This window comes from Burkholderia anthina, from assembly GCF_001547525.1.
Taxonomy (GTDB): Bacteria; Pseudomonadota; Gammaproteobacteria; order Burkholderiales; family Burkholderiaceae; genus Burkholderia; species Burkholderia semiarida.
Window position 1 is genome coordinate 1,941,787 of the sequence record NZ_LNJP01000003.1, and the last position, 113,479, is coordinate 2,055,265.

Genomic DNA, 113,479 nt, shown 5'->3' on the forward strand with positions numbered 1-113,479 from the left:
AACCTACCGCGTCGCTCAGTCACGCCGAGACGCAGGCGCTGCTTGCGATCGTGCGCCGCCTGTCGGCCGACGGCATCGCGGTGGTGTTCGTCAGTCATCGGCTCGCGGAAGTGCTCGACGTCTGCGCGCGCGTGACGGTGATACGCGACGGTCGTCATGTCGGCACGTTTCCGACGGCCGGGATGACGCAGACGCGGCTCACCGAACTGATGACGGGACGCACCTTCGACTACGCGGTGCGCACGACCGACCTGTCGACCGCACCGGCCATGCTGCGTGTCGACGGACTGTCGCGGCGCGGCGAATACGATGCGGTGTCGTTCGAGGTGAGGCGCGGCGAAATCCTCGGCCTGACGGGGCGGCTCGGCGCCGGGCGCACCGAGTTGGCGCTGTCGCTGTTCGGAATGACGCGACCGGATGCCGGCACGATCACGCTCGACGGTCGGCCGCTGTCGCTGCGCTCCAACCGCGACGCGATTCGCGCCGGCATCGCCTATGTGTCGGAGGACCGCCTGCAACTGGGGCTGGTGCAGCCGCAATCGATCGGCGACAACACCGCGATCGCGGTACTCGACAGCTTGCTTGGCGCGGCGGGTCTGATTTCGCCGCGGCGGCGCGACGCGCTGATTCGCGACTGGGTCGCGCGGCTCGCGGTGAAGATCGGCGGTCCCGACGACGCGGTATCGACGCTGTCGGGCGGCAACCAGCAGCGCGTCGTGCTCGCGAAATGGCTCGCGACGAAGCCGAAGCTGCTGATCCTCGATTCGCCGACGGTCGGCGTCGACGTCGGCGCGCGCGCCGGCATCTTCGCGATCGTTCACCGGCTCGCGTCGGAAGGGATGGCGATCGTGCTGATTTCCGACGAGATTCCCGAGGTCTACTTCAACGCGGACCGTATCCTGCACATGCGCGACGGCCGGATCGTCGCCGAATACGTGCCGGGCCGCGAGCCGATCGACCACATCGAGCGAGACGTTCATGCGTAACCTGCAACCCTTCGGCATCGGCGCGACCGAAGCGTGGCTGCTCGCCGTGATCGTCGCGATGGCGGTCGGCCTCGGCTTCGCGACGCCGACCTTCCTGACGCTGTCCAACCTGTTCGACCTGCTCAACCAGAGCGCGGTCAACATCATCTTCGCGGTCGGGCTGCTGATCGTGCTGATCGCGGGCGGCATCGACATCTCGTTCGCGGTCGGCGCGTCGGTGGTGCAATACCTCGCCGCGCTGTCGCTCATGCGGCTCGGCGGCGGCAACTGGGCGCTCGGCTTCGCGTTCGCTGCCGGCTTCGGCATCCTGCTCGGCGCGGTGAATGCGACGATCATTTACCGGTTCCGCGTCGTGTCGATCGTCGCGACGATCGCGACCTTCAATATCTTCTTCGGCGGGCTGATGTTCGTGACGGGCGGCGTGTCGATCTACGACCTGCCGGACTGGTGGATGAATCGCATCGCGATCGTGCAGGTCGAAACGACGGGAGGCGTCGCGTCGCTCGGGCTTCCGGTCGCGGTGATGGCCATCGCCGTCGTCGCGACGTGGTTCCTGTTGCGCCGCACGACGCTCGGTCGTCAGCTCTACGCAACGGGCGACAACCCGGAAGCCGCACGGCGCGTCGGCATCGATGTCGCGACGATGCATTACGTCGCATACGGCTGGCTCGGGATGATGGCGGGCATCGCCGGGCTGATGCAGGCGCACTACGTGCAGGAGGTCGTGCCGAATGCGCTGTACGGCCGCGAACTGGACGTGCTCGCGGCCGTCGTGCTGGGCGGCGCGCGGCTCGGCGGCGGGCGTGGCTCCGTGCTCGGCGCAATCCTCGGGATCCTGCTCGTATCGATTACCGCGAACGGGCTCAACCTGCTCGGCGTGTCGCCGTATGCGTTCAAGATGATCGTCGGCGCCGTCATCCTGATTGCGATCACCGTGTCGAGCGACGGCGTCGCCCGGCTGGCCGGCTCGCGCTTCCTGTCGCCGCGTGCGAGGGCATGATCATGAAACATGGGCAATCCCGGCGCCTGGCAGTGCTGTCCGTGCCGGCCGACGTGGCCGGCCTGCTCGGCTTCCTTGCCTGCGTCGTCGTGGCGATGAGCGTAGCATCGGATCGCTTCCTCACGGACGGAACCTTCGTGTCGATCGCGTTCCAGCTTCCCGAGCTCGGGCTGTTCACGCTCGCGATGCTGATGCCGCTGGTGTCCGGCGGCTTCAATCTCGCCGTTACGTTCACCGCGAACATCGCGGGGCTCGCGATGGCGTGGGTGATCCAGTCGCACGGCGGCCCGGAGGCCGGCATCGCAGCGGTCGCGCTCGGCATCGCGGCGGCGCTCGCGACGGGCGCCGCGGCTGGCTGGCTGATCGGCGCGGTGATCGCCTGGACGGGCGCGAGCCCGATCCTCGTGTCGCTGTCGGCGATGATCTTCCTGCGCGGCCTTGGCGAATTCCTGACGCGCGGCGGCGACATTTCCGGGTTCCCGCCGGTCGTGCGTGCGATGGGCAACGGGCTGTGGCTCGGCGTGCCGGTGCCGCTGTGGATCTTCGCGGGCTGCGCGCTGCTGTGGCACATCGTGATGACGTATTCGCGGCTCGGCTTCGTCACGCGGATGATCGGCTCGAACGCGGAGGCGACGCGCTACTCGGGCATCTCGACCACGCGCGCGATCACGCGCATCTACATGCTGTCGGGGCTGATGTGCGGCGTGGCCGGCGTCGTGATGCTGTCGCGCTTCAACTCGGTGCGTGTCGGCCACGGCGAGGCGTTCCTGCTGATCTCGGTGCTTGCCTGCTTTCTCGGGCGTGTCGATCCGTTCGGCGGCTTCGGTCGCGTCGCGCCGGTCGTGATCGCGCTCGTGATCCTGCAGGTGATCGCATCGGGCCTCAACCTGCTCGGTGCGAGCCAGCATCTCGCGACCGCGCTGTGGGGCGCGTTCCTGCTCGCGGTGATGCTGGTGCGCTGGGCATGGGCGCGGCATGCGTCGCGGCCGCGCAGGCCCAGTTCAAGTGCGGCGCCTGCGCTCGGCGCCCTCGAACCCCCTCAACGGAAGGAGACGAAATGAACAAGCTTGGCGTACATGCACTGGTGTGGGAAGCCGGCTGGAGCCGCGACGCGTGCGTGCGCGCGATCGCGAACACGGCCGAGACGGGCTTCGATTTCATTGAGGTGCCCGCGCTCGATCCCGATTCGATCGATGCCGAATTCACGCGGCGCGAACTCGAACGATCCGGCCTCGGCATCACGTTCTCGCTCGGGCTAGACGCGGAATCCGACATTTCGAGCGGCGACGTGCAGAAGGCCGCGCGCGGCAAGCAAAAACTCGAGGCGGCGCTGCGTGTCGCGCGCGATTGCGGCGCGACGCACGTATGCGGGATCCTGTATTCGGCGTTCCAGAAGAATGTCACGCCGACGACGGCTGCCGGTGTCGCGATGTCCGCGGACATCCTCGCGCAGGTGGCCGACATGGCCGCGCAAAGCGGCATCACGCTCGGGCTCGAGGTCGTCAATCGCTACGAGTCGAACGTGCTCAACACCGCGTCGCAGGGTGTCGAGCTGTGCCGACGCATCGCGCGGCCGAACGTGAAGGTGCATCTCGACACGTATCACATGCATATCGAGGAGTCGGACGTGACGTCGGCGATCCGCGATACGGGCGAGCATCTCGGCTACGTGCATGTCGGCGATTCGCATCGCGGGTATCTCGGATCGGGCAACGTCGATTTCACCGCGGTGTTCCGCGCGCTGATGTTCAGCGGCTACACGGGGCCGATCACGTTCGAGAGTTTTTCGTCGCGCGTCGTCGGCCAGCCGCTCGAAGGCATCCTCGCGATCTGGCGCAACCTGTGGGAAGACAGCCACGATCTCGCCGCGCACGCGCTGGCCTTCACGCGCGTGCAGCTCAAGTCCGCGCGCGAGGCACTGAAGCAGGCCGAGCGGAGCCGTCTGCCATGAGCGGCGCGGCGACGGGCGCGCGACACATCGACCGCGAGGCGTTGGCCGCACGGCTGCTGCGCGCGAAGCTGGACGGCAACGATCTGATCAATGTCGACAGGGTGCTCGCGCACAGCCTTCCCGCCGATTTCCTGGCGGGCAGCGCCTGATACAGGCCGGCGCGGCGTCCGCTTACGAAAACACCACCGTCCGGTCGCCGTTCAGAAACACCCGCCGCTCGATGAACGCCTTCACAGCGCGCGCGAGCGTCAGCGATTCGACGTCGCGCCCCACCGCAAGCAGTTGCTCCGGCCGCAGCGCATGATCGACACGCTCGACGACCTGCTCGATGATCGGGCCTTCGTCGAGATCGTCGGTCACGAAGTGCGCGGTCGCGCCGATCAGCTTCACGCCGCGCGCATGCGCCTGGTGATACGGCTTCGCGCCCTTGAAGCCGGGCAGGAACGAATGATGGATGTTGATCGCGCGGTTCGCGAGCTTCGCGCTCGTCTCCTGCGACAGCACCTGCATGTAGCGCGCGAGGATCACGAGCTCGGCGCCGCTCGATTCGAAGAAGTCGAGCCATTGCGCTTCCTGCTGCGCCTTGGTCTCCGCCGTGATCGGGAAGTGCCGGAACGGCAACCCATGCTGCGCGGCGAGCGGCTCGAAGTCGGGGTGGTTCGACACGATGCCGACGATGTCCATCTTCAGCTCGCCCATGCGCCAGCGGAACAGCAGATCCGCGAGGCAGTGCTCGAGCTTCGACACCATGATCAGCACCTTCGGCCTGGCGTTGACATCGTGGATCGCCCACTGGATGCCGCCATCGCGGCCGGCGAGTCCGGCCGCGATCGGCGCGAATTCCTGGCGCAGCGCGTCGATCTGCAACGTCTCATCCGTCGGATGAAAGACGCAGCGCACGAAGAAGCGGTTGCTGAGATCGTCGTCGAACACGTTCAGCGCATCGACATAGCAGCGATGGCGATCGAGAAAGCCGACGACGGCGGCGACCTGACCGGCCGCGCTCGGGCACGACAGTGTCAGGACGAATTGATCGGGGCGGTGCTCGGCGGTCATGAGACTCCTCGGATGGCAGGGGGCGTACGGCCGCGCGGCGGCGCACGACAGCGCCGCGCCGCGCGGGTAGCGGGAGGCTCAAGTAAATCAGGACGATTTCGCGGCGGATAGAACCAACGCGCCGTGTGGCTGGTATCGGTGCGCCAGCGGGCGGGCGAGGGCCGCAGGGTGAGGCCCGCGTCAGGCCCCCGCGCACGCGTCGAGCAGCCAGCGCCGGAACACGTGGGTCGCGTCCGGCTCCGGCCGCTGCGGCGGCCGCACCAGGAAGTAGCCGCGCGACGTGACGACGGGCGCATCGACGAGCTTCACGAGCTGGCCGCTCGCGACGAGTTCGTCGACGAGCGGCGACCAGCCGAGCGCGACGCCTTCGCCGAGCAGCGCCGCGTGGATCACGAGCGCATAGCTGTTGAAGGTCACGCCGCGGGCGGCGGCCGGCGGTTCGAGCCCGTGCGCGTCGAACCAGCCCGCCCACGACAGCCAGCGCTCGGGGCGCGTCGGCTGCACGTGCAGCAGCGGTAGCGCGAGCAGGTGGTCGGCCCGCGCGACGCCCCGGTGCGCGTCGCGAAACGCGGGCGAGCACACGGGCGTGACGGATTCCGGAAACAGCCGCGCGGCCGTGCACGACGGCCAGTGGCCGTCGCCGAACAGGATCGCGATGTCGCCGTGGTCGCGTTGCGCGTCGTAATCCTGTGACGTGACGACGCGCACGTCGACGTCCGGCATCACGCGCTTGAGCCCGGCCAGGCGCGGCATCAGCCAGTAGGTCGCGAAACCGAAGTCGGTGACGATCGTGAGCGCGCCGTGCTGGCGGCGCGCGCGCAGCGTCGCGGTCGCGCCGCGCAGCGTGTCGAGGCTCAGCCGCACGGCTTCGTACAGGCACTCGCCGTCGGCCGTCAGCGTGACGCCGCGCGGGCTGCGTTCGAACAGCGGCACGCCGAGTTCGGCTTCGAGCTGGAACACTTGCTGGCTCACGGCCGGCTGCGTCGAGCCGAGCTCGCGCGCGGCGGCCGTGAAGCTCGCGAGCCGGGCGGCCGATTCGAACGCGCGCAGCGCCTGCATCGACGGTAACGGTTCGGGTTTCGACATAAGTCCCTCTAATGGCCCCATAAGGGCCGGACGCCTACCCGCACGAATTCGGGCGGGCGATAGTGCAGCGGACGGTACGGCACATGCGCTTCACGCGCCGGCGGCAACGGATTCCGCGATTCTAGCCAGCGCGGCCCCGGCGCGCGGCAGTTTCCGCGGGTCGCCTCCGTCATGCCGGACGTCTCGCTGCCGGAGCGGCGAGCCGTTCCATTCGAACACCGCTTTTCCCACGATCGCCGATGACGAACCCGACACCCAACATCCTGATCCTGATGGCCGACCAGCTCACGCCGTTCGCGCTGCCCGCGTACGGCAACCGCGTCGCCCGCACGCCGACGCTCGACCGGCTTGCGGCCGAAGGCGTGGTGTTCGACGCCGCGTACTGCGCGAGCCCGCTGTGCGCGCCGTCGCGCTTCTCGCTGCTGACCGGCAAGCTGCCGTCGGGCATCGGCGCCTACGATAACGCCGCCGAATTGCCCGCGCAAACGCTGACGTTCGCGCACTACCTGCGCGCGGGCGGCTACCGGACGATGCTGTCTGGCAAGATGCACTTCTGCGGGCCCGACCAGTTGCACGGCTTCGAGGAGCGCCTCACGACCGATATCTATCCTGCCGATTTCGGCTGGGTGCCCGACTGGGACAGCCCGACCGAGCGGCCGAGCTGGTATCACAACATGAGCTCGGTGCTCGACGCCGGCCCGTGCGTGCGCACGAACCAGCTCGACTTCGACGACGAAGTGACATTCGCCGCGAAGCAGAAGCTGTACGACGTCGCGCGCGAGCGTGCGGCCGGACACGATGCGCGGCCGTTCTGCATGGTCGTGTCGCTGACCCATCCGCACGACCCGTATGCGATCACGCGCGAATACTGGGATCGCTACGACGATGACGAGATCGACATGCCGGCCGTGCGGCTCGATGCGGCCGAAAGCGATCCGCATTCGCAGCGGCTGCGCTTCGTCTGCGAGAACGACCGCACGCCGCTGACGGACGCGCAGATCCGCGCCGCACGCCGCGCGTATTACGGCGCGACGTCCTATGTCGACACGCAGTTCGGCAGCGTGCTGGCCGCGCTCGAGCAATGCGGGTTCGCCGACGACACGATCGTGATCGTCACGTCCGACCACGGCGACATGCTCGGCGAGCGCGGGCTCTGGTACAAGATGACGTTCTTCGAGGGCGGCTGCCGCGTGCCGCTGATCGTGCATGCGCCGGGCCGCTTCGGCGCCGCGCGCGTGCGCGGGCCCGTGTCGCACGTCGATTTGCTGCCGACGCTCGTCGACCTGGCCGGCGCGGCGCCCGCCGGCGGCTGGCCGGACCCGGTCGACGGCGCGAGCCTCGTGCCGCACCTGCACGGCACGCCCGCGCACGACGTCGCGCTCGGTGAATACCTCGCGGAAGGGGCGCTCGCGCCGATCGTGATGATCCGCCGCGGCGACTGGAAATACGTGCATTGCCCGGCCGATCCCGACCAGCTCTACAACCTGTCGGACGACCCGCGCGAGCTCACGAATCTGGCCAGTCGGCCGGAAGCCGCCGACGTGCTCGCCGCGTTCCATGCGGAGGCCGGGCAGCGCTGGAACCTGCCCGAGCTGGACCGGCAGGTGCGCGCGAGCCAGCGGCGCCGGCGCTTCCATTACGCGGCGACGACGCAGGGCCGCATCCACGCGTGGGACTGGCAGCCGTTTACCGACGCGAGCCAGCGCTACATGCGCAATCACATCGAACTCGACACGCTCGAGGCGATGGCGCGTTTTCCGCGCGTCGGGCGCTGAACGTCCGGCAGTGCGAACATTGACGAACGACGGAGGAAGCGGACGATGAAACGGCAATGCAATGCAGCAATCCGAAGGATCGGCGCGGCGCTCGCCGCCGCCGCGTGCGTGGCGGCGACGCAGCCTGCGGCTGCCGCCGATCCGCACACGTGCGGCGACGTGAAGATGGCGGCGCCCGGCTGGACCGACATCGACGCGACGAACGCGATGGCGGGCGTCGTGCTGAAGGCGCTCGGCTACCGGCAGGCGGTGGCGAACCTGTCGGTGCCGATCACGTACCAGGGCTTGAAGAAAGGGCAGGTCGACGTATTCCTCGGCAACTGGATGCCCGCTCAGGCGCCGCTCGTGAAGCCGTTCGTCGACGAAAAATCGATCGACGTGCTGCATGCGAACCTGAGCGGCGCGAAATTCACGCTCGCGGTGCCCGACTATGTGGCCGCCGCCGGCGTGCATACGTTCGCCGATCTCGCGCGCTACGCGGACCGCTTCGACGGCAAGATCTACGGGATCGAGCCCGGTGCGCCCGCGAACCAGAACATCAAGCGGATGCTGTCCGACCACGCGCTCGGGTCCGCGAACTGGTCGCTCGTCGAATCGAGCGAGACGGGCATGCTCACGCAGGTCGAGCGCGCGGTGCGCGACAAGCGCTGGATCGTGTTTCTCGCGTGGGAGCCGCATCTGATGAACACGAAGTTTCATCTGACGTATCTGTCGGGCGGCGATGCGTATTTCGGCCCGAACTACGGCGGCGCGACGGTCAACACGGTCGCGCGTGCCGGGTTCGCCGGCCAGTGCGCGAACCTCGCGCGGCTGTTCCGGCAGATGACGTTCTCCGTCGACGTCGAGAACCGGATGATCGCCGACATGCTCGACAACAAGACGCCGCCCGCGCTCGCGGCGCAGCATGCGCTGAAAGCCGAGCCCGCGCTGGTCGCCGGCTGGCTCGACGGCGTGACGACCGCGGCCGGCGCGCCGGGCCTGCCGGCCGTGCGCGCGGCCCTCGACGGCCGCTGATCGCCTCCCTCCGGGCGGCCGGTTTTTGCCGTGCCGCCTGTCTACGTGTTTTCCCGACCCGTCGCATCGTGACCATTTAGTGTCGCCTTCAGACGGGTGACCCGAAATATGGGTTTGTATTTTTCGCCAATGGCTGCGTTATTGCGGAAAACGAAATACCGAAGCCAGCGGGGCGGTCTGAATTCGAATCCACCGGCGCATCGCGGCACGCGCCGGGACGAGATTCTATCCATCGAATGGTTCAGGGAGGGTGGTCGACAATGAAGCACACGAAAGTTGCCGTAGCCGCCGCGCTTGCATGCGCGGCCTGTATTCCCGCCATCGGACACGCGCAAAGCAGCGTGACGCTGTACGGGATTCTCGACGCCGGTATCACGTACGTGAACAACACGGGCGGCTCGCACGTGGTCAAGTTCGACGACGGCGTCGCGTACGGAAACCGCTTCGGCCTCAAGGGCACCGAAGACCTGGGCGGCGGCCTGAAGGCCGTGTTCGTGCTCGAGAGCGGCTTCCGTCTCGGCAACGGGCAACTCGGCTTCGGCGGTGCGGAATTCGGCCGGCAGGCGTATGTGGGCCTGCAGAACGACTGGGGCACGTTGTCGTTCGGCAACCAGCTCGACATCACGAACGAACTCGTGTCGATCTACAACATCTCGGCCTGGGGCAGCGGTTATGCGATCCACCAGGGCGACTTCGACCGCTTCAACGGCGACCGCCTGCCGAATTCGGTGAAGTTCCTGTCGAACGACATGAGCGGCTTCAAGTTCGGCGCGATGTACTCGTTCGGCAACGTCGCGGGCAACTTCCACCGCAACAGCGCATGGAGCGCGGGCGCGAGCTTCACGAAGGGCGACTTCTCGATCGGCGCCGCGTACACGCGCCTGAACAACCCGAACGGCATCTACGCGTTCGACCCGTACGCGATGATCGGCACGCACACGTTCCTCGGCCAGCAGACCGTCACCGTCGATCCGGCGACCGGCGCACGTACCGACCTGTTCGCTAACACGCCGATGGGTGTCGACAGCCAGGGCACGTTCGGCATCGGCACGAGCTACACGATCGGCAAGCTGACGCTCGATGCCAACTACTCGTACACGACGATCAAGGGCTTCGGCCAGTCGTCGCACATGCAGGTGTACGAAGGCGGCGGCCTGTACCAGTTCACGCCGGCGCTGAGCTTCATCGCCGGCTACCAGCACACGCGCTTCGAAGGCCATCACTGGAACCAGGGCACGGCGGGCCTGCATTACCTGCTGTCGAAGCGCACGGACGTGTACATCTCCGGCGACTACCTGCGCGCGTCGCAGGGCGTCGATGCGGTGATCGGCTACAGCTTCACGCCGTCGACGACGCAGACGCAGGCCGACGTGCGGATCGGGATGCGGCATTCGTTCTGAGCGGGTAGGTGCCGTGTAGTGATGTGACGTCTTCAGCGAGGTCTCTCTTTGGCGCGAACCGTGGTTCGCGCTTTTTTTTGCGCGATGCCGCGGCTCGACGGGGCGCGTGGCCGGCGGCCGGCCGGTTTTCGGCGGTTGGCATATCATCGCGGTTTGGCCGCGCCTGCACCGTTGCCGCGCGCACGCATTCGCATGTGTCGTCGTTTCCCGAACGGCTGCGGTGCGCACCGCCAACCGCCGAGACCCCGATGACCACCCCCGTGCCCGATTCCAGTCCTTTATCCCCGTTACCCGCCAACCTGTTCCGCCATGCACCGTTCCAGCGCTTCTGGGGCACGCGCGTGATGTCGTCGCTGGCTTTCCAGATCCTGTCGGTCGCGATCGGCTGGTACGTGTACGCGCTCACGCACAGCGCGTTCGCACTCGGCCTCGTCGGCCTCGCACAGTTCGTGCCGATGTTCGCGCTGACGCTCGTCGTCGGACAGGTGGCCGACCGCTACGACCGCCGGCGCATCGCGACGATCTGCCAGAGCGTCGAAGCACTGGTCGCCGGCGTGTTCCTGCTCGGTGCGCTGCAAGGGTGGCTGGCCGCGCCGGCCGTGTACGCGCTCGCGGCGGTCGTCGGCACGGCCCGCGCGTTCGAGTCGCCGTCGGTGTCGTCGCTGCTGCCGGCCGTCGTGCCGCGCACCGACCTGCCGCGCGCGACCGCGCTGTCGACGTCCGCGAATCAGGCCGCGCAGATCCTCGGGCCCGCGTGCGGCGGGTTGCTCTACGGTGTCGGCGCACCCGTCGCGTTCGGCACGAGCGTCGCGGCCTTCGCGGTCGCGGCGGTGCTGAGCGGCACGATTCCGCTGCGCGGCGCGCCGCCTGCGCGCGAGCCGGTCACGCTGCGCTCGGTGTTTTCGGGCATCGCGTTCATCCGGCGCGAACCGGCGATTCTCGGCGCGCTGTCGCTCGACCTGTTCGCCGTGCTGTTCGGCGGTGCAACCGCGCTGCTGCCGATCTATGCGCGCGACATCCTGCAGGTCGGCCCGTGGGGACTCGGCGCATTGCGCGCGGCGCCGGCGGTCGGCGCGCTCGCGGGCACGCTGTGGCTCACGCGCTTCCCGTTGAAGGGGCGGCCGGGCCGTGCGATGTTCGGCGGCGTGATCGCGTTCGGCATCGCGACGATCGTGTTCGGGCTGTCGAGGCATTTCGTGCTGTCGCTCGTCGCGCTGGCGGCACTTGGCGCATCGGATGTCGTGAGCGTCGTCGTGCGGCTGTCGCTCGTGCAACTGCGCACGCCCGACGACATGCTCGGTCGCGTGAGCGCGGTCAATTCGCTGTTCATCGGCACGTCGAACCAGCTCGGCGAATTCGAATCGGGCGTGACGGCGGCATGGTGGGGCGCGCCGGCCGCGATCGTCGTCGGCGGCATGGCGACGATCGCCGTCGCGCTGGCGTGGATGCGGCTCTTTCCGCAGCTCACGAACATGAAGTCGCTCGAACGCGATGCGTGACGCGTGATGCGCGTTCCCGTCACGCGTCCTGCATCACGCGCACGGCCGTGCCGTAGCAGATGACTTCCGTGACGCCCGACCCGATCTCGGTCGAGTCGTAGCGCATCGCGACGATCGCATTCGCACCGAGCTTGCGCGCATCGGCGAGCATCTTGTCGAAAGCCTGCTCGCGCGCCTTCTCGCACAGCGACGTATAGAGCGTGATGTTGCCGCCGAAGATCGTCTGCAGCGACGCGCCGAACGAGCCGACGATCGAGCGCGAGCGCACGACGATACCCTGCGCGACGCCGAGCGAGCGGACGGTCGTATGGCCGGGCAGGTCGAACGCGGTCGTGACGCGATCGGGCGACAGGTCGTCGATGGAGCGGGTGGATTCGGTCATGGTGGGCGAGCGTGTAGCGAGTGGTCGAACGACGATTCTAGCCGGACGGAGCAGAGGCATTCGAACGGGCGCACCCGCGCGGGTGAACGCCCGTTTCGTTGCCGAACGAGAAAGCCGCTCGACGACGAACGCTCAGCGCTTGATCGTCGCGCCCGCCATGCCGCCGAGATCGACCGCATAGGCCAGCGCCAGCTTGCCGAATTTCAGCGCATGGTTCGCCTGTCGATCCGAGTTTTCCAGCGTGTCGTTCACCGTGTGAATGTACGGGCTGTCGTTCTGGTCTGCCTCGAACGGGAACGATGCCGGATACCCCTGCGCATTCCACGACGCGTGATCCGAGCACGCATAGCCGCACTGCGACGTGCCGATCGCGAGCTCGGGCAGGTAGGTCGCCGCCAGGTTCTTCACGTAGGTGTTCTGCGCCGCGTTCGTGTAGTCGGTGATCAGGTAGATATCCTTCGGATCGCCCTTGTAGTTCGTCATGTCGAGCTGCAGCACGCCGACCACGTTCGCATTCTGCGTGCGGAACTGCTTCGCGATCGCCTTCGAGCCGAGCAGGCCGGCTTCCTCGGCCGCGTACCCGACGAACTTGATCGTCCGTTTCGGCCGGTAGTTGTTCGCGAGCAGCACGCGTAGCGCCTCGGTCAGGCTGGCGATGCCCGACGCATCGTCGTCGGCGCCGGGCGAGCGCGTGTTCTCCGTCGTGCGGCCGACGGTCGAATCGAGGTGGCCGCCGAGCACGACGGTGCCCGCGGCCGGATCGCTGCCGCGGATCGTCAGGATCACGGATTTCTGCGGAAAACCGGTATGCGCGAACTGTTCGACGGTGATGTCGGCGCGCGAGCCGGCCAGCTGCTTCCACTGCAGCGCGAGCCAGTCGGACGCCGCGACGCCGTGCGACGTCGTGTAGTAGCGGTTCGTGAAGCCGGACAGCGACGTGATCGTGCCGACGATGTTGCTCGCCTGCAGTTGCTGGATCCACGCGCCGATCTGCGGCACGTTCGACACCGTGTACGCGGGGGCGGCGGCCTGTTTCGCGAGCGTCGCCGGCAACGGCTGCAGCGCCTGCCGCGCGTCGTCGAACGAATCGTGGACGACGTAGCCGGGCCCGTGGCCGCGCGTGTGGTGGACGGCGTGGGCCAGTTCGCCGAGCCGGGCATCGTCGATCTCGACGACGTGAACGGTTTCGCGGCGCGCGGCGCCGTCGGCCGCCTTGCCGGCGTCGACGCTCGCGCTGTATTGCGCGGTTGCGGACGCATCGATGCGTTGAAGCTGGCGGAACGCGGTGTCGCCGAGCGTGATCCAGACGGGTGTCGCGTGCGCGGCGGCGGTCAGCAACATGCCGCCCAGCGCGGCGCTGAGGCGGGTCGGTGTCAGAGTAGGCATGTTCGATCTCGTGAGGATGGCGATGTCGATGAAGGGAGCGCGCCGCAGGTCGTGCGATGCGCTCCCGCCTGCTGCGGGATTACGACTTCTGCGGGACGGTCACGCCGTACGTGCAGCTCTTGTTGTACGCGTTGCCGATCGCGGCGAGCTGCGCGTTGCTGTAGCCGAGCGCGGATGCGGCGGTCAGCACGGCCTGCGCGGCGGCCTTCTGGTTGGTCGAGCTGTTGGTCATCGACAGCCCCTTCAGGAACGCCTTGTCCATCGCCTGCGCGCCGATCGCGTCGCGCGCGACGAGGTTGCACGACGCCCAGTACTGGCCGGCCGTGTGGATCTCGGCGCCGCGCGCCTGCGCATAGGTGCGCCCGACGTTCCAGTTGGTCACGCGGCCGGCCCAGAACTCGTTGTGGCCGTCCCAGTTGTAGACCCAGTGATACTGCGCGTCCGACGGGCTCCACTGGTTGAAGTCGCGGCTGTACGCGGCGGCGAGATAGTCGCCGGTGCCTTCGGACAAGCCTTCCTGTTGCGACAGGCCGCCGTTGGTGACCCAGTCGTGGATGCCGTGGCCGAGCTCGTGGATCACGACGTCCGCGTCTTCCGCGTCGTCGACGCCGCCTTGCCCGAAGGTCAGCCGGCCGCTGCTCGACGAGTACGACGAGTTGTCGTCGCCCGATTCGCCGTGCGGGTCGTACTGCACGCCGCCCGTGTACTGATACGGCAGCGCCTTGATGCCGAGCGTCTGGTTCACGTAGCGCAGGAACGTGTCGATGTGGTAGTACACGTTCACGGCCTCGAAATACAGGTTGCCGCGCGTGAATTCGAACGCGGGCGTGGCCTGCGACGGGCAGGCCTTGTCGAGCGGCGCGTCGAAATCGACGCATGCCGCGTACGGGCCCGTCAGCGTGTAGCGCGTGCCCGACTGCGCGACATCCTTCAGCGTCACGCGCACGCGCGCGGCCGTGAGCTGCGTCGAATCGGCGTCGTTGCCGTCCTTGTAGCCCGTGCTGCCGTAGCTGCTCTTCGTCGGCGACAGCGGATCGGGGCGGAACACGAAGCCGGTGCCGTCGGTCGCGTAGAACGCCTTGTCCTCGGCGCGCAGCACTTCGCCGCTGCCCGCGTCGATCAACAGCTCCCAGTCGCCCTTCGGGCCGTCCTGCGGGCGGCCGCGCACCTTCCATGCGGTATGCGTGCCGGCCTTGTCGACGAACGCGACGAGCTGCGCATCCAGATGCGTGAAGCCGCTCACGCCGAGATACGCGCGGGCGCGCTCGAGCGCCTGCTGCTGGTCGACGGCCTGCGACTTGTGCGTCGTCGCGACCACGCCGTTGATCGTGTTGCTCGCGACGTACAGGATGCGGCCGTCCGTCGCGACGGTCACCGCGATGTCGCTGCCGTACACGGGCAATCCGGCGGCCTGCTGCTGCAGGCGCACGACGGTGAAGTCGGCGTCGTCGCGTTCCGACGTGACGACGAGGCTCGCGAGCGCGGTGGCGTCGAGCCCGAGCTGCGCCGCCTGCGACGCGATGAAGTCGCGCGCGGTGGCGGCGGGCGTCGCGGCGGCCTTCCTGGCGCGATAGGCCGGGTTGTACAGCGTGACGGCGACGCCGTCCGCGCGGAATTGCCCGGCGGCCGTATCGGCTTTCGCGGCCGGCGGCGCGACGCCGCGCGTCAGGCTTTCGCGCAGGCTCGCGGCCTGCGGATTCGACACTTTCGTATCGGCCAGGGTGCCGCCGACGATGCCGAAACCGAGCGCGAGACCCAGGGCGAGCGGCAATGCTTTGCGTGATGTCTGCATACGTGATCCTCATCTCAACGGTTGGACACGCCCGCGCGCTCGTGGCGAGCAGGCACGACACGGCCCGCGCACCGGTTCGATGGAACCGGTGCGGCGAAGCGGTGCTGGGAGTCTCGACTGACTAAGGAAACCTAACTGTCAGGTCGAAAAGAAGCGGGCAGGCGAAGCGGAGGAGAAGCGAACGGCAGGCAGGTGCGGCGACGGCGAATCGAGCATCGTCATGTCATACCCCTCGGATCGATATCGGATATCGGTTGGCAGCCTGCACGACCCGACGCGCGTGGAGATGACGCAAGCGTGTCGTTAGGCTCCCTATCTAACTTTGTTTGGTATGTTACAGAATATTTTCAACGACATTCCAGATTATTTTCGACGACCGCTTCGGTTGGCCGTTCAATCGCCGGCATTGTTGAGCGAACGGCGGGAAACGCTATCGGAACCCGCAATACCGCGCCGGATTGTAGTCAAAAGCCGCGACGATCAGCGCGTTGCCCGCCGGTCGTTGCGCGGGCTCATCCCGAATCGCGCGCGATAGGTGCGCGAGAAGTGCGACGGCGATTCGAAGCCGCACGCGACGCAGACCGACGTGATGCTCATGTCGGTCTGTTGCAGCAGCTCGCGCGCGCGATCGAGGCGCAGGTTCAGGTAGAAGCGCGTCGGCGTGTCGTTCAGCGTCGCGCTGAACAGCCGTTCGAGCTGACGCCGCGTGATCGACACCTCCCGCGCGAGCGCGTCGGAGCCGAGCGGATTCTCCATGTGCTGCTGCATCGTGCCGATCACCTGGATCAGCTTGCGGTTGTGCACGCCGTAGCGCGCGGCGATCTCGAGCCGCTGGCTGTCCGAGCGCTGCCGGATGCGGCTGACGACGAACTGCTCGGAGATCGCCGCCGCGAGGTCGGCGCCGTGCCGGCGGCCGATCAGGTCGAGCATCATGTCGATCGACGCGGTGCCGCCCGCGCAAGTGATGCGCCGGTCGTCGATCTCGAACAGCTCCTGCGTCGCGTTCAGGCCCGGGTAGCGCTCGCGGAACGCGGCGAGCGCTTCCCAGTGCAGCGTGAGCGATTGCGACGCGCCGAACAGCCCGGCTTCCGCGAGCACGAAGCTGCCCGTATCGATGCCGCCGAGCGTGGCGCCATGCCGGTGCTGGCGGCGCAGCCAGTCGCCGAGCGTACGCGTGTAGCAGACGAGCGGATCGAAGCCGGCGACGACGAACACCGTATCGACCCGCGGGACGTCCGCGCACGCGGCTTCGGCGGCGACCGGAATGCCGTTGCTCGCGGCGACGGGCGCGCCGTCCGCGCTGATCACGTGCCAGCGATAGAGCTCGGTGCGAAAGCGGTTCGCGACGCGCAGCGGCTCGACCGCGGACATGAAGCCGAGCGCGGAGAAGCCGGGCAGCAGCAGGAAGTGGAAATCCTCGGGCATCGGAGCGTGGGTGGAAGCGGGTGGACGTCGCGCACCGCGCGACGCGGCGAGCGGGCCGCGCCCGGCGCGCTCGCCGGACGTTCAAGCCCGATTATCGCGGGTTTTGCCGGCGCTCAGCGCGTTTTCGCACGATGCGCCGTCCGGCGCACGGTCGTCGACGGCAATTCGCCGAACTGGGCCTTGTACGCGTTCGCGAAATGCCCGAGATGCATGAAGCCCCAGCGCGCGGCCGCCTCGCTGATCGGCAGGTCGGATTGCCGCGTGTCGAGCAGCAGGCGCCGGACCTGCGCCAGGCGCAGCGAGCGCGTGTAGTTGAGCGGGCTCGTCTGGACGACCGACTGAAAGCTGTTCTGCATCGTGCGCCGGCTCACGCGCAATTGCGTGCAGAGGCTCAGGATGTCGACCGGCGCTTCCGGGTGCTCGATCACGTAGTCGTGCACGCGGCGCACGATGTCGGCGTGGCAGGCGTGCGTGAGCCGGTTCGACGGCTCGGGCATCCGGTACGTGAGGAGATCGACGAGCACGTTGCCGACGTCGGCGCGCATCGCGCACTGCGCGCGGGCCGAATCGAACGTGTCGGGCGCCGACAGCACGCGTTCGAGCAGCGTCGCGAGCTGCACGCTCGCGCGTTCGCGTGCGGCGACCGGCACCTCGACGACGCCGCGCCGCAGCGCGCGTGCGTCCAGCCGGACGTCGGCGGCATCTTCGATCTGCTGCATCAATTCGGGTTCGATGACCACGCCGATCAACGACATGTCGTCGGGTGAATGGAGTTCGAACGGTATGCCGCCGCGCGCCATCACGATCGTGCCGCGCTCGAGGCGCGCGTCGCCGAACGCGAAGGTGCCCGAGCCGGTCAGAGGCATGCCGAACACCGTATGGCCGTGCGGCAAACATCCGCGCTGGATGATGCGCACGTTCGCCGCTTCCTGGAAGAGCTGGACGCCATCGAGCACCGCGTATTTGACCGCGCTGCGATACGCGCCGGAGCCGATCTGATCGTAACGCTGATTCCAGCCGCGCAGCGCCTCCGCATGCCGGTCTGCGTCGTCGAACCTCTGATGAAACGCGAGCACGGCACCTCCGGCGATCGTTCGGACCGCGCAAGATTAAACCGACCGGGCGGTCGACGCAATACGGGCCAGCGCTATTCCGCGCGCGTGCTTCGGAGGGGCGCAAGGCATGCCGCCGCGAGGCTTTCACGCACATTTCCGATATCCCGAATCGGCACGTACGCGTTGCCGGTCCGGGTGCTGGACGCATTTATTGTCGAACTACAGTCGCCTCACACAACGTGAATTCCCCACTGGAGGCGGCATGAGGACAAGGCGACGAACCGCGGCGCTCGCGGCGACGCTGGCGTTGGCGGCGGCATGGGCCGGCAGCGCGAATGCGACGGAAAAACCCGAAGAGCTGGTCGTGCGGAAGATGCCGCCGTGGCATCCGCACGAGGTCTATGTCGTCGACATCTCGATGCCGTCGATGACCGACGGGCGCATCCACGTGTACGACGCCGACGCGAAGAAGCTGCTCGGCCAGATCGACGGCGGCTTCGCCCCCGGCTTCGCGATCTCGCCGGACCGCAAGACGAGCTTCGTCGCGACGACTTACTTCTCGCGCGGCTCGCACGGCACGCGCACCGACGTCGTCGAGATGATCGACAACACGACGCTCGATCATGCCGGCGAGATCGTGATTCCGGCGAAGCACGCGCAACACGTGCCGTCGCCGTACAACACCGCGTTCAGCGCGGACGGCAAGCGGCTGTACGTCGCGAACATCACGCCGGCCGCGTCCGTGACGGTGATCGACGCCGTCTCGAAGCAGGTGCTGTCGGAGATCGACATGGCCGCGTGCGTGCTCGCCTATCCGTCGGGTAACGACCGCTTCACCGCGCTGTGCGAAAGCGGCAAGGCGCTGACCGTCACGCTCGACGCGAACGGCAACGAGGCGAAGCGCACGATGTCGGACGCGTTCATCGACGTCGACAGGGATCCGGCGTTCGTGAACGCGTCGCGGTACGACGGCGGCTATCTGTTCACCACCTACGGCGGCAACGTGCGCAGCGCCGATTTCAGCGGCGACAAGCCGGCGTTCGGCAAGCCGTGGCCGCTGCTGACGGACGCCGAGCGCGCCGCGGGCTGGCGCCCGGGCGGCCTGCAGCAGACGGCCGTGCACGCGAAGCAGCACCGTTACTACGTGCTGATGCACAAGGGCGCCGACGGTTCGCACAAGGATCCCGGCACGCAGGTGTGGGTATACGACCTGAAGACGAAGCAGCGCGTCGCGCGCTGGGATCTCGCGCAGATGAAGGTCGAGCCGCTCGTGTCGATTCAGGTCAGCGAAGACGACAAGCCGCTCTTCTACGGGCTGACGGCGACCTCCGACCTCGTCGTGATGGACGCGCGCACCGGCGCGCTGCGGCACGTCGAGAAGCAGGTCGGCAATACGTCGTCGCTGCTCGTCAACCCGTGAGGCCGCGATGACACTCGATCCCGTACTCGCCACCGGCGCGCAGGCCGGCGCGGCCGCCGTCGTGCTGCTCGGCGCCTTCGCGAAGATGCGCCGGCCCGCCGCGTTCCGCCAGGCGCTTGCCGGCTACCGGCTGCTGCCCGATGCGCTGACCGCGCCCGTCGCGTTCGCGATTCCGCTCGCGGAAGTGGTCGCCGCGGTGGCGCTGCTGTTTCCCGACACACGCGCGGCCGGCGCGAGCGGCCTGATCGCGCTGCTCGCGGCGTTTGCCGCCGGGCTCGCGATCAATCTGCTGCGCGGCCGCACCGACATCGACTGCGGCTGTTCCGGCTTCACGGCCGCGCGTGCGGACGCACCGCGCGGCATCGGCTGGCTGCATGTCGGCCGCGTGCTGCTGCTCGTCGCGCTGGCCGCGACCGCCTTCGTCGAGCCGGGCGTGCGCGCCATCGTGTGGCTCGACTACCTGACGCTGTTCTTCTCCGTGCTGCTGATCGTCTGCGCGCTGCTCACCGTCGACGTGCTGCTCGCCAACGTCCCGCGCCTTTCTCATCTGAGGAATTCATGATGCAAACCGCTCTCACCGTTTCCACCGCCCTGTTGTGGGTGGCCGTCCTCGCGCTCGGCGCGATCTGCCTCGCGCTGGTGCGCCAGATCGGCATCCTGTACGAACGCATCATGCCGGCCGGCGCGCTGATGATCGACAAGGGGCCGGCGGTCGGCGCGATCGCGCCGACGTTCGAACTGACCGACATTCGCGGGTCGCACGTGAAGGTCGGCGGCATCGATGCAGCGGGCAAGGCCACGCTGCTGTTCTTCCTGTCGCCGACGTGCCCGGTCTGCAAGAAGCTGCTGCCGCTGCTGCCGTCGCTGCAGGCCGGTGAGGCGACGCCGGTGAACATCGTGCTCGCGAGCGACGGCGATGCCGACGAACACACGCGCTTCGCGCGAAAGCACGACCTCGGGCGCTTCCCGTACGTGCTGTCGCAGGAGCTCGGCCTCGCTTATCAGATCGGCAAGCTGCCGTATGCGGTCCTGCTCGACGAAACGGGCACCGTGCGCGCGAAGGGGCTCGTCAACACGCGCGAGCATCTCGAGAGCCTGTTCGAGGCGAAGGAGCGCGGCGTCGCGTCGTTGCAGCAGTTCGTGCACGGCGATCACGGCCACGATGCCCACGACGCGCACGCGCGGCACGCATGACCGGCCGAACCTTTTTCAACGTCATTGGAGAACGACGACATGGGCGTGTTTGATTCATGGTTCGAGCGGTCGGCGCGCGGCGTCGCGCAGCACAGCTCGCGGCGCGGCGCGATGGCGAAGCTCGGCAAGGTGCTGGTGGGGTCGGCGCTGTTGCCGCTGCTGCCCGTCGACCGTACCGCGTATGCGGCCGAGGCGGTGTCGGGGGCGTCAGGCGCATCCGGTGCCGCCGCGGCGGGCGCGAGCGACGACCCGACGAGCTGCGACTACTGGAAATACTGCGCGATCGACGGCTGGCTCTGCAGCTGCTGCGGCGGCACGTCGAGCAGTTGTCCGCCGGGTACGACGCCTTCTCCGATCACGTGGATCGGCACCTGCCGCAATCCGCACGACGGTTCGGACTACATCGTGTCGTACAACGACTGCTGCGGCAAGACCTCGTGCGGCAAATGCTTCTGCAACCGCAACGAGCGCGAGAAGCCGCTGTACAAGCTGTCGCTGAACAACGACATCAACTGGTGCATGGCGAACGGTAATTCGAATTACCACTGTTCGGTTTCGGTTCTGCTGGGAGCGGCAAAGCAATGAAAGTGAAGCAGGCAGGAAAGATCGTCGTGGCGTGCATGGCGGCCGTGGCGGCCTTCGCGTGGCCCGCCGCGGCGGGCGCACAGGCAACCGTCCATTACCCGGCCGGGAAAAGCCTGTTCGACGCGCAGTGCGTGGTGTGTCACCAGGCGGGCGGGAAAGGGCAGGACGGCCTCGCGCCGCCGCTGACCGAGTATCCGGGCAAGTATGCGGCGGCGGAAGCGGGGCGAGCGCAACTGATCGCGACGCTGCTGCACGGGATGTTCGGCGAGATCGACGTGCATGGCAAGCGCTACAACTTCAAGATGCCGTCGTTCGCGAGCGCGAGCGACGACGACATCGCGCACGTGCTCAACTACGTCGTGTTCGACCTCAACGCGCAGCACGGCGATGCGAAGCCGTTCACGGCCGCCGATATCCGCGCGGCGCGCGCGAAGCCGATGGACGGCGCGGCCGTGCATGCGCAGCGCGCGTCGGTGATCAAGGGGCTCGGCCTGTGAACGGCGTTCGCGCGCCGGCACGCGGCAGGCGGTGCGCGTTGGCGTCGCGGCTCGGCGGCATGTTGCATCGCCTGTCGTCCCGGCTGCTGCTGGCGGGCGTGGCGGCTTGCGCGTTCGCCGCGCCCGCACGGGCCGACGGCGCGGCCGATGCCGCGCTCGCGCGGCAGCACTGGGTGCTCAACTGCATGGGTTGCCACACGGCCACGGGTGGCGGCATTCCCGGCAAGGTGCCGCCGCTCGCGAATTCGCTCGGCTATTTCACGCACCTGCCGGCCGGGCGCGAGTACGTGATGCGCGTGCCCGGCGCGTCTAACTCGGCGCTGTCGGATCGGGAGCTGGCCGACGTGCTCAACTGGGTGCTGACGACGATGAACCGCGATGCGCTGCCGCGCGACTTCAAGCCGTATACGGCCGCCGAAGTCGCCGCGCACCGCCGTCCCGCATTGTCCGACGTCGCGACCGTGCGCGCCGGCCTCGTTCGCGCGTTGCAGGCGCGCGGGATCGACGGCGTCACGGATCGCTATTGACCGACTCATTCAACGAATCAAGGAAACGTGAACATGGAGACGAACCAAACCTTTGCGCTGCTCGACGCAACGCGCGCGTTTCTCGCGAAGCCGAAGAAGATGCTGATCGGCGCCGAATGGTGCGATGCCGCGTCGGGTCGCGAACTCGATGTGGTGAACCCGGCCGATGGCACCGTGATTGCACGGGTGCCCGAAGCCGACGAGCGCGACGTGCAGCAGGCGGTCGCTGCCGCGCGCCGCGCCTTCGATGCGGGCCCGTGGCGCAGCGCGAAGACCACCGACCGCGAGCGCCTGATGCTCGCGCTCGCCGACCTGATCGAAACCCACGCGCGCGAGCTTGCCGAGATCGAGTCGCTCGACAACGGCAAGCCGGTGATGGTCGCGCAGGGGCTCGACGTCGCGATGGCCGCGCAGTGCTTCCGCTACATGGCCGGCTGGGCGACGAAGATCGAAGGCAGCGTGATCGATGCCGGCATGCCGTACCTGCCGGACAGCGAGATCTTCGCCTATACGCGCAAGGAGCCCGTCGGCGTGGTCGGCGCGATCATTCCGTGGAATTTCCCGCTGCTGATGGCCGCATGGAAAATCGCGCCCGCGTTGGCGACCGGCTGCACCGTCGTGCTGAAGCCCGCCGAGGACACGCCGCTGAGCGCATTGCGGCTGGGCGAGCTGATCCAGGCGGCCGGGTTCCCGGACGGCGTCGTCAATATCGTCACCGGCTACGGTCACACGGCAGGCGCGGCGCTGTCGCGCGATCCGCGCATCGACAAGATCGCGTTCACCGGATCGACGCAGACGGGCAAGACGATCGGCCATGCGGCGCTCGACAACATGACGCGGATGTCGCTGGAACTCGGCGGCAAGTCGCCGGTGATCGTGCTGCCCGACGTCGATCTCGACAAGGCCGCGCTGGGCGTCGCGAACGCGATCTTCTTCAATCAGGGGCAGGTGTGCACGGCCGGGTCGCGCGCGTACATCCACTCGAAGGTGTTCGACGGCGTGATCGAGCGCGTCGCGAAGATCGCCGCGAGCCTGAAGATCGGCCCGGGGATGGATCCGGCCACGCAGGTCGGCCCGCTCGTGTCGGCGAAGCAGCGCGAGCGCGTATGCGGTTACATCGACTCGGGGTTCGGCGAGGGTGCGCGCGCGGCGGCGGGTGGCCGCGCGATCGACGGCCCCGGCTTCTTCGTCGAACCGACGGTGCTGGTCGATACGACGCATGCGATGCGCGTGGTGCGCGAGGAGATTTTCGGGCCGGTGCTCGTCGCGATGCCGTTCGACGACGTCGACACGGCCGTACGGCTCGCGAACGACACCCCGTATGGCCTCGGCGCGAGCATCTGGTCGAACGATCTTGCGGCGATCCACAAGCTGATTCCGCGTATTGCGGCCGGCACCGTGTGGGTCAACTGCCACTCGCTGCTCGACAACGCGTTGCCGTTCGGCGGGATGAAGCAGTCGGGCTTCGGCCGCGAACTCGGCCGCGCGGTGATCGACCAGTACACGGAAAGCAAGTCGGTGATGATGAACTACGCGTGAGCGTCGCGGCGAATGCGTGCGTTTCCGGCGTGTCGGGAACGCAAGCCCGGCCGTCACGCGCGGATCAGCACCCCCCGACAATGACGCACGCCGCGCCGGCGACGCGGATCGCGCTCGCCGAATGCCGCGCGATGCCAGGTATGCCGATCAGACGTTGTATCCCGCGTCGCGCATTAACTGGCGTGCCGCATCGCCGCGCGGGGCCTCCTCATCGAATCGCGCGCGAAGTTTCGCATCCGCGCCGCGCATCACGCCGCGGTACATGGGCGCGATGAGGGCGACAAGGGCGACGACGAAGAAAGCGGCAAGCATCATGGTGTTCCTTGGCGGAAAGATCGAAGACTGACGTCGCGACGGGCGGCCGTGTCCGTCTGCATTCGTTCCGGCGACGCGCGACGTCCGGGCCCGGTGCGGCACGGCAACGGGGCGAGCCGCGCGCGAACGCCCGGCGACTGCCAGCATAGGGCCGGCCCATGGCATCCGGCAACGCGTCGGAAATCCGTCAGCAACACCGTGACGGAATCGAAAGGTGCGCGCCGCATCCGGGCAATCCGGCGGAGCTCCATAAAAACCCCAAACCCCCGTCCGTCAAGCCTCGGACGAAACCTAGTGGTTTCCACTCATAGTCGCAAACAGGCAAGAACAGGTCGCCGCCGGTCTTCTCGCGGCGAATATGGCTCGTTACTTTTACTCCCACGATGCAGGCCGGCGCACACTTCGCGCACCGGCTGCCGCGAGACCAACCGGGAGGAATCGAACCATGAAGTCGACGAAGATCGCCGCGCTTGCCGCGGCCGTGCTGGCGACGGGCGCGTTCACGCAGGCCGCGCTGGCCGAGACGGAGGCCGCGACCTGCCGCACCGTGCGTTTCGCGGATATCGGCTGGACCGACATCACGTCGACCACCGCGCTCGCGTCGACCGTGTTCGAGGCGCTCGGCTACAAGCCGACCACGACGATCGCGTCGGTGCCGATCTCGTTCGCCGGCCTCAAGAGCAAGCAGCTCGACGTGTCGCTCGGCTATTGGTGGCCCGTGCAACAGAAGCAGTTGCAACCGTTCCTCGACAGCAAGTCGATCAACGTCGTCGAGCCGCCGAACCTGTCCGGCGCGAAGGCGACGCTCGCGGTGCCGAGCTACGTGTACCAGGCCGGCCTGAAGACCTTCGACGACATCGCGAAACACCGCGCGGAACTCGACGGCAAGATCTACGGGATCGAGCCGGGCAGCAGCGCGAACGCGACGATCCAGAAGATGATCGACACGAACCAGTACGGGCTCGGCGGCTTCAAGCTCGTCGAATCGAGCGAGGCCGGGATGCTCGTGACGGTCGAGCGCGCGATTCGCGAGAAGAAGTGGGTCGTGTTCCTCGGCTGGGAGCCGCACCCGATGAACATTCAGCTCAGCATGAATTACCTGTCGGGCGGCGACGCGGCGTTCGGGCCGAACTACGGCGAGGCGCGCGTGTACACGCTCACCGCGCCCGACTTCATCGCGCGCTGCCCGAACGCGGGCAAGCTCGTGACGAACCTGCGCTTCTCGACGCAGCTCGAGAACCAGCTGATGCAGTCGGTGATGAACAAGACCAAGCCGGCCGAGGCCGCGAAGGCGTACCTGAAGAAGAACCCGCAGGTGCTCGATCCGTGGCTCGCGGGCGTCAAGACGTTCGACGGCAAGGACGGCCTGCCAGCCGTGAAGGCGTATCTCGGCCTGTGATGGCCGGCGCCCGCGCGCTACCCGCAATGCGACACAACCCGAATCAAGCGAGGCATCCAGCATGAATCACGAAGTCATCATCACCTGCGCCGTCACCGGCGCGGGCGATACGGTCGGCAAGCATCCGGCGATTCCCGTCACGCCGAAGGAGATCGCGGCCGCCGCGATCGAAGCCGCGAAGGCCGGCGCGACGGTCGCCCACTGCCACGTGCGCGATCCGCTAACGGGGCGCGCCAGCCGCGACCCGAACCTGTATCGCGAGGTGGTCGACCGCATCCGCTCGGCCGACGTCGACGTGATCATCAACCTGACGGCCGGCATGGGCGGCGATCTCGAGATCGGCCCCGGCGAGGACCCGATGCGCTTCGGCAAGGGCACCGATCTCGTCGGCGGCCTCACGCGTCTCGCGCACGTCGAGGAACTGTTGCCGGAGATCTGCACGCTCGACTGCGGCACGCTGAATTTCGGCGACGGCGACTACATCTACGTGTCGACGCCCGCGCAGTTGCGCGCCGGCGCGAAGCGCATCCAGGAGCTCGGCGTGAAGCCGGAGCTGGAAATCTTCGATACGGGCCATCTGTGGTTCGCGAAGCAGTTGCTGAAGGAAGGGCTGCTCGACGATCCGCCGCTGTTCCAGCTGTGCCTCGGCATCCCGTGGGGCGCGCCGGCCGACACCGGCACGATGAAGGCGATGGTCGACAACCTGCCGCCGGGCGCGCACTGGGCCGGCTTCGGAATCGGCCGCATGCAGATGCCGATGGTCGCGCAGGCGATGCTGCTCGGCGGCCACGTACGCGTGGGACTCGAAGACAACATCTGGCTCGACCGCGGCGTGCATGCGACCAACGGCACGCTCGTCGAGCGTGCGCGCGAAATCATCGAACGGCTCGGCGGGCGCGTGCTGACGCCGGCCGAAGGCCGCCGCAAGCTCGGGTTGCCGGCGCGCGGCGAGCGTCCGCTCGAACGCCGCGCGATCGCCGAATTCGCGTGAGCTTTTTCACCCACTGACCGGCATGACACGGCGGCGTGCGTCCACGCGCGGCCGCCATCGATTTCCCCTGATTCGAAGGATGCGTTGACATGGCTGTGAAGACCGACATCAAGACGTTCGCCGCGATCGGCACCGGCGTCATCGGCAGCGGATGGATTTGCCGTGCGCTCGCGCACGGCCTCGACGTGGTCGTGTGGGACCCGGCGCCCGGCGCCGAAGCACGGCTGCGCGCGAACGTCGCGAACGCGTGGCCCGCGCTGGAGCGCGTCGGCCTCGCGCCGGGCGCCGATCCGGCGCGGCTGCGGTTCGTGTCGACGATCGAAGCGTGCGTCGCCGATGCCGATTTCATCCAGGAAAGCGCGCCCGAGCGCGAGGCGCTGAAGCTCGAACTGCACGAGCAGATCAGCCGCGCGGCGAAGCCGGACGCGATCATCGCGTCGTCGACGTCGGGGCTGCTGCCGACGGATTTCTATGCGCGTGCGACGCATCCGGAGCGCTGCGTGGTCGGCCACCCGTTCAATCCGGTCTACCTGCTGCCGCTCGTCGAGGTGCTCGGCGGCGCGCGCACGTCGCCGGAAGCGGTCGAAGCCGCGATGGAGATCTACCGCAAGCTCGGCATGCGGCCGCTGCACGTGCGCAAGGAAGTGCCGGGCTTCATCGCGGATCGTTTGCTCGAAGCGTTGTGGCGCGAGGCGCTGCATCTCGTCAACGAAGGCGTCGCGACGACCGGCGAGATCGACGACGCGATCCGTTTCGGCGCGGGCATCCGCTGGTCGTTCATGGGCACGTTCCTGACCTATACGCTCGCCGGCGGCGACGCGGGCATGCGACACTTCATGCAGCAGTTCGGCCCCGCGCTCGAACTGCCATGGACGAAGCTGGTCGCGCCCAAGCTCACCGACGCGCTGATCGACAGCGTCGTCGAAGGCACGACCGAACAGCAGGGCGCGCGCAGCATCAAGGAACTCGAACGCTATCGCGACGAGTGCATCACCGAGGTGCTGAAGGCGATCGCCGCGGTGAAGGCGCGGCACGGGATGCGATTCGAGGAATAAAGGACAGGCGATGACGGGCGATACCCCGCTGACGATTTACCGCGACGTGGTGCGGCCCGAATGGGTCGACTACAACGGCCACCTGCGCGATGCGTTCTATCTGCTGATCTTCAGCTTCGCGACCGATGCATTGCTGGATCGCATCGGCCTCGACGACGCCGCGCGTCGCACGCGGGGCCGCTCGGTCTACACGCTCGAAGCGCACGTGAACTACCTGCACGAGATCAAGGAAGGCACGCCGGTGCGCGTCGATGCGCGCGTGCTCGCGCACGACGCGAAGCGGCTGCACCTGTATCTCGAACTGTTCGCGCAAGGGCATGACGACGCGGTATCGGCGAGCGAGCAGATGCTGCTGCACGTCGATACGCGCGACGGCGCGAAATCGGCGCCGTTCGACGACGACGTGGCCGCGCGCGTGGCGGAACTGCATGCGTTGCAGTGCGATTGCGCGGCGCCCGCGTATGCGGGCCGCGTGATCGCGCTGCCGCCGCGTCGCTAGCGGCGCGCTTTACCGTCGATCTTCGACCTTCCACTTCCGCCGCGGAGCGCACACGATGCTCGAACCGGAAATCGCGGCGTTCGTCGCGGCCGTCGACGCGTGGTATCCGGCCGATGCGGCGGCGCGCCCGCCCGACGAGCAGCGCCGCCTCTACGACCGCTTCGCGGCCGAATGGACGCCGGCCGCGCTGCCGGCCGGCATCGTGCAGCAGAACGCCGAGTGGCGCGCGCCGGACGGCCGCACGATCGCGCTGCGGCGCTATACGTCCGTGCACGGCGCGCCGCGCGGCACGGTGTTGTTTTTTCATGGCGGCGGTTTCGTCGTCGGCTCGCTCGACAGCCATGCGTTGATCACCGCGCAACTGGCGGCCGATACCGGCCTCGACGTGATCGCGGTCGACTATCGGCTGGCGCCCGAACACCGTGCGCCGGCCGCGCTTGAAGATTGCCTGGCCGTCACGCGTGCCGCACGCGATGCGCGCTGGCCGTTCGGGCGCTGCGTGCATCCGCTGACGCTCGCGGGCGACAGCGCGGGCGGGATGCTCGCGGCGGCGGTGGCGACCGCGCTGCGCGATGCGGGCGAAAGCGGCGTGGACCGCATCGCGCTCGTCTATCCGATGCTCGGCTTCGAACCGCAATCGCCTGCGCGTGAAGCCGAAGCGCACGCGCCGATGCTGACGCTCGACGACGTGCACCGCTATCGTGAGCTGTACTGGAGCGGCAGCCTTCGCGACGTGCTGCGCGACGGCGATCCGCTGCTGCGCGCGTCGGTGCCGCTCGAAGCCACTCGCTTCGACGGGCTGCCGCCGGTGCTGGCGATCGGCGCGGAGCATGATCCGCTGCGCGACGATGCGCGCGTGTACGTCGAGCGGATTCGCGCGGCCGGCGGCGTCGCGCACTACTGGATGGGAGAGGGGCTGGTGCATGGCTGCTGGCGCGCGCTCGGGACGAGCCCGCAGGCCGCACGGATGCACCGGACGGTCGGCGGGTTCTTGCTCGCACCATACGCGTAGCGGGCGTTTTCCGGGAGGCAACGATGCAGGCAGCAGCGCAACACCGTATCGAGGACTGGCGGACGTTTTCGGCCGACGCGGCCATCGCGGCGGCGACGATCGGCGATGGCGCGGTGCACGTCGAGTGGAGCGACGCGCGACGATCGCCATTTCATTTCGACTGGCTGCGCGACAACTGCGCGTGTTCGGCGTGCGTGCATGCGATCACGCGCGAACAGGTGTTCGAGATCGCCGATGCGCGCGACGATCTGTCCGCGCTCACCGTGCACGTCGAAACCGACGGCGCGCTGCATGTGGAATGGAACGACGGGCACCGCAGCGCGTGGTCGCCGGGATGGTTGCGTGCGCATGCGTACGACGACGCGTCGCGCGCCGAGCGCGTGGCCGCGCACGGGCGGCACGTATGGACCGGCGACGATGCAACGGCGATCGGTGTGTTCGCGTGGCGCGACGTGATGGAGGACGACCGCGCGTTGTTCGCATGGCTCGGCGCATTGCAGCGCACGGGGCTCACGCTCGTCGAGGGCGTGCCGGCCGAGCGCGGCCGCGTGGACGAGATCGCGCGCCGCGTCGGCCTGATCCGCGAAAGCAATTTCGGCGTGCTGTTCGACGTCGAATCGAAGCCGCGCCCGGACAGCAATGCGTATACGTCGCTGAATCTGCCGCCGCACACCGACCTGCCGACGCGCGAATTGCAGCCGGGCGTGCAGTTCCTGCATTGCCTTGCGAACGATGCGACGGGCGGCGACAGCATCTTCCTCGACGGCTTCGCGCTCGCGGACGCGCTGCGGCGCGAACATCCGGACGATTTCGAGCGGCTCGCGTCGACGCCGTTCGAGTTCTGGAACAAGAGCGCGAACAGCGACTACCGCTGTTCGGCGCCGGTGATCGGGCGCGATGCGCGCGGCAACGTGACGGAAGTGCGTGTCGCGAACTTCCTGCGCGGGCCGCTCGATGCGCCGGCCGGCTCGGTGGCGGCCGTCTATCGTGCGTACCGGCGGTTCCTCGCGCTGGCGCGCGAACCGCGCTTTCGCGTGCAGCGCCGGCTGCGGGCGGGCGACATGTGGGCGTTCGACAACCGGCGCGTGCTGCATGCGCGCACGGCGTTCGAGCCGTCGACGGGCCGCCGGCACTTGCAGGGCTGCTACGTCGATCGCGACGAGTTGCTGTCGCGGTGGCGGGTGCTGTCGCGGTCGGTGCCGGCCGCAGTGCGCTGACCCGCGCACCCGGCGCATTCACGCACGCCTTTTCGGGGAAAAAGCACCCGGACGCGAGGCGTCCGGGCGAAGCCACCCGCTGCCGGGCGGCGGAGGTATGCGTTTCACAAAGAACACGAGCCCCGCGAACGGGGCTCGTCAGGACTGCGTGACTTCATCGCGCGACGCGCGGCGCCCGCCGGGGCGCCTCGGCTTATTGGCCGAAGAAGATCGAGTCGCGTGCGTTCGACGAAGCGGCAGCCGGTGCGCCCGAGTGGACGAGCGGCGCCGGTTGCGCGCCGTAGCCGCTGGTGTCGGCGCCATGCACGCGCGCTTCGGCGCTCTGGATGTCGTTCGGGTAGTACGGGCTCGACACGCCCGGCTTGTAGCCGGCTTGTTCGAGCTGGACGAGTTCGTTGCGCACTTGAGCGCGCGTCACGGTGCTTTGGGCAAACGCGCCGAACGAAGCGGACAGGGCGGCAGCGGCAACGACTGCGGAAACGAGCGATTTCATGGTGACCTCCGGTGTTTTATTGAGTTCGCTCTCGACACCATGTCTTGAGCGATTGATCAAATCTTAGTCACCGGCGTGTTCAGGGTAAACGCTGATTTTGACGATAAATTGTTTCCTGGCCGGTAACAGTGCGGCGTCGAATCAGTCTTTCAACGGGCTTTCTTTTCGATGGGCGTAATAAGTATGAAGAATGTTGCGGCGGGCGGTGCGCGGTTCAGCGTGCCTCGGCCGCCGAGTCGAACGGCCGGCGCTGCGAGCGTCCAGCGGGCGCGTCGGCGCTGAGAAAGCGCACACCCGTCGCGGCTTCCGATGCTTCCCACAGCAACGCCGCCGACGCCGCATTGCGCGCCGCGCGCGGCACGCTTGCCGGCGCCGGCAGCCCGCGCGATTCGAACCAGCCGGACGGACCGATGTACGCGCCGCCGGCCAGATCGGGCGACGTCGCCGCATGAATCGCCGGCAGCGCGCCCTGGTCGGCCGGCTGGGCGAGATAACGGTTCGCGGCACGCATCATCGCGGCGCGGGCGGGCGAGCGGTCCATTGACGGGCCGGCGAACTGCAGATTGGTTGCCGCGTAGCCGGGGTGCGCGGCCACGCTGATGCCGGCGAACGCCGCGCGTTCGAAGCGGCGCTGCAACTTGATCGCGAACACGAGGTTCGCGAGCTTGCTGTCGCAGTAAGCGAGATAACGGTTGTAGCGCTGCGCGGCGCGCAGGTCGTCCACGCGAATCCGGCCGCCGCGGTTGAAGCCGCTCGACATCGTGACGACGCGCGGCCGGCGCGCGGCGCCCAGCGCCGGCAGAAGATGGCCGGTCAGCGCGAAATGGCCAAGGTGGTTGGTGCCGAACTGCATCTCGAAGCCGTCGCGCGTGTGCCGCAGCGGCAGGAACATCACGCCGGCGTTGTTGCACAGGATGTCGACGCGGCCGTGGCGTTCGCCCACGTCGGCCGCGAAGCGCGCGATCGACGCGAGATCGGCGAGGTCGAGCGGATCGACTTCGACGCGTGCATGAGGATGAAGCCGGCGGATCGCGTCGGCCGCCTGCGCGCCGCGCGTGGCGTCGCGGCAGCCCATCACGACCGTCGCGCCTTTCGCGGCCAGCGTCTCCGCGAGCTGCCAGCCGAGGCCGCTGTTGGCGCCCGTCACGACCGCGACCTTGCCGCCTTGCGCCGGGACGTGGCGCGCGCTCCATGCATGCATGTCTGCCTCCATCGGCGCGACCGGTCGGCCGCGACACGTAACCGTTACATCGAGTGATGTAACGATAGTGCGGACGGACGTCGCAGACAAGCAGGAGAATTAGACCGGCGCTTCTAGGGCTGGCGTATGGCGTGGCACCGCCAGCCCGGCGCACGGCCGGCAGGCGTTACCTGCTGCCGGCCAGCGCGAGCACCTCGGCGGCGGAGATCATGGCGGCGGCGTTCGCGGGGGCCGGGCGCTCGGCCGGGCGGAACACTTCGTCGCCGCGGTGAATGACCTGGCGCGACAGCGCGCAGGTGCCGGTGCGCTGCGCGAAGCGGCGGCGCCAGCGTTGTTCGCCGTAGTGGCAGCGGCCGGGTTCGACCCAGCGCACGACGAGCAGCGTATCGGAACGTTCCAGAATTTCGACGTGGACGTCGGCGGGATCGAGCGCAGGCAGGGATTTGGAGGCCTTCATTTTGCCGTTTCCTAAAGCTCGTGCGGTTTCGGCCGTGGCAGTGGATGTCACTACCCGATGGCGAATCCGTAGCGGTTTCCATGAGTGGTGCGCTAAATGTAAGCGTCTGTGACCGGAAAAAACATCCTGTCCGGCTCGAATTACCTTTTGCCGATTTAGAAACAATCCACGCTTATTTTCGTGAAAAACCATGAACAAAAAGCCCCGGACGGAAAGTCCGGGGCGGAAAATCGGGCCGCGCACCGTGTCTGCTCGCCCAGTCACGGGATACATCGCCGGGGGACGGAGGTGCCCGCAGGGATCCGGCGCGGGCAGGGGGGCGATGTACCGGAAGCGCGGTCCGGCAGCACCATGATGACGTGCGCCACCCGTTGACACCCTGACGCGAACATGACTTTTTTGTCAGTTTACGTTGTCCGCCGCGCCGGGCGTTGCCCGGTGTTCGGCTGGAAGGCCCGCTGGTATTGGGTTTGAGCGGACCGCGGGGTGGTGCTTTAACGCCGCTCGCCCGCCGAATTCTTGCGCCCGACGGATTGAGCAGCCCTGGGTAAATACTGAATCCCAAGTTCGTGACAAACACGCCGTCCCTTCCTATGATTGGTTGGACCTTTAGTCCTTTGTGCCAATCGGCCGACTGGCGGCCGGCTTTTTCGGAGACATGCTCATGAGATTGCAGGGCAAACGCGCGCTGGTGACGGCGGCCGGGCAGGGCATTGGCCGCGCGACCGCGCTGCGGTTCGCGAGCGAGGGCGCCGACGTGCTGGCGACGGACGTCAACGAAGCCGCGCTGGTGCGGCTCGAGGCCGACGCCGAGCGTGCGGGCGGCCGGCTGGTCACGCGGCGGCTCGACGTCACCGACGCGGGCGACATCACCGCGCTCGCCGCGAGCGAACGCGCGTTCGACGTGCTGTTCAACTGCGCGGGCTACGTGCACCACGGCTCGATCCTCGAGTGCGACGAAGACGCGTGGGCGTTCTCGCTGAACCTGAACGTCACGTCGATGTACCGGCTGATCCGCGCGCTGTTGCCCGCGATGCTCGAAGCCGGCGGCGCGTCGATCGTCAACATGGCGTCGGCCGCGTCGAGCGTGAAGGGCGTGCCGAACCGCTTCGTGTACGGCACCACCAAGGCGGCCGTGATCGGGCTGACCAAGGCGGTGGCGGCCGATTTCGTCGAGCGCGGCATCCGCTGCAACGCGATCTGCCCGGGCACGATCGAATCTCCGTCGCTCGAGCAGCGCATCGCCGACCAGGCGCGCACGCGCCACGTGTCCGCCGACGAGGTACGCCAGGCATTCGTCGCGCGCCAGCCGATCGGCCGCATCGGCACCGCGGACGAAGTGGCCGCGCTCGCGCTGTATCTGGCGTCCGACGAAGCGTCGTTCACCACCGGCACGATTCACCTGATCGACGGCGGCTGGTCGAACTGACCGCGTCTGGCCGACCGCGTCTAGCCGACCGCGTCTGCCCGACCACGCCTTCCCATTCACTTTCCGTTCAGACAACGACATGAAACTGCTGAGATTTGGCGACAAACACCATGAAAAGCCGGGCCTGCTGGATGCGCAGGGCCACATTCGCGACCTGTCCGGCGTGATCGACGATATCGCCGGCGACGCGCTGACCCCCGCGTCGCTCGCGCGGCTGCGCGATCTCGACCCGTCGACGCTGCCGCGCGTCGACGGCACGCCGCGGCTCGGCGCGTGCGTCGGCCGCGTCGGCAAGTTTATCTGCATCGGGCTCAACTACTCGGATCACGCGGCCGAATCGGGGATGGAGGTGCCGAAGGAGCCCGTCGTGTTCGGCAAGTGGACGAGCGCGATCTCGGGCCCGAACGACGACGTCGAGATCCCGCGCGGCTCGGAGAAAACCGACTGGGAAGTCGAGCTCGGCGTGGTGATCGGCCAGGGCGGCCGCTATATCGACGAAGCCGATGCGCTGTCGCACGTCGCCGGCTACTGCGTCGTCAACGACGTGTCGGAGCGCGAATACCAGCTCGAGCGCGGCGGCACGTGGGACAAGGGCAAGGGCAACGACACGTTCGGCCCCATCGGCCCGTGGCTCGTGACGGCCGACGAAGTGCCCGATCCGCACGCGTTGCGGCTGTGGCTCGAGGTGGACGGCCACCGGTACCAGAACGGCACGACCGCGACGATGGTGTTCCGCGTGCCGTACCTGATCAGCTACCTGAGCCGCTTCATGAGTCTGCAGCCGGGCGACGTGATCTCGACCGGCACGCCGCCGGGCGTCGGCCTCGGGCAGAAGCCGCCCGTCTACCTGCGTGCCGGACAGGTGATCACGCTCGGCATCGACGGGCTCGGCGAGCAACGCCAGCGCACCGTGCAGGCCTGATTCCCTTCAACGGACGGTTCGTCATGCCTATCATTCGATCGATGCGCGTCCTCGACGTGCGCTTTCCGACCTCGCGCCAGCTCGACGGGTCCGACGCGATGAATCCGGACCCCGATTATTCGGCGGCCTACGTCGTGCTCGAAACCGACCGCGACGGGCTCGAAGGTCACGGGCTCACGTTCACCATCGGCCGCGGCAACGAAATCTGCTGCGCGGCGATCGACGCGATGCGTCACCTCGTCGTCGGCCTCGACCTCGACTGGATTCGCGAGGACATGGGCCGCTTCTGGCGGCACGTCACGTCGGACAGCCAGTTGCGCTGGATCGGCCCCGACAAGGGCGCGATCCATCTGGCGACGGGCGCCGTCGTCAATGCGGTATGGGATTTGTGGGCGAAGGCCGCCGGCAAGCCGCTGTGGCGGCTCGTCGCCGACATGAGCCCGGAGGAGCTGGTGCGGGCGATCGACTTCCGCTACCTGACCGACTGCCTGCGCCCGGACGAAGCGCTCGACCTGCTGCGCCGGCAGGCGCCCGGCAAGGCCGCGCGGATCGCCGCGCTGGAGCGCGACGGCTACCCGTGCTACACGACGTCGGCCGGCTGGCTCGGCTACAGCGACGACAAGCTGCGCCGGCTGTGCCGCGAGGCGGTGGACGAGGGTTTCGACTACGTGAAGCTGAAAGTCGGCGCGAACCTCGAGGACGACATTCGCCGCGTGACGATCGCGCGCGAGGTGATCGGCCCCGAGCGCAAGCTGATGATCGACGCGAACCAGGTGTGGGAAGTGGACGCGGCGATCGACTGGGTGCGCGAGCTCGCGTTCGCGCGGCCGTGGTTCATCGAGGAGCCGACGAGCCCCGACGACGTCGAAGGGCATCGCAAGATCCGCGAGGCGATCGCGCCGGTGCAGGTCGCGACCGGCGAGATGTGCCAGAACCGCGTGCTGTTCAAGCAGTTCATCGCGCGCGGCGCGATCGACGTCGTGCAGATCGATGCGTGCCGGCTCGGCGGCGTGAACGAGATTCTCGCGGTGATGCTGATGGCCGCGAAATACGGGCTGCCGGTGTGCCCGCATGCGGGCGGCGTCGGGCTGTGCGAATACGTGCAGCACCTGTCGATGATCGATTACGTGTGCATCTCCGGCACGAAGGAAGGGCGCGTGACCGAGTACGTCGATCACCTGCACGAGCATTTCGTCGAGCCGTGCGTGGTGCGCAACGCGGCGTACATGCCGCCGACCGCGCCCGGTTTCTCGATCGAGATGAAGCCCGAATCGCTGGAGCAGTACCGGTTCCGCGGCTGACACGGGCGACGCACGACGGCGCGCGCTGTGCGCGTCGGGCGCACCCCGCGCGCCGTGCACGGCGACAACATGAACGACGGAGACGCGAAGTGGATTTGAATCTGCAAGACAAGGTCGTGATCGTGACCGGCGGCGCGTCGGGCATCGGCGCCGCGATCTCGATGCGGCTGGCAGGCGAAGGCGCGATACCGGTGGTGTTCGCGCGCCACGCACCGGACGACGGCTTCTGGCGCGAACTCACGCGGAAACAGCCGCGCGCCGCGTGCGTCACGGTCGAACTGCAGGACGACGCGCGGTGCCGCGACGGCGTCGCGCAAACCATCGCGCGCTTCGGCCGCATCGACGGGCTCGTCAACAACGCGGGCATCAACGACAGCATCGGTCTCGACGCCGGGCGCGATGCGTTCGTCGCATCGCTCGAACGCAACCTGATCCACTACTACGTGATGGCGCATTACTGCGTGCCGCACCTGAAGGCGGCGCGCGGCGCGATCGTCAACATCTCGTCGAAGACGGCCGTGACCGGGCAGGGCAACACGAGCGGCTATTGCGCGTCGAAGGGCGCGCAGCTCGCGCTGACGCGCGAATGGGCAGTCGCGTTGCGCGACGACGGCGTGCGCGTGAACGCGGTGATCCCGGCCGAAGTGATGACGCCGCTTTACCAGAACTGGATCGCCGGCTTCGACGACCCGCAAGCGAAGGTCGCGGAGATTGCCGGCAAGGTGCCGCTCGGCCGGCGCTTCACGACGGCCGACGAAATTGCCGACACGGCGGTGTTCCTGCTGTCGGAGCGCGCATCGCACACGACGGGCCAGTGGCTGTTCGTCGATGGCGGCTATACGCATCTCGATCGTGCGATCAGCTGAGGGCCGCGCGCGATGCAACCCGACCTGAACCCGAACACTGCCCCGCCGCTGATCGCGCTGACCGGCATCGGCAAGCGCTTTCCGGGCGTGCAGGCGCTCGACGATTGCCGTTTCGACCTGCGCGCGGGCGAAGTGCATGCGCTGATGGGCGAGAACGGCGCCGGCAAGTCGACGCTAATGAAGATTCTCGCGGGCGTGTACCAGAAGGACGAAGGCGAGATCCGGATGGACGGCCGCCCGGTGGAGATCGCCGATCCGCGCACCGCCCAGGCGCTCGGCATCGGCATCATCCATCAGGAGCTGAACCTGATGAATCACCTGAGCGTCGCGCAGAACATCTTCATCGGTCGCGAGCCGCGCGGCCGCTTCGGCGTGTTCGTCGACGAAGAGAAGCTCAACCGCGACGCGGCCGCGATCTTCCGGCGGATGCGGCTCGATCTCGACCCGCGCACGCAGGTCGGCCGGCTGACGGTCGCGAAGCAGCAGATGGTCGAGATCGCGAAGGCGCTGTCGTTCGACTCGCGCGCGCTGATCATGGACGAGCCGACCGCCGCGCTGAACAACGCGGAGATCGCCGAACTGTTCCGCATCATCCGCGACCTGCGCGCGAACGGGGTCGGCATCGTGTACATCTCGCACAAGATGGACGAGCTGCGCCAGATCGCCGATCGCGTGACCGTGATGCGCGACGGCAAGTATGTCGCGACCGTGCCGATGGCGGGTACGTCGATGGAATCGATCATCTCGATGATGGTCGGCCGCCAGCTCGATACGGAAAGCCGCACGCCGCCCGATACGTCCGCGAACGAGATTGCGCTCGAGGTGCGCGGGCTGTCGCGCGGCCGCGCGATCCGCGACGTCGGCTTCACGCTGCGGCGCGGCGAGATCCTCGGCTTCGCCGGGCTGATGGGCGCGGGCCGCACCGAGGTCGCGCGTGCGGTATTCGGCGCGGATCCGGTGGACGCGGGCGAGATCCGCGTGCACGGCCGGGCCGTGACGATCCGCACGCCCGCCGATGCGGTGAAATATGGCATCGGCTACCTGTCCGAGGATCGCAAGCACTTCGGGCTCGCGGTCGGGATGGACGTGCAGAACAACATCGCGCTGTCGAGCATGCGCCGCTTCGTGCGCCGCGGCCTGTTCCTCGATGCGCGCGCGATGCGCGACGCCGCGCAGTCGTACGTACGGCGGCTCGCGATCCGCACGCCGTCGGTCGCGCAGCCCGCGCGACTGCTGTCGGGCGGCAACCAGCAGAAGATCGTGATCGCGAAGTGGCTGCTGCGCGACTGCGACATCCTGTTCTTCGACGAGCCGACGCGCGGCATCGACGTCGGCGCGAAAAGCGAGATCTACAAGCTGCTCGACGCGCTGGCCGCCGACGGCAAGGCGATCGTGATGATCTCGTCGGAGTTGCCCGAGGTGCTGCGCATGAGCCACCGGATTCTCGTGATGTGCGAAGGCCGCGTGACCGGCGAATTGCGCGCGGCCGACGCCACGCAGGAAAAGATCATGCAGCTCGCGACGCAGCGCGAGTCGACCGTGTTGTCCTGAATCAGACGCTCAGACGCCCAACGATCATGTCCAACGATACGCATCCCGTTCCGCCCCTGGCCACCGGCGACACGCCGGCCGCCGCATCGAGCCTGAAGTCGCGCTTCTTCAACCCGGCCGCGCGGCAGAAGCTGCTCGCGTTCGCGAGCCTCGTGCTGCTGATCGTGTTCTTCAGCTTCGCGTCGTCGAACTTCCTCGAAGTCGACAACCTCGTGTCGATCCTGCAGGCCACCGCCGTGAACGGCGTGCTGGCCGTCGCCTGTACGTACGTGATCATCACGTCCGGCATCGACCTGTCGGTCGGCACGCTGATGACGTTCTGCGCGGTGATGGCCGGCGTCGTGTTGACGAAGTGGGGGATGCCGCTGCCGCTCGGGATCCTGGCCGCGCTGTGCTTCGGCGCGCTGTCGGGCTGTGTGTCGGGCTTCGTGATCGCGAAGATGAAGGTGCCGCCGTTCATCGCGACGCTCGGCATGATGATGCTGCTCAAGGGGCTGTCGCTCGTGATCTCGGGCACGCGGCCGATCTACTTCAACGACACGCCGGGCTTCACGTCGATCGCGCAGGATTCGCTGATCGGCAACCTGATCCCCGCGCTGCCGATCCCGAACGCGGTGCTGATCCTGTTCCTCGTCGCGATCGGCGCGTCGATCGTGCTGAACCGCACGATCTTCGGCCGCTACACGTTCGCGCTCGGCAGCAACGAGGAAGCGCTGCGGTTGTCCGGCGTGAACGTCGACGCGTGGAAGATCGCCGTGTACACGTTCAGCGGCGCGGTGTGCGGGATCGCCGGCCTGCTGATCGCGTCGCGGCTCAATTCCGCGCAGCCGGCGCTCGGGCAGGGCTACGAGCTCGATGCGATCGCGGCCGTCGTGATCGGCGGCACGTCGCTGTCGGGCGGCGCGGGCAGCATCGTCGGCACCATCATCGGCGCGTTCATCATGAGCGTGCTGACCAACGGGCTGCGCATCATGTCGGTCGCGCAGGAATGGCAGACGGTCGTGACGGGCGTGATCATCATCCTCGCCGTCTATGTGGACATTCTGCGCCGGCGCCGCCGCTGATGCACGCGCGCAGGAAGAAACGAACACGGGCACCCAGGCGCTGCACCGCCGGCCGGGCCGGCATTTCAGTCGATACCAACCAAGGAGACGCGAAGTGATCAGGAGCAAGGTGTTGAACGCGATCGTCGGGCTGACGTTCGCCGTCGGCGTCACGGCCGGCGCGCAGGCGCAGGAGACGTACATCCCGCTGATCTCGAAAGGCTTCCAGCATCAGTTCTGGCAGGCCGTGAAATCGGGCGCGACGCAGGCCGCGAAGGACTACAAGGTGAAGGTGACGTTCGAAGGGCCGGAAACCGAGGCGATGGTCGACAAGCAGATCGACATGCTGTCGGCCGCGATCGCGAAGAAGCCGGCCGCGCTCGGCTTCGCGGCGCTCGACAGCAAGGCCGCGCTGCCGCTGCTGAAGAAGGCGCAGGCCGAGAAGATCCCGGTGATCGCGTTCGATTCGGGCGTGGACAGCGACATTCCGGTGACGACGGCCGCGACCAACAACAAGGCGGCCGCCGCGCTCGCCGCCGACAAGCTCGCCGCGCTGATCGGCGACGAAGGGCAGGTGGCCGTGGTCGCGCACGACCAGACGAGCCGCACCGGCATCGACCGCCGCGACGGCTTCCTGGAACGGATGAAATCCGCGCACCCGAAGGTGCAGGTCGTGACCGTGCAGTATGGCGAAGGCGACCAGCTGAAATCGACCGAGGTGACGAAGTCGATCCTGCAGGCGTATCCGAAGCTCAAGGGGCTGTTCGGCACCAACGAGGGCTCGGCGATCGGCGTGGTCAACGGCGTGCGCGAGATGAAGCGCAAGGTCGTGATCGTCGGCTACGACTCCGGCAAGCAGCAGAAGGATGCGATCCGCAGCGGGCTGATGGCCGGCGCGATCACGCAGAACCCGATCGGGATCGGCTACAAGACGGTCGAGGCGGCCGTGAAGGCGATCAAGGGCGAGAAGCTGCCGAAGGTCATCGATACCGGCTTCTACTGGTACGACAAGACCAATATCGACGATCCGAAGATCGCGGCGGTGTTGTACGACTGATCGTGGCGTGCCGGCGGCGATCGCGACGATGCGCGCCGCCGCTGCCGAGACGATTGAACACGAGGGGATCATGGGCGCAGTGCGTATCGATTCGCATCAGCACTTCTGGCGTTATCGCGCGGCCGACTATCCGTGGATCGGCCCCGGCATGGGCGTGCTCGCGCGCGACTACCTGCCCGATATGCTGTGGCCGCAACTGCATGCGCAGGCGCTTGGCGCGTCGATCGCGGTGCAGGCGCGCGCCGGGCGCGACGAGACGGCGTTCCTGCTCGACCTCGCGCGCGACGACGCGCGCATCGCGGCGGTGGTCGGGTGGGAGGATCTCGGTGCGCCGGCGCTGGCCGACCGCGTCGCCGAGTGGCGCAGCCCGAAGCTGTGCGGCTTTCGTCATCAGGTGCAGGACGAAGCCGACGTCGGCGCGTTCGTCGCCGATCCCGCTTTCAATCGCGGTGTGGCGTGGCTGCAGGCGAACGGCTACGTGTACGACGTGCTCGTGTTCGAACGCCAGTTGCCGGCGGTCCGTGCGTTCTGCGCGCGGCACGATGCGCACTGGCTCGTGCTCGATCATTGCGGCAAGCCGGCGCTCGCCGAGTTCGAGCGCGACGACACGGCGCTCGCGCGCTGGCGCGCGTCGCTGCGCGAGCTCGGCGCGCTGCCGCACGTCGCATGCAAGCTGTCGGGGCTCGTGACCGAGGCCGACTGGCGGCGCGGCCTGCGCGCGCAGGACATCCGGCATATCGAGCAGTGCCTCGACGCGGCGCTCGACGCATTCGGCCCGCAGCGGCTGATGTTCGGATCGGACTGGCCCGTGTGCCTGCTCGCGGCGTCGTATGACGAGGTCGCGTCGCTCGTCGAGCGCTGGGCCGAATCGCGGCTGTCGGCGGCCGAGCGCGGCGCGTTGTGGGGCGGCACGGCCGCGCGTTGCTACGCGGTGCCGGGCGATGTGAAGCGCGGCATATAGAATAGGCGCGAGCGGTCTGTGCGATTCGTCGGGCCGTCCGCAACGAAACCGATTACCAGCGTCAACGTATGTCCATCCAGCCGATTCAGAACCGCCGCCTCTACCAGCAGATCGCCGACAAGCTCAGCGCGATGATCGAGTCGGGCGATTTCCCGCCGGGCAGCTATCTGCCGCCCGAGCGCGAGCTCGCCGAACAGTTCGGCGTGTCGCGCACGTCGGTGCGCGAGGCGCTGATCGCGCTCGAGGTGAGCGGGCTCGTCAGCGTGCGCGTCGGCGACGGCGTGAAGGTGCGGCTTCCTGAAACGGCGGCCGCGCCCGAACCCGCGCCGGCACCGGTCGGGAAGGTCGCGCCGTTCTCGATCGTCGAGATCGATCCGGAGCTCGGCATCGCACTCGATCTCGATACCGAAATCCCGCCGTTCGCGCTGCTGCAGGCGCGCCGGCTGATCGAGCCGGAAGCCGCTTCGCTGGCCGCGCGGCACGGCTCGGACGCGCAGATCGAAGGTATCCACGAAGCGTTCCTGCGCAACCAGGACGACAACCGCAGCGGCTCGCTCACGCACCCGGGCGACCGGCTGTTCCATATCCGCATCGCGGAAGCGAGCGACAACGCCGCGTATGCGCTGATGATCAAGCAACTGCTGGCGCACAAGTACGACCCGATGTTCCAGCGGCTGCAGTCGCTGTACATGCCGAACGACATGCCGCACCGCTCGGAGCTGGAACACCGCGCGATCCTCGACGCGATCCGCGCGCGCGACCCCGACGCCGCGCGTCGCGCGATGGCCGAGCATCTCGATGAAGTGATCCGCATCTTTGGCCGTGCGCTCGACTGAGTGCGCGAGTCGATTCGCCGCATGGTCGGCCGCAGCTGACACGATGCGGATTTTCGCGTGCCGATGCGGCGTGCGCATCGCGCGAGGGTATCGGCCGCCGGGACAGAACGAACGCTGCGATGCGAGCGATGCGCGCCGGTCGATCGGCATGCCGCTCGCGCGCCGAATGGAGTGTGACGAATGCGCGTGAACGATTGCCACAATTTCCACGACTTCCGCGAGCTGGCCAGACGACGATTGCCGGGGCCGATCTTCAATTACATCGACGGCGCGGCCGACGATGAAACCACGTATCGACGCAACACGAGCGCGTTCGAAAGCTGCGATCTCGTGCCGAACGTGTTGCGCGGCGTGCGCGACGTCGATCTGTCGGTGACGGTCATGGGGCAAAAGCTCGGCATGCCGGTGTACTGTTCGCCGACCGCGCTGCAACGCCTGTTTCACCATGACGGCGAGCGCGCTGTCGCCGCCGCCGCCGCGAAATTCGACACGATGTTCGGCGTGTCGTCGCTCGGCACCGTGAGCCTGGAAGAAGCCCGTGCGATCAGCCCGGGCCCGCAGGTCTACCAGTTCTATTTTCACAAGGACCGCGGCCTCAACCGCGAGATGATGAACCGTTCCAGGCAAGCCGGCGTGAACGTGATGATGCTGACGGTGGACAGCATCACCGGCGGCAATCGCGAGCGCGACAAGCGCACCGGCTTCTCGATTCCGTTCCGGCTGACGCTCGCGGGGCTCACCGAATTCGCGTTGAAGCCGGCCTGGGCGATCAACTACCTGACCCACGAGCGATTCCGTTTGCCGCAACTCGACCAGCATGTCGACATGAGCGGCGGCGCGATGTCGATCAGCCGCTACTTCACGGACATGCTCGATCCGTCGATGTCGTGGGACGACGTCGCCGCGATGGTGCGGGAGTGGAACGGGCAGTTTTGCCTGAAAGGCGTGATGTCGGTCGACGACGCGCGCAGGGCGGTGGACATCGGCTGCACCGGCATCGTGTTGTCGAACCACGGCGGACGGCAACTGGACGGTTCGCGCGCCGCGTTCGACCAGCTTGCCGAGGTGGTCGACGCGGTGGGCGACCGGATCGACGTGATGATGGACGGCGGCGTGCAACGGGGTTCGCACGTGCTCAAGGCGCTGGCGCTCGGTGCGAAGGCCGTCGGGCTGGGGCGCTATTACCTGTTCCCGCTCGCCGCCGCCGGGCAGCCCGGCGTCGAGCGCGCGTTGCAACTGATGCGCACGGAGATCGAGCGGGACATGCGGCTGATGGGCTGCGCGTCCGTTTCTCAGCTCGGGCGGGGCCAGCTTCGTTTTCGCTGACGGCGGCGGGCACGACGCCGTCAGGCCTGCGCGCCGGCCGGCATCGCCCGCTCAGAAGCGATCCGCGCGATACGGCGCCGGATCGGTGAACGGCGCTTCCCCGGTCATCATCTCGGCGAGCAGGCGGCCGGTGACGGGGCCGAGCGTCAGCCCGTGATGGTTGTGCCCGAACGCGAACCACAGCCCGCGATGCGCGGGCGCGGGGCCGATCACCGGGCGCATGTCGGGCGTGCACGGCCGGAAGCCGAGCCACGGATGCGGGTCGAGCCGCTCGCCGAAACCGAACACCGGCCGCGCGACGCGTTCCGCGCGTTCGAGCTGCACGCCGGTGGGCGGCACGCGGCGCCGCGCGATCTCGACGCCGGTCGTCAGCCGCAGCCCGCGCCGCATCGGCGCGATCACGTAGCCGTATTCGCGATCGACGATCGGCGCCGACGGCACGCCGCGCGCGGACGGCGCATAGTGCATGTGATAGCCGCGCTTCTCGCGCAGCGGGATCTTGTAGCCGAACTTGCCGAATACCGTGTCTGACCACGGGCCGAGCGCGACGACGACGGCCGGCGCGGCCGCGGGGCCGTCGTCGGTCCGGACCTGCCAGCCGGGCGACAGCGCGTCGAGACTCGCGGCGTCGCCCGTCAGCAGCGTGCCGCCGCCCCGTACGAACAGTTGCGCATACGCTTTGACGAGCGCGGCCGGATCGACGACGCTTTTCGGGTCGAGCCAGTGCAGCGCACCGCAGAAGCCCGGTGCGAGGCTCGGCTCGTGCGCGCGCAGCGCGGCCGCGTCGAGCGGCGTGATGCCGAGCCCGTGGCGGCGCGCGGTGAGGCCGGCGTCGGCCACGCCGCGCTCGAATGCGGCCGGCGTGCGGAACGCTTCCAGCCAGCCGCTGGCGCGGACCAGTTCGCCGGCGCCGGCCCGCGCGATCAGCGCGTCGTGCTCGACGATGCAGCGCTCGATCAGCGGCAGCATGTCGCGCGAGGCCGCCGCGTGACGCAGCGGCGCCGATTCCCACCAGAACCGCGCGAGCCACGGTGCGAACGCGGGCAGCGACGCGCTGTGCCAGTAGAGGTCGGTCGAGCGGTTCAGCGCATAGCGCATCAGCGTGAACGGGCTGCGCGGGAACGGGTACGGTTCGACCGACGAGCGCTCGATCAGCCCGGCATTGCCGAAGCTCGTGCCTTCGCCGGGCGCGCCGCGATCGACGAGCGCGACCTTGCGGCCGCGATCCTGCAGGTGCAGCGCGGCGCAGACGCCGACGATGCCGGCGCCGAGAACGATGACGTCGAAATCCATCGATGGTGAGTGACGGTTGGTGGGGCGCTTGCCCGCGGTAGGGGCGCGCGCCCGGGTTGGAGAAGGTTCGAGCTGCAAGCATACTCGCGGCGGCGCGGCTCACCAAGGGGCGTCGCTACCGACCCAGGTCGCGCCACGCGATAGAGAATTGCCGCGCGGCGTGGAAGCAGACCGCGTCGGCATGCGGTGCGCCGATCAACTGGACGCCGACCGGCAGTTCTCCCGGCACGAAGCAGGGTGCGCTGACGACGGGCAGCCCCGCGAACGAAATCGGCTGCGTGAGCAGGCCGAGCGTCTTGGCCGGCTCGAGCAGGGCGCCGTTGATATCGACGGTCGGGTCGGTCACGCGCGGCGCCGCGCAGGGCGTCGCGGCGGCGAGCAGCACGTCGTAGCGTGCGAACAGCGCTTCGACGCGCACGCGCCACGCCGCACGGCATGCAAGCGCTTCCCGATACGTGGCGGCGGACGTCGAGACGCCGGTTGCGATGCGCGACCGCAGTCGTTCGGATACGAGCGCCGCCGGCGCGTCGAGCAACCCGCGATGGTTGCGGGCCAGCTCCACGTTCGAGATTGCGATCGCGGCCTCCCGCACGTGCGAGACTTCGTCGCGGTCGAGCGCTATCGATTCGCCCGCATTCAGACAGGCTGCCGCGCGCCGGACGGCGCGTTGCGCGTCCGCATCGGCATGTCGTTCGAAATCGCCGGTCAGCACCGCGACGCGCAGCGGGGCGGCCGGATCGCGAATCGGTTGCGAGCGCAATGAATCCGCGTCGCGGAGCGTGTCGTACAGAGCTGCCAGATCGTCGATATCGTTCGCGAATCCACCGATACTGTCGAGCGAATCGGCATAGGGCAGGCAGCCGGCCCGCGACAGCCGCCCGTCGCCCGGGCGAAATCCCCACACGCCGCATAGCGCTGCCGGTGCGCGGATCGAGCCGTTGGTGTCGCTGCCGAGCGCAAGCAGCACGTATCCGGCGGCGACCGCGGCAGCCGAGCCGCTCGACGAACCGCCGGTCATGCGCGTCGGGTCGGCCGGCAGGCGCACCGCGCCATAGTGCGGATTCACGCCGGTGGCGCCGCACGCGAGTTCGTCCATATGCGTCGCGCCGACCGGCACCGCGCCGGCCGCGCATAGTTGCGCGACCGCCGCCGCATCGGTAGCGGCGGCCGGCAGCGCCGCGCGCGCCGGCGATCCCGCGACCGTGGGGTAGCCGGCCACGTCGAAATTCCATTTGACGAGAAACGGCACGCCGGCCAACGGGCCCGGGTCGCGTCCGCTGCGCACCATCGCGTCGATCCGCCGCGCGTCGCGCAGTGCGCGCGCGTCGAAGGTCCGTGCGCACGCATGGATGGCGCCGTCGCGCGCAGCGATATCGGCCAGCACGCTCTGCACGACCGACACGGCGCTCGCGCGTCCCGCGCGCACCTCCGTAGCCAGCGCGAGCGCGCCGCGCATCGACGGAACCGCGCTCATGCGCGCACCATGAACCGGCGCGGGATCGACAGGATCAGCGCGGCGGCGGCGAAGAGCGCGAACGCGAGCAGCGCGACGCCGAGTTCGGTGCTTCCCGTCAGTCCGGACGCATAGCCCATCAGCGTCGGGCCGACGAACCCGGCGACGGCCGCGCCTATGTTGACGAGCCCGGCGCCGCCCGCGGCGGCTTCGCCGGTGAGAATCCGCGACGGCAGGCTCCAGAACATCGCAAGCGTGCTCATGATGCCCGCCACGCCCACGGTCAGGCACATGACGGCGAGCACCGGATGTGCACGCATGCCGAGGCTCGCGAGCAGCGCGACTCCGCCGATGGCGACCGGCAGCGCCGTATGCCAGCGGCGCTCGCCGGTTCGCACCGAATGCTGCGCGTTCGCGACCATCGCGATCGATGCGACGAGGTACGGTATCGCGCTGACGAGGCCGATCCCCAGATTGCTCAGCGAGCCGAGCGCCTTGATCATCGTCGGCATCCAGAACACCAGCCCGTAGTTGCCGACGTTGTAGAGGAACGAGGTTGCGAACAGCAGCCACAGTGTCGGTTCGCGCAGCGCGGCGTAGAGGTGCGTGCGCTTGCCGGCCGCTTCCTGCGCCATCTCCGCGCGAATCATGCGTTTTTCCGCGTCGGTCAGCCAGACGGCGTCGTCGATCCGTTCCGTCACGCGCGCGAGCAGGTACATGCCGAGCACGATGGCCGGCAGGCCTTCGATCAGGAACATCCACTGCCAACCGCGCAACCCGAGGCCGCCGTGCGTCGCATCCATGATCCAGCCCGACAGCGGGCCGCCGACGATGACGCCCATCGGCATCGCGAGAAACAGGAACGCCATGACCTTCGCGAGCCGGTGCGACGGAAACCACACGCCGAAGTAGGCGATCACGGCCGGAAAGAAGCTCGCCTCCGTCACGCCGAGCAGGAAGCGCAGCGCATAGAAGCTCGCGGTATCGCGGGTGGCGAGCGTGGCGACCGATACGGCGCCCCATGTGAGCATCGAGCCGGCGAGACAGCGCTTCACGCCGACCCGTTGCACGAGCCAGCCGGTCGGCACCTGCAGCAGAAGATAGCTGACGAAGAACAGGCCCGCGCCGATGCCGTAGGCGGCGTCCGTCAAATGCAGATCCGTCATCATCTGCAGTTTCGCGAAGCCGACGTTGACGCGATCGAGATAGCCGAAGAAATAGCAGACGAGGATCAGCGGAATGATGCGTCGGCTCAGGCGCGCATACAACGCGTCGATGCCGGGCGCGGCCGTATCCGCGAGCGGGCCCGAGCCGGATTGCATGCCGTGCGGCGTGGGGAGGCCGTTGGAATTCGTCATGGTGACTCCGTGCAGGTTGACTCAGGGGCGGCGGCGCAGCGCCTGGCCGGGGCGCGCGCCGGTATGCCGGCCGTGTTCGAGCACCGCATGCCCGTTGACGAACACGTGTTCGATGCCTTCCGGGCGCAGCGTCGGGCTCGCGAACGTCGCGCGGTCGATCACGCGCGCGGGGTCGAACACGACGAGATCCGCGTAATGGCCGACCGCGAGCCGCCCGCGTTCCGCGATGCCGAATTGCTCGGCCGTGAGGCCCGTCATCTTGCGCACGGCCGTTTCGAGTGGGAACAGGCCACGCTCGCGGGAGAATTCGCCGAGCACGCGCGGGAACGTACCCCACAGCCGCGGATGCGGACGTATGTCGTTGGGCAGGCCGTCGGAGCCGACCATCGTCAACTCGTGGCGCATGATGCGTTCGACGTCCGCTTCGTCCATCACGAAGTAGATCGCGCCGGCGGGGCGCAGCGCGTCGATCGCGGCATCGATCGAATCGCCGAACAGCGGCAGCAGTGCGTGGAAATCACGGCCCGCGAACTCGGGACGGGGCTTCGACCATGTAACGATCACGCGCGACGACTGGCGGACGCGATCCGCGCGCAGCATCGTCGACGTGGCCGGATACGGATGGCAGTCGATACACAGCGGCTGTCGCGTGCGCTGCGCGTCGATATGCGCGAGCGTTTCGATCGAGCGGCCGTGATTGGCGGTGCCGGCCACCTTGTGATGCGACAGCACGACGCGCACGTCGAGCGCACGCCCGATCGAGAACGCTTCGTCAAGCGAAGCGATGATCGCGTCGGTTTCGTCGCGCAGATGCGTCGCGAACACGCCGCCCGTCTCGCGCAGCGGCGCGCTGACGTCGATCAGTTCGTCGATCGTTGCCGCCGCCGCGGGCGGATAGAAGGTGCCGGTCGACACGCCGAACGCGCCGGCGGCCATCGCTGCGCGCACATCGGCCGCCATCGCCGCGATTTCCGCCGCGTTGGCCGCGCGGCCGAGATCCGCCATGTGCCGCACGCGCAGTGTCGAGTGACCGACGAGGGCCGCCGTGTTGACGGCGGCGGGCGTTGCATCGAGCGCGCCCAGATAGGCGCGAAAGGATGAAAAGCGAAACGACTGCCATGCGCCGAGCAGGTCGAGCGGCTGCGGCACGTCGCGCTCGGCGAGCAGCGGCGCGAGGCTAATCCCGCAGTTGCCGGCGATCACCGTGGTGACGCCTTGCGCGACCTTCGGTTCGACGTCGGGATCGGTCAGCACGAACGCGTCGTCGTGCGTGTGGCTGTCGATGAAGCCCGGCGCGACGATCAGACCGCCTGCGTCGAGCGTGTGCACGGCAGTCGCGCCGCGCAGGTCGCCGATCGCGGCGATGCGCTCGCCCGTCACGCCGAGATCGGCCTCGAAGCGCGCGGCTCCCGTCCCGTCGATCAGTTCGCCGCGGCGCAGGATCACGTCGAAATGCATGATGGCTCCTCCGGAATTCGTCCGGACCGGACGTGCTGCCCGGTTCCGTCGTTCATGTTCGCCATCATCGTCGCCAGCCATTTTTCGGGCGTCCAATGCCGTTCGGCTCGCGATTCATGCGAAACCAGCATCAATGCGGCGACGCGGGATCGCCGTTCGGGGCGCCATCCGTCGCCGTCGGCGTTATGCGAACGCCGCTTTCACCAGCGCATGAAGGTCGCTCGCGAAGCTGGACATCGAGATGGTCCGATGCCGCACGATGCCGACCGTGCGATCGATGGTCGGGTTCGCGATCGGCACCGCGCGTACCGTGGGCGCGCCGTACGCACGCAACGCGCTCTCGGGCAGGATGGCGCAGCCGACGCCGGCCGCCACGAGCGCGGTGACGCACGAGATGTGCTCGACCTCGTAGAACCAGCGGCTGCGCACCGCTTCCTGACCCATCATCATTTCGAGCAGCAGACGGTTGCCGCTGTCGCGACCACCGATGACGAGTTTCGCGTGCCGCAATTCGCCGAGCGTGACGGCGTCCGCGCGTGCCAGCGGGTCGTCCTCGTGCGCCGCGAGTACGTAGCGGTCCGTGAAGAGCGGCTCGAACGCGAGATCGTCGTCGTCGCCCGGATGCAGGCTGACGCCGAACTCCGCGATGCCCGCGCGCACCTGCGACAGCACGAAGTCGTGATTGCCGTCGAGGATCTGCACGGCGACGTGCGGATACTTGTCCGCGTAGCCGCGCAGCGCGCCGGGCAGCGCTTGCGCGACGACGGTCGGGATCGACGCGAGGCGCACCTTGCCGTAACGCTTTTGCGCGATCTCCTGGATCGACGACAGCATCATTCCGAGCTGTGCGATCTGCTCGCGCGCCATCGGCAGGAACTGGCGGCCGACACCCGTCAGCGTCACGCTGCGCGTGGTGCGCTGGAACAGCTCGACGCCGAGCGTCTGTTCGAGCTTCTGGATGCGGCGCGACAGCCCCGGCTGGGTCAGATGCAGCTTTTCCGCCGCACGATGAAACGTGCCGAGTTCGGCGACGGCGACGAACGCTTCGAGTTCCGAGTTTTCTATCTTCATGACGCTCCAGGGTGCAGGCCGGCTCCGGCAATCGGGCGTGTAGCGGCAGGACTTGCGTGCGGATATTTTCGTCGATATCGATTCGCGGCGCGCCGCCGGCTCGTATGGCCGCCGAGCGTACACGCATTGCCGATCGCGAACGTCTGAAGGTTGACGTTCCGGAGCGCCCAATCCGCTGATCAATTTGTCGATGCGCGAAGGCGGGGCGGCATCACGCAGTTTCGTTGCGCGCGTCGTCGTGCGCGGTATCGACCCGGTCTGTTTTCAGATGCTGTTCGCGGGTGTATCCCACTGGTTTGGGATGCGAATTTTTACCTAAGATGGAAGCACCCGTGCGCGTGATACGGTGGCTGCACGCGCATGGCAGGCAAGAGGCAGCACCGGGAAACGACGGTAGCAGATGTTTCCATCATGAATGCGAGTGTATGCGCGGCGGCTGCGAGTGTTGCAGTCGCATCGATGCCGACGTGCGCGGCGGCAATCGCCGCGCGGAAGGCGTCCGGAAGACCGGGGCGAGTCGCCGCACTGCGCCACGCGTTCTACGCAATCGTTTGCGTTCTGGGCATTGCGCCTGTCGTCTTCGCCGGGGCTCCCGCCGATGCCGGCGATCCGGTCGAATCGGCGCGGCTCGCGGCCGCCGCGAGTGCCGCCAGCCCCGCGAATCCCGTCCTTTCTTCACACGACTCCGCCGTGCGGCAGGTCGTACTCGGCATCATCAGCTTCACGCGCTGGCCGACGACGCCCGTGCGCCTGCATCTGTGCATCACCGGGCGCCCCGACTACGCGCGCGGCCTGACCGACACGCTGCAGGCCGGCTCGACGCTGCTCGACGTGCAACGCGTCCGCTTCGACGATCCGTCGCTCGGCATCGCATGCGACGTCGTCTATCTCGGCGCCTTGAACAACGACGAGCGCGCGCGGGTGAGAGCCGCATTGGCCGGCCATCCGGTGCTGACGATCGCGGAACACGATCCGTCCTGCACCGCGGGCGGCATGTTCTGCCTCGACGTCGACGGCGATCGCGTGTCGTTCGACATCAACCTCGATGCCGTCGCGCGCAGCGGCGTGCGCGTGCATCCGAACGTCCTCAATCTCGCACGACGGCCGGTGACGCCATGACACGGCCCTCGCTTCCCGTTCCCGCTTCGCCCGTGCCGCGCCCGACGTTGCAAAGCGTGCTGCGTCGCGCACACCTGCGGCTCGCGTTCGTCGCCGTGACGATGGCCGCCGTGTCGTTGATCGTCGTCGCCGTGATCGCGTTGCGCGCGTATGCCGGCAACAACCTGAACCTGCTCGCGCGCTCGCTCGGTTACACGGTCGAGGCGGCGCTCGTGTTCGGCGATCGCGTCGCGGCGAACGAGGCGATCGGCATGATCGCCGGCGACGAGGACGTCGCGCAGGTGGTCGTCACCGACAGCAACGGGCAACTGTTCGCCACGTGGCAGCTGCCGGCCGGAAGCGGGATCGCGCGGCTCGAGCGCGCGGTCGCCGACGTGGCGCTGCCCGGGCCGGTGACCGTCCCGGTGATGCACGACGGCATCATCGTCGGCCACGTCGTCGTGCGCGGCCGCGGGCACCAGTTCTTCGGCTTCCTGCTCGGCGGCGTCGGCGGCATTCTCGGCTGCCTGGCCGTCAGCGTGTTCGGTGCGTACGTCAGTTCGAAGCGCCTGCTGCGCAACATCGTTTCGCCGCTGCGCGCGCTGGCGGGCGTCGCGCACGCGGTGCGGCGCGAGCGTGCGTTCGCGCGGCGCGTCGAGCCGGCGGCGATCGCCGAACTGAACCAGCTCGGCGACGACTTCAACGCATTGCTCGACGAATTCGAAGACTGGCAGAACACGCTGCGCGACGAGAACGCGTCGCTCGAACACAAGGCGACGCACGATGCGCTCACCGGGTTGCCCAACCGCGTGCAGTTCGAATCGCGTCTCGCGCTGGCGCTGTGCGACGCCACGTTGACGGGGGAGCGGGTCGCGGTTCTCTATCTCGACTGCGACCGCTTCAAGGAGATCAACGATGGTCTCGGTCACGATGCGGGCGACGCGGTGCTGATCGGCATCGCGTCGCGGCTGCGCACGCGGGTGCGCGAGGCCGATCTCGTCGCGCGCCTGGGCGGCGACGAATTTGCGGTGATGCTGGCGGCGGTGCCTGAAGCGGGCAGCGTGTGCCGGATCGCCGACGAGATTCTGTCCGGCATGGCGCCGTCGATCGAGCTGTCCGACGGCCGCGTGGTGGCCACCATGATGAGTGCCGGCGTTGCGCTGTTTCCCGATCACGCATCCGACGCGAGCGGCCTGCTGCGCGCGGCGGATATCGCGATGTACCGCGCCAAGCGCGCGCGGCCGGGATCGTGGCAACTGGCGGAGAGCGTGGCAGGGCCGGTGTGATGTCGATCGACTCGCGCCGCGGGCGAGGCCGCGGCGGCGGTTAAAAGAAGCGCTTGCAGAGCGGGCGCGATGGAAGGGGATGCGAAATGAACCACTCGTTTCCTGTGAGCACGGGGCGGATGTGCGTCGGGAGTGCGCTGCTGCTGTGCATGCTGCTGGGGGGCTGCAAGACACCGCCGCCGCTTCATCGGGGGCTGACGCAGACGCAGGTGACGGCGCTGAAGTCGGCCGGGTTCCAGGAGACCGGGCAGGGGTTCGAGTTCGGTTCGACCGGGCCGATTCTGTTCGATTTCGATCGATACAACCTCAAGCCGAATGTCAGACGGATAGTCGAACGGATCGGGCGAACGTTGCGGTCGGCGGGCATCAACGGCGTGCGGGTTTATGGGTATTCGGATGACGAGGGCACGGAGAAGTACGACATCGAATTGTCGAGGCGGCGGGCGGAGGCGGTGGCGATCGAACTGGTCGACGTCGGGCTCGACGCGAAGCAGATCGCGATTGCCGGGAAAGGGAAGCGCGATCCGGTGGGCGATAACAGGACGCCGGCAGGGCGCGCGCAGAATCGGCGGGCGGCGATTGTGGTCTCGCCGCGGTGAGGTGGCACGCCGCGCATGGGTGGTGTGTGTAGACGCGCCGACACGCACGCCGTGCCGTCCGCTGTAACGGTTCGCCACCATTGACGCGAAAATGTCCGAGCGGCCGTTTGCAAGCGGCGAGCCTTGATGTTCGCGGCATTCAGGCGCGGCATCGGCAGCATTCGTCGTCGCCGAAATGACGCCCGTTCGACGCGTCGCGAATGAAACAATAGGTGGTCAAAATAAAATCGTTCCGCCTTTTTGAACGCTGCATCGTCATACGCACATGCGGCGACGGACGGAACGAGGATGCCCATCGAGCCCAAGGATCTGCTGCCGCACTTCGAGCGTGAACTGACGCTGCTGCGCCGTTCAGTGCAGGCGTTTGCGCAACGCTTTCCCAAAATTGCCGCCCGGCTGGCGATCACCGGCGAGCATTCGGACGATCCGCACGTCGAACGCCTGTTGCAGTCGTTCGCGTTGATGGCGGCGAGCCACGACTTGCGCATCGAAGATGACGTGCCGGCGTTTACGCACGGTTTTCTCGACACGCTGCATGGTGTTTTCCTGCGCCCGTTTCCTTCATGCGCGATTGCGCAATTTCAGGGCGACCGCAGCAGCGACCTGACTGCGCCGCGCGTCGTGCCGCGCGGCGACAAGCTGATCGCGCCCATCGGCAAGGAAGTATTCCGCGTCGCGGACGACGTCGCGATCGTGCCGCTCACGGTGTCGTCGGTGCGTTACACGACATCGTCGATCGCGCCGCGCGACGTCGCGTTGCCGGCGGAAACGACCGGCGTGCTGACTTTCACGTTCGAGCTCACCACGCCGAACGCCACCTTCGCCATCGTGCCGGACACCGAAGGAACCCGTCGATCCGCGCGCCAAGGAGACGGACCCGCGCCCGGCGCCGTCCCCGGCCGACGCTGCCGAATCGCTCCGCGGTGTCGAACTGGAACTCGTTGACCAGGACGGGCGACCTGCCGACCCCGGCCATCGCAAGCTGGAGATCCGGCTGTCCTGCACGCAGGGCGATCTGTCCGCGATGCGCGAGCGCGAACTGGCGTTGCCCGCGGGCGATCCGGCGGGTACGGTCATGTTGCTGAACCGGCCGACCGCGAGCCGGCCGACCGCTTTCCGCCATGGGGAGCTGTGGGATCTGCTGTCGCTTCTCGTGCCGCAGGCGGTCCGGCTGGACAAGGGCGGCCTGACCCAGCTCAGGCGGCTTTGCGCGCGCTGGGCGGAGAACTCGGTGGACGCCGGCCGGCGCTTCGATGCGATCGTGTCGTTGTCGACCGCGCGCGTGCGGGGCTGGCTGCCCGGCAAGCCGGCATCGGCGTTCGTGCACGGGCTGGAGGTGCGGCTGGTCGTGGACGAGCAGCGTTTCGCCGCGTTCAGCCTGAGCGGATTCGCGCACGTGATGGACCGGTTTTTCGCGCCCTACGTGCCGGTCACGAGCTTCGTGCAGGTCGTGCTGTTTTCGGCCGCTACCGGTGCGGTGCTTCGGCGTGGGGCGCCGCGTCCGGGCACCCAGCCACTGGTCTAGTTTCCCGATTTTCAGGGCCCGAACGAAAACGTTTGCGGACGTCTTTCAAGCCGCCGGGATTTACCCTACATTATCGAGGCTTCGGGCCGGCGAGCCGGCTTACGGAACCTGAGATCACACGCAAGGAACAACAATGAGTTTCGCTCCGAACGGGGGTATTCCCAATGGATTGGGCGGTGGTGCGCTCGGCTCGTTGAGCGCGCTCGGGGGCCTCGCCGGCCCGGTCGCGTCGAGTGTGGCCGGCAGTCTCGGGCCGCTCGCAGGGCTGGCCGGTCACGTCGACACCGTCCAGCGCGCGCTGCAACTCGCACAGACCGGCTTCTCGCTGATGGAGAAGACGCCCGGCGCGATTGCCGAGGCGATCAACGGCGCCGCCAACCCCGCGCGCCTGACCCAGCTCAACCGCTACGTCACGCTCGATACGCCGCTCGGCCCGGATGTGCTGCTCGTCAGCGCGGCTGTCATCGACGAGCATGTGAACCGGTTGCCGGAGATCCACCTCGACCTGCTGTCGCATCGCCACGACCTGCGCCCGGACGATCTGATCGGCCAGCAGGTCAAGATCCGCTTCGACCAGCAGGCGCGCCTGTCGACCCTCGAACGCGTCGTGGCGTCGGGCACCGGCGACAACGACCGCTACTTCGACGGCTACGTCGCGTCGTTCGACCGCGCCGGCAACCCCGGGAACGTCACGCAATACCACCTGACGGCCGTGCCGTGGTTCTGGTTCCTCACGCGTTCCACCGACTGCCGGATCTTCCAGAACAAGACCGCGCAGGACATCCTCACCGAAATCTTCCAGGAACACGGTTTTTCCGATTTCGTGTTCGACATCCGGACGAGCCAGAAGCCGCTTGAATACGTCGTGATGTACCAGGAGAGCTACTACAACTTCTGCGCGCGGCTGATGGAGCAGGAGGGGCTCGTGTGGACGCATCGCTACGAGAAGGACAAGCACTTTCTCGTGATCGGCGACACGAACCTGCTGTTCCGCCCGATCGACGGGCTCGCCACCGTGCCGTTCGCGGCGACCGAGGCGAGCGAGGACAGCGGCATCGACCAGTTGCACGAAGGCCGGCGTTTCGGCGTCGGCAAGATCACGTTCCGCGACTTCAATCACCAGAATCCGTCGTCGCCGCTGATGCTGGTGGAGGCCGGGCCGCAGAACCTCAAGCACGCACGGCTCGACGCGACCGAGCGGTTCGAGCACCAGTCGCTGTACGACCACGGCGACGACGGTAACCGCTACGCGCGTTTCGCGATGGAGGCCGAGGAGGCGCAGGCGCATCGCTATACGGGCAGCGGCTATGCGTGGCGCATGACCACGGCGGGCACCGTGGCCGTCGCGAACCACCCGGTGCTCGAAAACAACCAGGAGTACGTGATCCTGCACGTGCGTCACGAGGCCGTGAACGACTACACGCAGCACAGCGCGAAGCTGCCGTACCGCAACAGCTTCTCGCTGCTGCCGAAGAAGATCCCGTACCGTGCGCCGCGCGCGACGCCGAAGCCGGTGATTCACGGCACGCATTCGGCGATCGTCGTCGGGCCGAAGGGCGAGGAAATCTATACGAACGGCAGCGCGGTGAAGGTGCATTTCCCGTGGGACCGGCGCGGCAAGAAGGACGGCTCCGATTCGATGTGGGTGCGCGTGTCGCAGCCGTGGGCGGGCGACGGCTGGGGCGCGGCCGCGATTCCGCGGATCAAGCAGGAAGTGCTGGTGGCGTTCAATCAGGGCGATCCGGATAACCCGGTGATCGTCGGCCGCGTGTTCAACGGCGAGCAGGGCAACCCGTATCACGGCGCGGCCGGCCAGACGATGGGGATCAAGAGCCAGACGCATAAGGGTGCGGGGTCGAACGAGATCCGCATGACCGACACGAACGGCATGCAGGAATTCTTCATGCACGCGCAGAAGGACATGAACACCGTCGTCGAGAACAACGAGACGCACAAGGTGATGGGGCCGATGCGTACCGTGCTGGTGGCGACGGGCAGCGAAGAAAAGCAGATTCCGCAGGGCAACCTCACCGAGACGATCGCCGAGAAGCGCAGCACCACGGCCTCGACCGTCGAGGTGACGACGCCGGCCAAGGACGGCGGCGGCGGCACGCAGGTCTATGTGGCCGAGCGCGGCATCCTGCTGAAGGTGCAGGACAGCTCGATCTCGCTCGCGCCGGAAGGCATTCGCCTCGAGCACAACGGCTCCGTGATCCTGATGACCGACGACGGTGTGACGGTCAACGGCAAGCGCATCGATCTCAACAAATAAACTCGAACGAAACCAGCCATGCACTACGCAATCCATGAAGGCACATTCGAATTGCCGGACGCGGCGCTTGATCGCACCGTCAACATGCTGATTCTTCCCGTCGGCCCGGGCGGGCTGAGTCTCGTCGTGTCCCGCGGCCGGCTGCGCGAGCAGGAGTCGATCGACGCGTTCGTCGAGCGCGAATGGGCGCACGCGTCGCGCACCGCGCAGAATCTGGACGTGCAGTCGCGACGCCCGGTAACGGTCGGGCGGGCGGAATGCCCCGGCGTGCAAACGGAATCGACGCATGAACAGGACGGTCGCACCTTTCATCAGATGCAGACGGCGTTTCGGCTCGATGCCGGTGGGCAGGTGATCGTGATGACGTTGACCAATGCCGCGCCGCTCAACGACGAACAGCGTGCGCTTGCCGCGCGCATGCTGGAGAGCTTCCAGCCGCGCCCGGTTGTGCCCACGGTCGTTTCGGATGCCGGCCGCCCATGAGTCAACCGGCCGCTCGCAAGGACGATCCCTTTACCCACACGACGCTTGCGGGCGATTTGCTCGGCATGGGCGGGTCGCTGCTGGGCGGCCTGGGGATCGGATGGGCGCTGACCACGATAGCGGAAGGCCTCGTGTTCGGCGCGTTGGGCGCGCTCGAAATCGGCACCGGCGGGCTGGCGACGCCGATCGTGCTGGCGATCGGCGTCGGCGTGGCCGCCTACATGCAGGGCTCGGGCCTGAACGACAAGATCGACGAGGCCGCGAAGGGGCTCGGCAACGCCATTTCTCCGCCCGTGGAGAAAGGCACGATCCAGAACGGCTCGCCCGATGTGTTCGTCAACGGGAAGCCGGCGGCGCGCGCGGCCGACGGCGCGGACATGGATCCGGTTCTGTGCAGCGACCATCCCGGTCCGCAATTCGTCGCGCAAGGGTCCGACGTGGTGTTCATCAACGATCTGCCCGCGGCGCGGGTCGACGACAAGACCACCTGTGACGGCACGATCTCGAAGGGCTCGCCGGACGTTTTCTTCGGCGGCGGCACGAAGACCGTGCGCGACATCAGCGCGGCGCGGCCGTGGGTCGCCGGGCTCGGCGCGGCGATCGGTATCGCGCTTGCGCTCTGTGGCCGAGGCAAGGGAAGCTGGGGCGATTTCGTCAAGGGCAAGCTGCCGTGTCTCGCGATGAATTTCGCGGCCGGCATATTCGGCACATGGCTCGGCAGCAAGATGCAGCCGTCGGCCGGCCATCCCGTCAACGTGATCACCGGCGGCAAGATTCTCGACGGCAGCGACGATACCGACTTCGTGTTGCCGGGCCCGCTGCCGATCGTCTGGCGGCGTTTTTACAGCAGCCACGACGATCGCGCCGATGGCCTGTTCGGTGTCGGCTGGAGCGTGCCGATCAGTGTCGAGTTGAGGTTGGCGCGGGAGAACGGCGTCGTCACGTCGATCACGTACTGGGACGAACAGGGGCGCGAGATCGAGTTTCCGGCAGTGCAGCCGGGTGAGAGTCATTTCAGCGTGCCGGAAGGCATTTACCTGATTTGTACGGCCGGCGGGCACTATGTGGTCGAAACGGTCGATGGTTTGTATCGCGATTTCGGCCGCGCGGGCAGCGATGCGGACAGCGAGATGCTCAAGCTGCGGCGGCTCGAGGATCGCAACGGCAACTGGATCGAGGTCGAGCAGGAAGCGGTAGATGAGGTCGTGCGGCCGGTGCGGTTGCATGACAGCGCGGGTCGCGTGCTGACGCTGGGTTACGAGAAGCCTCATCCTCGACGCATTGCCACGATCGAACTGACGCGCGGTGTCGACGGAGAGCAACCCGACACGCTGGTGCGTTATAAGTACGACGATGCCGGCCAACTCGTGGCCGTGACCGATCGCAGCGGCCACACCGGGCGACGGTTTGCCTACGAGCATGGGTTGATGGTCCAGCACACGTTGCCCGGCGGCTTGAACTGCTTTTATGCGTGGCAGGGTGTGGGCCGCGACGCACGTGTCGTGCGCCATTGGACCGACGACGGCGAAGCGTACACGTTCGATGCAGACCTTGCGCAGCGTTCGGTGACGATCACCGATCAGATCGGGCGCGTGACGCGCTGGACGTGGAACGAGGATCAGCAGCCGACGCGCTACACCGATGCCGAAGGGCACGTCTGGCAGATCGAATGGAATGCGATGCGGCAGTTGTTGAGCACGACCGATCCGGCCGGCCATGTCACTCGCTTCGAATACGACGAGCGCGGGCGGCAGACGCAGCGCATCGACGCGCTCGGCCAGGTCGAGCGGACCGAATGGAATGGGCACTACGATCTGCCTGTTGCGGAAATCGATCCGACCAACGCGCGATGGATCTATCGTTACGACGCGCGCGGCAATCTGGTGATGGTGCGCGATCCGGCGGGTTTCGCGACCGAGTACTACAGGGACGAGCGCGGGCTCGTGCATACGATTCGCGATGCGCGTGGCGGGTACAAATTCCTCGAATGGAATGGCCGGGCGCAGTTGACCGCGTATACCGACTGTTCCGGCAAGGTCACGCGGTTTGCGTATGACGCACGCGGTGCGCTCGCGCGGGTGACCGATGCGGCCGGCAATGCCACGGTGTACGAAACGGATGCGATGGGGCGAGTCACGGGGATCGGGACGGCTGATGGTGCGCGTCAAATGTTCCGTTACGACGCGGCCGGAAGGCTGATTGAGGTCGTCGATCCAAACCAGCGCAGCACGCGTTACGAAGTCAATCCGCGTGGATTGTTGCTTGCACGCACGGATGCGGCGGGTCGGGTCGTGCAGTTCGGCTATGACCAGGCGTTCCGGTTGGCGAGCCTGACCAACGAGAACCGTGAGACGTATCGCTTTCAGTACGACCGTCGCGATCTGGTTTCCGCACAGATCGGTCTCGATGGCCACAAGCGTATGTACGAGTACGACGTGTGCGGTCTAGGCACGATCGTCCGCGACGGGCAGCTCGAGACACGATACGAGCGCGACGCGATTGGGCGGCTGACGGCGAAGCAAGCCGCGCACGAGCGTTGCGAATACCTGTACGACGAGGCAGGCCGGATCACATCGGCCGAGTTGTACACGCTTGCTGCCCGAGGACCATCGTTGAAGAATCGCGTCAGCCTGAAGTACGACAAGCGTGGAGAAGTCGTCGAGGAATACACGCCGACCGGCTGGCTCGCACACACCTACGACGAGCTCGGCAACCGTGTCAGCACGACGATTTCCGGCGAGCGCACGATCGACTGGCTGCATTACGGGTCGGGGCACGTGCACCAGATTCGTTTCGACGGTGCTGCGGTTGCGGACATCGAGCGGGATGATCTGCATCGCGAGGTGCTGCGGACGCAGGGCAAGCTGACGAGCCATTTCGGGTATGACGCGGTGGGGCGCCGTGCGCGGCAAATTGCGCAGCGCGGCGCGGCGGGCGGCGAGTTGCTTGCGAAGCAGTGGCAATACGATGCGGCAGGCGAGGTGATCCAGAAGCGCGATCAGCGTTACGGCACGACGAGCTATGGGTATGACCCGACGGGGCGCATCGAACAGGCGGTGGGGCCGGGATTGCCGTCGGAAGTGTTTCGGTGGGATGCCGCGGCGAACCTGGTGTCGAGCGATCACCCGGGTGGCTACGTCGAGCACAACCGGCTCAAGATGTTCGAGGACAAGCGCTTCGAGTACGACGCGTATGGGCGGCTCGTTCGTAAGGTGAGCGGGCATGGGCCGGCTAAAGAGCTCACGCTTGAATACGACGATTGGAACCAGCTCAAGACCGTCGTGACGAAGGACCGGCTCGGGATCGCGACAACGCATTTCGAGTACGACGCGTTTGGTCGGCGGGTTCGCAAGCTCAACGGCAGTTACGCGAGTACGGATTTCCTGTGGGACGGCATGCGGTTGGTGCAGGAGACGTATCACGACCGTCAGGGCGAGGAAGCGCTGACGTACTTGTACGAGTCCAATAGTTATGTGCCACTTGCCCGGATCGATCAAGGGAGGGCGGCGGCCAATGATGCGGATGTGCGGGATGCGGTTTATTACTTCCACAACGACGTTTCGGGGTTGCCGGAGGAACTGACCGACGCTGGTGGCGAGTTGGTCTGGCAGGCGCGCTATAAGGTGTGGGGCAATGCGGTGCAGGAGGAGTGGGTTGCTCGGGCGCCGCAGCGACCGACAGCGGTGTGGGGAGAGGTTCAAGCGGCCGCGTCAGCGCCGGCTCACGCACCGCGACCGCAGAACCTGCGCTTCCAAGGGCAGTATCTGGACCGCGAGACCGGGTTGCACTACAACACTTTCCGGTTCTACGATCCGGATATCGGGCGATTCATCAATCCAGATCCGATCGGCCTGCTAGGTGGAACGAACCTCTACCGATACGCACCGAATCCGATCCAATGGATCGATCCGTGGGGATGGGCTTACCAAGGCGTCGATTTTTCTGGCAGTCCCAATCTGTTTCCGGCGACGGAAGGCCAGCGGAATATCGTAGAGATCACCATGCAGGGATCGAGATCGAGAGACTTTGTTCAGGCATTCAAAGAAGCGAATATTTCAAAGGCTGATGCCACCGGCTATACGTGGCACCATCTGAATGACTTCAATCCTGAGACGGGGCGCACGACGATGCAACTGGTCGAAACGCAAGCACATATCGACACTTTCCCGCATGCGGGTTCGGCGGATCAATTTGCAAAGCATTTTGGCGTTGCATACGATTCCGCCGAGGCCGTGCGGGTTGCCCAAGAGCAGGGATGGTTGAAGGGGCGTAGTCCCAAACGAGGATGCTAACGGAGGAAGTATGAAGCAAAACGAGTTCTCGAAGTGTGGACCCGCAATTGACCGATCGGGCATAGAGAAGCTCGAGAACGATTTAGGCGTTCAGCTACCGGAAGCGATGAAGGGGCACTACCTGAAGTTCAATGGTGGCATGCCAGTTCTCGACTGGTTTCCAATGGAGGATGATTGGGAGCCGATATGGATCCACGAATTCCTTCCTATCGGAACGCAGGACGCTAGCAAGCCTAACGTTCAAAGCATTTTTGCGCGAGTCGCGGGTAAGGGAGGATACCCTCGAACCTTTGTTCCATTTGCCACTGATCCTGGCGGTAATCTTTTCTGTGTCGACACTGATAGCGGTGCCGTACATTATTGGTTGACCGACACCTACGACGAAATGTTGACGGACTTGGAGAACCGCCAGAAAGCTGATCGGCGTCTGACTGATTCATTTGACCAATTCATCAGCTCGCTCGTTTCTGAAGACGAGGCATTCGGCTAGCATTCGGTCCTGCGAAGCGATGGCAATCCACGGCTGGGCGAACATTTGTAAGAAAGTTGAAGCTGATCAAGCTCGCCAAGTCGCTGACCGGCCGCACCTTTCGCCAGATGCCATTAGGAAGTGAGTATGTTCGATATCGAGTCACATAAAAAATATATCGAATCAATTCTTGCTGCGGGAAGGTTCGACAACCTTGCTCGTTTTGGTGTTAGGTGTTGCATTGGACTTGCGCACGATGATTCAATATTCGAATTCCTTGCTACGCATGCAGGAAGTACAGGCGCACAGATCAGACAGCGAGTCGGCGACTACCTGGATCAAGTGTGGAACGGAAACGAAAACCCCAATCCGCTAAGCGATTTAGAGCAAGTGGACTGGGACCCTGATGTAGTCGAAATGGACGTCGATGCCGCGGCCCAAGGCGCCACTGATTTGCTAGCAGGGCTGTCTTTTTTAGCCAAATGGTGTGTTGAACATAACGTGGAACGATTGGCTGCATGTGATGATATTCTGATAAATCGAATCGACTACTTGGAGAGTTTTGAGTTGATTGGAGGACATGTTGCGAATCCAGTCGATCATGAAATGACCGTGCAGAAGGATTTTGCTCGTGAACTCATTGCAGGTATCTTGACAGATCGTTACAAAATGAAATATCACGAGTGGTTATTCAATCTTGGTTCTCCCTGAATCCGGAGTTCAAGGAGCAACCATGCAAACGATTGACCTGTCGATTTCCCATAGTCAAATCGTAGTTCGATTGAGGCCGTACCAACGCATTTCGAGTACGACGCGTTCGGTCGACGGATTCGGAAGCTCAATGGGAGTTATGCGAGTACCGATTTCCTGTGGGACGGCATGCAGTTGGTGCAGGAGACGTATCACGACCGCCAGGGCGAGGAAGCGCTGACGTACTTGTACGAGTCCAATAGTTATGTGCCGCTTGCCCGGATCGATCAAGGGAGGGCAGCGGCTAATGATGCGGATGGACGGGATGCGGTTTACTACTTCCACAATGATGTATCGGGGTTGCCGGAGGAACTGACTGACGCTGGTGGCGAGCTGGTTTGGCAGGAGTGCTACAAGGTGTGGGGCAATGCGGTGCAGGAGGAGTGGGTCGCGCGGGCCGCGCAGCGACCGACGCCAGCGTGGGGGGAGGTACAGCCGGCGCCAGTGCCGACGCACGCGCCGCGCCCGCAGAACCTGCGCTTCCAAGGGCAGTATCTGGACCGCGAGACCGGGTTGCACTACAACACTTTCCGGTTCTACGATCCGGATATCGGGCGGTTCATCACGCATGATCCCATTGGACTTGCTGGCGGCATTAATCTCCACATGTACGCGCCGAACCCGATAAGCTGGATTGACCCCTGGGGCTTGAGGTGCGGGCCTGGCGAAGCGACAGGAGCTGGGCGTAAAGTGACTCCCGGAAGATGGCTACGCGGTACCCATGGGAACGCTGGTGCCTTTCCGGAGTCGATTGCAAAAAAGATGAAGGGACGCTCTTATAGAGATTTTGACCATTTCAGATCAGAATTTTGGAAGGAAGTCTCAATGGATTCCGACCTGAGTAGTCAGTTCTCGAAGTCCAACGTGTCGAGAATGACAAATGGATTGGCTCCGAAGGCATCGGTTACTCAGGGAGTGGGGAAGAACACCTCGTATGTGCTTCATCATATAGAACCGATTCAGCACGGTGGGGGTGTCTATGATATGGATAATTTACGTATCGTAACGCCTCGATATCACGCTGAAGTGCTGGATCCTTCGTACCATTATTGAGAGGTTAAGTGATGAATAGGGATGAACTGATTGTTTTGGTTGGGCGGATGAGAGAGTCAAATTACGCCTCCGATGAGGAGGCTGAAAATGACGTGGAGATTTTGAATAAAAGTGTGGCTGATCCTTATGCAATGGATTATATATTTCAAAAGGAATACGAAGATATGTCACTTGAGGAGGTTGTGGACAAAATCCTCTCGTATAGGCCGATTCAATTGTAACTTATGTAAATGAGGTTGTTGGGGGTATCCTTGGAGTGGGCGGTCTCAAGAATCAAGTGCAACGTTTAGCCAATCCGGCGGCAGCCAGTTCCATCGCCATAGCCTCTTCAGGGGTTTTCCAGTTGAGGGTTTGGCGAGGGCGGCCGTTCATCAGTTTGGCAATGTCGTTCAATTGCATCTGGGTGACGCCTGACAGGTCGGCCCCCTTGGGCAGAAACTGGCGCAGCAGGCCGTTGGTATTTTCGTTGCTGCCCCGTTGCCAAGGGGCGTAGGGATCTGCGAACCAGATGTCCAGATTCAGTCGTTCAGCCAACTCGACATGGCAAGTCATTTCCGATCCACGATTACCGACGCAGGAGCGATTGAAGGCGCCTTTGATGAGATCGCCTTCCCAATGACCGGGCCATTGGCGCGTTTCGATTGCCTCGGGTCGATGGATGATGCGCAGTTCTTCCGGGACAAAGCTCTTGCGGGCCAACGTCTTGCGGGCGTTGCCGCGCACCGGCTTCTCCTGGCGCAAGGCCTCGATCATCGCCTGCTTCAAGCCGCCCCGGGGATGGGTATAAATCGCCGCGTAGATCGTTTCATGACTGACGCGTTGCTCGGGATTATCTGGATGCATCTCGCGAAGTCTGGCAGCAATTTGCTGCGGCGACGAGCGCCGATAAACCAGATCGTGATGCACTTGCCAGTACAGCGCGCTTCCTGTTGCCAGCTTCACCTGACGCCGACTTCGCTCGCGGCGCGCCCGGCAGGCTCTGGCCGCGCTCGTGGCGTCATAACAGCGAGACGATTCCGTACGATTGCGTGCCAGCTCTCGCGTGATCGCCGACGCGCTGCGACCAAGCAGCCTTGCAATCGCCCTGACGCTCGTGTTTCTGGCCTTCTCGATCATGATCGCCGCGCGCTCTTCGGCGCTCAAATGCTGGTATTTCGTCATTGCAACACCCTACCTCATCAACAGTGTTGCACTTGAAACTAGAGTCTAAGGAGCCCCGTCCAGGAACTTTCTTGGTTGAAGGGAGTGAACCACTTGATATTTCGAATCGCGTGAAAAGAAGTGGATCGAGTTGCTCATGAAAAGAGAATATTTCCATTCAAAAACAGAGTTTCCGTGTGGTGTAGGGGAGGTTTATACGGAATTTCTCGACGGCGTCGCGACGCGCCAGATTAGCCATCCTGATGGTGGAGTTATCTATGCATCTTCATCGGTACGTGATTGGAATCCTGAGATAGGATTTTTGCTCTTTGATGGAATTAAGGACGAGCTTGAAATTTCTCAAAAAGACGAAATCAGACGAGAAGATTTCGAGCATGTCTGGAAGGCGGTCATAGGCAATCCTCCCAAAGGACTGTCGATTGTCTATGAAGTTGGGGATGCGGCTGTGCCACGGGAAAATTCAACCTTGATTGCTCATGTGGTGAACAATCGGGGGAAATGGGGGCGCGGGTTTGTTGTTTCTCTCGGCAAGAAATACCCTGTCGCACGAGATGGTTATCTCGAATTGTTCCGAGATGAACAGCGGCCTCCGCTCGGAATGGTTCAATTTTTGTCTGTGGATGACGAGAAGCGGATATTTGTCGCGAACATGGTTTCTCAGGACGGGATTCGCAAGAGTAGTCGCGACGCTGCTCAATACGTTTCGTATTCTGACCTCAAGATATGCCTTAGTAAAATTTGCGAATTTGCGTTAGCTAATCGACTTTCGGTGCAAATGCCAATGATCGGCGCGGGACTTGGTGGCGGGGATTGGGAAGTCATTTCGGCGGAAATCGACGAGGTGTTTTCGTACTATAAACAGACTTGTAAAATAATTACACTTTCTTGATAACGCCGGCGGCGAGCTGGTTTGGCAGGCGCGCTACAAGGTGTGGGGCGATGCGGTGCAGGAGGAGTGGGTTACGCGGGTGCCGCAGCGGTCGACGGCCGCCTGGGGTGAAGTGTCGGTGGCCGCGCCGGCCTGGACGCGCGTGGCTGATCAACGATGCGTGTTTTGTTCCGGGTCGCAAGGCGAGGATCGACATTGAGCCGGGCAGGCTGATCATCACGCAGATGTAAAAGGCAACGCCGCGAGATGCGGCCGCGCTGCGCGACGTCGCGCAGCGCGCCGGACGGGGTAGAGCAGCCGGAACCGGCGGCAGCCACCCCAAACCACGCATCACCAAGCGATATCGCAAGACGACCGCGACGTCCCCGCACCGCCGGTAGCCGTGCATTTCGTCCCTGAGCCGTTGTCATAGAACGTCCGCGTCTCTGGCTGCGGCACCGACGGATCGAACGGATTCGGCGCGCCGTGCGGACCGCGCGGCGCATCGTACGGCCGCTGAGGCGCATATGAGCCGCCGCTGCCAGCCGGCCGAGAGCCATTAGCGCGCAGGTATTCATTCCAGTTCCGCTCGCGCTGCTCATACCCCGGCACAGCGCGCCCCAAACTGTCGCTCCCGCCCGCGCCGAGCGCGACACGATTCGGCGGCAAGACGAGATCGGGTTCACGTTCAGAAGAAGCAGGCGGCGATGCCACAAGCGCATCGCTCGTCACCCGCAACGGCCGCGTATCCGGCGTATCGAACGGGCTGCGTTCGGCAGGCGTGGCGAACTGCACCCGCCTGCGGCTCAACCGCGCCGCATGCCCGTCATCCCGGGCGGCCGCACGTCGCTCCGAGCGAAACACATTGGCGCCGGCCGACCGATCGGTCAGCGTATCGCGTCCGGAAGCATGGGCAGCACAAACAGAAAGCGCGCACGCGATCGCGGCGGCGGAAGAGAGGCGGATTGGGCAATTCATCGGTGATTCGAAGCAGGTGATGTGCATTGAACAAGAACGGCAAATCACTGGCTGGCGGCTGAGCGACAAGGGGGACGTCGAAGCGTCCCTGAAGCGACTGCGAGGCGTGGCGGGCGCGACTTGCAGGGAGGCTGGCTGGATTGCTGAAGCGAGGCCACATTATTTCATGGAAATCTCAAAAAGCTTTCAAAATGTTTAGCATCAAAGGTAAACAGTAAGATTTGCCGCGATGTCGAGCCCCGTTCTGGTGCGCACTTACACAATCATCAGTCGATTGATTTCCGGCGATCGACTCCTGGGCCGCCCACAAAACGCACCATCGCGGATCACGCCCTCGCCGAACGCCACGCCCAGCAAGGAACCCGCCCCGGTCTCCCTGCCCAATAGCAACCCGATTGCACCCAAAGCAAACGTTCCCGCCTTCCGGAGGTTGCGCCCCCGTCGCCACCCGCCCGCCTCAAAAACATACGTGTTTTCCCTCAATCGACAGGCATTTTTGACAGACGATTGAAAAACGCCCATATAATTTCGGCTGCCTTGCCAATGGCTGTCGGACCATCCCTCCGAACGAGCGATTTGGCAAGCGGGGCAGGCGAAACGCTTGCGCAATGCAAGACGCATCACGATGTCTTTCCGAACCAGACGTCCCCTTCGGGGACTGCAAGAGCCGGGCCCCGCTACGCAACATTCCGCTGGAGTTCCGTCTTCTATGTGTCTCGGGCGTGTCCCCTGTCCTCGCCCCGGGTGCTGTTCGATTGCGCAAGTCATGCCGCCTTTGCCCGTATGACTAAACAACATCGAGGAGCTCCCAGATGACGCTGTCCCGTCTTACGTCCATTTCCGTCGCCGCCGTGCTGTTCGCCGCCGGCGCCGCCGCCGCGCAAGCGGAAACCGTGAAGATCGCCATCGCTGGTCCGATGAGCGGCTCGGTCGCCCAATACGGCGACATGGTGAAGGCCGGCGCGCTGACCGCGATCGAACAGATCAACGCGGCAGGCGGTGCGGGCGGCAACAAGTTCGAAGTCGTGATGATGGACGACGCGTGCGAACCGAAGCAGGCCGTCGCCGTCGCCAACAAGATCGTCAGCCAGAAGATCAAGTACGTGATCGGCCACGTGTGCTCGGGTTCGACGATTCCCGCGTCGGACATCTACGAGAACGAAGGCATCGTGATGGTCACGCCGTCGGCCACCGCGCCGCAGCTGACGGAAGGCAAGAAGCGCCACTTCATCTTCCGCACGATCGGCCGCGACGACCAGCAAGGTCCGGCCGCCGCGCACTACATCATCAACAACGTGAAGCCGAAGAAGGTCGCGGTCCTGCACGACAAGCAGTCGTACGGCCAGGGCATCGCGTCGTCGGTGAAGAAGGATCTCGAAGCCGCGAAGATCCCGGTCGTGCTGTTCGAAGGCATCAACGCCGGCGATTCGGACTACTCGGCGATCATCACGAAGCTGAAGTCGCAAGGCGTCGATTTCGTCTACTTCGGCGGCTACCACCCGGAAATGGGCCTGCTGATGCGCCAGGCGCGCGAGCAGGGCGTGAAGGCGACGTTCATGGGGCCTGAAGGCGTGGGCAACAAGGACGTGACGGCGATCGCCGGCCCGGCTTCGGAAGGCATGCTGGTCACGCTGCCGGCCGACTTCTCGGCCGATCCGGCCAACGCGGCGCTCGTGAAGGCGTTCGCGGACAAGAAGCGCGACCCGAACGGCCCGTTCCAGATGCCGTCGTACGCAGCGGTGAAGATCATCGCCGACTCGATCGCGGGCGCGAAGACGACGGACCCGACGAAGGTCGCCGCGTACATGCACAAGACGACGTTCGACACGCCGATCGGCAAGGTCGCGTATGACGCGCAGGGCGACCTGAAGGCGTTCAAGTTCGTCGTGTACACGTGGCACAAGGACGCGACGAAGACCGCCGCCAAGTAACAACGAAGTATCCGCTCGCGCACCCGCCCCGCCCGAAACCCGGACGGGGCGGGTGCGTATTGGCCGCGCATCTGCCCCATGCGCGCCAAAGGGCGGCCCGAGACGACACCGTGCGCTGCGCGCGGCCGGCCGCCGTGATCCGGCGACGGCACGCGGCCCAGCGCCAACGGGAGCTTCCCGCACATGACTGACTTCTTTCCTCAATTCGCCCAGCAGCTGGTCAACGGCCTGACGCTGGGTGCGATCTATGCGTTGATCGCCATCGGCTATTCGATGGTCTACGGCATCATCGGCATGATCAACTTCGCCCACGGCGAGATCTACATGATCGGCGCATACGTGGGCCTCGTGACCCTGACGGCCATCGGCATCTCCGCCGGCTATCCGCTGCCGCTCGTGCTCGGCGCCGCGCTGATCGTGTCGGTGATCGTCACCGGCCTGTACGGCTTCGCGGTCGAGCGCGTCGCGTATCGCCCGCTGCGCGGCGGCCCGCGCCTCGTGCCGCTGATTTCCGCGATCGGCATGTCGATCTTCCTGCAGAACTACGTGCAGATCGGCCAGGGCGCGCGCGACGTGTCGGTGCCGGTGCTGATCTCCGGCGCGTTCGAGATCCATCTCGGCGGCGACTACGACGTGACGGTTCCGTATGCGCGCCTGCTGATCGTCTGCGTGACGATCGTGCTGATGATCGCGCTCACGCTGTTCATCTCGCATTCGCGGATGGGCCGTGCGTGCCGCGCGTGCGCCGAGGACATGAAGATGGCGAACCTGCTCGGCATCGACACGAACCGCGTGATCTCGTTCACGTTCGTGCTCGGCGCGATGCTGGCGGCCGTCGGCGGCGTGCTGATCGGGCTGACGATCGGCAAGCTGAATCCGTATATCGGCTTCGTCGCGGGCATCAAGGCGTTCACCGCCGCGGTGCTCGGCGGGATCGGCAGCATTCCGGGCGCGATGCTCGGCGGCGTGCTGCTGGGCCTCGCCGAAACCTTCGCCGCGGGCTACATGCCGGCCGAGTACAAGGACGTGGTCGCGTTCGGCCTGCTCGTGCTGATCCTGCTCTTCCGCCCGACCGGCCTGCTCGGCAAGTCGGACATCGAAAAGGTTTGACGGAGACGCAGATGAGTCAAGTCATTTCCGTTCGCCGCCCGGCCGCCGACGCATCGATCGGCCAGGCGCTGAAAAATGCCGTGGCCGCCGCGCTCCTGACGGCGATCCTCACGATTCCGGTGCTCGGGCTGCAGTTGAAGCTCGACGGCTATCAGGTAGTGCTGACGCCGCACTGGCGCCCGGTGTGGATCGCGGTCGCGGCCGTGTTCCTGTTCCAGTTGTTCAAGCCGTGGCTCGTGCGCGCGAAATCCGCGGTGAAGCTGCCGGCGATGCCCGCGATGGGCGCGCGGCAGCAGCGCGTGATCATCTGGGTGCTGCTCGCGGTCGGGCTCGTGTGGCCGTTCTTCGGCTCGCGCGGTGCAGTGGACGTCGCGACGCTCGCGCTGATCTACGTGATCCTCGGCCTCGGGCTGAACATCGTGGTCGGTTTCGCGGGGCTGCTGGATCTCGGCTATGTCGGGTTCTACGCGGTCGGCGGCTATACGTACGCGATGCTGAACCAGTATTTCGGGCTGTCGTTCTGGGAATGCCTGCCGATCGCGGCGATTGCCGCGGCGACGTTCGGCTTCCTGCTCGGCTTCCCGGTGCTGCGTTTGCGCGGCGACTATCTGGCGATCGTCACGCTCGGCTTCGGCGAAATCATCCGCCTGCTCGCGAACAACCTGACGAGCCTCACTGGCGGCCCGGACGGCATCTCGAGCATTCCGAAGCCGACGGTGTTCGGCTTCGAGATGGCACGCTCGGCGAGCGTCGAAGGCGCGAAGACCTTCCATGAGCTGGTCGGGCTGGAATACAGCGGCGAGCACATGGTGATCTTCCTGTACCTGATCGCGCTGGTGCTGGTCGGCTTCACGCTGTTCGTGACGAGCCGCCTGATCCGCATGCCGATGGGCCGCGCATGGGAAGCGCTGCGCGACGACGAGATCGCGTGCCGTTCGCTCGGCCTGAACCCGACGCGCATCAAGCTGTCGGCGTTCACGCTCGGCGCGGCGTTCGCGGGTATCGGCGGCGCGTTCTTCGCCGCGCGTCAGGGCCTCGTGAATCCTGAATCGTTCACCTTCATCGAATCGGCGCTGATCCTCGCGATCGTCGTGCTCGGCGGGATGGGCTCGCAGCTCGGCGTGATTCTCGCGGCGATCCTGCTGACCGTGCTGCCGGAAGTCGCGCGCGGGTTCGCCGAGTACCGGATGCTGATCTTCGGTCTGGTGATGGTGTTGATGATGATGTGGCGTCCGCAGGGCCTCTTGCCCGCGAGCCGTCCTCACGTGGAGCTGCCGCAATGAGCGCGAATGCAGAACTGTTGAAGGTGGCCGGGCTGCAGATGCGCTTCGGCGGGTTGCTCGCGGTGGACGGCATCGATTTCGACGTGCGCCGCGACGAGGTGTTCGCGATCATCGGGCCGAACGGCGCGGGCAAGACCACGGTGTTCAACTGCGTCGGCGGCTTCTACAAGCCGACCGGCGGCGACGTCGTGCTCGACGGCCACGCGATTGCCGGGCTGCCGAGCCACCAGATCGCGCTGAAGGGCCTGGTGCGCACGTTCCAGAACATCCGCCTGTTCAAGTCGCTGACCGTCGTCGAGAACCTGCTCGTCGCGCAGCATCGCAAGGTGAAGGCCGGGCTGCTGCACGGCCTGTTCGCGACGCCCGCGTATCGTCACGCCGAGAAGGAAGCGCTCGAACGCGCGGCCATGTGGCTCGACCGGATGGGGCTGACGGCGGTCGCCAACCGGCCGGCCGGCACGCTGTCGTACGGGCACCAGCGGCGTCTGGAGATCGCGCGCTGCATGATCACCGAGCCGCGCCTCTTGATGCTCGACGAGCCGGCGGCCGGCCTCAACCCGCAGGAAAAGATCGAGCTGCAGCACCTGATCGACAAGCTGCGCCGTGAATTCGGCGTATCGGTGCTGCTGATCGAGCACGACATGAGCCTCGTGATGGGCGTGTCCGACCGCATCCTCGTGATGGAGCACGGCCGGCCGATCGTGATCGGCACGCCGGAAGCGGTCCGCAACGACCCGCGCGTGATCAAGGCGTATCTGGGGGAAGAGTGATGCTGAAGCTGGAACAGGTCCATACGCACTACGGCGCGGTCGAGGCGCTCGCGGGCGTGTCGATCGAGGTGAACAAGGGCGAGATCGTCACGCTGATCGGCAGCAACGGCGCCGGCAAGACGACGCTGATGATGACGGTATGCGGCACGCCGCGCGCGTCGTCGGGCCGCGTGCTGTTCGAGGGCAACGACATCACCGCGATGTCGACGCACCAGATCATGCGGCAGGGGATGGCGATCTCGCCGGAAGGGCGGCGCGTGTTCCCGAGCCTGACGGTGCTCGAGAACCTGAAGATGGGCGGCTTTTTCGCGAGCCGTCACGAGATCGACGACGGCATCGAGCACGTGTTCAAGCTGTTTCCGCGCCTGAAGGAACGCGCGGCGCAGCGCGCCGGCACGATGTCGGGCGGCGAGCAGCAGATGCTGGCGATCGGCCGTGCGCTGATGAGCAAGCCGCGCCTGCTGCTGCTGGACGAGCCGACGCTCGGCCTCGCGCCGCTCGTGATCGCGCAGATCTTCGACATCATCCGGACGATCCGCGACGAAGGCGTCACGGTGTTCCTGGTCGAGCAGAACGCGAACAAGGCGCTCGGCGTGGCCGATCGCGGCTACGTGCTCGAAACGGGGCGCGTGGTGCTGGCCGACACGGGCGCGAACCTGCTCGCGAACGACCGGATCAAACAGGCGTATCTCGGCGGTTGATCGGCGGGCAGCCGCCGGCCTGCAACGGGCCGGCGGCTTCTTGGCGTCGTTTCCGGATGTGTTGGTACGATGGGTCCCACGCCCGTTTGTGCAGCCAATCCGTAGCCGATTCGGCTTCGATCGTAGTCGAATCGGCGACTTCCTCGCTTCCCGGAGCAAACCGATGAAGGTCAAACGAATCGTCGCCAATATCGACACACGCTCGATCGACGACGCAAAGCGCTTCTATCGGCACATCTTCGGCCTCGACCTGCTGATGGACCACGGCTGGATCGCGACCTACGGCAACACCGAGCAGATGGCCGTGCAGATCAGCTTCGCGTCGCAGGGCGGATCGGGCACGCCGACGCCCGATCTGTCGATCGAGGTCGACGATCTCGACGAAGCGCTTGCGCGTGTTCATGCGGCCGGCGTGCCCGTCGAATACGGCCCGGCCGACGAGCCGTGGGGCGTGCGGCGGTTTTACGTGCGCGACCCGTTCGGCAAGCTCGTCAACGTGCTCGCGCATCGCTGACCGGCGACGGCGAGCCGGGCACGCCGCCGGCGTTCACGCATGCAACGCCAGCCCCTTCACCGCCTTGTCCACGGCCTTCTTCGGCCCGCGCAACGCCAACCCGACCAGATCGGGATTCTCCGCATCCTCGGCACGAAACGCTTCGCGGTTGGCCGCATCGTGCCCGGTCGAGAACATCGCGCGCACGTAGGGCACGATCGTCAGTTCGCGCGACAGCGCCTGCCGGTGCGCGGCCTGCAATCCGTTCAGATCGGCCGCGAACACCAGCATCGGCTGGCCCAGCATCCTGCCGTAGCGGCGGCCGGCCGCGTCCTCGTAAGGTTCGCCGAGCGCCTCGGGCGCGCCGGCGGCGACGCCCGTCGCGAGAAACGCGACGACATTGAGTTTCTGCCACGCGGCGAGATCGTCGCGCACGATCAGCGCTACTTTGGTATCGAACATGCTTGCTCCTGGTTGGAGCGCCCATGATCCGACGCCGCGCGCGATCAGTCTGGAACGTTTGTGCAGAGTTGCCGGTACGCGGCCGGCGTGATCCGGTACGCGCGGCGGAACCAGCGGCCGAGGTGGCTCTGGTCCGCGAAGCCGACGTCGACGGCCGCCTGCGCGGGCGTGCGGCCGGCGGCCAGCAGCCGGCGCGCGGCTCGCAGCCGCAAACGCACGAGGTACGCGTGCGGCGACGTGCCGAACGCGCGCTGGAACATGCGCGTCAGCCGGAACCGGTCGATGCCGGCGACGCTCGCGAGTTCGTCGAGGCCGATGTTGTCGCCCATGTGTTCGTGCAGCAGGTCGCGCACGCGTGCGACCGCGGGCGGCACGACGCCGCTTTCCAGCACAAGCGGGCCGCCCAGATGGCTGCCGAGCCGCATCAGCAGGCGGTCGAGCGTCTGGTCGCGCGCGAGCCGGCCTTCGTTGTCGTGGAGCGCGAAGAACGCGTTCCGGATCGCATCGACGAGGCCGCGATCGTCGACGAGCGTGTGGCCGAACGTGGCTTCGACGCTGCCGAGGCCCGGCAGGTCGAGCCGGCGCGCGGCGCGCTCGACCCACGCCTGCGGCAGGTACAGCATCCCGTACGTGAAGCCGCCGGCTTCGGGCGCGTGGCCGTCGTGCATCGCGCCCGGCTCGATCAGGATCGCGCGGCCCGGCACGCTCGTATGCAGCGAGCGGTGGCACTGGAAGCGCTGCACGCCCTGTTCGGTGAAGCCGACCAGCATGTCGTCGTGGTCGTGCGCGTCGTATGCATGGCCGTTGAAATGCGCGTGCAGGCTTTCGATGCCGGTTTCCGCGTCGCGGCGCGCGACGAGCCAGTGGTCGGGTTCGCCGGTGGCTTTCGCATCTGTCGTCATCGGCTACCTCTCACGTCGTCGTTGTGTGACGGACCCTGTAAGCAGGCGGCGGAACAGCGGAGGCGCGTGCGGTTCATGCTCCGTTCACCGCCGCCTGTTCGTCGCGCGCATATTGCGCGGGTGGCCGGCCGACATGACGCGCGAACGCGACGCTGAACGTGCTCGCCGAGCTGTAGCCGACGCGCGCCGCGATTTCCGCGATGCGGCCTTCGTTGCGGCGAAGCAGATCCTTCGCGAGCGCCATGCGCCACGTCAGCAGGTATTCCATCGGCGCGACGCCGACCGCGCGGCTGAAGCGTTCGAAGAACGTCGAGCGCGACAGCGCGGCTTCCTTCGCGAGTTCGACGATCGTCCACGGGTGCGCGGGGCGTTCGTGCATCCGGCGCAGCGCGGCCGCGAGGCGGCTGTCGGCGAGCCCGCGCACGAGCCCGGGCGACGCGTGCGTGCCGGTCGTGAACCGCAGCGCCTCGATCAGCAGCACTTCCAGCAGACGCGCCAGCACGATCTCGCGGGCAGGCCGCTGCGCGCGCGATTCGTCGCGCACCAGTTGCACGAGCGTGGTCAGCCGCGGTTCGCCGCGCACGTGCACGAAGCGGGGCAGCAGCGACACCAGCAGCGATGCATCGGGCGAACCGAAACTGCAGTTGCCGGCCATCATCCGCGTATCGACCGGGTTGGCCGGATCGCCGATCCGGTATTCGCCGTGGTCGAGCATGACGGGCGGGGCGGTGTCGACGCCCGGCGGCGGCGGTTCGAGGCTCGACATCGCGACGCCGTAGGCCGCCGGAATCAGCATGAAGTCGCCGGCCAGCAGTTCGATCGGCGCATGTCCGTCGATCGCGATCCGGCAGCCGCCGTCGAGGACCGCGCAATAGAACGGCTCGCCGGCGACCGTGCGGTTGATCGCCCACGGGCTCGCGCCGCGCACGTACTTCGAGTACCGCGCGCCCGGTTGCAGCAGCGTCACGACTTCAGTCAGCGGGTCGATCATCGCCGGACTCTCGCAAAAGAAAAGCGGATTGTCGATTGTAGCGAATACGGCTCCCGCCATCTATCGTACGGACACGTGCTCAACACACCCCAGGAGTTCACATGAAGACCGTACTGATTACCGGCTGTTCCTCCGGCTTCGGCCTCGAAATCGCGCGGCATTTTCTGGCGCGCGACTGGCAGGTCGTCGCGACGATGCGCAAGCCGGCCGACGACGTGCTGCCGCCGTCGGAGCGCTTGCGCGTGCTGCCGCTCGACGTGACGAATGAGGACAGCATTCGCGCCGCGATCGACGCCGCCGGCCCGATCGACGTGCTCGTGAACAACGCGGGCTTCGGCGCGGCCGCACCGGCCGAACTCACGCCGCTCGATACGGTGCGCGCGCTGTTCGACACCAACACGATCGGCACGATCGCGGTGACGCAGGCCGTGTTGCCGCAGTTTCGCGCGCGCGGCGCCGGCGTGGTCGTGAACGTCACGTCGAGCGTCACGCTGAAGGCGCTGCCGCTGGTCGGCGCGTATCGGGCGAGCAAGGCGGCGGTGAATGCGTTCACCGAATCGATGGCGGTCGAACTCGCGCCGTTCGGCGTGCGCGCGCATCTGGTGCTGCCGGGCCGCGCGCCCGACACGCGTTTCGCCGACAACGCACGGGCCAACATGCACGGCTTCGAGCACGAAGCGTATGCGGACTTCGTCGGCAAGGCCGTGGCGCGGATGCTCGATGCGTCGGGGCCGATCACGCACGCGCAGGACGTCGCCGAAGCCGTGTGGCGCGCGGCGACCGATCCGTCGAGCCCGATGCGTATTCCGGCCGGCGCGGATGCGCAGGCGTGGGCGGCGGAAGCGGGTTGAACGATCGGGCGTCCGTCGCGCCGGCGGGTTGAACCGGTGCGACGGATCGGGCGAGGCGGCGACGGGCGCTAAAGCGCGCGGGTAATCGCCTGCTCCAGCAGCGACAGGCCGAGATCGATCTCGTCTTCGCTGACGGTCAGCGGCGGCGCGATGCGGAACACGCCGCCCATGCCGGGCAACTGCACGATGTTCATGCTGAGCCCGAGCTTCATGCACTCGCGCGTGATCTTCGCGCCGAGCCCGTCCGCCGGCTCCTTGGTGCGGCGATCCTTGACGATCTCGACGCCCAGCAGCAGCCCGCGCCCACGCACGTCGCCGATGCAGTCGAAGCGCTCCATCAGGTCGAGCAGGCCGCGCCGCAGCCGCTCGCCCATCGTGTTCGCGCGCGCGACGAGGCCGTCGCGCTGCACGACGTCGAGCACGCGCAGGCCGACGGCGGCCGGCAGCGGATCGGACACGTGCGTCGTGTAGAACAGGTAGCCGAGCGCGTGCGCGCGTTCCTCGATCGCCGCGGACGTGACCATCGCCGCGAGCGGCAGCCCGGCGCCGAGCGTCTTCGACAGCGTCAGGATGTCGGGCGTCACGCCGTCGCGCTGGCACGCGAACATCGTGCCGGTGCGGCCGACGCCCGTCTGCGCCTCGTCGAGGATCAGCAGCATCCCGCGTTCCTCGCACTTGCGCTTGAGCGCGGCCATGTAGCCTTCCGGCAGCTCGATGATCCCGCCCGAGCTGAGAATCGGCTCCGCGATGAACGCGGCGAGGTTGCCGCTCGACTGCCGGTCGATCAGGTCGAACGCGTAGTCGAGTTCGGCGAGCGGGTCGTACGCGCCGTTGCGCTCGAAGCGCGGCCGGTACGCGAACGGCGCCGGAATCGCGAACGAGCCGACCGACGCGGGGCCCACGCCCTTGCGGCCCGCGCTGTAGGTGGCCGATGCGGCGGCGCCCGTCATCCCGTGCCACGACTGCGCGAAGCCGACGATCTCGTACTTGCCGGTGACGAGCTTCGCCATCCGGATCGCCGCCTCGTTCGATTCGGCGCCGGTGCTGAGCAGCAGCGCGCGGTCGAGCCCGGCGGGTGTGATGTCGGCGAGGCGCGTCGCGAGATCGACGACCGGCCGCGACAGCATTCCGCTGAACAGGTGGTCGAGCTTGCCCGCGTATTCGCCGATGACGGACACGATTTCCGGATGGCTGTGGCCGAGCACCGCGCTCATCTGGCCCGACGTGAAATCGAGGATCGCGCGACCGTCGGCGTCGTAGACGAAGCTGCCTTTCGCGCGCTCGACGATCATCGGCTCGAACGTGCCGCCGTAGCGGACCAGGTGCTGCGTGGCGTTGCGCCAGAAGGTTGCGTCGTCGTTCAGGGACATCGGGCGGCTCCGGGCAAAAGGGCAGGGATCGCTTGCAGTCTAGGCGCGCGTCTGGTTTGATGGAAACGAATAGTTCTAATGCAAGCTAGAAGAGGGGCTAATACCTTGGCGCTTTCGCTCGAAATCGACCTGCTGCGCTCGTTCGTCGCGATCGCCGAGGTGCGCGCGCTGAGCCGCGCGGCCGCGCGCGTCGGCCGCACGCAATCCGCGCTCAGCCAGCAGATGAAGCGGCTCGAGGAAGCGGTCGACCAGCCGCTGTTCCAGCGCACCGGCCGCGGCGTCGTGCTCACGCATCCGGGCGAGCGGCTGCTCGCGCATGCGCAGCGCATCCTGCGGCTGCACGACGAGGCGATGGCCGACCTGTGCGGCACGGGGCTGTCGGGGACGATCCGGTTCGGGTGCCCGGACGATTACGCGCAAGTGTGGCTGCCGTCGCTGCTGCGGCAGTTTTCGAGCCAGCATCCGCAGGCGATCGTCGAAGTCGTGTGCGGGCCGACGCCGCGGCTCGTCGAACACCTGGAGAAGCGCGCGGTCGATCTGGCGATGATCTCCGTGCCCGACGACGGCGCGACCGACGACATCATTCGCCGCGAGCAACTGGTGTGGATCGGCTATCCGGGGCTCGAGCCCGCGCATTTCGATCCGCTGCCGCTCGCGCTGTCCGATCGGGATACGCTCGATCACCTCGCGGCGTGCGACGCGTTGAACCGCGCCGGCCGCGACTATCGTGTCGCGTATGCGAGCAGCAGCCTCGCCGGGCTGATCGCGCTGGTGCGCTCGGGGCAGGCGTTCGCGGTGATGACGCAGACGGCCGTGCCGGCCGACCTCGCGATCGTCAACGGCGACCCGCACTTGCCGCCGTTGCCCGCCGTGGGCATTACGCTGCGGTTCGACCGGAAGCGCCCGTCGCACCTGACGGCCGCTTTCGCCGACCATATCCGGCAAACGCTGCCGTTGCTTTGACGGCCGGCGCGAATCAGTCGACCGTCGACGAGGCCGACGCGGGCGTGCGGCCACGCACCGCCGCCGCCGTATCGCGCACGCGGATCGCCGCCCGCATGCCCGACAGTTTCAGTTCGGTTTCCTGATATTCGTTGGTCGGCTCGGAATCGGCGACGATGCCGCAGCCCGCGAACAGCCGGCACGCGCCGCCCGCGACGAGTGCCGAGCGCAGCGCGACGATGAAATCGCCGTTGCCGTGCGCATCGATCCAGCCGATCGGCGCCGCATACCAGCCGCGATCGAAGCCTTCGTGCGCACGGATGTGGTCGAGCGCCGGTGCGCGCGGATGGCCGGCGACCGCGGGCGTCGGGTGCAGCGCGGCGACGACCTGCAACAGCGACGCATCCGGATTCAGCGTCGCGCGGATCGGCGTGCTCAGGTGCTGCAGCTTCGGCAGCCGGTGCAGCGACGGTCGATCGGGCACGTCGAGCGCGCGCGACAGCGGCCCGAGCGCGGCGCGGATGGCGTCGACGACGAGCGCGTGTTCGAGCCGCTCCTTCGCCGAAGCCATCAGTGCGGCGCCGAGCGCACGATCGTCGTCGGGCGTCGCGCCGCGCCGGATCGTGCCGGCCAGCGCATGCGTGCGCACGTCGCCGGCCGCGACACGCGCGAGCCGTTCCGGCGTGGCGCCGACGAAGCACGCCCCTTCGCGACGGACCGCGAACAGATGCGCATGCGGGTCGCGCCGCCGCAGACGGCGCAGCAGCGGCGCGATCGCGACCGGCCGCGCGTACTGCTCGAGCACGTCGCGCGCGAGCACGACCTTGCCGAATGCGCCGTCGTGGATCGCGTCCACCGCACGACGGACTTCGTGCTGCCATTCGCTCGCCTGCAGCGCCTGCGTGTGCAGCAGTTGCGGCGCCTCGTCTTCCGCGGCCGGCGCAAGGGCGCCGAGCGAGCCGATCCGTGCAAGACACGCATGCGCGAGCGCGGCCGGATCGTCGTGGGCGGAGACGACCTGCTGGCAGACGGCCCAGTGCGCATCGCCTTCGCGCACGATCAGCAGCTTCGCCAGCGTCATGCTCGCATCGGCAAACGGCGACCAGTGCGCGCTGCGCGGGCCCCGCGAATCGAACCGGAAGCCGCCGACGAGCCGGGGCGGCTGCGGGCCGGCCGTGACCGCGTCGCGCACGAGCGTGCGCCAGCGTGCGTCGATCTGCGCGAAGCGCGTGTCGCCGGCGGCGCTCAGTTCGAGCGCGCAGTCCCAGCCGAACAGCGTGACGGACGCATCGCCGGCTTCGTGGAAGCACCACGGCGTGACGCCGTCGTCCCACGCGGCGATCAGGTCGAAGAAGTCGAGCGCGCGCAGCGGCACCGAGACCGACGCCAGCGTCGGCGTGCCGGTGGCGGAGGCGCGGCGGGCCGCCCGCGCGAACGTGTCGTGCAGCAGCGGAAGGCCGGCGGTCATGCGAGCCCCCGCTGTTGTCGCCAGTATCGGGTTTGCTGCGCGATGTACCACGCGATGAGCTGGGCGAACAGCGTCTCGACGTAGTCGGCGTCGAGGCCGGCCTGTTCGGCCCAGCGGCGCCGGTCGGGCAGCATCGCGGCCACCCGCTCCGGCGCGGCGATGCTCGCCTCGTCCGGCTTGAAGCGCGACGCGGCTTTCACGTACTGCATGCGCCGGCCGAGCGCGTCGATGATGTCGGCGTCCAGGCGATCGATCGCTTCGCGAATGTCGGGCAGCCCCGTGCAGGCGTCCGGTGTTTTCATGTGTACTCCTTTCCGTAACGAAGGGACTGGTCGATTCGTTCGACCAGATGGGCGATCACCGCCGGGTACTGGTGCCGCAGGTAGAAGTGGTCGCCGTCGAACGTCGCGACGCGGATCGGGCGCGTCGCGACGTCCTGCCACGCGTGCGCCTCGTCGCTGTCGAGCTCGGGATCGGCGAGCGGCAGCATCACGCCGAGCGGCGCGTCGATGCGTGGCGGACGCTCGCGCCGATACGTTTCGATCGCGCGGTAGTCGTCGCGGATCATCGGCAGGTAGATCGCGCGCATTTCCGGGTCGGCGAGCAGCGCGGCGTGCTCGCCGGACAGCCGGGCGACGTCGCCCGCGAGCGCGTCGTCGGATTGCAGGTGCAGATCCGACGGGCGCTGCCGGTGCGGCGGCGGCAGCGCGGAAACGGCGACGTAGAGCGGCGCGGCGCCGCGCGCCTCGAGCCGCACCGCGACCTCGTACGCGAGCGCGGCGCCGAGGCTGTGCCCGAACAGCACGAGCGGCGCGTGTGCATGGCGTTGCAGCGCGTCGGCGGCGGGGCCGGCGAGCGCGTCGATCGAGTGCAGGCACGGCTCGCCGAAGCGTTCCTCGCGGCCCGGATACTGCAGCGCGAGCAGATCGATGTCCCACGGCAACGCACGGCTCCAGCCGCGAAAGAAATTCGCGGTGCCGCCCGCGTGCGGAAAGCAGACGAGCTGCGCGCGCGGGCACGGCGACAGCCGCAACTCGCGAATCCAGTTCGACTCGGTCGGGCGCGCGCTCATGCGGCTGCCGCCTGCAACTGGCGGCGCAACAGGTCGCGCAGCGATTTCTTGCTGGTCTTGCCGATGCCGGTTTCCGGAAAGCGCGGCATGAATTCGATCCGATCGGGGATCTTGAAGGCCGCGAGCCCGCGGTCGCGCAGGTAGCGTTTCAGCATCAGTCTGGACGGAGCAGGCGCGCGTGCGACGACGAACGCGCAGGTCCGCTCGCCGAGCATCGGGTCGGGCATCGCGACGACCGCCGCGTCGTGCACCTGCGGATGCGCGAGCAGCAGGTTCTCCACTTCCTCGGCCGAGATCTTCTCGCCGCCTCGGTTGATCTGATCCTTGTCGCGGCCTTCGACGACGAGGTCGCCGTCGGCGGTGCGCCGCACGCGGTCGCCGCTGCGGTAGAAGCCGTCGGCCGTGAACGCCGTCGCGTCGTGCTCCGCGAGCCGGTAGTAGCCGCGGATCGTGTACGGGCCGCGTACCTGCAGTTCGCCGATTTCGCCGGGCGCGACCGGTGCGCCGGCTTCGTCGACGATGCGCACTTCGTCGCCTTCGGAGACGGGGCGGCCCTGCGTGCGCGCGATGCGCTCGGGCGCGTCGTCGAGCCGCGTGCAGCAGATGAGCCCTTCGGCCATGCCGAACACCTGTTGCAATCGACAGCCGAGCACGGGCGTCACGCGTGCGGCCGCGTGGTCCATCAGCCGGGCGCCGCCGACCTGCAGCACGCGCAGGCTCGACAGGTCGGCCTGCCGTTGCGGCTGCTCGTCGAGCCACAGCAGCGCGAGCGGCGGCACGAGCGCGGTATGCGTGACGCGCTCCTGCGCGATCAGCGCGAAGCTCTGGTCGGGCTCGGGTCGGGACGTCGTCACGACCCGGCCGCCCGCGAGCAGCGCGCCGATCGTGCCGGGGCAGCACAGCGTGAAGTTGTGCGCCATCGGCAGCGCGGCGAGGTAGACGGTGTCGGCATCGATACCGCTCGCGGCGCTGCACGCGCGCACGTTGTACAGGTATTCGCGATGGCGGCGCGGAATCAGCTTCGGCGTGCCGGTCGTGCCGCCCGACAACTGGAAGCACGCGATGTCGTCGGCGCGCGCCGCGCAGGCGTGCACGGGCGGCGCGTCGTACAGCGCGTCGAACGACGTGAACGCGTGATCGTCGCCGGCCATCACGACGTGCTCGAGCGTCGGGCAGTCGGCCTGCAAGGCGGCGGCGAGCGGCCGGCAGTCGAAATCGCCGAGTCGCGACGCGCCGAGGTAAGCACGCGCACCGGCGAAGCGGCAGAACGCGCCGATCTCGTAGTGACGGTGGGCCGGCAGCGCGAGCACCGGCCGCACGCCGAGCTGGAACAGCGCGAAGCACGTCTCGATGAAGCGCGCGCCGTTCGGCAACTGGACGACGACCGCGTCGCCGCGCGTGAGGCCGAGCCGTGCGAGGCCGCCCGCGAGGCGGCGGATGCGCGCCAGCAGATCGCGATAGCGCAGGCGGCGCGCGCCGTCGACGATGGCGAGCGCGTCGGGATGGCGCCGCGCGCACGCGTCGAGCGCGTCGAAGAACGTCGTGTCCTGCCAGTAGCCGGCGTCGCGGTAGCGGCGCGCGAAGTCGTCGGGCCAGTCGGGCGCGTCGGCCGGCACGGCCGCCGCCAGGGAGGAAGGGGAGGGTTGCATGCGCTGACCTTGGGTTCCGGCAAGTTGTCAGAAAATGTAAATGAGAGGTATTATCATTTGGAACAGGTGCTGCGATAGCGCCGTTTCTTTCGATATCGCGGCAATTTCGTTCGATCAGGCGCCGGTCGCGCGGCGCCCGGCCAATCCGGCCGGACAATCGGCCGGCTGCCGGTGCGTGCCGGTCCGCGCGTGCCGCCTAACCAACGGACCTCCGATGAGATCGACCTCCTTCGCTTCGTCACGACGTCACCCGCCGGTGCTCGTGCCCGGCAATCACCCGGGCGTGGTGCACATCGACGCGGGCATGAAACTCATGAGCGGCACGCTGTGCTCGGATAGCCGCGACTGGTACGAGGAGCCGCTCGAAAAAGGGCTGAAGCTCGTCCTCGTGCAGAGCGGGCAGTTGCGCTGCCGCGTGCCGGGCCAGCCCGAGCAATGCATCAAGGGGCCGGGCCTGTGCGTGATCGCCAACGACGGCGAATTCACGACGCACCAGATCTACGACCGCGACGTGCCGCTGCGCTACACGATCGTGCAGCTCGGCCTCGATGCGCTCGACCGCAACCTGAGCCTGCTGCCGGAGAAGCTGCTCGCGCCGACGGGCGGCGATCCGCGCATCGTCAGTTGCCCGGCGTCGAAGGCGCTGCAGGCGCTCGCCGTGCAGATCGCCACCTGTCCGTTCGAGGGGGCCGTGCGCGAGTACTACCTGAAGGCGAAGGCGTTCGAGCTGACCGCGCTGAGCGCGCAGTTGCTGGCCACGCAGCGGCAGTCCGCGCCGGCCGACGTGCGCGTCACGTCGTCGGATGTCGAGCGCGTGTACGCGGCGAGCGACATCCTGACGCGCGAGCTCCAGCATCCGCCGACGCTCGACGCGCTCGCGGCGCGCGTCGGGATGAATCCGCGCAAGCTGACGGCCGGCTTCCGCAAGGTGTTCGGCACGAGCGTGTACGCGTATCTGCAGGAATACCGGCTGCGGACCGCGCACGCGATGCTGTGTGCGGAGGATGCGAACGTATCGACCGTCGCGTACCGCGTCGGCTACAGCCCCGCGCATTTCTCGATCGCGTTCCGCAAGCGCTACGGCATTTCGCCGAGCGATATTCGCGTGTCGTCGAACGCGATCGACCACGAGGAACTGGCGGGCGCGGCGATCTAAAACAACTGACCGGCAGCCTAAAGGAATCGACCGGGCGCATGGGTGTTAATGAGATAGATTCTCATTCACAGGTGGCCGCCGCCGCGCGGAGCCGCCGCCGAACGACCCATACAAGGCGTGCCCATGAGCCAGACCGTTGTCGATTCCACGACCGACCATTCCGATCCTTCCTGTTGTTCTCCCGCTGATTTTCGCGCGCGGCTCGTCGAGCTGATCGCCGAGCTGCTCGACGAATCCGTCGATGAAATCGCGTCGCTCGACGACGACGAGGACCTGCTGAGCTGCGGCCTCGATTCGATCCGGTTGATGTATCTGCAGACGCGCTTGAACCGGCTCGGCCATGCGCTGACGTTCGATGCGCTCGCGCGCACGCCGACGCTCGGCGCGTGGGCCGCGTTGCTCGCGAATGCGCCGCCTGTCGCTCGGGCCGCTCGAGCCGCTCGGGCGGAAGCCGTCGTCGCTGCCGAAGCGGTCGACGTGCACGCGCCGTTCGAGTTGTCCGCGGTGCAGCAGGCGTACTGGCTCGGCCGCGGCGCCGGCGAGGTGCTCGGCAACGTGAGCTGTCACGCGTTTCTCGAATTCCGCAGCCGCGCGATCGATCCCGTTCGTCTCGACATCGCATGCCGGCGCGTGCGCGAGCGTCATCCGATGCTGCGCGCGCGTTTCGACGGCGGCCGCCAGCAGATCCTCGCCGAGTCGAATGCGCCGGTGTTCGCGCATGCGGACTGGCGCGACCGGACAGCGGCCGATGCGCAGGCCGAATGGGTGTCGCTGCGTGCGTTCCGGTCGCACGAATGCCTCGACGTCGAGCACGCGCAAGTGTTCATGATGGGACTCGTGCAGATGCCCGGCGGCGAGGATCGCGTATGGCTCAGTGTCGATCTGCTCGCGGCCGACGTCGACAGCGTGCGGCTGCTGATGCAGGAGATCGGCGTCGCGTATGCCGAGCCGGCGGCGTTGCCCGCCGCGCCGTCGACGTGGTTCCCGGCCTGGCTCGCGCGTCGCGCGGCCGAAACGCGCGATGCGCGGGCCGCGGCGCGCGACGCGTGGCAGGCGCGGCTCGCGGCGTTGCCGGAAGGGCCCGCGCTGCCGCTCGCCCGTGCGCCGGAAACGATCCGCGCGCCGCGTTTCAGCCGCGTCGCGCATACGCTGAGCGCGGACGAGCTCGCGCGCCTGCAGGCGCGCGCCGCGCAGCACGGCGTCACGCTGTCGTCGGTGTTCGGCGCGGCGTTCGCGGCCGTGCTCGCGCGCTGGAGCGGCCGGCAGGCATTCCTGCTTAACGTGCCGCTGTTCGACCGGCATGGCGATGCGCCCGACCTGGGCCGCGTGATCGCCGATTTCACGACGCTGTTGCTCGTCGAATGCGACGTGCGCGCCGATGCGAGCGCGGCCGATACGGTGCGCGCGTTCCAGCAGCGGCTGCACGGTGCGATCGCGCACGCCGCGTATCCGGCGCTCGACGTGCTGCGCGATGCGCGTCGGCAGGGCATGCCGCGCGCGGCGCCCGTCGTGTTCTCGTGCAACCTCGGCGACGAATCGTTCGTGCCCGACGCGTTCGCGCAGGTATTCGGCGATTTGCACGACATGATTTCGCAGACGCCGCAGGTGTGGCTCGACCATCAGCTCTATCGCGTGCCGGGCGGCGCGCTGCTCGCGTGGGACTGCGTCGACGGCCTGTTCCCGGACGGGATGATCGACGCGATGTTCGGCGCGTATGTCGCGTTCATGCAGGCGCTGTGCGATCGCGACTGGCGGTGGCCGATCGCGGTCGAACTCCCGTCCGCGCAGCGGCGCGTGCGCGATACGCTCAACGCGTTGCCGGCCTGCGGCCGCGCGCGCCCGCTGCATCACGATTTCTTCGCGCTGGCCGCGCGCGAGCCGGCCGCCGTGGCCCTGCGTTGCGGCGACCGCGCGGTGACGCGCGGCGAACTGGCCGCGCAGGCGCTCGCGGTCGCGGGCGGGTTGCGGGCGGCCGGAATCGGGCACGGCGATGCCGTCGAGATCAGCCTGCCGCGCGGGCCCGCGCAGGTCGCGGCCGTGTTCGGCGTGCTGGCGGCCGGCGCGTGCTACGTGCCGCTCGACGTCGCGCAGCCGGTCGCGCGCAAGGCGCTCATCGAGCGCGCGGCAGGCGTGAAAGCGGCGATCGGCGACATCGCATGCGCGGACGGGCCGCTGCCGCATGTCGGCATCGCCGCGTTGCTGCGGCATGCGCCGCTGGCCGCGCCGCTCGCGGTCGCGCCGCAGGCGACGGCCTACGTGATCTACACGTCCGGTTCGACCGGCGTGCCGAAGGGCGTCGAGATGACGCACGCGGCGGCGATCAACACGATCGATGCGATCGACGCGCTGCTCGGCGTGAGCGCGGACGACCGGCTGCTCGCGGTATCGGCGCTCGATTTCGATCTGTCGGTGTACGACCTGTTCGGCGCGCTCGGGGCGGGCGCCGAACTGGTGCTGCCGACGCAGGACGAAGCGCGCGATGCGGCGCGCTGGATCGAACTGATCGCGCAGCACCGCGTGACGCTGTGGAACTCTGCGCCCGCGCTGCTGGAAATGGCGCTGGCCGTGCCGGCGGCGAGCGACGCGTGCCGCAGCGTGCGCGCGGCGCTGCTGTCCGGCGACTGGATCGCGCTCGACCTGCCGGCGCGCCTGCGCGAGCGCTGCGGCGATGCCTGTGCGTTCCACGCGCTCGGCGGCGCGACCGAAGCCGGCATCTGGTCGAACGTGCAGACGGTGCGCGACGTGCCGCCGCACTGGCGTTCGATTCCGTACGGCCGGCCATTGCCGGGGCAGGCGTATCGCGTCGTCGATGGCGACGGGCGCGATGCGCCCGATTACGTGCCGGGCGAATTGCTGATCGGCGGCGACAGTCTCGCGCGCGGCTACCGGAACGATCCCGAGCTGACCGCGCAGCGCTTCGTGCAGCACGCGTCGGGCCGCTGGTATCGCACCGGCGATCGCGGCCGCTACTGGCCGGACGGGACGCTCGAATTCCTCGGGCGCGAGGATCGGCAGGTGAAGGTGCGCGGGCACCGGATCGAACTTGGTGAGATCGAGGCGGCGCTGGCCGCGCATCCGCTGATCGACGGCGCGTGCGCGAGCGTCGTCCACGGCGAGGCCGCGCGCATCGTCGCGGCGTTCGTGCCGGCCGATCGCGCGGCAGCGGACACGGCGCCGTCATCGCTCGCCGAGGCCGGCATGGCCGACACGATGCCGGCGGAAGCGGCCGTCGCGCGCGCCGTCGCCGGCCGGCTGCTCGATGATGACGCGGGCCTGCCGCCGTCGCTGCGCGCGCATTGGCACGCAAACGGCGACGCATCGATGGCCGTCGACGCGGCGCTCGATCGGCTCGACTGGCAGGCAACCGATCTGGGCGAGCTGACGGCCGCGCTGCGCGCGCTCGCCGCCGATCCGGATACCGCCGCGCAGCGCGTGCCGCTGGACCCGTGCGTGGCGCCGCTCGCGTTCGCGACGCGTTTGCCGGACGGCGCCCGCGCGTTGCGCGCGTTCGCCGCCGCGCTGGACGCGCAGGCCGCGGCACACGCAGGGGCATTGCGCGTCGCGGTGCTCGATGCGCGCGCGGGCCAGGCGCTCGATGCGGGGCTCGGCGTGCTCGACGATCCACGCTTCGACGTGACGCTGTTCGACGTGTCGCCCGGCCTGCTGCACGACGCCGGGGCACGCTTCACGCGAACGCTGCCGGCGTTGCAGACGATGCAGGACGGCTTGCTGCCCGCCCGTCATCTCGGCGCATTCGATTGCGTGATCAGTTTCGCGGCGGCGCACCTGCGCGACGATCCGCGCGACGCGTTCCGGATCGCGGCCGCGCTGCTCGCGCGGGACGGCCGCCTGCTGCTCGCCGACGTGCTGCGCGATTCGCCGCTGCGCGAACTCGTCGCGGGCGTCGTGGGCGATGCGTCGCCGCCGCGGCTGTTCGCCCACGACGCGCTTGCGGCGGCCGCGCACGCATGCGGCTTTGCGGTCGATGCGCGGAGCTGGCGCTCGGCGGCGTTCGCGTGCATCGATGCGCGCCGGACCGGCGAGCCGATCGCGCAGGCGGCGCTGGCCGACTGGCTGCGCGACCGGTTGCCCGACGCGATGCGCCCCGATGCGCTGTGGTGGGCGCCGCGCTGGCCGCTGAACGCGAACGGCAAGATCGATCGCCGGGCGTTGGGGGACGCGCTCGCGCGCGCACTCGGCGACGCACCGGCCGCGCACGACGCGTTCGTGCCGGCCGACGATCGGCACGCGACATTGCTCGCCTGCTGGGAGCAGGCGCTCGGCCGCGCGGCGAACGCGCGTGACGCGACGTTCTTCTCGCTCGGCGGCGACAGCCTGCTCGCGACACGGCTGCTCGCGCAACTGCGCGAGCGGCTCGGCGTGCGGATCGGGATGGCCGCGTTCTACCGGCAGCCGACGCTCGCCGGTCTCGCGGCGCAGCTCGACGCACTGACGCCTGCGGCGCCTGCCGATGGCGACGCATCGTTCGCGACGATCGAGGAGGGCGTGCTGTGAGCTTCGACGACGTGCTCGATCTCTGCCGCGAACGGCAGATCGAACTGTGGTGCGACGACGGCGGCCAGTTGCGCTATCGCGCGCCGGCCGGCGCGCTCGACGCGGATCTCGCCGCGCGCATCAAGGCCGAACGCGATGCGTTCGTCCGTTTCCTTCAGGGCGGCGCGTGGCGCAGCGATCCAGCGCGCCAGTACGAACGGTTCGCGCTGACGCCGGTACAGGCCGCGTACGTGCTCGGCCGGCACGAATCGTTCGACTTCGGCGGCAGCGCCTGCCATCTGTACGTCGAATACGACGAACCGAAGGATCTCGACTGCGTGCGCTTCGAAGCCGCGTGGAATGCATGCGTCGCCCGCCATCCGATGCTGCGCGCGATCGTCGAGGACAACGCATGGCAGCGCGTGCTGCCCGATGTGCCGTGGCAGCCGCTCACCGTGCACGACCTGCGCGACGCCGACGCGAACGCATTCGACGCCCACCTGAACCGCGTGCGCGAGCGCCTCGACCATGCGGTGCACGCGCTCGACCGCTGGCCGGTGCTGCAGCCGGAAGTGAGCGTCGGGCCGGACGGCGCGGTGCTGCACCTGTCCGTGGATTTCACGTTGATCGACTACGCGAGCCTGCAATTGCTGCTCGCCGAATGGCGGCGCCGTTACGACGATCCGCAATGGCAACCGGCGCCGCTCGACGCGACGTTCCGCGACTATGTGATGCATGAAGCGCAGGCCGGCACGCGTGCCGACCATGCACGCGACAAGGCGTGGTGGCTCGCCCGGCTCGACGATCTGCCCGCACGTCCCGATCTGCCGGTGGTGCCCGCGCTGCGCGCCGACGGGCGGCCGCGCTTCACGCATCGGCATGCGCGGCTCGATCGCGCGCAATGGGCCGCGCTGAGCGGCCATGCGAGCCGTTTCGGGCTGAGCGCGGCGAGCGTCGCGCTGGCCGCGTTCGCCGAGGTCGTCGGCCGCTGGAGCCAAGCGCCGGCGTTCTGCCTGAACCTGACGGTGCTGAACCGTCCGCCCGTGCATCCGCGCATCGATGCGGTACTCGGCGATTTCACCGCACTGAGCCTGCTTGCCGTCGACACGACGCACGGGCGCGATTTCGTCGAGCGCGCCCGCACAATTGGCGCGCGAATGTTCGACGATCTCGACCATCGCGCGTTCACCGGCGTCGACGTGATGCGCGAACTCGCGCGGCGGCGCGGCAAGGATGCGGCGCTGATGCCGGTGGTGTTCACGAGCGGAATCGGCAGCGTCGGGCGCCTGCTCGGCGAGCACGCGGCGCGCGCCGAACCGCCGCGCTACATGATCAGCCAGACGCCGCAGGTGTGGCTCGACTGCCAGGTGACCGACCAGTTCGGCGGGCTGGAAATCGGCTGGGACGTGCGCGACGACCTGTTTCCGCACGGCATGCCGTCCGCGATGTTCGATGCGTATGTCGCGCTGCTGGGCCGGCTGGCCGACGATGCCGAATGGTGGTCGCGCGCGGGCGACATCGTATTGCCGTCCGCCGCGCCCGTCGCCGACGTGCATCCGGACGCCGATACGCATCTCGCGGCCGGGTTCGCCGCGCAGGCGCTGCGCACGCCCGATGCGCCGGTCGTGATCGATGCGCGGGGCGCACGCACGTACCGCGAGGTCGCGCAACATGCGGCGGCGCTGCGTGGCGCGCTCGAACGGGCCGGCGTCGGCGTGGGCGATACCGTCGCGGTGCTGATGCCGAAGTGCGCGCACCAGCTCGCGGCCGTGCTCGCGATCGTCCAGGCGGGCGCCGCGTACGTCCCGGTCGACAGCCGCCAGCCGGCGCTGCGGCAGCAGGCGATCCTGCGCAATGCGCGGGTGCGCGCGGTCGTCAGCGTGCAGGCACTCGCGTTCGAACACGATGGTTGCGTGCGCATCGATATCGATGCATTGCCGATCGATCCGCAATGGCCGCCGCGCGCCGCGCGCGACGTCGCCCCCGATGCGTTGGCTTACGTGATCTACACGTCGGGCTCCACCGGCGAGCCGAAGGGCGTGATGCTGAGCCACGCGGCGGTGTGCAACACGCTCGCCGACATCAACGCGCGGCATGCGGTCGGCGCGGGCGACGTGGTGCTGGACCTGGCCGAACTGAGCTTCGACTTGTCCGTGTACGACTTTTTCGGCGCGACCGCGCGCGGGGCGTGCGTCGTGCTGCCCGACCCGGCGCGCGGCAACGATCCGTCGCACTGGGCCGAGTTGATGGCGCGCCATCGCGTGACGGTGTGGAACTCGGTGCCGGCACAGGGGCAGATGCTGATCGACTACCTCGAAGGCGAGCCGGCGCTCGACGTGCCGGGCCCGCGCCGCGTGCTGTGGTCGGGCGACTGGATTCCGGTGACGCTGCCGGCCCGCTGGTGGCGCCGCTGGCCCGACAGCGCGCTGTTCAGCCTCGGCGGCGCGACCGAGGCGTCGATCTGGTCGATCGAGCATCCGATCCGTCCGGAGGATACGCAGCTCGCGAGCATTCCGTACGGCCGCGCGCTGACCGGGCAGACGATGGAAGTGCTCGACGCACTCGGCCGGCCGTGCCCGCCCGGCGTGCGCGGGGAAATCCATATCGGCGGCGTCGGGCTCGCGACGGGCTACGCGAACGATCCCGTGCGCACGGCCGAACGGTTCATCCGTCATCCGGACGGGCGCCGGCTTTACCGCACCGGCGACCTCGGGCGCGTGCGGGCCGACGGCTCGCTCGAATTCCTCGGCCGGCAGGACGATCAGGTGAAGATCCGCGGCTACCGGATCGAGCTGGCCGAGATCGACGCGGCGCTGACCGCGCATCCGCTCGTCGGCGCGGCCGCGACGATCGTGCTCGGCGACGGCGCGGAGCGCCGGCTCGCCAGCTTCGTGTCGCTGCACGGCGCGGACGCGCCTCCGTCGGCGCAGGACGACGCGCTGCACGAGATCGCGACGCATGTGCGTGCGGCATTCGACACGGCGCGCTGGCCCGCGCAGGCGGACGTGTCGCGCTCGGTCGCGCAACTCGAAACGGCGTGCGTGGCGTCGCTCGCCGCGTGGATCGTGCCGGCCGGCGGCCTGACGGCCGACGGCTCGACCGGCTTCGCGACGCTGTGCGAGCGGCTGCGTGTGCCGGCGGCGCGACGGCATCTGCTGCGCCACTGGCTCGCGATGCTGGTCGCGCACGGCGTGCTGGATGCGGACGGCGAAGACGGCTGGCGCATGCGGCCCGATGCCGGCGTCGTCGACGCGCTCGCATGCTGGGATGCATTCGCGCAGCACGCATCGCCCGATCTGTGGCCGGCCGTCCTCGTCGATTATTTCCGCGACAGCGCGGGATGCCTCGATGCGCAGATCGACGGCAGCGTATCGCCGGCCGGCCTGATGTTCCCGGAAGGCACCGCGCATATCGCCGAAGCGATGTACAGCGACGGCGAGCACGCCCGCGCGCTGCATCGCGGGATGGCGCAGGCCGTGCGGGCGGTCGTCGCGCGCGAGCCTCGGCGCGCGTGGCGCATTCTCGAAATCGGCGCGGGCACGGCCGCCGCGACGCGGGCGATCGTCGATGCGCTCGCGCCGCTCGTCGAAGCCGGCACGCGCATCGATTACCTGTTCAGCGACGTGTCGAGCTACTTCCTCGCAGCCGCGCGCGAGCGTTTCGCCGCGTATCCGTGGATGCGCTTCGTGCGCTTCGACATGAACGCGCGATGCGACGCGCAGGGCATCGCGCCGCATTCGGTCGATATGACGATCAGCTCCGGCGCGCTGAACAATGCGCGCGACACGGTCGCGCTGATCGCCGGCTTGCGCGCGCTGTCGGCGCCTGACGCGTGGTGGGTGATCCAGGAACTGACGGCCGAGCATCCGGAAATCAGCATCAGCCAGGCGCTGATGATGGAGACGCCGGACGATGCGCGGGCCGCATCGGCGCGATTGTTCGTGCCGCATGCGCAGTGGCTCGAATGGCTGCAGGCCGAAGCGGGCGATCGCGCGCTCGGTTGCGTCGCACCCGGCACGCCGCTCGCCGCGCTCGGCTACGACATCCTGCTGGCCCACGTGAAGCGCGGCGCGGCGCGCCTCGCGCCGGATGCGCTGCTGGCGTTCGTAGCCGAGCGCGTGCCGGGCTACATGGTGCCGTCGCAACTGCGCGTGCTCGAACGTTTGCCGGTGACCGCGAACGGCAAGATCGACCGCCGCACGCTGGCCGGCATCGCCGAGATCCGCGAACCGGCGCCGGCCGTGGCCCGATCGGCGCCCGCACCGGCGGCCGATCCGCTGTTGGCGCGGCTGATCGGCCTGTGGGAAACCGTGCTCGATACGCGCAACGTCTCGCCGGATCAGGACTTCTTCGCCGCCGGCGGTGATTCGCTGCTGATCGCGCAACTCGTGTCGCGGCTGCGCGGCGAGGAACCGCTCGCGCATGCGCATCCGTTCGACCGGCTGCTGCGCTGGGTGCTCGCGCAGCCGACGCCGGCCGCGTTCGCGCAATGCCTGCGCGACGCGAGCGCGCAGCCGGCGGGCGCGATACCGACGGCCGCGCCTGCCGCCTCGCGCACGCCGCCTGCATCGGCGGTCGTCCATGCGCCGGCGCCGCGCGTGCGCGCGGCGGTGCGCCCGATTCCGCTCGCGCCCGGCGACGGCGTGCCGCGCGTGATCGTGCACGAAGGGCTCGGCACCGTGCATGCGTATCGTCCGGTGCTTCCCGCGCTCGCGCGGCTCGGCCCGGTGCTCGGCTTCGCGGTGCGCGACGCGCAGGACTACCTCGACCTGCCGGTGCGCCACCTGAACGCGACGCTCGGCCGGCGCTACGCGGATGCGCTGTGGCGCAGCGGCGTGCGTGAGGTCGACGTGCTGGGCTATTGCTCGGGCGGGCTGGTCGCGCTCGAAATGGCGAAGTCGCTGGTGCAGCTCGGCGTCGCGGTGCGCACGCTCGACATCGTGTCGAGCTACCGGATTCCGTACCTGATCGAGGACGAACGGCTCGTGCTGTTCAACTTCGCGGCGACGCTCGGGCTGCCGCTCGATGCGCTCGGCTTCCCGGAAACGTACGTGCTGGCCGACGCGCTCGCCGACGCGTTGAAGGCCGACCCCGCGCGGCTCGCGCCCGGCAGCCTGCAGGCGCAGCTCGAGATCTTCGGCGATTGCTGCGAGCCGGTCGATGCGCTGCGCCGCCGCGTGTTGCGCGCGGCGGCCGGCCTGTCGATGCAGGACGAACTCGCGCATCCGCTGCTCGACGAGCGCGAACGGCTTTACCGGCTCTTCATGCATTCGGTGCAGGCGTGCCACTGGGCCGGCGATGCGCCGTATGCGGGCGCGCTGCGGCTGTTCGTGCCGGAGCGCTGCAATCCGCTGATTCCGCAGCAGCGCGCGGCGCTCACCGATTACTGGACGGCGCAGGCGCTCGGCGGCATCACGGCCGTCGATATCCCTGGCGGTCATTTCGACTGCCTGAACGCCGCGTTCGTCGACACGCACCTGAAGGAGGCACGATGAAGGTCCATCCGCTGCCGGTCGTCGTGGCCGGCTCCCGTTTCGGCCAGTTCTATGCGGCGGGCCTCGCGGCGTCCGGTTCGTATCGCGTCGCCGGCATTCTCGGGCGGGGCAGCGCGCGCACCGCGGCGTTGGCCGCGCGCGTCGGCGCGCCGGTGTTCGACCGCGTCGAAGCGCTGCCCGACGACGTGCGCGTCGCCTGCGTCGCCGTCGGCGGCGCGGCGCGCGGCGAGCAAGGCGCCGCGCTCGCGTGCCGGCTGCTCGAACGCGGGATCGACGTCGCGATCGAGCATCCGCTGCTGCCCGACGAATGGGACGGCGTGCTGCGCACCGCGTCGCGCCTGGGTCGCCGCTGCCTGCTCAACAGCTTCTATCCGAACCTGCCGGTCGTCGCGCGCTTCATCGCGGTCGCGCGACGGCTGTGCGAGACGAGCGCGCCCGTGCATGCCGATGTGGCGTGCTCGGTGCAGGCGAGCTACGCGGCGCTCGACGTGCTCGCGGCCGCGTTGCAGGGTGTCGGGCCGTGGTCGGTCGAACCGATCGGGCCGGCGCTGTCGTCGATGCGCGAATGCGCGCTGGTGCTCGCCGAAACGCCGGTGTCGCTGCGCGTGCACAACGAGATGGCGGCGGCCGACGACGGCCGGATGAGCCTGTTGTTCAGCATCACGCTGACGACCGACGCCGGCACCTGGACGCTCGCGTCGCCGCACGGCCCGCTGTGGTGGGCGCCCGCGCTGCGCGAGCCGGCGACCGACGACGACGGCCTCTTTCCGATCTTCGGCGAGCCGGCCGGCGACACCATGCCGAGCATCCAGATCTGCGACGACGCGCGGGACACGTGGGGCGAGATTTACGCGCGAAGCTGGCCGCAAGCCGCCGTGCGTGCGGTCGATCGGCTCGTGTCCGGCGAAGGGCTGCATGCGTGCAACCAGCGCGGCATCGACGTGGCGCGCGTCTGGCAGCAGTTGACCGCGCAACTCGGTTTTCCGGAGCAGCCGCCGGGCGATGCGCGCGCCGCGACGCTCGGCATGCTGCTGGAGCGTGCCGCATGAACGGGCCGCTGCTTTCGATGTTGCGGCCGTTCGCGGCGCCGCTCGTCGCCGCGGTGGCGTTGCAGGCGCTGGCCGGCATCGCGTCGCTCGTGCCGTGGCTCGCGCTCGCGCATTTCGCCGACGCATGGCGCGTCGCGACACGGCTCGACGCGGCCGGGCGCGTGTGGCTCGTCGCCGCCGTGGCGGCCGGCGCGTGCTGGCTGGGCGGCCAGACGGTCGCGCTGCACCTGACGCACCGCGTCGACGCCGATCTCGGCGACCGTCTGCGCAAGCGCCTCGCCGATCATCTGCAGCGTTTGCCGCTGGGCTGGTTCGCGCGCGCGGGCAGCGACCGCGTCGCGCGCCACGTCGATCAGGACGTGCGCGCGCTGCATCAGCTCGTCGCGCATGCGCCGGCCGATCTCACGCAGCTCGTCGTCGTGCCGTGCGCGGCGCTCGCGTGCCTGCTTTACCTGAATCCCGTGCTGCTCGCGTTCGCGCTCGCGCCGCTCGCCGCCGGTGCGGCGCTGTTCCGCTGGATGCGCTCGGCGCGATTCGCGCCGGCCTTCGCGGCGCGCAACGCGGCGCTCGAACGATTGATGGGCGACTACGCGCAGCTCGCGCAGAATCCGGCGCTCGTGCGGCAGTATCCGGGCGCCGGCATCGAGGCGGCCGCGCTGGCGTCGGCCGGGCATTTCTCGCACGCGTTCTCGGCGTGGGTCGGCCGCATCGGCGGGCTCGGCGCCTGCACACAGGTGCTGCTCGGCACGCCGTTCCTGCTTGCGTGGGTCGTGTTCGGCGCGACGTGGCTGACGGCCGGGCAGTTGCCGGTCGGCACGCTGTGCGCGTTCGCGCTGCTGGTCTGGGCCATCGCGGCGCCGGTGCGCGCGCTCGGTCATGGCGCCGATGCGTTGCGCGAGGCGCGCGCGGCCGCCGCGCGGCTCGACGCGTTGCTCGCGCAGCCGGGCTTGCCGGAACCCGCCGACGGCGCGGCGCAGGTGCCGCGCGATGCGTCGATCGAACTGCGCGGCGTGCAGGTCGACATCGACGGCGAGCCGATCCTGCGCGACATCGATGCGACGATCGCGGCCGGCACGACCACCGCGATCGTCGGGCCGTCGGGCGCGGGCAAGAGCACGCTGCTGATGCTGCTCGCGCGCTTCATGGATCCGGATCGCGGCACGGTGCGGCTCGGCGGCGCCGATCTGCGCCGGCTCACATCGCAGACGCGCCGCGAACAGGTTGCGATGGTGTTCCAGCAAGCGACGGCGCTCGACGATGTGTCGATTGCCGCGAACATCGCGCTGTACCGGCCCGATGCCGATCGCGACGCGATTCGCGCCGCCGCGCGCGCGGCCTGTCTCGACGCGCGCATCGACGCATTGCCGGGCGGCTACGACTGCGTGTGCGGGCGCGACGTGCGCCTGTCCGGCGGCGAACTGCAGCGGCTGTCGATCGCGCGTGCGCTGCTGTCGCGCGCGCCGTTGCTGCTGCTCGACGAACCGGCGTCGGCGCTCGATCCGCAAACCGGGCGCGCGTTGCGCAACGCGCTGCGCGCCGACACGCGCACGCGCGTGATCGTCAGCCACGATCTCGATGCGATCCGGCACGCGGACCAGATTCTCGTGATGGAACGCGGCCGCATCGTCGAACGCGGCACGCATGCGGCGCTGCTCGCCGCGCACGGGCTGTATGCGCGGCTCTGGCGCGAACGCGGCGCCGCAGGCGGGGAGGCCGCACGATGATGCAGTCGCTCGAACGTTTGCAGTGCCTGCCGCGCGACACGCGCCGCGCGCTGTGGCGCGGCGTGGGCTGCGCGCTGGCCGCCGCGTTGCTCGACGGCGCGTGCGGGCTGCTGCTCGTGCCGCTGATCCGCGCGTGGTTTGCCGGCGCGCAGGCGGCCGCGCTGCACTGGACGGCCGTGCTCGGCGCGCTGACGCTGTGCCATGCGCTCGTGCTGTACGTCGCGCAGCTTCGCGGCTATCGCGCGGGCGGCGCGCTGGCCGTCGGCCTCGTCGAACGCCTCGTGCGGCACCTGCCGCGCGTCGCGTCGTGGCAGACCGTGCGCGACAGTCATCCGGCCGGGTTGCTGCGCGGGCCGGTGATGCAGGCGATGGGGATTCCCGCGCATCTGCTCGGGCCGTTGATCGGCGCGGTCGTCACGCCGCTTGCGGTCGTCGCGGGGCTCGCGTGGATCGACTGGCGCATCGCGTTGTGCCTCGGGGCGGCGGCCGGGCTGCTGTTCGCGCTGCTGGAGCGTGGCGGCGCCCGCACGCTCGCGTTCGAACAGGCGCGCGCCGCCGGCGATCGCGACATGGCCGTGCAGCTTCAGACCTTCGCCGCGCATCAGGGATTGCTGCGCTTCGCGGGCCGGGACGGCGACGCGCGCGCGGCGCTGCAGCGCGCGTTCGACGAACGGCATCGCCGCACGCGCGCGCTGATGCGGCGCTCGCTGCCGATCGAACTCGGCTTCGCGGGCGCGGTGCAGGGCGTGTTCGTCGCGATGCTGGTCGGCGGCGCGTGGGCCGTCGCGGCCGGCCGGCTCGACGCGGCGACGGCCGTGGCGGTGCTCGTGCTGCTCGTGCGCTTCATCGAGCCGCTCGCGCAGCTCACGCAGCTCGATCAGGCATTGCGCGGCGGCTGGCGCGCGCTCGACACCGTGCTCGCGGTGCTGCACGCGCCGCGTTTCGACAGCCCCGAGCGCGGCACGCCGGTACACGACGCGAGCGTCGACGCGGTGTGCGTCGGCTATCGGTCGGCGAGCGGCGCGACGCTGCTCGACGGGGTCGACCTGCATTGTCCGGCGGGCGGCTTCGTCGCGATCGTCGGCCCCACGGGCGCGGGCAAGAGCACGCTGCTCGGCCTGCTCGCGCGGCTCGACGATCCGTGCGCCGGGCGCGTGCTGCTCGGCCGTTCGGACGTGCGGCACCTGAGCGAGGCGACGCTCGCCGCGACGCGCAACCTCGTGTTCCAGGACAACGGGCTGTTTCGCGGCAGCCTCGCATGGAACGTGCGGATGGGGCGGCCGGACGCGACCGATGCGCAGTTGCGCGCCGCGCTGGACGCGGTCGGCCTGCTGCGCGACGCCGAGCGCCTGCCGGACGGCCTCGACACCGACGTGGGGCCGGGCGGCCAGTTGCTGTCGGGCGGGCAGCGCCAGCGGGCGTGCCTCGCGCGGGCGCTGCTCGCGCGGGCGCCGGTGCTGATGTTCGACGAGCCGACCGCGAGCCTCGACGAACTGAGCGCGCGGCGCGTGCGCGACAGTCTCGTCGCGCTGCGCGGGCAGCGCACGCGCATCGTCGTCACGCACCAGCCGGCGCTCGCGGCGGCCGCCGACACGATCGTCGTGCTCGACGCGGGCCGCATCCGGGCGACCGGCACGCATGCGCAACTGATCGAGACCGATGCATGGTACGCGACGTTCGCCCGCGCCGGCCAGCCGCCCGACGGGGCGCCGCCCGCCGGCGGGGGCGAGGAAATCCGTCCGGCCGAATCCGAACAGTGACGTGAACAATGCGGGCCGCCGTGCCCGGAATCGATAGGAAAAGCCCCTCGATCGAAAAATCGCCTGCCGGTTCTAATTGATAATGAGAATGATTATCAAATACGGGGGCGTGAATGCGGTACGAGGTACGGGAACCTGGGAGATCGATGATGAAGGGCGCGCGTGTCGCCCGTTTCGGGCGCTGGCGTCCGTCGCTGTATCTCGGCCTGCTGATCGCCGCGCACCCGGCGGCCGCGTTCGCCGATGCGGCGCCGGCGGGCGGCGCGGAAGTCCGCAAGGAAGAGGCGGGCGCCGCGCAGCCTGCCGTAGGCGAGCTGAAGGCGATCGCGGTGAACGCATCGCGGGGCGTGGCCGACGATCCGTCGGTGGCGACAGTCGGCAAGATGCCGCTCGCGCTGCGCGAGATTCCGCAGTCGGTCAGTGTGACCACGCGCGAGCGGATCGACCAGCAGAACCTGTTCTCGCTCGACGAGGTGATGCAGCAGTCGGCCGGCGTGACCGTTCAGCCTTACGTGCTGCTCACCACCGCGTACTTCGTGCGCGGCTTCAAGGTCGATTCGTTCGAATTCGACGGCGTGCCGGTCGTGATCGGCGACATGGCGAGCGCGCCGCAGGACATCTCGGTGTACGAGCGCGTGGAAATCCTGCGCGGCGCGAACGGGCTGCTGCACGGCTCGGGTAATCCGGCCGCGACCGTCAACCTCGTGCGCAAGCGCCCGCAATACCAGTTCTCCGCGCACGCCACCGCGAGCGTCGGCAGCTGGGACCGCTATCGCGCGGAAGCGGACATCGGCGGCCCGCTCAATGCGGCCGGCACCGTGCGCAGCCGGCTCGTCGCCGCGTACGAGGATCGCCACTTCTTCTACGACCATGCGAAGCAGGACACGCGTTCGATCTACGGCGTCACCGAAGTCGACGTGACGCGCGACACGCTGCTCACGTTCGGCGCGCAGTACCAGACGACGTCGTCCGTGCCCGACATGTCCGGCGTGCCGATGGCGCGCGACGGATCGAGCCTCGGCCTGTCGCGCTCGACGTTCCTCGACACCGCGTGGGGCCGCTTCAACTGGGACACGACGCGCGCGTTCGCGTCGGTCGAGCAGAAGCTCGGCGCCGGCTGGAAGGCGAAGGTCAGCGGCGAATACCAGAGCGTGCGCTCCGACCTGAAGTACGCGGGTTCGTTCGGCGCGATCGATCCGGCGACGGGCGCCGGCGGCCGGCTGACCGGCGCCGCGTACCGGTTCAGCAGCTACAGCCGCAGCGTCGATGCGAACGTGCAGGGCCCCGTGCATGCGTTCGGACTCACGCACGACCTGCTGTTCGGCATCACGTATGCGAACAGCAGCAGCGGGCAGATGACGGCGCCGCTGCTCGGCAACGTGGCCGGCACGCCGGTGAACGTGTACCGCTGGAACCCGAGCAGCGTGCCGGAGCCCGGCATCGGGCCGTACCAGCAGTCGCAGCAGAACGACATTTCGCAGAAGGGCGTCTACGGGCTCGGCCGCATCAAGCTCGCGGAACCCGTGACGCTCGTGCTCGGCGGCCGGATGAGCTGGTGGAACCAGGACAGTCTCGGCGCGCACTACAACACCGGCCACCAGTTCACGCCGTACGGCGGGCTGATCTGGGATTTCGCGCGCGACTGGTCGTGGTACGCGAGCTATGCGGAGGTGTTTCAGCCGCAGACCAAGTCGATGTGGGGCGGCGGCATCCTGACGCCGGTGAAGGGGCGCACCTATGAAACCGGCGTGAAGGGCGAACTGGCGGGCGGCAAGCTCGACGTGTCGCTCGCGGCGTTCCGCATCGATCTCGACAACAACCCTCAGGTCGATCTCGCGCATCCGTGCGCGGGGCCGAGCTGCTACTACGTGAACGGCGGCAGCGTGCGCAGCCAGGGCTTCGAATTCGAGGCGAACGGCCGCATCACGCCGTGGTGGAGCGTATGGGCAAGCTACACGTACGACACGATGCGTTATGCGGACAACCTCGCGAACGCGGGCACGTTCGCGCCGCTGCTGAACCCGCGCCACCTGTTCCGGCTGTGGACCAACTACGACCTGCCTTGGCAGGAGCGGCGCTGGAGCATCGGCGGCGGCGTGCAGGTGCAGAGCAGTTATTCGGCGCAGGCGAACGGCGTCACGATGCGCCAGGGCGGCTACGCGCTCGCGAGCGTGCGGCTCGGCTACCGCTACGACAAGCACTGGAGCGCCGCGCTCAACGTCAACAACCTGTTCGACCGGAACTACTACCTGAGCCTGAGCCAGCCGGGCTGGAACAACCGTTACGGGGAGCCGCGCAACGTGATGCTGACCGTGCGCGGCCAATTCTGATGGCGTCCGGCTGGGGCGCGCGGGCGGCGATCGCGATCGGCGGCGTGCTGCCGGGTGCGGCCGCGCTCGCGGTGACGCTGGCCCGTCATTACCCCGGCGACGGCCTGAACCGGCTCTATGCGGCCGTGTTGATGACGCTCGTGGCGAGCGTCGCCGCGCTGCTGTGGGTGCTCGTCGCTCCCGGCTGGCGGCAGGCCGCGTGGCGCGCGGGTGCGTGGCTCGCGGTGCTCGGGCCGTGCGCGGTGGTCTGGGGAGGGCGCTGACATGGACGCGTCGTCGCGTTCGCGCTGGCGCGCGCTGCATCGCGGCGCCGGCGCGCTGTTCGGCGTGGTGCTGTTCGTCGTGCTGTTCAGCGGCACCTGGAGTCTCGCGTTCGATTCGATGCACGGCTGGTGGCGGCCGCCATCGGTCGCCGTCGCACGGCCGACGCTGCCGCTCGATGCGCTCGTCGCGCGCGCGGCGGCGCTCGGCGTGACGTTGCGCGATGCGCGCATCGTGCTGCCGCGGCCGAACGATCCGGCCATCCGTTTCTGTGACGCGCGCCAGACGTGCACGCTCGCGCTCGATCCGGCGACCGGCGCGCCGCTGCCTGATACGGGGCGGGCGACCGTGATCGTCACGCTGCACAAGACGTTGTTCGCCGGTTTCCCCGGGCGCATCTTCGTCAGCCTGTGGGGCATCGTGCTGCTCGTGCTCATCGTCGCGGGCGTCGTCGTGCATCGCAAGCGCTGGCCCGACGCGGCGCGCATCCGGCGCGGCAACGGCTTGCGCGTCGCGCTGTTCGACCTGCACGCGTGGATCGGCCTGTGGGGAACGCCGTGGCTCGTGCTGTTCGCGTTCACCGGCGCGTTGTCGGGGCTCGGCGCGCTCGGCACGGTGTCGCTCGCGGGCATCGCGTATCCGGGGCAGCCGCAGCGTGCGTTCGCCGAATTGCTCGGCGGGCCGCCGCCCGTCGAGGTCGGCGGCCCGTGGCGGCATGCGCCCGATCTCGATGCGCTGTTGCGGCGCGACGCGGCCCGCCGGCCGGATTTTCGGCCTGAAGCCGTCGTGCTGCATCGCTGGGGCGATGCGAATGCGCGCGTCGAGATCGCCGGCACGAGCGCGGGCCTGCCGAGCACGGCCGTGTTCGAGCGCCACCTGTACCGCGCGACGGACGGGCAATGGCTCGCCGATGCGACGTCGCGCGGCCGCGGCTTCTGGCTGCGCGCGTTCATCGCGGTACAGCCGCTGCATTTCGCGCAATACGGCTGGGTCGGTGCGGCCGGTGGAGTGCTGCGCGTGCTGCATTTCCTGATGGGGCTCGCCGCGTGTGCGCTGTGCGCGACGGGGCTGCATCTGTGGATCGAGCGGCGGCGTGCGCAGCGCGATCGCTCGGCGCACGTGCTGGCCGCCGCCGCGGTCGGTGTGTGCGGCGGGCTCGCGCTCGCGGGCGGCGCGCTGCTGTTCGCCGGTCGTGCGTTGCCCGACGGCGTGCACGTCGATCATGCGCTCGCGCTGCTGTTCTGGGCCGTGTGGGGCGGCGCGATTGCGCTCGCCGCGTGTGTCGCCGATCGCGCGGCATGGCTGCGCGTGCTGATGCGCGCGGCCGGCGTCGCCTACGCGCTCGCCGGCGCGACCCATTGCGCGCTCGCGCTGCTGGGCGCGGGCCAACCCGTGTACTGGCCGATCGACCTGGCGCTCGTCGCATTCGGCGCGTTGCTGCTGGGGGCGGCGCGCCGTCCGCGGCGCGACGCGATGCAGCCGGCGCGCATGCCGGCCGGCGCCGAACCTTTTTAACCTCATGCAACTGGAGACTCCGATGCGCGATCTGCTCGAACATCGCCGGCTGGTCATCACGATCACGCTGCTGTACCTGTCACAGGGCATCCCGATCGGCATCGCGATGGACGCGATGCCGACGCTGCTGCGCCACGACGGCGCGCCGCTTCACGCACTCGCGTTCCTGCCGCTCGTCGGCCTGCCGTGGGTCGTGAAATTCCTGTGGGCGCCGGTCGTCGACAACCGCTGGTCGCCCCGCATCGGCCGCCGGCGCAGCTGGATGCTGCCGATGCAGACGATCGTCGTGCTGTGTCTCGTCAGCCTCGCGCAGATCGGGATGACGGTCGCGACGGCGGGCTGGGCGGTCGGGCTGCTGGCCGTCGCGTCGTTCGCGAGCGCGACGCAGGACATCGCGAACGACGGCATGGCCGCCGAGCATTTCAGCGGCGACACGCTCGCGAGGATCAACGCGATCCAGATCGCGGGCGTGATGATCGGCTTCTTCGGCGGCGGCGCGGGCACGTTGACGCTGATCGGCCTGTTCGGCCAGTCAACCGCGTTTCTCGCGCTGGCGGCCGTCCCGCTCGCGAGCCTCGTCTGCGTGCTGTGGCTCGTGCCGCGCGACGCGGATCGTACCCGCGCCCGGCCTGAACACGCGGCGAGCCTCGTGCGCTTCGCGAAGCGGCCGCGCTCGTGGTCGCTGCTGTCGCTCGCGCTGCTGTCGGCGATGACGGCCGTATCGGGCTTCGGCCTGTCGAAGCTGTTCCTCAACGACGCGGGCTGGTCGCTCGACGCGATCGGCAAACTCGGGATGGCCGGCGGTGTCGTGACGGTCGTGCTCGGTTGCGGCGGCGGCGCGTGGCTTGTCAGGGCGCTCGGCCTGTGGCGCGCGTTTACGGCCGGCGTGAGCTGCGCGGGCGCGGCGGCGCTGCTGTGGTTCGCGCAGGCGAGCGGGTGGCTGCCGGTGTCGCCGTCGTGGGCATGGCTCTGCACGGTGCTCGGCTCGCTGGCGACGGGCATCACGTCCGTGTCGATCATGACGGCCGGCATGCGCTTCGCGGGCGGCAGCGATCAGGCCGGCACCGACGTGACGGCCGTGCAGAGCACGCGCGATCTCGGCGAGCTGATCGCGTCGTCGACGATCCTGTCGCTGACCGCGAAGGTCGGTTATACGGGCGGGTTTCTCACCGGCGTCGCGCTGGCGGTGCTGGCGGCGCTGATCGCGATGAAGCTGCGGCGGCGCGAGGCCGCGTATGCGATGAAGGGGGACGATGCGCTGGTGTCGTGACGGCTGCGCGGCCGGTGCACGGTGCGGGGTGCGCACCGTGCCGTACCGCGCCGCATCGCGTGTGGTTCAAGCGCGGCTCAAGCGCCGCGCCGCCAGCAATGCGATGACGAGCAGCACCGCGACATACGCGGCGACGCTCGTCCACGCGCCGTGTTGCCAGAACGCGCCGCCGACCGAGCCGAGCACGCTCGACCCGACATAGTAGGCGAGCAGATACAGCGAAGCCGCATGCCCCTTCGCGGCGCCCGCGAGCGCGCCGACCCAGCCGCTCGCCACCGAATGGGCGACGAAGAAGCCGATCGTCACGAGCACGATGCCGACGACGATCGCGACGAGCGAATGCGACAGCGTCAGCGCGAGGCCCGCCGCGAACACGACGATGCCGCTCACCAGCACCGGCGCGCGCCCGAGGCGATCGGCGAGCGCGCCGGCGCTCGATGACGACACCATGCCGAACAGGTACGCGCCGAAGATCAGCCCGCACGCGGTCGGGCTCAGGTTGAACGGCGCGGCCATGAGCCGGAATCCGGCGTAGTTGTAGATCGTCACGAACGCGCCCATCACGAGGAAGCCGATCGAGAACACGAACGGCAGGCGGGCGTGGCGCAATTGCGCGTGCCACAGCCGCAGGTGGTGACGCAGCGTCAGGTCGGTGCGCTTCACGAAGCGTCGCGACGCCGGCAGCAGCATCACGAATGCGAGCGCCGCGAGCAGATCGACGACGCCGATCGACAGCATCGCCGTGCGCCACGAGAAGTGCTCCTCGAGCGCGCTCATCCCGATCCGTCCGATCATGCCGCCGAACGCGGTGCCGCCGACATAGAGCCCCATCGACAGGCCGAGCCCGTCGGCGGCGATTTCTTCCGCGAGATAGGCCATCGCCACCGCCGGCACGCCGCCGAGCGCGAAGCCTTCGAGCGCACGACAGAGCAGCAGCAGGTGCCAGTTCGGCGACCACGCGGCGAGCAGGTTGAACAGCGCGGCGAGCGTCATCGACGCGAACATCAGCCCGCGCCGCCCGACCCGTTCGGACAGCGCGCCGGCGCACAGGATCGACACCGCGAGCATTCCGGTAGACAGCGACAGCGACAGCGAACTCGACGCCGCGCCGACGTTGAATTCGCGGGCGAACGCGGGAAGCAGCGGTTGCACGCAGTACAGCAGCGAGAAGGTGGCAAAGCCGGCGAGGAACAGCGCGAACGCGATGCGCTTGTACGCGGCCGAGCGCGGGGACACGCCGGCCGGCAGCGCATCGGGCGTGGTGTTCTGCGTGCCGGGCATGGAGCGGGAAATCGAAGCGGAGGACATGAGGGCACTCGATGTGCGACGGAATACACGAATTCTTGCGCACGGTCATGTATATGTCCAATATATGAAATGAACCGCAGCAATATGTTTTAACACTGGCTGACAGGCCAGCCCGACTCATCGCGAGGTCACGTCACGCATGGAACTCCGGCATCTGCGCTACTTTCTGGCCGTCGCCGCCGCGTCGAATTTCACGAAGGCCGCCGAAGCGCTCGGCATCGGCCAGCCGCCGTTGAGCCAGCAGATCAAGGCGCTCGAGAACGAGCTCGGCGTGGAACTGTTCAAGCGCACCGCGCGCGGCGCCGAGCTGACGCTGGCGGGCGAAGTTTTCGCGGAAGAGGCGCGGCGCGTGCTCGACGACGCCGAGCGCGCGGCACGGGCGGCCCGGCGCGCCGCGCGCGGGGAAACCGGCCATCTGCGCGTCGGCTTCACCGGGACAGCCGCGTTCAATCCGAAAGTGTCGGATCTGCTTCGCCGCTTTCGCGAGGCGTTTCCGGATGCGGAGCTGACGTTGCAGGAAGCGACGTCCGGTGTGCTGCTGGAGGCGCTGGAGGCCGGGCGCCTCGACGTCGCGATCGTCCGGCCGGAGCGCCGCGTCGCCGCGACGCTGCGGGTATCCGATTGGGACGAGGAGCCGATGTTCGTCGCGCTGCCCGTCGCGCACCGGCTGGCGCAGCGGCGGCGCGTCGAACTGGCGGAACTCGCCGACGAGTCGTTCGTGCAGGTGCCGCGCGCGGCCGGCGCCGCGCTGTTCGACGATATCGTCGCGGCGTGCAAGGCTGCCGGGTTCGAGCCGCGCATGGGGCAACCGGCGCCGCAGATCGCGTCCGCGGTGACGCTGGTGGCGGCTGGCCTCGGCGTGTCGGTCGTGCCGAAGGCGATTACGCAGGTGCAGGTGCCCGGGGTCGTATACCGGCCGTTCGCGGGCAACCGGTTTCGCGCGAGGCTCGCCATTGCGTCGCGCTGCGACGAGCCGTCCGCGGTGGTGCGGAATTTTCTGCTGCTCGCGTAGCGGGCAACAAAAAACCCGCGAAGCCAAGTGCTGTCGCGGGTTTCGGATCATGCTGGAATGCGAGGAAAACGCATCTGGTGCCGACGGCGAGACTCGAACTCGCACAGCTTTCGCCACTACCCCCTCAAGATAGCGTGTCTACCAATTTCACCACGTCGGCACTGCAAGGGGCGCAATTCTAACGTCACATCGCGCGTTTGTGAAGGGGGTATGACAAGGTCGTGTACGGGCGCCCGATCGATCCCGGTAGAATTCGTCCGATCGACCCGACGGGTCCCCGCAACCGCCACCCGTTTTTCTCCCCGTGACCCACACCCTCGAACAACTGCAGGCCGGACAACTGTCGGGCGCGCGGCAACTGAAGCTCGCGTGCGGACTGACCGAATTTCCGCGCGAGATCTTCGATCTGGCCGATACGCTCGAAGTGCTCGACCTGACCGGCAATGCGCTGTCCGCGCTGCCGGACGACCTGCCGCGGCTGCATCGGCTGCGCATCCTGTTCGCGTCGGGCAACCGCTTCACCGCGTTCCCCGACGTGCTCGGCGCGTGCGACCAGCTCGACATGATCGGCTTCAAGGCGAACCGGATCCGCACCGTGCCGCGCGGCGCGCTGCCGCGTGCGCTGCGCTGGCTGATCCTGACCGACAACGCGATCGACGAACTGCCGGCCGATATCGGCGACTGTGCGCGCTTGCAGAAGCTCATGCTGGCCGGCAACCAGTTGCGTGCGCTACCCGTGGAAATGGCCGCCTGCCGCGCGCTGGAGCTCGTGCGCCTGTCGGCGAACCGGCTCGATGCGTTGCCCGATTGGTTGCCGCGCCTGCCGCGTCTCGCATGGCTTGCGGTGGCCGGCAATCCGTTCGGCGCGGCGCCGGAGGCCGCGGCGTCCGCCGGGCCGGACATCGCGGAGATCGACTGGGCCGCGCTGTCGTGCGAACAGAAACTGGGCGAGGGCGCGTCGGGCGTGATTTACCGCGCGCAATGGCGTGCGGACGGCCACCCGCCGCGGACGGTCGCGGTGAAGCTGTTCAAGGGCGCGGTGACGAGCGACGGCCTGCCCGATTGCGAAATGGCCGCGTGCCTGCATGCCGGCCGCCACCCGAACCTGATTCCGGTGATCGGCAAGGTGCGCGGGCATCCGGACGGCACGCACGGCCTCGTGATGGAGCGGGTCGATCCTGCGCTGACGAACCTCGCCGGGCCGCCGAGCTTCGCGTCGTGCACGCGAGACGTCTATGCCGCCGATGCGACATTCGATCCGGCGCAAGCGCTGCGGATCGCGCACGGCATCGCGTCGGCGGCCGGCCATCTGCACGCGCGCGGCATCATGCATGGCGACCTGTATGCGCACAACATCCTGCACGACGGCGCGGGCGGCGCGCTGCTCGGGGATTTCGGGGCGGCTTCGCTGTACGACGTGAACGAGCGCACGCGCGGCGCAAGGTTCGAGCGGCTCGAAGTGCGCGCGTTCGGCTATCTGCTCGGCGAATTGCTCGAACGCTGCGAATCGCGCACCGGCGCGCTCGACGCGCTGGCGGCGGCGTGCGTGAACGAGGACGTCGATGCGCGGCCGTCGTTCGACGAGATCACGGCCGCGCTGGCCGCTCGGATGCGCTGACGGGTGGCGCCGGCTGACGCGTGCCGCGCCGCGCGTCAGCGCGCGTCGCGCATGCAGTACGCGGGAATCGGCGGCGGCGTATCGATGGCGGCAGGCCGCGTCATCCATGCGATCCACGCGGCCCATGACCCGCAGGCGATCAGTACCGCGACATTCAGCGGCGTCCGGTAGCGGACGATCAGGTCGGCCAGCGGCAAGCGGTTTTTCATCAGCATCTCCTTCCGTGGTGAGTCGGCGGCGTTACTGGCCGGCGTAGGTCGGCGCCTTCGCGTCGCAGGTCACGGACACGGTCGAGCCGTCCGCGAAATGCAGCCGAACCGGCACCTTCGCGCCAGGCGCGACGGCCTGGCGCGGCTCCTCCAGCATCACGTGATAGCTCTTCGGCTTGAACGTCAGCGTGCCGTGTGCGGGTACGACCACCGAGTCGACGTGAACCATCTTCGCGGTGCTGCCGCTCGTCCGCGTTTCATGCACCATCGCCATCCCGTATGCGGGCGTGTCGATACCGGTCAGCGTCGCGGGCGCGTCGCCGTCGTTCTTCAGCGTGAAGTAGCCGGAGGACGGCACCGTCGCCGGCATCGTGCGGATCCAGCAGGCGTCGGCCTGGATGGCCGGCGCGGCGAACGTGGCGGACGCGTGCAGCGCCAGCGCCGCGAGCAGGCCGGTCGGAATCGAGTGTTTCATCGTGTGTTCTCCTTGTCGGGTGCGATGCCGAGGGCATCGATGCGAATGCGCCCGGCATCGAGCGCCGACGCGCATCGCGTGGGTGACATGCGTTACTTCAGCGTGAATGCGTAGCGGCCGTGCGTGCGATGGCCGTCGCTGGCCACCGCGATCCACGCGACCGTGTAGGTGCCGGGCTTCAGGCTCGTCAGCGCGACGCGCATCCGCTTCCGGTTGCCGGCATCGACGGCCGACTTCCCGTCGACGACCGACTGCCCGTGGCTGTCGGTCACGGCGATCGAGCTGAACGCCGGCTCGAGCGTCTCGCCGAAATCGATCGTGACCGCGTGCGGCGCGCTCGACAGCGTGGCGTCGGGGGCCGGGTCCTGCGTTTTCGGAAGCCCATGCGCATGGGCGGCGTGGATGATGACGAAGCCGAGCGCGGCGAGTGCGCCGCGAGCGAAAGTGGCGGTTTTCATGGCTGGATGAGCGAGTGACGAATCGGATGGAACAGACGGATTCGACGGACGGCTGCGCGCGCGGCATCGCGGCCGGTGGCGGTCGGTACGAACGTGCGCGGCCGGACATTCGCATGCGCGCGAATGCAGGCGCGGCCATCCGGGCCGCAGACGGCCAACCACGCGCCCGGCACGACGCCGCGCGCAGCAGGGTGACACATGATGATCGTCCTTCGAAACGTGACATGTCGCGCACGCGGGCGGCGTGCGCGGGCTGCGCGATGCGCTGCGGCATCACGCTAAATGACGACGGATCAGGACGCGAACGGCGGGGCGCGCGGTTGCGCGGCCGTGAGCGGCAGCGCGCGGCGCAGGCTTTCGAAGCGGGTCGCCGCGCGATGCTCGATCGCGTGCACGTGGGCCGCGAACGTCAACTCGGGCGCGGGCAGCGCGGGCGTGTGGGCAAGCAGGCTGCAGTAGCCGCATGCCTGCAGATGGGCCTGCAGGCTTTTCGTCGACGCGTCGGCGGAGCGGTCACCAGCGGCCGGCGCGGCCGAACAGTAGCCGGCCAGCAGCGCGTCGACGCGCCCTTGCGTGGTCAGCGCCTGCGAGATCGTCGGCGCGAGCGCCGTCATCAGGATGGCGAGCATCCCGATCAGACTGCCGATCTTCCGGAGACGACGACTCAGCATGCGATGCGCGGCGGCGGGTGGACGACGATGGAGCGGATTATGCCACGCACGTCGATTCGCGAGTCGGCAGGCGCGTGCGGCATCGCGGCGCGCTACGCGTGCTTCGCCAGATACTTCGCGATCAGCGTCATCTGCGCGGCCCAGCCCTGGTCGTTCATGTCGCGCGCCGTCGCGCGACGCGCTTCGATCAGTTGGTCGAAACCCGTTTCGGTGACCGTGAGCAGCGTGCCGCCGGCTTGTGCCGCGAGCGTGAACGTGACGAGCGTCATCGGCTCGGACGCGTAATCGACATTCGGATCGATCGCGAACGGATGCCAGCGAAAAGAGAGCAGTTGCTTGGGTTCAATACGGTCGACGACGATTTCGAACACGGTGCCCGCGTAGGGCTCCTGCGCCTTGGCGACGTCGTCGTCGACGCGGGTCGGCGTGATGCGGCCGAACAGCGGCTGGCCGGCCTCGAACGGGCCGTCGAACGCGACGCCGAACCACTGGCCGAATTCGTCGGAATCGCTGACGGCCGCCCAGACGCGGTCGGGCGGCGCGGCGAGCAGCGTCTGTTTTTCGATGCGATCGGTTGGCTGGGCCATCACGTTCTCCATGCAGGATCGAGCGTTGCAGGACGACGTGCGCGGGCGCACGCCGCGTCTAGTCGAGCATGACCGCGTCGGGCACGTCGAGCACGAGGTCCGACGTCGCGACGGCCACGCACGGCAGCGTATAGCCGTCGGCCTTTTCCTCGCGGGAGAGCCCCGGCCATTCGATCGTATAGCGTACGCTGCCGCTGACGATCCGGCAAAGGCAGCTTCGGCACGTGCCGTTGCGGCACGAGCGCGGCAGCGACACGCGCGCGAAGGCGGCGGCTTCCAGCACGGTCAGCGAATCGGGCGCGTCGAAGGTTGCGCCGAGCGGGTCGACGCGCACGAGGGGCGGGTGATCTGGATCGGTCATGAATGAAGCGGGCGGTTCGGCGGCATCGCGCCAAGCATACCCGAACCCGCCGGCGGCCGAGGGCCGCCCGCCGCGGGTGTCAGTGCCGCCGCAGATACCGGTACACGGTATTGCGCGCGAGGCCGAGCTCGCGCGCGGCCGCCGATACGTTGCCGCCATGGCGTGCGAGCACCGCGTCGATCATCGCGGCCTGATGGCTCTGCAGCGTCGTGCCTTCGCGCCTGCCCGCCGACGGGACCGATGCGGCTGCCGCCGGCGCAGCCGGCGCATCGTCGCAGTCGAGCCAGAAATCGTCGGGCAAATGCGCGAGCGTGATTTCCGCTTCGTCGTCGGCGAGCATGCCGGCCGTGCGCAGCACGTTGGTCATCTGCCGCAGGTTGCCGGGCCAGCGGTGGCGCGCGAACGCGTCGAGCACGTCGGCCGCGAGGCGGCGCGGCATCGGCTCGCTGCGCGCGAGCCGCGCGAGGATCCGTTCGACGAGCGCGGGCAGGTCGGTGCGCGTCGCGAGCGCCGGCAGCGTGACCGCGAGCCCGTTGATCCGGTAGAACAGATCCTCGCGGAACGTGCCCTCCGCGATCATCGCGCGCAGGTCGCGGTGGGTCGCGCACACCACGCGCACGTCGACCGGCACCGCGCGTGCGCCGCCGAGCGGCATCACCGCGCGCTCCTGCAGCACGCGCATCAGCCGCACCTGCTGCGCGAGCGGCATGTCGCCGATCTCGTCGAGAAACAGCGTGCCGCCGTCGGCCTGCGCGATCTTGCCGGGGCTGCCGCGCTTGCGCGCGCCGGTGAACGCGCCGTCTTCGTAGCCGAACAGCTCGGCCTCGATCAGCGAATCGGGCAGCGCCGCGCAGTTGACCGCGACGAACGGGCCGTCCGCACGCGGCGACGCCTGGTGCAGCGCGCGGGCGAGCCATTCCTTGCCGGTGCCGGTCTGGCCGAGGATCAGCAGCGGCAGGTCGCGCCCGCGGATCTTCGCGACGCGTTCGAGCACGGCGGCCATGCGCGCGTCGCCGGTGTCGAGCGTCGCGAACGTGATCGCATCGGGGTCCGGTGCGCGCATGCGCGCGGCCGGCGCGGGCGGCGTGACGGCGACGGTCGTTTTCTGCGCTTCCGGGAATTCGCAGCGTGCGAGCACGCGCACGCCGGTCGACAGCGTGAGGCGGAACGTGGCGCCCGGCGCGCGGGCGGCCTGCCGCGCGAGCTCGCCGAAGCGCATGCTGAACAGTGCGTCGCTGGCCTGGTGCTGCAGGGTGTCGAACGACGCGCCGAGCTGAAATTGGGCGCTGCGGTTCGCGGCGATCAGCCTGCCGTCGGCGCCGAATGCGACGAGCCCGGCGAACAGCGAATCGACGCAATCCTCGTGTGCGTGAAAGCGCAGCCGCAGCGCTTCGCCGCACTGGTTCGCGAACAGGTGGTTCTCGATCAGTTGCGCCGACATCCGCACGAGCGCGAGCGTATGCGGGCTGGAGCCGCGCGGGTCGCCGCTCACGTCGAGCGTGCCGAGCGTGCGGCCGAACGGGTCGACGATCGGCGCACAGGCGCAGGTGAGGATATGGTTCGCGCGCAGGAAATGTTCGGAACCGTGCACGACGACGGCCTGGCCGGACGCGAGCGCGGTGCCGATCGCGTTCGTGCCGCGCGCGCCTTCGGCCCACGACACGCCGTCGCAGAGCGCGACGCGGTTCGCTTTCTCGATGAAGTCCGCGTCGCCGATGCTGTGCAGGATCACGCCGTCGGCGTCGGTCAGCAGCACGAGGCTTTGCGTATCGGCGATCTGCGCGTGGAGGTCCTCCATCACCGGTCGCGCGTGCGAGAACAGCGTGTGATTCGTGTCGAGCAGTTCGCGCAGCGCGACGCGCGACAGCGGCGAGAAATCGGGGCGTTCGTGCGCGCGCAGGCCGACCGCGGTCGAACGCGCATGCGCCTGCGCGAGCAGGTCGGTACGCCCCGCGGTGGCGGGCAGCACGAAGGATTGCGGCATGGTTTGTCTCCTGTTCCCGGGGCCGCCGGGGCAACCGGATCGGCATCGGCGGCGGAGTGCGGCTCCGCTCGCGGCGCACCATTCGGCGCGCCAGCCGTCCGTCCGGGTACGCATCATCATACAAGCGCCACGTGCGATGCGCGACTGCCAACAAAATCCCCTTGCTTTTAAGCGCCCGCCTGCAATGATGGAAATGGAGCACGCGCGCGCCGTGTTCCGCGGTGCAACACGCATGCGACGCGACATGCATCCGTTCGGGAGACGCATCATGGTTCGGGCGGAACTGAGAGTCGTGCTGGCGGCCATCGCCACTTTCATCATGCTGGGCGGCATTGCCGTGGCGATCCACGGGTTGCTGTTCGATCTGACCGATGCGGTGAGATACGGGGCGGCCGCGATTGCGGTGGGCGTCACGACCGCCGCGATCGCGCTCAACGTCTGGCCGACCGATCCGCACTGACGTCCGTTGGCGAAACAGTGCCGGATGCCGCGCAGATCAGACGAAATGCGCGTCGGAACGACGCACACCGAAATTGTTGTCTCTGGCGCTAAACCGTCTAAAGTGGAATTCAACCGGCATGCATCGACCGCGCCACACTCCGCGGCCGGGGCCTCCGCCGGCGAGCCCGCGTGCATTTCGTCCGGCCGGTAGCGGACGACGGACGCGGTCATTCGTTTTCTACCGGTCGAGGCGGCTCCATGCAGATCCATTTCACGAACGAGAAGCCGGAGTATTCGGGGCGTGACCTGATGCTGGGGTTCACGGCACTGGTCAATGGC

101 protein-coding genes and 1 tRNA gene (2 of these 102 running past the window's edge) are annotated in these 113,479 nt (G+C 68.1%); 67 read left to right on the forward strand and 35 right to left on the reverse strand.

The annotated features are described in order from the left end of the window. The 5 genes in view from WS64_RS28580 to WS64_RS35120 are tightly spaced (at most 2 nt apart) and all read left to right on the forward strand, a layout consistent with a single transcriptional unit that may run on beyond the window. Nucleotides 1–986 carry the 3' portion of a sugar ABC transporter ATP-binding protein gene (locus tag WS64_RS28580; RefSeq protein ID WP_060968436.1) on the forward strand. The gene continues 574 nt to the left of window position 1, outside the view, so the window shows 986 of its 1,560 coding nt (coding positions 575–1,560); the start codon falls outside the window, past its left edge; it ends in the stop codon at nt 984–986. Further along, on the forward strand, nt 979–1,986 hold the full coding sequence (locus WS64_RS28585) for an ABC transporter permease (RefSeq protein WP_060968437.1): 1,008 nt from the start codon (nt 979–981) through the stop codon (nt 1,984–1,986). Before WS64_RS28580 ends, WS64_RS28585 begins: the two co-directional genes overlap by 8 nt. 2 nt (nt 1,987–1,988) lie before the next feature. Beyond that, nucleotides 1,989–3,047, forward strand: a complete 1,059-nt coding sequence (locus tag WS64_RS28590; RefSeq protein ID WP_167351638.1) for an ABC transporter permease — start codon at nt 1,989–1,991, stop codon at nt 3,045–3,047. Further along, entirely contained in the window at nt 3,044–3,937 is an 894-nt protein-coding gene (locus tag WS64_RS28595) for a sugar phosphate isomerase/epimerase family protein (RefSeq protein ID WP_060968621.1), read from the forward strand. The genes WS64_RS28590 and WS64_RS28595 overlap by 4 nt, the downstream gene beginning before the upstream one ends. Then, entirely contained in the window at nt 3,934–4,086 is a 153-nt protein-coding gene (locus WS64_RS35120) for a hypothetical protein (protein WP_208606874.1), read from the forward strand. Before WS64_RS28595 ends, WS64_RS35120 begins: the two co-directional genes overlap by 4 nt. Before the next feature lie 22 nt (nt 4,087–4,108). On the opposite strand, the gene purU is transcribed toward WS64_RS35120, so the two are convergent. Together purU and WS64_RS28605 are read right to left on the reverse strand one after the other, a co-directional pair. Then, nucleotides 4,109–4,993, reverse strand: a complete 885-nt coding sequence (gene purU, locus WS64_RS28600) for a formyltetrahydrofolate deformylase (RefSeq protein WP_060968438.1) — start codon at nt 4,991–4,993, stop codon at nt 4,109–4,111. A 180-nt stretch (nt 4,994–5,173) separates the two neighbouring features. After that, nucleotides 5,174–6,079, reverse strand: a complete 906-nt coding sequence (locus WS64_RS28605; protein WP_060968439.1) for a choline sulfate utilization transcriptional regulator — start codon at nt 6,077–6,079, stop codon at nt 5,174–5,176. 239 nt (nt 6,080–6,318) lie between these two features. On the opposite strand from WS64_RS28605, the gene betC reads away from it, so the two are divergent. The 4 genes from betC (at nt 6,319) to WS64_RS28625 (ending at nt 11,767) form a co-directional block, all read left to right on the forward strand. Beyond that, nucleotides 6,319–7,854 carry a choline-sulfatase gene (betC, locus tag WS64_RS28610; RefSeq protein WP_060968440.1) on the forward strand — a complete coding sequence of 512 codons (1,536 nt, stop codon included), beginning with the start codon at nt 6,319–6,321 and terminating at the stop codon, nt 7,852–7,854. Between the two features lie 45 nt (nt 7,855–7,899). Further along, nucleotides 7,900–8,868: a choline ABC transporter substrate-binding protein gene (gene choX / locus WS64_RS28615; RefSeq protein ID WP_060968441.1), complete on the forward strand. Its 969-nt coding sequence runs from the start codon at nt 7,900–7,902 to the stop codon at nt 8,866–8,868. Nucleotides 8,869–9,128: 260 nt separating this feature from the next. After that, nucleotides 9,129–10,268: a porin gene (locus tag WS64_RS28620; protein WP_059584379.1), complete on the forward strand. Its 1,140-nt coding sequence runs from the start codon at nt 9,129–9,131 to the stop codon at nt 10,266–10,268. Between the two features lie 248 nt (nt 10,269–10,516). Next, nucleotides 10,517–11,767: an MFS transporter gene (locus WS64_RS28625; protein ID WP_060968622.1), complete on the forward strand. Its 1,251-nt coding sequence runs from the start codon at nt 10,517–10,519 to the stop codon at nt 11,765–11,767. Nucleotides 11,768–11,786: 19 nt separating this feature from the next. Here the strand turns inward: WS64_RS28625 and WS64_RS28630 are convergent, their stop codons facing one another. The 5 genes from WS64_RS28630 to WS64_RS28650 all read right to left on the reverse strand — a co-directional run bounded on the left by WS64_RS28630 (nt 11,787) and on the right by WS64_RS28650 (nt 17,828). Continuing rightward, complete coding sequence (locus WS64_RS28630) at nt 11,787–12,149, reverse strand: YbjQ family protein (RefSeq protein ID WP_060968442.1); 363 nt, start codon at nt 12,147–12,149, stop codon at nt 11,787–11,789. Nucleotides 12,150–12,281: 132 nt separating this feature from the next. Continuing rightward, the gene (locus tag WS64_RS28635) at nt 12,282–13,535 is read right to left on the reverse strand and encodes a M20/M25/M40 family metallo-hydrolase (protein ID WP_060968443.1); all 1,254 of its coding nucleotides are present in this window, start codon (nt 13,533–13,535) and stop codon (nt 12,282–12,284) included. 79 nt (nt 13,536–13,614) lie between these two features. Beyond that, nucleotides 13,615–15,327 (reverse strand): M36 family metallopeptidase, encoded by a 1,713-nt coding sequence (locus WS64_RS28640; RefSeq protein ID WP_060968444.1) that lies wholly within the window; start codon nt 15,325–15,327, stop codon nt 13,615–13,617. A 480-nt stretch (nt 15,328–15,807) separates the two neighbouring features. Then, nucleotides 15,808–16,752, reverse strand: coding sequence for a GlxA family transcriptional regulator (locus tag WS64_RS28645; protein WP_060968445.1), 945 nt, complete (start codon nt 16,750–16,752; stop codon nt 15,808–15,810). A gap of 113 nt (nt 16,753–16,865) precedes the next feature. Then, the gene (locus WS64_RS28650) at nt 16,866–17,828 is read right to left on the reverse strand and encodes a helix-turn-helix domain-containing protein (RefSeq protein ID WP_060968446.1); all 963 of its coding nucleotides are present in this window, start codon (nt 17,826–17,828) and stop codon (nt 16,866–16,868) included. Nucleotides 17,829–18,069: 241 nt separating this feature from the next. Between WS64_RS28650 and WS64_RS28655 the strand changes: the two genes are divergently transcribed. Genes WS64_RS28655 through WS64_RS28685 form a run of 7 tightly spaced genes read left to right on the forward strand, consistent with a single transcriptional unit; the run spans nt 18,070 to nt 23,569 of the window. Next, nucleotides 18,070–19,227 (forward strand): amine dehydrogenase large subunit, encoded by a 1,158-nt coding sequence (locus WS64_RS28655; RefSeq protein WP_060968447.1) that lies wholly within the window; start codon nt 18,070–18,072, stop codon nt 19,225–19,227. A gap of 7 nt (nt 19,228–19,234) precedes the next feature. Further along, nucleotides 19,235–19,789 carry a MauE/DoxX family redox-associated membrane protein gene (locus tag WS64_RS28660; protein WP_059584391.1) on the forward strand — a complete coding sequence of 185 codons (555 nt, stop codon included), beginning with the start codon at nt 19,235–19,237 and terminating at the stop codon, nt 19,787–19,789. After that, on the forward strand, nt 19,786–20,421 hold the full coding sequence (gene mauD, locus WS64_RS28665) for a methylamine dehydrogenase accessory protein MauD (RefSeq protein WP_060968448.1): 636 nt from the start codon (nt 19,786–19,788) through the stop codon (nt 20,419–20,421). The genes WS64_RS28660 and mauD overlap by 4 nt, the downstream gene beginning before the upstream one ends. 39 nt (nt 20,422–20,460) lie before the next feature. Further along, a complete protein-coding gene (locus tag WS64_RS28670; protein WP_059643247.1) occupies nt 20,461–21,006 on the forward strand; it encodes a methylamine dehydrogenase light chain in 546 nt (181 codons plus the stop codon). After that, nucleotides 21,003–21,503: a c-type cytochrome gene (locus WS64_RS28675; protein WP_060968449.1), complete on the forward strand. Its 501-nt coding sequence runs from the start codon at nt 21,003–21,005 to the stop codon at nt 21,501–21,503. The genes WS64_RS28670 and WS64_RS28675 overlap by 4 nt, the downstream gene beginning before the upstream one ends. A gap of 59 nt (nt 21,504–21,562) precedes the next feature. Continuing rightward, nucleotides 21,563–22,030, forward strand: coding sequence for a c-type cytochrome (locus WS64_RS28680; protein WP_244166670.1), 468 nt, complete (start codon nt 21,563–21,565; stop codon nt 22,028–22,030). 33 nt (nt 22,031–22,063) lie between these two features. Beyond that, entirely contained in the window at nt 22,064–23,569 is a 1,506-nt protein-coding gene (locus WS64_RS28685) for an aldehyde dehydrogenase family protein (protein ID WP_060968451.1), read from the forward strand. 147 nt (nt 23,570–23,716) lie between these two features. On the opposite strand, the gene WS64_RS34670 is transcribed toward WS64_RS28685, so the two are convergent. After that, nucleotides 23,717–23,884, reverse strand: a complete 168-nt coding sequence (locus tag WS64_RS34670; RefSeq protein WP_155644555.1) for a hypothetical protein — start codon at nt 23,882–23,884, stop codon at nt 23,717–23,719. A gap of 445 nt (nt 23,885–24,329) precedes the next feature. On the opposite strand from WS64_RS34670, the gene WS64_RS28690 reads away from it, so the two are divergent. The 6 genes from WS64_RS28690 (at nt 24,330) to WS64_RS28715 (ending at nt 30,057) form a co-directional block, all read left to right on the forward strand. Continuing rightward, nucleotides 24,330–25,283: a choline ABC transporter substrate-binding protein gene (locus WS64_RS28690; RefSeq protein ID WP_060968452.1), complete on the forward strand. Its 954-nt coding sequence runs from the start codon at nt 24,330–24,332 to the stop codon at nt 25,281–25,283. Between the two features lie 61 nt (nt 25,284–25,344). Then, a complete protein-coding gene (locus WS64_RS28695; RefSeq protein ID WP_060968453.1) occupies nt 25,345–26,274 on the forward strand; it encodes a 3-dehydrocarnitine:acetyl-CoA trimethylamine transferase CdhC in 930 nt (309 codons plus the stop codon). Nucleotides 26,275–26,363: 89 nt separating this feature from the next. Continuing rightward, nucleotides 26,364–27,329 (forward strand): L-carnitine dehydrogenase, encoded by a 966-nt coding sequence (locus tag WS64_RS28700; protein ID WP_059643173.1) that lies wholly within the window; start codon nt 26,364–26,366, stop codon nt 27,327–27,329. A gap of 10 nt (nt 27,330–27,339) precedes the next feature. Then, on the forward strand, nt 27,340–27,828 hold the full coding sequence (locus tag WS64_RS28705; RefSeq protein WP_059643171.1) for a thioesterase family protein: 489 nt from the start codon (nt 27,340–27,342) through the stop codon (nt 27,826–27,828). A gap of 55 nt (nt 27,829–27,883) precedes the next feature. After that, the gene (locus WS64_RS28710; protein WP_060968454.1) at nt 27,884–28,840 is read left to right on the forward strand and encodes an alpha/beta hydrolase; all 957 of its coding nucleotides are present in this window, start codon (nt 27,884–27,886) and stop codon (nt 28,838–28,840) included. Nucleotides 28,841–28,863: 23 nt separating this feature from the next. Continuing rightward, nucleotides 28,864–30,057: a TauD/TfdA family dioxygenase gene (locus WS64_RS28715; RefSeq protein WP_060968455.1), complete on the forward strand. Its 1,194-nt coding sequence runs from the start codon at nt 28,864–28,866 to the stop codon at nt 30,055–30,057. A gap of 193 nt (nt 30,058–30,250) precedes the next feature. Here WS64_RS28715 and WS64_RS28720 read toward each other — a convergent pair whose 3' ends face one another. The 3 genes from WS64_RS28720 to WS64_RS28730 all read right to left on the reverse strand — a co-directional run bounded on the left by WS64_RS28720 (nt 30,251) and on the right by WS64_RS28730 (nt 32,208). Further along, complete coding sequence (locus WS64_RS28720; RefSeq protein WP_050012329.1) at nt 30,251–30,550, reverse strand: DUF4148 domain-containing protein; 300 nt, start codon at nt 30,548–30,550, stop codon at nt 30,251–30,253. 214 nt (nt 30,551–30,764) lie between these two features. After that, nucleotides 30,765–31,751, reverse strand: a complete 987-nt coding sequence (locus WS64_RS28725; protein ID WP_060968456.1) for an oxidoreductase — start codon at nt 31,749–31,751, stop codon at nt 30,765–30,767. A gap of 166 nt (nt 31,752–31,917) precedes the next feature. Continuing rightward, nucleotides 31,918–32,208, reverse strand: coding sequence for a DUF3331 domain-containing protein (locus tag WS64_RS28730; RefSeq protein WP_006484717.1), 291 nt, complete (start codon nt 32,206–32,208; stop codon nt 31,918–31,920). Nucleotides 32,209–32,872: 664 nt separating this feature from the next. Here WS64_RS28730 and WS64_RS28735 point away from each other — a divergent pair. The 10 genes from WS64_RS28735 to WS64_RS28780 all read left to right on the forward strand — a co-directional run bounded on the left by WS64_RS28735 (nt 32,873) and on the right by WS64_RS28780 (nt 43,500). Then, on the forward strand, nt 32,873–33,637 hold the full coding sequence (locus WS64_RS28735) for an SDR family oxidoreductase (RefSeq protein WP_060968623.1): 765 nt from the start codon (nt 32,873–32,875) through the stop codon (nt 33,635–33,637). A 79-nt stretch (nt 33,638–33,716) separates the two neighbouring features. Next, nucleotides 33,717–34,559, forward strand: coding sequence for an ureidoglycolate lyase (locus tag WS64_RS28740; protein ID WP_060968457.1), 843 nt, complete (start codon nt 33,717–33,719; stop codon nt 34,557–34,559). A 23-nt stretch (nt 34,560–34,582) separates the two neighbouring features. Further along, the gene (locus WS64_RS28745; protein ID WP_059643162.1) at nt 34,583–35,860 is read left to right on the forward strand and encodes an L-fuconate dehydratase; all 1,278 of its coding nucleotides are present in this window, start codon (nt 34,583–34,585) and stop codon (nt 35,858–35,860) included. An 89-nt stretch (nt 35,861–35,949) separates the two neighbouring features. Beyond that, entirely contained in the window at nt 35,950–36,726 is a 777-nt protein-coding gene (locus WS64_RS28750) for an SDR family oxidoreductase (RefSeq protein WP_060968458.1), read from the forward strand. Between the two features lie 12 nt (nt 36,727–36,738). Continuing rightward, nucleotides 36,739–38,277 (forward strand): sugar ABC transporter ATP-binding protein, encoded by a 1,539-nt coding sequence (locus WS64_RS28755; protein WP_060968459.1) that lies wholly within the window; start codon nt 36,739–36,741, stop codon nt 38,275–38,277. Between the two features lie 26 nt (nt 38,278–38,303). Further along, a complete protein-coding gene (locus WS64_RS28760) occupies nt 38,304–39,341 on the forward strand; it encodes an ABC transporter permease (protein WP_006480700.1) in 1,038 nt (345 codons plus the stop codon). A 94-nt stretch (nt 39,342–39,435) separates the two neighbouring features. After that, complete coding sequence (locus tag WS64_RS28765; protein WP_059502372.1) at nt 39,436–40,377, forward strand: ABC transporter substrate-binding protein; 942 nt, start codon at nt 39,436–39,438, stop codon at nt 40,375–40,377. A gap of 70 nt (nt 40,378–40,447) precedes the next feature. Continuing rightward, nucleotides 40,448–41,338, forward strand: a complete 891-nt coding sequence (locus tag WS64_RS28770; RefSeq protein WP_060968624.1) for an L-fucono-1,5-lactonase — start codon at nt 40,448–40,450, stop codon at nt 41,336–41,338. Nucleotides 41,339–41,406: 68 nt separating this feature from the next. Further along, the gene (locus WS64_RS28775) at nt 41,407–42,174 is read left to right on the forward strand and encodes a FadR/GntR family transcriptional regulator (protein WP_059643156.1); all 768 of its coding nucleotides are present in this window, start codon (nt 41,407–41,409) and stop codon (nt 42,172–42,174) included. A 180-nt stretch (nt 42,175–42,354) separates the two neighbouring features. Continuing rightward, entirely contained in the window at nt 42,355–43,500 is a 1,146-nt protein-coding gene (locus WS64_RS28780) for an alpha-hydroxy acid oxidase (RefSeq protein WP_060968460.1), read from the forward strand. 51 nt (nt 43,501–43,551) lie between these two features. Here the strand turns inward: WS64_RS28780 and WS64_RS28785 are convergent, their stop codons facing one another. The 5 genes from WS64_RS28785 to WS64_RS28805 all read right to left on the reverse strand — a co-directional run bounded on the left by WS64_RS28785 (nt 43,552) and on the right by WS64_RS28805 (nt 50,133). Next, nucleotides 43,552–44,793, reverse strand: a complete 1,242-nt coding sequence (locus tag WS64_RS28785) for an NAD(P)/FAD-dependent oxidoreductase (RefSeq protein WP_060968461.1) — start codon at nt 44,791–44,793, stop codon at nt 43,552–43,554. 115 nt (nt 44,794–44,908) lie between these two features. After that, nucleotides 44,909–46,249, reverse strand: coding sequence for an amidase family protein (locus WS64_RS28790; protein ID WP_060968625.1), 1,341 nt, complete (start codon nt 46,247–46,249; stop codon nt 44,909–44,911). A gap of 14 nt (nt 46,250–46,263) precedes the next feature. Continuing rightward, nucleotides 46,264–47,604: an MFS transporter gene (locus WS64_RS28795; RefSeq protein ID WP_060968462.1), complete on the reverse strand. Its 1,341-nt coding sequence runs from the start codon at nt 47,602–47,604 to the stop codon at nt 46,264–46,266. A 21-nt stretch (nt 47,605–47,625) separates the two neighbouring features. After that, nucleotides 47,626–49,062 carry an N-acyl-D-amino-acid deacylase family protein gene (locus WS64_RS28800; protein ID WP_060968463.1) on the reverse strand — a complete coding sequence of 479 codons (1,437 nt, stop codon included), beginning with the start codon at nt 49,060–49,062 and terminating at the stop codon, nt 47,626–47,628. A gap of 183 nt (nt 49,063–49,245) precedes the next feature. Next, complete coding sequence (locus WS64_RS28805) at nt 49,246–50,133, reverse strand: LysR family transcriptional regulator (protein WP_060968464.1); 888 nt, start codon at nt 50,131–50,133, stop codon at nt 49,246–49,248. 411 nt (nt 50,134–50,544) lie between these two features. On the opposite strand from WS64_RS28805, the gene WS64_RS28810 reads away from it, so the two are divergent. The 12 genes from WS64_RS28810 to WS64_RS28860 all read left to right on the forward strand — a co-directional run bounded on the left by WS64_RS28810 (nt 50,545) and on the right by WS64_RS28860 (nt 64,181). After that, a complete protein-coding gene (locus WS64_RS28810; protein WP_060968465.1) occupies nt 50,545–51,252 on the forward strand; it encodes a regulatory sequestration protein YfiR in 708 nt (235 codons plus the stop codon). Next, nucleotides 51,249–52,517: a diguanylate cyclase DgcN/YfiN gene (locus WS64_RS28815; RefSeq protein WP_060011913.1), complete on the forward strand. Its 1,269-nt coding sequence runs from the start codon at nt 51,249–51,251 to the stop codon at nt 52,515–52,517. The genes WS64_RS28810 and WS64_RS28815 overlap by 4 nt, the downstream gene beginning before the upstream one ends. A gap of 86 nt (nt 52,518–52,603) precedes the next feature. Further along, a complete protein-coding gene (locus WS64_RS28820) occupies nt 52,604–53,116 on the forward strand; it encodes an outer membrane lipoprotein YfiB (RefSeq protein ID WP_060968466.1) in 513 nt (170 codons plus the stop codon). Nucleotides 53,117–53,404: 288 nt separating this feature from the next. Continuing rightward, nucleotides 53,405–54,061 (forward strand): type VI secretion system baseplate subunit TssF, encoded by a 657-nt coding sequence (locus WS64_RS35425; RefSeq protein ID WP_060968467.1) that lies wholly within the window; start codon nt 53,405–53,407, stop codon nt 54,059–54,061. Further along, nucleotides 54,048–54,641 carry a type VI secretion system baseplate subunit TssF gene (locus WS64_RS35430; protein WP_244166682.1) on the forward strand — a complete coding sequence of 198 codons (594 nt, stop codon included), beginning with the start codon at nt 54,048–54,050 and terminating at the stop codon, nt 54,639–54,641. Before WS64_RS35425 ends, WS64_RS35430 begins: the two co-directional genes overlap by 14 nt. A 133-nt stretch (nt 54,642–54,774) precedes the next feature. Next, complete coding sequence (locus WS64_RS28835) at nt 54,775–56,913, forward strand: type VI secretion system Vgr family protein (protein WP_060968469.1); 2,139 nt, start codon at nt 54,775–54,777, stop codon at nt 56,911–56,913. 18 nt (nt 56,914–56,931) lie between these two features. Further along, nucleotides 56,932–57,396 (forward strand): DcrB-related protein, encoded by a 465-nt coding sequence (locus WS64_RS28840; protein WP_060968470.1) that lies wholly within the window; start codon nt 56,932–56,934, stop codon nt 57,394–57,396. Beyond that, on the forward strand, nt 57,393–61,688 hold the full coding sequence (locus WS64_RS28845) for an RHS repeat-associated core domain-containing protein (RefSeq protein WP_081103951.1): 4,296 nt from the start codon (nt 57,393–57,395) through the stop codon (nt 61,686–61,688). The genes WS64_RS28840 and WS64_RS28845 overlap by 4 nt, the downstream gene beginning before the upstream one ends. 10 nt (nt 61,689–61,698) lie before the next feature. Then, nucleotides 61,699–62,178: an SMI1/KNR4 family protein gene (locus tag WS64_RS28850; RefSeq protein ID WP_060968471.1), complete on the forward strand. Its 480-nt coding sequence runs from the start codon at nt 61,699–61,701 to the stop codon at nt 62,176–62,178. A 126-nt stretch (nt 62,179–62,304) separates the two neighbouring features. After that, complete coding sequence (locus WS64_RS34675) at nt 62,305–62,868, forward strand: hypothetical protein (protein ID WP_155720494.1); 564 nt, start codon at nt 62,305–62,307, stop codon at nt 62,866–62,868. A gap of 168 nt (nt 62,869–63,036) precedes the next feature. Then, nucleotides 63,037–63,960, forward strand: a complete 924-nt coding sequence (locus WS64_RS35555; protein WP_060968472.1) for an RHS repeat-associated core domain-containing protein — start codon at nt 63,037–63,039, stop codon at nt 63,958–63,960. 11 nt (nt 63,961–63,971) lie between these two features. After that, nucleotides 63,972–64,181: a hypothetical protein gene (locus tag WS64_RS28860; RefSeq protein WP_060314343.1), complete on the forward strand. Its 210-nt coding sequence runs from the start codon at nt 63,972–63,974 to the stop codon at nt 64,179–64,181. A gap of 52 nt (nt 64,182–64,233) precedes the next feature. Here WS64_RS28860 and WS64_RS28865 read toward each other — a convergent pair whose 3' ends face one another. Beyond that, a complete protein-coding gene (locus WS64_RS28865) occupies nt 64,234–65,121 on the reverse strand; it encodes an IS30 family transposase (protein ID WP_081103952.1) in 888 nt (295 codons plus the stop codon). A 136-nt stretch (nt 65,122–65,257) separates the two neighbouring features. Between WS64_RS28865 and WS64_RS33880 the strand changes: the two genes are divergently transcribed. Then, nucleotides 65,258–66,010, forward strand: a complete 753-nt coding sequence (locus tag WS64_RS33880; RefSeq protein WP_081103953.1) for a macro domain-containing protein — start codon at nt 65,258–65,260, stop codon at nt 66,008–66,010. 330 nt (nt 66,011–66,340) lie between these two features. On the opposite strand, the gene WS64_RS33885 is transcribed toward WS64_RS33880, so the two are convergent. Beyond that, complete coding sequence (locus tag WS64_RS33885; protein WP_081103954.1) at nt 66,341–66,994, reverse strand: hypothetical protein; 654 nt, start codon at nt 66,992–66,994, stop codon at nt 66,341–66,343. 785 nt (nt 66,995–67,779) lie between these two features. On the opposite strand from WS64_RS33885, the gene WS64_RS28870 reads away from it, so the two are divergent. From WS64_RS28870 to WS64_RS28895, 6 genes are all read left to right on the forward strand, one after another. Then, nucleotides 67,780–68,898 (forward strand): branched-chain amino acid ABC transporter substrate-binding protein, encoded by a 1,119-nt coding sequence (locus WS64_RS28870; protein ID WP_006484706.1) that lies wholly within the window; start codon nt 67,780–67,782, stop codon nt 68,896–68,898. Nucleotides 68,899–69,081: 183 nt separating this feature from the next. Further along, nucleotides 69,082–70,008 carry a high-affinity branched-chain amino acid ABC transporter permease LivH gene (livH, locus tag WS64_RS28875; protein ID WP_059584442.1) on the forward strand — a complete coding sequence of 309 codons (927 nt, stop codon included), beginning with the start codon at nt 69,082–69,084 and terminating at the stop codon, nt 70,006–70,008. A gap of 11 nt (nt 70,009–70,019) precedes the next feature. Further along, nucleotides 70,020–71,291 carry a high-affinity branched-chain amino acid ABC transporter permease LivM gene (locus WS64_RS28880; protein WP_060968473.1) on the forward strand — a complete coding sequence of 424 codons (1,272 nt, stop codon included), beginning with the start codon at nt 70,020–70,022 and terminating at the stop codon, nt 71,289–71,291. Continuing rightward, entirely contained in the window at nt 71,288–72,061 is a 774-nt protein-coding gene (gene livG, locus WS64_RS28885) for a high-affinity branched-chain amino acid ABC transporter ATP-binding protein LivG (RefSeq protein WP_060968474.1), read from the forward strand. The genes WS64_RS28880 and livG overlap by 4 nt, the downstream gene beginning before the upstream one ends. Next, nucleotides 72,061–72,762, forward strand: a complete 702-nt coding sequence (locus WS64_RS28890; protein WP_006484776.1) for an ABC transporter ATP-binding protein — start codon at nt 72,061–72,063, stop codon at nt 72,760–72,762. Before livG ends, WS64_RS28890 begins: the two co-directional genes overlap by 1 nt. Before the next feature lie 163 nt (nt 72,763–72,925). Then, nucleotides 72,926–73,276: a VOC family protein gene (locus WS64_RS28895; RefSeq protein ID WP_060968475.1), complete on the forward strand. Its 351-nt coding sequence runs from the start codon at nt 72,926–72,928 to the stop codon at nt 73,274–73,276. A gap of 33 nt (nt 73,277–73,309) precedes the next feature. Here WS64_RS28895 and WS64_RS28900 read toward each other — a convergent pair whose 3' ends face one another. The 3 genes from WS64_RS28900 to WS64_RS28910 all read right to left on the reverse strand — a co-directional run bounded on the left by WS64_RS28900 (nt 73,310) and on the right by WS64_RS28910 (nt 75,670). Then, nucleotides 73,310–73,717: a DUF2000 domain-containing protein gene (locus WS64_RS28900; protein ID WP_059640792.1), complete on the reverse strand. Its 408-nt coding sequence runs from the start codon at nt 73,715–73,717 to the stop codon at nt 73,310–73,312. 44 nt (nt 73,718–73,761) lie between these two features. Then, nucleotides 73,762–74,619, reverse strand: coding sequence for an AraC family transcriptional regulator (locus tag WS64_RS28905; protein WP_060968476.1), 858 nt, complete (start codon nt 74,617–74,619; stop codon nt 73,762–73,764). Nucleotides 74,620–74,692: 73 nt separating this feature from the next. Next, nucleotides 74,693–75,670, reverse strand: a complete 978-nt coding sequence (locus WS64_RS28910) for an AraC family transcriptional regulator (RefSeq protein ID WP_059584452.1) — start codon at nt 75,668–75,670, stop codon at nt 74,693–74,695. 41 nt (nt 75,671–75,711) lie between these two features. On the opposite strand from WS64_RS28910, the gene WS64_RS28915 reads away from it, so the two are divergent. After that, nucleotides 75,712–76,461, forward strand: a complete 750-nt coding sequence (locus WS64_RS28915; RefSeq protein ID WP_060968477.1) for an SDR family oxidoreductase — start codon at nt 75,712–75,714, stop codon at nt 76,459–76,461. A gap of 68 nt (nt 76,462–76,529) precedes the next feature. On the opposite strand, the gene WS64_RS28920 is transcribed toward WS64_RS28915, so the two are convergent. Continuing rightward, nucleotides 76,530–77,831: an aspartate aminotransferase family protein gene (locus WS64_RS28920; protein WP_060968478.1), complete on the reverse strand. Its 1,302-nt coding sequence runs from the start codon at nt 77,829–77,831 to the stop codon at nt 76,530–76,532. A 78-nt stretch (nt 77,832–77,909) separates the two neighbouring features. Here WS64_RS28920 and WS64_RS28925 point away from each other — a divergent pair, with 78 nt between their 5' ends. Next, nucleotides 77,910–78,794, forward strand: a complete 885-nt coding sequence (locus WS64_RS28925; protein ID WP_060968479.1) for a LysR family transcriptional regulator — start codon at nt 77,910–77,912, stop codon at nt 78,792–78,794. 13 nt (nt 78,795–78,807) lie between these two features. Here WS64_RS28925 and WS64_RS28930 read toward each other — a convergent pair whose 3' ends face one another. The 4 genes from WS64_RS28930 to WS64_RS28945 are packed head-to-tail and all read right to left on the reverse strand — an operon-like array spanning nt 78,808 to nt 82,962. Then, nucleotides 78,808–80,241, reverse strand: coding sequence for an isochorismate synthase (locus WS64_RS28930; protein ID WP_060968480.1), 1,434 nt, complete (start codon nt 80,239–80,241; stop codon nt 78,808–78,810). Continuing rightward, a complete protein-coding gene (locus WS64_RS28935) occupies nt 80,238–80,543 on the reverse strand; it encodes an isochorismate lyase (protein WP_059640806.1) in 306 nt (101 codons plus the stop codon). Before WS64_RS28935 ends, WS64_RS28930 begins: the two co-directional genes overlap by 4 nt. Then, on the reverse strand, nt 80,540–81,313 hold the full coding sequence (locus tag WS64_RS28940; protein ID WP_060968481.1) for a thioesterase II family protein: 774 nt from the start codon (nt 81,311–81,313) through the stop codon (nt 80,540–80,542). The genes WS64_RS28935 and WS64_RS28940 overlap by 4 nt, the downstream gene beginning before the upstream one ends. Continuing rightward, nucleotides 81,310–82,962 (reverse strand): (2,3-dihydroxybenzoyl)adenylate synthase, encoded by a 1,653-nt coding sequence (locus WS64_RS28945; protein WP_060968482.1) that lies wholly within the window; start codon nt 82,960–82,962, stop codon nt 81,310–81,312. Before WS64_RS28945 ends, WS64_RS28940 begins: the two co-directional genes overlap by 4 nt. A gap of 214 nt (nt 82,963–83,176) precedes the next feature. On the opposite strand from WS64_RS28945, the gene WS64_RS28950 reads away from it, so the two are divergent. From WS64_RS28950 to WS64_RS28995, 10 genes are all read left to right on the forward strand, one after another. Then, the gene (locus WS64_RS28950) at nt 83,177–84,118 is read left to right on the forward strand and encodes a helix-turn-helix transcriptional regulator (RefSeq protein WP_060968483.1); all 942 of its coding nucleotides are present in this window, start codon (nt 83,177–83,179) and stop codon (nt 84,116–84,118) included. Between the two features lie 123 nt (nt 84,119–84,241). After that, complete coding sequence (locus tag WS64_RS28955; protein ID WP_060968484.1) at nt 84,242–88,633, forward strand: non-ribosomal peptide synthetase; 4,392 nt, start codon at nt 84,242–84,244, stop codon at nt 88,631–88,633. Next, entirely contained in the window at nt 88,630–94,107 is a 5,478-nt protein-coding gene (locus tag WS64_RS28960) for a non-ribosomal peptide synthetase (protein ID WP_060968485.1), read from the forward strand. Before WS64_RS28955 ends, WS64_RS28960 begins: the two co-directional genes overlap by 4 nt. Continuing rightward, nucleotides 94,104–95,156 carry a Gfo/Idh/MocA family oxidoreductase gene (locus tag WS64_RS28965; protein WP_060968486.1) on the forward strand — a complete coding sequence of 351 codons (1,053 nt, stop codon included), beginning with the start codon at nt 94,104–94,106 and terminating at the stop codon, nt 95,154–95,156. The genes WS64_RS28960 and WS64_RS28965 overlap by 4 nt, the downstream gene beginning before the upstream one ends. After that, nucleotides 95,153–96,880 (forward strand): ATP-binding cassette domain-containing protein, encoded by a 1,728-nt coding sequence (locus WS64_RS28970; RefSeq protein ID WP_060968487.1) that lies wholly within the window; start codon nt 95,153–95,155, stop codon nt 96,878–96,880. The genes WS64_RS28965 and WS64_RS28970 overlap by 4 nt, the downstream gene beginning before the upstream one ends. Next, complete coding sequence (locus tag WS64_RS28975; RefSeq protein WP_060968488.1) at nt 96,877–98,640, forward strand: ABC transporter ATP-binding protein; 1,764 nt, start codon at nt 96,877–96,879, stop codon at nt 98,638–98,640. The genes WS64_RS28970 and WS64_RS28975 overlap by 4 nt, the downstream gene beginning before the upstream one ends. A gap of 146 nt (nt 98,641–98,786) precedes the next feature. Then, nucleotides 98,787–100,970 (forward strand): TonB-dependent siderophore receptor, encoded by a 2,184-nt coding sequence (locus tag WS64_RS28980; RefSeq protein WP_060968489.1) that lies wholly within the window; start codon nt 98,787–98,789, stop codon nt 100,968–100,970. Continuing rightward, nucleotides 100,970–101,233: a hypothetical protein gene (locus WS64_RS28985; protein ID WP_060968490.1), complete on the forward strand. Its 264-nt coding sequence runs from the start codon at nt 100,970–100,972 to the stop codon at nt 101,231–101,233. The genes WS64_RS28980 and WS64_RS28985 overlap by 1 nt, the downstream gene beginning before the upstream one ends. Before the next feature lies 1 nt (nt 101,234). Then, the gene (locus tag WS64_RS28990; RefSeq protein WP_060968491.1) at nt 101,235–102,746 is read left to right on the forward strand and encodes a PepSY-associated TM helix domain-containing protein; all 1,512 of its coding nucleotides are present in this window, start codon (nt 101,235–101,237) and stop codon (nt 102,744–102,746) included. A 22-nt stretch (nt 102,747–102,768) separates the two neighbouring features. Continuing rightward, nucleotides 102,769–104,016, forward strand: coding sequence for a RhtX/FptX family siderophore transporter (locus WS64_RS28995; protein ID WP_060968492.1), 1,248 nt, complete (start codon nt 102,769–102,771; stop codon nt 104,014–104,016). Between the two features lie 66 nt (nt 104,017–104,082). Here the strand turns inward: WS64_RS28995 and WS64_RS29000 are convergent, their stop codons facing one another. Beyond that, nucleotides 104,083–105,324, reverse strand: coding sequence for an MFS transporter (locus WS64_RS29000; RefSeq protein ID WP_059640825.1), 1,242 nt, complete (start codon nt 105,322–105,324; stop codon nt 104,083–104,085). A gap of 139 nt (nt 105,325–105,463) precedes the next feature. On the opposite strand from WS64_RS29000, the gene WS64_RS29005 reads away from it, so the two are divergent. Beyond that, entirely contained in the window at nt 105,464–106,336 is an 873-nt protein-coding gene (locus WS64_RS29005; RefSeq protein ID WP_059640826.1) for a LysR family transcriptional regulator, read from the forward strand. A 75-nt stretch (nt 106,337–106,411) separates the two neighbouring features. Here the strand turns inward: WS64_RS29005 and WS64_RS29010 are convergent. After that, a tRNA-Leu gene (locus WS64_RS29010) sits at nt 106,412–106,496 on the reverse strand. Between the two features lie 144 nt (nt 106,497–106,640). On the opposite strand from WS64_RS29010, the gene WS64_RS29015 reads away from it, so the two are divergent. After that, nucleotides 106,641–107,954: a leucine-rich repeat-containing protein kinase family protein gene (locus tag WS64_RS29015; protein ID WP_060968493.1), complete on the forward strand. Its 1,314-nt coding sequence runs from the start codon at nt 106,641–106,643 to the stop codon at nt 107,952–107,954. A 35-nt stretch (nt 107,955–107,989) separates the two neighbouring features. Here WS64_RS29015 and WS64_RS35030 read toward each other — a convergent pair whose 3' ends face one another. From WS64_RS35030 to WS64_RS29050, 7 genes are all read right to left on the reverse strand, one after another. Then, complete coding sequence (locus WS64_RS35030) at nt 107,990–108,163, reverse strand: hypothetical protein (protein ID WP_167351648.1); 174 nt, start codon at nt 108,161–108,163, stop codon at nt 107,990–107,992. A gap of 31 nt (nt 108,164–108,194) precedes the next feature. Next, nucleotides 108,195–108,638 (reverse strand): copper chaperone PCu(A)C, encoded by a 444-nt coding sequence (locus tag WS64_RS29025; protein ID WP_059584498.1) that lies wholly within the window; start codon nt 108,636–108,638, stop codon nt 108,195–108,197. A 92-nt stretch (nt 108,639–108,730) separates the two neighbouring features. Next, nucleotides 108,731–109,096, reverse strand: coding sequence for a copper resistance CopC family protein (locus WS64_RS29030; RefSeq protein WP_060968494.1), 366 nt, complete (start codon nt 109,094–109,096; stop codon nt 108,731–108,733). A gap of 293 nt (nt 109,097–109,389) precedes the next feature. Beyond that, a complete protein-coding gene (locus WS64_RS29035; RefSeq protein WP_060968495.1) occupies nt 109,390–109,767 on the reverse strand; it encodes a DUF2946 domain-containing protein in 378 nt (125 codons plus the stop codon). A gap of 92 nt (nt 109,768–109,859) precedes the next feature. Continuing rightward, nucleotides 109,860–110,354: an SRPBCC family protein gene (locus WS64_RS29040; protein ID WP_060968627.1), complete on the reverse strand. Its 495-nt coding sequence runs from the start codon at nt 110,352–110,354 to the stop codon at nt 109,860–109,862. 58 nt (nt 110,355–110,412) lie between these two features. Further along, nucleotides 110,413–110,715, reverse strand: coding sequence for a 2Fe-2S iron-sulfur cluster-binding protein (locus WS64_RS29045; protein WP_059584503.1), 303 nt, complete (start codon nt 110,713–110,715; stop codon nt 110,413–110,415). A 79-nt stretch (nt 110,716–110,794) separates the two neighbouring features. Further along, nucleotides 110,795–112,699, reverse strand: coding sequence for a sigma-54-dependent Fis family transcriptional regulator (locus WS64_RS29050; RefSeq protein WP_060968496.1), 1,905 nt, complete (start codon nt 112,697–112,699; stop codon nt 110,795–110,797). 184 nt (nt 112,700–112,883) lie between these two features. Between WS64_RS29050 and WS64_RS29055 the strand changes: the two genes are divergently transcribed. Further along, nucleotides 112,884–113,159, forward strand: coding sequence for a DUF2964 family protein (locus tag WS64_RS29055; protein ID WP_347876646.1), 276 nt, complete (start codon nt 112,884–112,886; stop codon nt 113,157–113,159). Nucleotides 113,160–113,398: 239 nt separating this feature from the next. Next, nucleotides 113,399–113,479, forward strand: the 5' end (the start) of a protein-coding gene (locus WS64_RS29060; protein WP_006486743.1) for a DUF1488 family protein. 207 nt of this gene lie beyond the right edge of the window; 81 of the gene's 288 nt are visible here — the first part of the coding sequence; it begins with the start codon at nt 113,399–113,401; its stop codon lies off the right edge, out of view.

What these genes read in the sequence shown, in the direction of transcription:
- WS64_RS28585 (WP_060968437.1), top strand. Translation starts at nt 979, where the DNA reads ATGCGTAACCTGCAACCCTTCGGCATCGGCGCGACCGAAGCGTGGCTG.
- WS64_RS28590 (WP_167351638.1), top strand. Translation starts at nt 1,989, where the DNA reads ATGAAACATGGGCAATCCCGGCGCCTGGCAGTGCTGTCCGTGCCGGCC.
- WS64_RS28595 (WP_060968621.1), top strand. Translation starts at nt 3,044, where the DNA reads ATGAACAAGCTTGGCGTACATGCACTGGTGTGGGAAGCCGGCTGGAGC.
- WS64_RS35120 (WP_208606874.1), top strand. Translation starts at nt 3,934, where the DNA reads ATGAGCGGCGCGGCGACGGGCGCGCGACACATCGACCGCGAGGCGTTG.
- purU (WP_060968438.1), bottom strand. Translation starts at nt 4,993, where the DNA reads ATGACCGCCGAGCACCGCCCCGATCAATTCGTCCTGACACTGTCGTGC.
- WS64_RS28605 (WP_060968439.1), bottom strand. Translation starts at nt 6,079, where the DNA reads ATGTCGAAACCCGAACCGTTACCGTCGATGCAGGCGCTGCGCGCGTTC.
- betC (WP_060968440.1), top strand. Translation starts at nt 6,319, where the DNA reads ATGACGAACCCGACACCCAACATCCTGATCCTGATGGCCGACCAGCTC.
- choX (WP_060968441.1), top strand. Translation starts at nt 7,900, where the DNA reads ATGAAACGGCAATGCAATGCAGCAATCCGAAGGATCGGCGCGGCGCTC.
- WS64_RS28620 (WP_059584379.1), top strand. Translation starts at nt 9,129, where the DNA reads ATGAAGCACACGAAAGTTGCCGTAGCCGCCGCGCTTGCATGCGCGGCC.
- WS64_RS28625 (WP_060968622.1), top strand. Translation starts at nt 10,517, where the DNA reads ATGACCACCCCCGTGCCCGATTCCAGTCCTTTATCCCCGTTACCCGCC.
- WS64_RS28630 (WP_060968442.1), bottom strand. Translation starts at nt 12,149, where the DNA reads ATGACCGAATCCACCCGCTCCATCGACGACCTGTCGCCCGATCGCGTC.
- WS64_RS28635 (WP_060968443.1), bottom strand. Translation starts at nt 13,535, where the DNA reads ATGCCTACTCTGACACCGACCCGCCTCAGCGCCGCGCTGGGCGGCATG.
- WS64_RS28640 (WP_060968444.1), bottom strand. Translation starts at nt 15,327, where the DNA reads ATGCAGACATCACGCAAAGCATTGCCGCTCGCCCTGGGTCTCGCGCTC.
- WS64_RS28645 (WP_060968445.1), bottom strand. Translation starts at nt 16,752, where the DNA reads ATGCCCGAGGATTTCCACTTCCTGCTGCTGCCCGGCTTCTCCGCGCTC.
- WS64_RS28655 (WP_060968447.1), top strand. Translation starts at nt 18,070, where the DNA reads ATGAGGACAAGGCGACGAACCGCGGCGCTCGCGGCGACGCTGGCGTTG.
- WS64_RS28660 (WP_059584391.1), top strand. Translation starts at nt 19,235, where the DNA reads ATGACACTCGATCCCGTACTCGCCACCGGCGCGCAGGCCGGCGCGGCC.
- mauD (WP_060968448.1), top strand. Translation starts at nt 19,786, where the DNA reads ATGATGCAAACCGCTCTCACCGTTTCCACCGCCCTGTTGTGGGTGGCC.
- WS64_RS28670 (WP_059643247.1), top strand. Translation starts at nt 20,461, where the DNA reads ATGGGCGTGTTTGATTCATGGTTCGAGCGGTCGGCGCGCGGCGTCGCG.
- WS64_RS28675 (WP_060968449.1), top strand. Translation starts at nt 21,003, where the DNA reads ATGAAAGTGAAGCAGGCAGGAAAGATCGTCGTGGCGTGCATGGCGGCC.
- WS64_RS28680 (WP_244166670.1), top strand. Translation starts at nt 21,563, where the DNA reads ATGTTGCATCGCCTGTCGTCCCGGCTGCTGCTGGCGGGCGTGGCGGCT.
- WS64_RS28685 (WP_060968451.1), top strand. Translation starts at nt 22,064, where the DNA reads ATGGAGACGAACCAAACCTTTGCGCTGCTCGACGCAACGCGCGCGTTT.
- WS64_RS34670 (WP_155644555.1), bottom strand. Translation starts at nt 23,884, where the DNA reads ATGATGCTTGCCGCTTTCTTCGTCGTCGCCCTTGTCGCCCTCATCGCG.
- WS64_RS28690 (WP_060968452.1), top strand. Translation starts at nt 24,330, where the DNA reads ATGAAGTCGACGAAGATCGCCGCGCTTGCCGCGGCCGTGCTGGCGACG.
- WS64_RS28695 (WP_060968453.1), top strand. Translation starts at nt 25,345, where the DNA reads ATGAATCACGAAGTCATCATCACCTGCGCCGTCACCGGCGCGGGCGAT.
- WS64_RS28700 (WP_059643173.1), top strand. Translation starts at nt 26,364, where the DNA reads ATGGCTGTGAAGACCGACATCAAGACGTTCGCCGCGATCGGCACCGGC.
- WS64_RS28705 (WP_059643171.1), top strand. Translation starts at nt 27,340, where the DNA reads ATGACGGGCGATACCCCGCTGACGATTTACCGCGACGTGGTGCGGCCC.
- WS64_RS28710 (WP_060968454.1), top strand. Translation starts at nt 27,884, where the DNA reads ATGCTCGAACCGGAAATCGCGGCGTTCGTCGCGGCCGTCGACGCGTGG.
- WS64_RS28715 (WP_060968455.1), top strand. Translation starts at nt 28,864, where the DNA reads ATGCAGGCAGCAGCGCAACACCGTATCGAGGACTGGCGGACGTTTTCG.
- WS64_RS28720 (WP_050012329.1), bottom strand. Translation starts at nt 30,550, where the DNA reads ATGAAATCGCTCGTTTCCGCAGTCGTTGCCGCTGCCGCCCTGTCCGCT.
- WS64_RS28725 (WP_060968456.1), bottom strand. Translation starts at nt 31,751, where the DNA reads ATGCATGCATGGAGCGCGCGCCACGTCCCGGCGCAAGGCGGCAAGGTC.
- WS64_RS28730 (WP_006484717.1), bottom strand. Translation starts at nt 32,208, where the DNA reads ATGAAGGCCTCCAAATCCCTGCCTGCGCTCGATCCCGCCGACGTCCAC.
- WS64_RS28735 (WP_060968623.1), top strand. Translation starts at nt 32,873, where the DNA reads ATGAGATTGCAGGGCAAACGCGCGCTGGTGACGGCGGCCGGGCAGGGC.
- WS64_RS28740 (WP_060968457.1), top strand. Translation starts at nt 33,717, where the DNA reads ATGAAACTGCTGAGATTTGGCGACAAACACCATGAAAAGCCGGGCCTG.
- WS64_RS28745 (WP_059643162.1), top strand. Translation starts at nt 34,583, where the DNA reads ATGCCTATCATTCGATCGATGCGCGTCCTCGACGTGCGCTTTCCGACC.
- WS64_RS28755 (WP_060968459.1), top strand. Translation starts at nt 36,739, where the DNA reads ATGCAACCCGACCTGAACCCGAACACTGCCCCGCCGCTGATCGCGCTG.
- WS64_RS28760 (WP_006480700.1), top strand. Translation starts at nt 38,304, where the DNA reads ATGTCCAACGATACGCATCCCGTTCCGCCCCTGGCCACCGGCGACACG.
- WS64_RS28770 (WP_060968624.1), top strand. Translation starts at nt 40,448, where the DNA reads ATGGGCGCAGTGCGTATCGATTCGCATCAGCACTTCTGGCGTTATCGC.
- WS64_RS28775 (WP_059643156.1), top strand. Translation starts at nt 41,407, where the DNA reads ATGTCCATCCAGCCGATTCAGAACCGCCGCCTCTACCAGCAGATCGCC.
- WS64_RS28780 (WP_060968460.1), top strand. Translation starts at nt 42,355, where the DNA reads ATGCGCGTGAACGATTGCCACAATTTCCACGACTTCCGCGAGCTGGCC.
- WS64_RS28785 (WP_060968461.1), bottom strand. Translation starts at nt 44,793, where the DNA reads ATGGATTTCGACGTCATCGTTCTCGGCGCCGGCATCGTCGGCGTCTGC.
- WS64_RS28790 (WP_060968625.1), bottom strand. Translation starts at nt 46,249, where the DNA reads ATGCGCGGCGCGCTCGCGCTGGCTACGGAGGTGCGCGCGGGACGCGCG.
- WS64_RS28795 (WP_060968462.1), bottom strand. Translation starts at nt 47,604, where the DNA reads ATGACGAATTCCAACGGCCTCCCCACGCCGCACGGCATGCAATCCGGC.
- WS64_RS28800 (WP_060968463.1), bottom strand. Translation starts at nt 49,062, where the DNA reads ATGCATTTCGACGTGATCCTGCGCCGCGGCGAACTGATCGACGGGACG.
- WS64_RS28805 (WP_060968464.1), bottom strand. Translation starts at nt 50,133, where the DNA reads ATGAAGATAGAAAACTCGGAACTCGAAGCGTTCGTCGCCGTCGCCGAA.
- WS64_RS28810 (WP_060968465.1), top strand. Translation starts at nt 50,545, where the DNA reads ATGAATGCGAGTGTATGCGCGGCGGCTGCGAGTGTTGCAGTCGCATCG.
- WS64_RS28815 (WP_060011913.1), top strand. Translation starts at nt 51,249, where the DNA reads ATGACACGGCCCTCGCTTCCCGTTCCCGCTTCGCCCGTGCCGCGCCCG.
- WS64_RS28820 (WP_060968466.1), top strand. Translation starts at nt 52,604, where the DNA reads ATGAACCACTCGTTTCCTGTGAGCACGGGGCGGATGTGCGTCGGGAGT.
- WS64_RS35425 (WP_060968467.1), top strand. Translation starts at nt 53,405, where the DNA reads ATGCCCATCGAGCCCAAGGATCTGCTGCCGCACTTCGAGCGTGAACTG.
- WS64_RS28835 (WP_060968469.1), top strand. Translation starts at nt 54,775, where the DNA reads ATGAGTTTCGCTCCGAACGGGGGTATTCCCAATGGATTGGGCGGTGGT.
- WS64_RS28840 (WP_060968470.1), top strand. Translation starts at nt 56,932, where the DNA reads ATGCACTACGCAATCCATGAAGGCACATTCGAATTGCCGGACGCGGCG.
- WS64_RS28845 (WP_081103951.1), top strand. Translation starts at nt 57,393, where the DNA reads ATGAGTCAACCGGCCGCTCGCAAGGACGATCCCTTTACCCACACGACG.
- WS64_RS28850 (WP_060968471.1), top strand. Translation starts at nt 61,699, where the DNA reads ATGAAGCAAAACGAGTTCTCGAAGTGTGGACCCGCAATTGACCGATCG.
- WS64_RS34675 (WP_155720494.1), top strand. Translation starts at nt 62,305, where the DNA reads ATGTTCGATATCGAGTCACATAAAAAATATATCGAATCAATTCTTGCT.
- WS64_RS35555 (WP_060968472.1), top strand. Translation starts at nt 63,037, where the DNA reads ATGCAGTTGGTGCAGGAGACGTATCACGACCGCCAGGGCGAGGAAGCG.
- WS64_RS28860 (WP_060314343.1), top strand. Translation starts at nt 63,972, where the DNA reads ATGAATAGGGATGAACTGATTGTTTTGGTTGGGCGGATGAGAGAGTCA.
- WS64_RS28865 (WP_081103952.1), bottom strand. Translation starts at nt 65,121, where the DNA reads ATGACGAAATACCAGCATTTGAGCGCCGAAGAGCGCGCGGCGATCATG.
- WS64_RS33880 (WP_081103953.1), top strand. Translation starts at nt 65,258, where the DNA reads ATGAAAAGAGAATATTTCCATTCAAAAACAGAGTTTCCGTGTGGTGTA.
- WS64_RS33885 (WP_081103954.1), bottom strand. Translation starts at nt 66,994, where the DNA reads ATGCACATCACCTGCTTCGAATCACCGATGAATTGCCCAATCCGCCTC.
- WS64_RS28870 (WP_006484706.1), top strand. Translation starts at nt 67,780, where the DNA reads ATGACGCTGTCCCGTCTTACGTCCATTTCCGTCGCCGCCGTGCTGTTC.
- livH (WP_059584442.1), top strand. Translation starts at nt 69,082, where the DNA reads ATGACTGACTTCTTTCCTCAATTCGCCCAGCAGCTGGTCAACGGCCTG.
- WS64_RS28880 (WP_060968473.1), top strand. Translation starts at nt 70,020, where the DNA reads ATGAGTCAAGTCATTTCCGTTCGCCGCCCGGCCGCCGACGCATCGATC.
- livG (WP_060968474.1), top strand. Translation starts at nt 71,288, where the DNA reads ATGAGCGCGAATGCAGAACTGTTGAAGGTGGCCGGGCTGCAGATGCGC.
- WS64_RS28890 (WP_006484776.1), top strand. Translation starts at nt 72,061, where the DNA reads ATGCTGAAGCTGGAACAGGTCCATACGCACTACGGCGCGGTCGAGGCG.
- WS64_RS28895 (WP_060968475.1), top strand. Translation starts at nt 72,926, where the DNA reads ATGAAGGTCAAACGAATCGTCGCCAATATCGACACACGCTCGATCGAC.
- WS64_RS28900 (WP_059640792.1), bottom strand. Translation starts at nt 73,717, where the DNA reads ATGTTCGATACCAAAGTAGCGCTGATCGTGCGCGACGATCTCGCCGCG.
- WS64_RS28905 (WP_060968476.1), bottom strand. Translation starts at nt 74,619, where the DNA reads ATGACGACAGATGCGAAAGCCACCGGCGAACCCGACCACTGGCTCGTC.
- WS64_RS28910 (WP_059584452.1), bottom strand. Translation starts at nt 75,670, where the DNA reads ATGGCGGGAGCCGTATTCGCTACAATCGACAATCCGCTTTTCTTTTGC.
- WS64_RS28915 (WP_060968477.1), top strand. Translation starts at nt 75,712, where the DNA reads ATGAAGACCGTACTGATTACCGGCTGTTCCTCCGGCTTCGGCCTCGAA.
- WS64_RS28920 (WP_060968478.1), bottom strand. Translation starts at nt 77,831, where the DNA reads ATGTCCCTGAACGACGACGCAACCTTCTGGCGCAACGCCACGCAGCAC.
- WS64_RS28925 (WP_060968479.1), top strand. Translation starts at nt 77,910, where the DNA reads ATGCAAGCTAGAAGAGGGGCTAATACCTTGGCGCTTTCGCTCGAAATC.
- WS64_RS28930 (WP_060968480.1), bottom strand. Translation starts at nt 80,241, where the DNA reads ATGACCGCCGGCCTTCCGCTGCTGCACGACACGTTCGCGCGGGCGGCC.
- WS64_RS28935 (WP_059640806.1), bottom strand. Translation starts at nt 80,543, where the DNA reads ATGAAAACACCGGACGCCTGCACGGGGCTGCCCGACATTCGCGAAGCG.
- WS64_RS28940 (WP_060968481.1), bottom strand. Translation starts at nt 81,313, where the DNA reads ATGAGCGCGCGCCCGACCGAGTCGAACTGGATTCGCGAGTTGCGGCTG.
- WS64_RS28945 (WP_060968482.1), bottom strand. Translation starts at nt 82,962, where the DNA reads ATGCAACCCTCCCCTTCCTCCCTGGCGGCGGCCGTGCCGGCCGACGCG.
- WS64_RS28950 (WP_060968483.1), top strand. Translation starts at nt 83,177, where the DNA reads ATGAGATCGACCTCCTTCGCTTCGTCACGACGTCACCCGCCGGTGCTC.
- WS64_RS28955 (WP_060968484.1), top strand. Translation starts at nt 84,242, where the DNA reads ATGAGCCAGACCGTTGTCGATTCCACGACCGACCATTCCGATCCTTCC.
- WS64_RS28965 (WP_060968486.1), top strand. Translation starts at nt 94,104, where the DNA reads ATGAAGGTCCATCCGCTGCCGGTCGTCGTGGCCGGCTCCCGTTTCGGC.
- WS64_RS28970 (WP_060968487.1), top strand. Translation starts at nt 95,153, where the DNA reads ATGAACGGGCCGCTGCTTTCGATGTTGCGGCCGTTCGCGGCGCCGCTC.
- WS64_RS28975 (WP_060968488.1), top strand. Translation starts at nt 96,877, where the DNA reads ATGATGCAGTCGCTCGAACGTTTGCAGTGCCTGCCGCGCGACACGCGC.
- WS64_RS28980 (WP_060968489.1), top strand. Translation starts at nt 98,787, where the DNA reads ATGATGAAGGGCGCGCGTGTCGCCCGTTTCGGGCGCTGGCGTCCGTCG.
- WS64_RS28985 (WP_060968490.1), top strand. Translation starts at nt 100,970, where the DNA reads ATGGCGTCCGGCTGGGGCGCGCGGGCGGCGATCGCGATCGGCGGCGTG.
- WS64_RS28990 (WP_060968491.1), top strand. Translation starts at nt 101,235, where the DNA reads ATGGACGCGTCGTCGCGTTCGCGCTGGCGCGCGCTGCATCGCGGCGCC.
- WS64_RS28995 (WP_060968492.1), top strand. Translation starts at nt 102,769, where the DNA reads ATGCGCGATCTGCTCGAACATCGCCGGCTGGTCATCACGATCACGCTG.
- WS64_RS29000 (WP_059640825.1), bottom strand. Translation starts at nt 105,324, where the DNA reads ATGTCCTCCGCTTCGATTTCCCGCTCCATGCCCGGCACGCAGAACACC.
- WS64_RS29005 (WP_059640826.1), top strand. Translation starts at nt 105,464, where the DNA reads ATGGAACTCCGGCATCTGCGCTACTTTCTGGCCGTCGCCGCCGCGTCG.
- WS64_RS35030 (WP_167351648.1), bottom strand. Translation starts at nt 108,163, where the DNA reads ATGAAAAACCGCTTGCCGCTGGCCGACCTGATCGTCCGCTACCGGACG.
- WS64_RS29025 (WP_059584498.1), bottom strand. Translation starts at nt 108,638, where the DNA reads ATGAAACACTCGATTCCGACCGGCCTGCTCGCGGCGCTGGCGCTGCAC.
- WS64_RS29030 (WP_060968494.1), bottom strand. Translation starts at nt 109,096, where the DNA reads ATGAAAACCGCCACTTTCGCTCGCGGCGCACTCGCCGCGCTCGGCTTC.
- WS64_RS29035 (WP_060968495.1), bottom strand. Translation starts at nt 109,767, where the DNA reads ATGCTGAGTCGTCGTCTCCGGAAGATCGGCAGTCTGATCGGGATGCTC.
- WS64_RS29040 (WP_060968627.1), bottom strand. Translation starts at nt 110,354, where the DNA reads ATGGCCCAGCCAACCGATCGCATCGAAAAACAGACGCTGCTCGCCGCG.
- WS64_RS29045 (WP_059584503.1), bottom strand. Translation starts at nt 110,715, where the DNA reads ATGACCGATCCAGATCACCCGCCCCTCGTGCGCGTCGACCCGCTCGGC.
- WS64_RS29050 (WP_060968496.1), bottom strand. Translation starts at nt 112,699, where the DNA reads ATGCCGCAATCCTTCGTGCTGCCCGCCACCGCGGGGCGTACCGACCTG.
- WS64_RS29055 (WP_347876646.1), top strand. Translation starts at nt 112,884, where the DNA reads ATGATGGAAATGGAGCACGCGCGCGCCGTGTTCCGCGGTGCAACACGC.